Below are 115343 nucleotides of genomic sequence, written 5' to 3'. Positions count from 1 at the left end.
AGATAAGAGTGTAAAGAGCGTTATACCAAAACGAAAAGCAAAAGGTTGCGTACCATACATATAACGTATCATCATCCACATCAGCCATAAAATAGCAATACCGAAACCATTTAACAGCCCTTTCGCTTGTGAATTGATTACTTTCGGTTTTAAATTATATGGCATCGCTAAGCTGAGCACTCCACCTAATGTATAAGCAAATAATCGGGCTAAGGTATTAAAAAATATACTGGAATGTTCATGACCCGTAGTTTGTAAATACCACATTAACACCATTGAAATTAAACTGACGATTGAAAGCATATTGATCGCAGTTGAGGTGCTTTTATGCCATTTATAGCAAGATTCAATTAAGAGCGGTGTTAATAATATGAGTTGTGCGTACATCGAGCTATACCATAAATGAGCAAAAACACTTTGGTTAGCTGCTTGAGCAAAAAATGAGTTCCCTGTTAAGATTTGATAAAAATTATTAACAAATAAAAGACTGCTCAATCCCATATTTCGTAAGTTCATATAGTTTTGGGGTGATATGAACATAATGAAAACGGTCATAAAAATCATCATAAATAACATAGGGAAGAACAATTTATCAAACCGTCGTCTTAAAAAGTTGCGATATTCCATGGGTTGTTCTAAAATGATTCGCTTCTTAAAAATACGAAAATTTAAGAAACCACCTATTAGGAAAAATAAATTAACGGCAACAAAGCCACCGGGAACCAAATGCTGCAGATAGTAATAGGCAATGATAATAACTAAAGAGAGACCTTTAAGTCCATCTAACACTTCTATTCGATTTTGATTCGACTTACCTATTTGCATATTGCTCACCATTAATCCATAAACTCGAATTGATAACCAGCTAAATCGACAATATCACCATTTTGGGCACCGTGTTGGCGTAAAGCTTCGTCTACTCCCATGGTACGTAGTTGGCGAGCGAAGCGCGCAATACTTTCATCATGAGCCATATTGGTCATCGCATACAGTTTTTCTATTTTTTCCCCGTATAAGCGCCAATATCCCTCACCAAGTTGTTCAATCATGAATGGTACATCTTCTTCTAATTGATAATGAACCGCTTCGATCACTTCTTCATCGAGTGGTATGAAGGTCGTTGTTTGAATTAATTCATATACTTTATTTAATAAAGGTTTAATGCCAGTTGTTTGCCAAGTACTAACTTCAAAGATAGTTGGTAAATCTTGTTGTTGTTCTTGATAATAGCTAGCAATTTTTTCTTTAAAGAGTTTAATGTTTTCTTGAGCCACTACTTCATCCATTTTATTAGCTACAATCACCATTGGTCGTTCTAATAACTTAGCATTATATGCTTTTAATTCGTGCATAATGTCTAAGAAATCTTGATAAGGGTCACGACCATGTACGCCAGCCATATCAATCACATGAATTAATACTTTGGTCCGTTCAATATGACGTAAAAAATTTATTCCTAAGCCGACACCTGCTGAAGCTCCTTCAATTAAACCAGGCATATCCGCTAAGACAAATTCTTTACCAATGCCTAAATTAACGACGCCTAAATTCGGTGTTAAAGTCGTAAATTGATAGTCTGCAATCTTCGGTTTGGCATTACTTACAACGGATAATAAAGTCGATTTACCAACACTTGGATAGCCTACTAATCCCGCATCCGCAATCACCTTTAATTCCAAAGATAATGCCCGTTCTTCACCCGGTTCACCATTTTCGGCAATTGAAGGGGCCGGATTTTTATGAGTGGCAAAGCGAATATTTCCGCGTCCCCCTCGTCCGCCTTTGGCGACAATAACTTCTTGTCCATGGTCAACTAGATCAGCAATTAATTGCTCTGTTTCCACATCGCGTACAATCGTTCCGGGTGGTACTTTGACAATCAAATCTTCTGCACCCGCTCCATATTTACTTTTACTCATGCCATTTTCACCATTGGCTGCTTTAAAATGACGATTATAACGGAAATCCATTAAAGTATGGAGTCCTTCATCTACTCGAAAAACAACGTCACCACCACGACCACCGTCACCGCCAGCCGGTCCTCCATCTGGTACATACTTTTCCCTTCTAAAAGCAACCATGCCATCGCCACCTTTACCAGCTTTGACATTCACAACTGCTCTATCTAAAAACGTAGACATATTATCACTCCCTTTCTTTTAACAAGTTCTATTTTTAAAATTTACTAATTAATAAACGTGGATCTAAATAATCTAAAACATATTGAGTTAAAGTTGTCATTGTCGCATAACGATTGGCTTTGATTTTTTCATCTTGATCATTGACCATGTTCTCTTCAAAATAATGGTCAATCGGTGCGACTAAGTGTTGTAAAGTATCTAATACATTCCCTAGTCCTAGTGATTGGGCTAAGCCAATCAAAGTTTTTTCTGATTCTGTTTGAGCTAAAGCTAAATCAAGATGAGTATTTTCTGTTTTGCTACCTAAATTAACCACTCGGCTGATGGCTTCAACAATAGCGCGATAGTTCTCTGGCTCATTGTCTTTTTTAGCTTGCAATGCTTTAGCCGTTTCAACCATTAATTTAAAATTTAAGCCTTTAGAAGCTACCACAGCTTGAATAATATCAAAGTCTATTTGTTCTCGTTCTAAAGCAACTGACATTCTAGCATTAAAGAAATCAATCAGATGTTTTAGTAATTCATTATTACCTTTAACAACTGAATGATTTTCTAATATCGCTAATAAATCGATTTGCCAGTCGGTTGATAATAATATTTCTACTACTCCCATCGCTTGACGTCTTAATGCATAAGGGTCGTTTGAACCGGTTGGAATTAAATCGACACTAAAGTAATGAATTAAAGTATCTAATTTATCAGCTAATGTTAATAATTTGCTGGCGGTTGTCGTTGGTAATTGACCTCCACTTGATTTTGGTAAATATTGTTCACGAATCGCGATGGCAACTTGTTCATCGATACCATAATGCGGTGCATACACATAACCAATTTCTCCTTGGAGCTCATCAAACTCGCCAACGGTTTGGGTCATCAAGTCATACTTATAAATTTTGGCTGCTTCAATAGCCGTATTTGTTGTTGCTTTGTCGACTTGTACTGACTTAGCAATTAAAGGAATAAAAGCCGCTACTCGTTGTTGTTTATCCGCAAGACTACCTAATTTAAAATGTTCATTAACAGACGTTAACTTATTTAAATAAAATGCTAAATCTTGTTTTAAATCTTCTTCATAGAAGAATAAGGCATCCTCTAAACGAGCACGTAAGACTTTTTTATTACCTTTAATCACATTTTCTAGATGGTCGCTATTACCATTACGTACAGAAATAAATATCGGTAAAAGTTGATTCGCTTGGTTTAAAGCATAAAAATAACGTTGGTGATCCTTCATCGCAGTTATTAATACTTGTTCAGGTACTTTTAAATACTCTTCTTCAAACTCACCATAAAAAACAGTTGGCCATTCCACTATGGAAGTCACTTCCTCTAGTAAATCTTCATCAATTGGCACAATCCAATTCTTTTCATTAGCCAATGATTCAATTTGGCTTTTAATGATGGCCTGGCGTTCTGCAAAATCGGCTAATACAAATTCTGCTTTTAATTGTTCAACATAAGTGGCTGGACTCTTAATTGACACTTCATGACCTAAGAAGCGGTGACCACGTGTCAAACGATCAGCTTGTACTCCAACAAATTCAAATGGTACCACTGTTTCATTTAATAAAGAAACAAACCAATGAATGGGACGAATAAAAGGTGTTTCAATTGCATTCCAATGCATCGTCACTGGAAAGGTCATTGCTTTAATGACTTGGGGCATATTTTTTAAGATATCAATGGTCTTGTGGCCTTTGATAAATTTATTAACATGTAAGTATTCAACACCTTTAATCTCTTCAACAAAGCTATCTTCTGGTGAGGCTTGTTGTCCTCTTAAAAAACCTAAAGCCGCTTTGGTCCATTCACCATTTTCATCTTTAGCTATTTTCATCGCGGGTCCTTTAGCCACTTCGGTAATATCCGCTTGGGCATCTGCTAAGCCATCCACAGTAACAGCTAAACGTCTCGGTGTGGCATAAGTCTTAATCGTACTAAATTCAATACGTTGCTCAGTTAAATAATCGGCTACGCGTGTTTTTAATTGATCACTTAATGACAGTAAAAAACGTGCAGGCACTTCTTCTAAACCAATTTCTAATAAATATTGATTACTCATTATTTCATCTCCTTAGATACTTGTTTTAATAAAGGATAACCTAATTTTTCTCGTTCATTAACAAACGCTTGTGCCACAGAACGAGCCATTTTACGGATTCTGGCTAAATAACCCGCACGATCAGAAACGGAAATCATGCCACGTGCATCTAATAAGTTGAAACTATGGCTACATTTTAAAATATAATCATAGGCTGGATGAACTAATTCAGCTTCAATTAAGCGCGTTGCTTCTTTTTCGTAGGCATCAAATTGTTGGAATAACATTTCACTATCACTTAATTCAAAAGCATAAGTCGAATGCTCACGTTCAGGTTGCTTGAAAATTTCACCATATTTAACGCCAGCTACCCATTCTAAATCATAAACATTTTCGACATCTAAAATATACATGGCTAATCGTTCTAAACCGTAAGTTAACTCAGAAGTTACTGGATTACATTTTAACCCGCCTACTTGTTGGAAATAGGTAAATTGGGTAATTTCCATCCCATCAATCCAGACTTCCCAGCCTAATCCGGCGCAACCTAAAGAAGGATTTTCCCAGTTATCTTCAACAAAACGAATATCATGTTCTAATGGATCAATTCCAATCGCTTCTAAACTTTCTAAATAGAGTTCTTGAATATTTAAAGGAGAGGGTTTCATAATCACTTGAAATTGATGATGTTGAAATAGTCGGTTGGGGTTTTCACCATAACGGCCATCTGCTGGTCTTCTAGAAGGCTCTACATAAGCCGCATTCCAAGGTTCAGGCCCAATCGCTCTCAGAAAAGTATAAGGGCTCATCGTGCCGGCACCTTTTTCATTATCATAACTATTTAAAATCATACAGCCTTGTTTTGACCAAAATTGTTGTAAGGTCATAATAATCTCTTGCATGGTTGTTTTCTTTTCCATACTATCACTCCTCAATAATATTAAAAAATCCCTATGAATAGCCAAATAAGACTACTCATAGGGACGAAAGTATTTTCGCGGTTCCACCCTAATTCTAGTAAGGACTAGCACTTTTAATTTTATATAAAATAACCAAAAGCATGCCTTCGATTTGCCCTAGCTTTCACTATTCTAGAGTCGCTATACTATCTTCTTTTTTCTTGCTTTTAATAACTAGATTTTACCTATTATCCGAGCTATTGTCAACTTGCGATTGAAGGCTTGTCGTTCTTTTTGAGCCTCTTTTTGATAGAATACTTTGATATTTTTGGTCCAATTGGTCCATTTCGTCAATAAACTGTTTACTTTTAAGTCTAATTCCAACAAATTCTTGATAAAGTTCTTTTGTCAGTCTTTTTAATTCAGTAATTGTTTCAAAACTAACATTGATGGAATTAATTTTATTTAAGGGGGTATTGGCTAATAAAAAAGCGACATGCATCGCCTTAGGGCTAATATGCAAGCGATAAGGATCATCATTAAAATGTTGTCGACAAATCAAGCCACCTAAATTGATACTAAAATCAAAAGGTTCTTGCCGACTCCCACATACCTGACAATGATGCCAATTTAATTGAGTACCAAAATAAGGTAATAAATAAATCTCAAAATAAACCATTAAGATGTCATGATTAAAACCTTCATTTAACTTTAATAATGTTTCATTTAATAAATGATACAAATGAGGTTGTGGGTCAAAATCTTCAAAAACCGCATCGATTAATTGCACAAAATAACTTGCATAAGACTGCAAGGTTAAATCCTCTAATACTTTCCGAGGAAAGGCTAATGTTGAGGCTTCTTTGACAAATGAAAAACCTGACGGGTTAATAGTACCCACATATTGATTTTTAGAAAATGGAATCAACTGAGCCCGCATAGCATGATTGGATTGCTGTCCTCTACGAATAAAAAACATCCGCTTTCCAAATTCTTTGGTCAGTAATTTTACAATCGTGTCTTCTTCGCGATATTGCCTACGGAATAAAACAATGCCTTCGAATGTTTCTTGCATGCCGTCACTTCCATTTCATTTTTCAAACTATGATTAATAATCGGTTTTCTTGTAGCCCAATTCATTGATATAGGTCTGTTTATTACGCCAATCCTTTTGCACTTTGACCCATAAATCTAGATAAACTTTATCATCTAATAATCGTTCAATGTCACGCCGAGCCATTTGACCAATCTTTTTAATCATCGAGCCCTGAGCACCAATAATGATTCCCTTTTGACTCTTTCTTTCAACGATAATGGTCGCTTGTACTTCCACTTTATCATTTTCATTCCGTTGCATACTTTGAACTTGAACCGCCACTGAATGCGGAATTTCTTCTTTCGTTAAAAGTAAAATTTTCTCCCGAATGAATTCAGCTACCACAAAATATTCCGGATGATCCATAATTTGATCAGCAGGATAATACTGTGGACCAACTGGTAAGGTAGATTTCAAAGTATTCATCATTTCTGGAACATTGTTCCCTTCCAAGGCACTGATTGGAAAGACTTCACTAAATTCTAATTCACTTGTATAAGATTCAATCGTTTCAAATAAACTATCTGGATGGACAAGATCAATTTTATTAATTAAAAGATACACCGGTACTGAAAGATTTTTTAATTTCTCGATGATCAATCGATCACCTGGTCCAATACTTTGAATCGCACTGACGACAAATAGTACAGCGTCGACTCCTTTCAAAGCACTATAAGCGGTATTAACCATAAAATCTCCTAGTGCATGTTTAGGTTTATGAATCCCCGGTGTATCAATGAATACAATTTGTGCCTCTTCATCAGTGTACACACCTTGAATTCGATTACGGGTTGTTTGTGCTTTGTCTGACATTATCGCAATTTTTTGTCCGATGACCCTATTTAATAAGGTAGACTTGCCTACATTTGGTCGTCCGATAATCGCAACAAAGCCTGATTTAAATTCTTTATTTGTCATAATGACCTCTCTCTAAAATAATTTTACTAAGTATGGTACAAAAATAATGATTCCTACGACAACTGCAATCAACGCCATCATCATGACGGCAGCAGCCGCAATATCTTTACTTCTTTTGGCGTGTTGATCCCACTTGGTGCCAACAACTAAATCGACCACCGTCTCAATGGCTGAATTAATCATTTCCAACGCTATTACATGACCAATCAGTAAGATGATAATTAACCATTCGGTGGTCGTAATTTGAAAAATAAAACCAGCCACTACTACAGCCAATGTCATCAATAAATGAATTCTAAAGTTGAATTCTTCCTTCCATAAGGTAATGAGTCCAGCTTTAGCTGCTTGAAAAGCCGAAATTCGATTTTGATTCGCCCAGTATTTAGTAGGTTTATCTTGTAAGCCCATATTCTTCTAAAACCTCATTTTGAATGCCGAACATTGCTCGTTCTTCTTCTTCGGTTTGATGGTCATATCCATTTAAATGAAGAAAGCCATGTACCGTTAAAAAAGCTAATTCACGTTCAAAAGAATGACCATAATCAGCTGCTTGTTCAACGATTTTCTGATATGAGATAATAATATCACCTAGATGTTCTGGGATAGCAGCAAAATCGTCATCTGCTTCCATCGTAAAGTCAAAATCGTCATCGCCTTCTGTTAAAGCAAAGCTTAAAACATCTGTCGGGCGATCAATGCCACGGTATTGTTTGTTTAATTGGTGGATTGTTTCATTATTAACAATTGAAATGTCTACTTCACTTTGTTCTGAAAGCCCTAATTTTTTGGCTGTTAATTCGATGACATCTTCAATTATTTTTGTTTGTGACGCTTCTAAATACTGTTCATCATCGATTAAATCAATAATCATCTTGTCCGCTCCTTCTATTCTGGATATTCTACGCGCGTATGAAACATTCCCGCCACACCATTAATGAGCGACTGTTTAACAATTTTTAACTCTTGGACCGTTAATCCTGAATCTTCAAATTGATTCGCTTCAATCTTCCCATCGATGATTTTAGTAATTAAAGCGGTAATGGCTTCAACTGAATGTTCTTTTAAAGTTCGAGAAGCTGCTTCAACAGAGTCTGCAATCATAATCACTGCAATCTCTTTTGACTGTGGTTTTGGACCTGGATAGCTAAAATCTTCAATATTAATATCCGCTTTTTCTTGTTTAGCCTGATGGTAAAAATAGCCTGCTTGGGTGGTACCATGATGTTGTAAACAGACATCGACTATTCCTTTAGGCATATTATTATCTTCTAGTATTTTTGCTCCTTCGGTAACATGACTAATAATAATTTTAGCACTTTCTGCCGCTGTCATCATCTGATGTGGTGAGACCATCCCTTGTCTTAAATTCTCCACAAAAAACATTGGATATTTCACTTTCCCTACATCATGATAGTAACTTGCCACTCTCGTAAACAGTGAGTCGCCACCAATCGCATCCACAGCGTTAGCACTTAAATTAGCTACTAAAATACTATGGTGATAAGTACCTGGTGCTTCTTCAATTAAAAGTTTTAATAATGGATGATTAAGATTAGCTAATTCATTTAGTGTTAAGGCTGCTTGATCATCGAGTAATTGTTCCCAATAAGGTTTTATTAAAATATATATCGTATGCATGATAACTGCACTTGATACCATTGCAAAAGTGGTAGTTAACGTTTCATAATTGAAAATTTCATAATTCATTGCTAATAAAATCGGAATGGTAATGACCATATTCCATAAAATGGACGACTTTAAGGTCATTTGATGCATCGTGGGATCCTGCTCGATTCTTAACCAAATAACGAGCATCGTAAAGAAATAAAAGACTGCTGGAATTAAAACCCCAATTAAGTCAGTTTGACTATTTAAAACGAATAAACTAATTAAGTTAAAGAAAATAATAGCTAATGCAATCGTCCGACGATCGGTTTTAGGTAAAATTAATAATGGTAACAAACCAGCTGGAAACAACAACATTGCTTCAGACATCCCATTTTGTTGTAAGACTTGCAAAAATGTTAGAAAGATAAAAGCAAAGAGAAAAGCCAATGAATAAGCTGTTAAACGCATATTACCATCATTAACGGTTTTACTTTGTTTGTTATCCCATTTATTAAATACCATATAAAGAAAAATGGCGTGAATTAATAACACTGCAGCAAAAGCATAGATGCTATAAACCTTGGTTTGATTATTTAAAATTCCATAAATATTTAATAAACGAATCATTTCAGAGTCAACCACAAAACCTTCTTGAATGATAACTTGACCTTGTAATATATAGGTTGACTGTACTTGATTGACTGCATTTTCTCTGGCTAACTCCGTCGCCGGTTCGTCAAAAACCACTGTAGGTACCATTAACTGAACCACTAAAGATTTAAGGATTTCTCGATTCTTATTGCGATTTATATCCGCATTAATTTGACTAAAGATACTCTCGATAACGGTATTGACTTTCTCAGCCGAAATTTCTTTCATTAACGTTTCTGAAATAGTATTGGTAATATAAGTTTGAAGACCAATTATTTCTTCATCATTCATTTTAGCAATCGCTAATTGCATCTCATTATCAAGGTCCGCTACGAAATCTTTAATTGATTGGTCACCTTTTTGTAATTGATTCACTAAAACGATTGTTTTTTCTGCATCATTTAATTGTGCAAATGGTACTTCCTGAGTTTCGGTTCTTTGTTCCGTCCCAATCTCATTGGCCAATTCATTTAAATCATCTAATTCATTAAATAATTGCTTAATTTGTTGAGTCGAATAATTTTCTTTTCTTAATTGACGAATGGAACTAAAATATTGTTCAATTAATGTCAATTGATTTTCACGAATAGATGGACTATAGGTATAAACATCAGCCACCGCATCATAGGCACGTTGTTTATTCTCATTAGTTTTCTGTTCATCGATCGTAGTATACGGTGCGCGAATAGTTACATCGGCAACTTGATTAGGTTGAATATTATATTGTCTTGGTTTGACACTGGCAAAACCAAATAAAAAAAGTAATACAGTTAAAAGTGCAATTAAAATAGGTCGATACCATTTACCTAATCTTTGTTGTAATTGATATAATTTTTTATTCAAAATGTCACCCCAATTCAATCATTGTGTTGCAAATAGGATATAAAAGAAAGATAAAAACGGCTTATCAATTCTCCTAACTAATAAAACGCGTCTATCTTTCCTTTATCATTATTCTGGTTGATTTAAACGTTCCATTTCAGTTTTAAAAGTCTCTGTTTCAGTCTCCTGTGATACTGAGGTCGCATCATGCTCATTCGTCGTCGCTGGTGATGGTTTGGTTCCATAAGCACGGATAATATCAGCAACTACTGGATGACGAACTACATCAAAGGCATCAAATGTTACAAATGAAATACGTGGTATGCTATTTAGTTTTTCAATCGCATCCACTAAACCTGATTTAACACCGCGAGGTAAGTCTATTTGTGTCTTATCCCCATTAATAATCATTTTTGACCCGAATCCTAAACGTGTTAGGAACATTTTCATTTGAGCAATCGTCGTATTTTGAGCCTCATCTAATATGACAAAAGCATCGTCTAATGTACGACCTCTCATGTAAGCTAACGGCGCAATTTCAATAATGCCTCGCTCCATTAAACGTACCGTTTGTTCCGTTCCCATAATCGTGTATAAAGCATCATAAACAGGTCGTAAATAAGGATCCACCTTTTCTTTTAAATCTCCAGGTAAAAAACCTAAACTTTCGCCTGCTTCAACTGCTGGCCGTGTTAAAATAATTTTCTTTACTTTCCCCTCACGCAAAGCCTGAACAGCCAAAACAACGGCTAAAAATGTTTTACCGGTCCCCGCAGGCCCTACTCCAAAGGTAATATCATGTGAATTAATTTTTTTAACATATTGTAATTGTCCGAAGTTTTTCACGCGAATCGCTTTACCATCGGCAGCACGACCAATCACTTCCTCATAAAGATTAACGAAGAATTCTAATGTATTGTTTTTGGCCATTTTGATAGCCGTAACAACATCCATTGTACGTGGTGTAATATTACGCTCTAATAAATGAATCAACATAAAGAAAATGTCGCTAACTTCATTCACGTCGGCTTCATCTTCACCTTTAATGGTAATGACTTCTCCTCGAACAGCAATCGAAACGGGATAACTTTCTTCTAGTAATTGAATATTTTGATCTTGATTCCCAATTAGAGCAATCATCCAATCACCATTAGTGACAATTACTTGTTTAGAAAATGTACTTGGATTATTCAAATTTTCGCCTCTTTTTCTTATGATAATAATTCTTTTACGATACGATTAACAACTTGTCCATCTGCTTGCACTTTTAATTCAGCCATTGCTTTCCCCATTACTGCACCGAAAGCTGATTTATCTTTAGCTCCTACTGCTGCAATAATTTTGGTTATTGCTTCTTTGATTTCATTTTCTGATAATTGCGCAGGTAAGTATTGTTCAACGATTTTGATTTCGTCTAATAAAGGCGCCACTAAATCTTGACGACCTGCTTTTTCAAATTCAGCTAATGAATCTTTACGCTGTTTCATTTCTCTAGCAATAATTGTGATTTCTTGTTCTTCACTCAAAGGCTCTGTTTGTTCAATTTGTTCCTTTTGCAAAGCAGCCTTCAACATGCGAATAACTTTTAGTGTTTCTTTATCTTTCGCTTTCATTGCTACTTTTATATCTTCATTAATTCGTTGTGTTAATGACATCATTCATACACCTCTCATCAAATTTCTTATTATCTATTGTAACAAATTTTTGCTTAATATTACATTAAATGCGTAAATCTCTACTGTTTTTTTACAATTTATCGGTAATTAGTAAAAAAATTCCCTTCAATAAACGATTGAAAGGAATAATTATCAAAATATTGAATGATTATAAAGCTAAAATTTAAAAATTTAAGTTATGGTGTGCTTACTAGGCATCACTGAGCGGGAGTAGACCAGAAGTAGAAAAGCGAATGATTTTCGCTTCGTTGGACTACCCCCGCACAGTTGGGAATAGACCAGAAGTAGAAAATCAAATGATTTTCGCTTCGTCGGCTTACCCCCGCACAGTTGGGAGTGGATCAGAAGTAGAAAACCAAATGATTTTCGCTTCGTCGGCTTACCCCCGCACAGTTGAGAATAGACCAGAAGTAGAAAAGCGAATGATTTTCGCTTCGTCGGTCTACCCCCGCACAGTTGAGTAGGCCTCAAACAAGTCGAAAGACGGAGTTTGAGGCCACTCAACCACTGCGTTTTTAATTATCGAGCACTAATATGAGTGAATTGGTCAAGATTATTCTCAGCCTCGTTAAGACGCAGGTTGAGGTCACTCAACCACTGCGCTTTTAATGAATAAGCACTAATTTTGCTGGATTTTTCAAGCTTGTTCTCAGCCTCATTAAGACGCAGGTTGAGGTCACTCAACCACTGCGCTTTGAATTAAATAGATATGCCTGAACAGAATTAAAAAAGTTTTTGGCCAGCCTTATACAGTGACTCATACTGTTGATATACCTTATATAGCTAGTACAAAAATAAATTTTTAAAGTATTTGCCCAATCACTTATCCAAGCCACTCTTTCACTTGATATAATAACAGCATATTAATCTCATGTGATTGTACCCAAAAGGTAGTGACATCGGCCTTTCGTGATTCGAAAAGGGTTACCACTCGTTCGCTTTCAGAAATTGGCACAATAGGGTCTTGCTTACCCATCGAAATAAAAATCTTTTGGTGTGATAGAGAATGAGTTTCACTAATAGGAACTGGGTACATTGGCGCAATTAAAATAGCTTTGTTAAAGATTGATTGGTCTTTTAATAACAGCTCAATCGCAATATTGGCGCCATTGGAAAACCCTACAATAATAGCTTTACTCAAATCAAACGCATATTTTTCACTTACTTCAATAATAAAGTCTTTTAACACTAATGCTCTTTGCTGTAAATCTTGCACATCATACACACCTTCTGCTTTACGCTTAAAGAAACGTAAAGCTCCGTGCTCATTGACATTTCCTCGAATGCTTAGGACGCCATAATCAGGATTTAATAAATCTGCAATTGGTAATAAGGAATGCTCATCTCCACCTGTTCCATGTAATAAGATAAAAGTGGGGGCATCCATCCTTTTAGCTTTTCTAAATAGATGTTCCATCAATGGCCTCCTTTTTTGATAATGATTGCAGATTAGAAGATGAATACTTGTTTATTCTAGCCGTTATGGGTTCAATTTGAGCTAGTATGTTGTCTCTATCCATCTCAAAATGGGGTGGGATTTGTAATATTTGTCCTAATTTATCAAAGGACTCATCTACTTCTAAGCCTGGATCAACAGTAGCAAATTCAAAAATAACATTCCCTTTTTCTTGTAAATAAATCGATTTAAAATACTTACGATCTTTAACTTCGGTAATGGCAAATTGTTGATCAAAAAAATAGTCTTGCCATGCCAATAATTCTGTTTCAGAAGGTACACTCCAAGCTAAATGGTGGACCGTTCCGGTACCCCAACGTCCTTTACGTAAAGGAGATTCATTGACAATAATATGCTGTGCTAGTGGACTATCCGTTTTAAAATGATGTGGTCCAACCTTTAAAAGTCCTAAATCATTGCTTAATAAGGATTTAGTAGCTGTTGGGTTTTCAGATAAAATCGCCACACCGTGAAAATCATAAATAGCTCTCGTTTCATGCTCTACATCCGTTTCAACTATGGCTAAATCTAAAGAGTGAGGATCACTAAATTCTAAAGTGTCTTGGCCAAATAACTGTGATCGTGTTGTTTCTATGCCTTTAGCAAATAAATAATGCTCCCATTCCTTTAAATAACCTTTAGGCACTCTAAATGCAATCCTGCCTATTTGTCCGCCACCTTTTCGACCATGGGTCGCATGTTGCCAAGGGAAAAAGGTTAATAAAAAGCCTGGATTCACTTGTTCATTTGAAAAGTAAAGATGATATACTGCCGAATCATCAAAATTAAGGGTTTGTTTTACTAATCTTAATCCTAAAATATCTTGGTAAAATTTAATATTTTCATTAATATCACCAACAATCGCACTTATATGATGAATGCCCTTAACTTTATTCACGTTTAATCCTGCTCCTTTACCCCACGCCAAACTGTATCAAACGGTCTAACTTGTGCCTCAATTTCTGCTCTCTTAGGCTCTAAAAACGGAGGTAAAGATAATTTTTCTCCTAAGGTTTCATATGGTTCGTCTTGCATAAAACCAGGTCCATCAGTCGATAATTCGATTAAAATATGACCTACACGCGTATAAAGCGCCTCAAAGTAAAAACGATCGACAAATCCAGAACTTCTAATCCCTAACTCATTATAACGATCTAACCAAGCCATCAATGACTCATGATCTTTCACTCGGAAAGACACATGATGGACTTGTCCATAGCCTGGCTGACTTTGTCCGGATTCGCTATCATTAATTAAGATAACACGACCACCATTACCACCTTCCCCCACTTCCAATAAAGCACGCTCTTCGGTTAATTCGATTGTTTTCATACCATAAACTGTTTCTAAAAAAATGCGAAAGTCTTCAAAATAACTGATCGTAATTTCAATAGGTCCTAAACCAGTAATGGCAAATTCTGCTGGAACCGGAACTTTCTTCCAAGGAGTTCCGGCAGGAATCCCTTGGTTATGTTCATCTGAAAATAATTGATACTTTTGACCATCCTCTTCTTCAAAAGGTAATACCTTAACACCATATATTTCAGTAATCGGATCATGTTTTATTCCCATTTTTTCAAAGCGCTTTTGATAGTAGTTTAAAGCATGGTCATTCGGTACTCTCAAACCAATTCTTGAAATTACATTAGTTCCCGGTAATCCTTTTTGATTATTGGGAAAATCAAAGAAAGTCATATCGGTTCCGGGAGCCGCGACATCATCGGCATAAAAGGTGTGATAAGTATGGATATCATCTTGATTAACTGTTTTTTTACCAATCTCATCCCTAAAATTTCTGTAAAAAATTGATAATTATGTTCAGCAGAATTGGTCATTGCGGTCACATGATGGATTCCTAATAATTCGTGTTGCATAATAGTCCCCTCTTTCAATAGTTGATTGAAATTTAATTCGAATTCAAATCAATTTGATTGTGAGTTTAATATTATCACATATATTTGAATGAGTCAAAAAATTTAATCCTAATTAGTAATTTAAATAAAAATACTTATACTACATAAAATTGCCAAATTATTATATTCTTGGATAGTAAAATTAAGCTAGAAAAATAAATAGGCCATTTGTATGGTATCCTAAACATAAAATCACATGCTAAGGAAGGAGTACACACAAATGGCTTATACACATCTTACCATGAAAGAATTGATTTGGATAGAAAATTATTACGATAGTGGTAAAAAAGTAACGGATATCGCTAAAAAATTGAATCGGGCTATCCAAACCATTTATAACGTCGTTAATTTTCTTAAAAATAGTGGTAATATTCAGGAATACTACGATCAATATAAAGAGAATAAATCACGCTGTGGTGCCAAAAAGAAGGTCTTTAACACTAAACAAATCACATATATTAAGAAAAAAGTGGACCAGGGGTGGTCTCCTGACGTCATCATAGGTCGGAATGAAATACCATTAGGATGTGCAGCTCGAACACTCTATCGTCGTTTTAAAGACTCGGAACTCTTTGATCCCTCAACTTTACCGATGAAAGGTAAGAGAAAACCTAATGGGCATCAGGAAAAAAGAGGTAAACAACACTTTAGACGCACCATCGAAGATCGTCAAAAAGAAAATCCACAATATGAGAAAGAATTTGGACATCTAGAAGGTGACACTATTGTCGGAAAAGACCATAAGAGTGCAGTCCTAACACTGGTCGAAAGAATCAGTAAACTCATCATCCCGATAAAAATTAGCAGTCGGAAAGCAAGTGATGTGCGAATCGCTTGTGATAACTGGTTTGCTTATTTACCGAGAAATATATTTAAATCCATTACGTTTGATTGTGGAAAAGAATTTTCTGATTGGCAAGCCATTTCAAATGTCAATGACATCAATATTTACTTTGCTGATCCCGGTTGTCCGTCACAGCGAGGTTTAAATGAACACTCTAATGGACTTCTTCGAAGAGATGGGTTATCTAAGGGGATGGATTTTACTGATATATCGCAGAAAACACTCAGCCAAACAGCTCATTTCCGCAATGAAATTCCACGAAAATCATTAGGTTATCGAACGCCAATTGAAGTTTTTATCGATTGTTGTAAGGAACTTGGATGGATAGATGCTTTCTAATGCACACAATGTGTTTGTTAAGACAGTGAATCCATTACGTAAGGCACCTGATTGTTAGAGCTTGACTTGGTGCCTAGCCCGGCATGATGATTTGGGGATGCTTTTTGGGTCTCCTACCCAAACCCTTTCCCCAACTCGCTATTCGCGAGTATCATACCGGAGCATCCAAGTAAAGCTCTAACGATTTAATGCATCAATCTGACTCACTACACTTGCCACAAATCTGACGGTGTGGAAACCTTAAAGTCAGTGGCTAATTTATACTTGAACTTTCGAACAACCATTTTAATTATCAATTAGAAAAAAAGCAAACATATTATGTGTTAGGTAAAAATTCTAGCTTAATTTGACAATCAAAAATTCTATAAATTTAGTTAACGATTAAGACTTTCCAACATCAAAAAAAATCATTTTTCACGTGTAAAATTATAAGCAAAAATAGAAGCTCCACTAAATGTTGTAGAGCTCTCTTACTTAATCCATCAATTGCCAGATGGAATGACAATTTATTCTTTTTCCTTTTTACGATTTTCAAAATAAAGAGACGTGTAGGCTAGGTAAAAACTTTAAAAAATCTGTTTGGTCTAATCTATTTAGTTTATCGTGCAGTGGTTGAGGGACCTCAAACTGCGTCATAATGAGGTTAGGCATCAAATTGATAAATTCAATAAAGTTATTGCTCGGTAATTAATAGCGCAGTGGTTGAGTGGGCAAGAAGTAGAAAATTATTTAATTTTCTACTTCTTGCCCACTCCCGCAAAATATATGATGTTAAATAAAAATATCTAAACTACTAATCTCTTTAAAATCAGTCATTATGATTAAATAGAAAAAGCTTGAGCATGAGAAGCGAGTGCTAATTTTCCATTATGAACCGATACTTTATTTCCAGTTACTAAATCACTATACTCGCCATCAGCCATTGGTACATTAACAAAACCTTCTTTTCCTTTGAAAGAACAAACCGCCACAAAATGTTGTGCTTTATCTTGATGTTCTATTACCACTGCATCTAACTCATCATAAGGCGTTAATTCATAACGAGTGGTTAAAGTGGTTGGAATATATTGCTTTTTAATATCATTTAAATGACGGATTTCTGCTGAAATATCTCGTCCAGCCTGCCAATTAACTGGATCGATATCAAATAATGTTTGTTCGGTAGTTTCTTGAACTTCTTGTCCATTATATAATAAGACAAATCCTTTCTCGAAATATTGGAAAGCTGTCCATTGTAAAAGGTCTTGTTCATTGCCAATTAAATATTTTGCACGTGGGTTATCATGGTTTTCTAAATTACGTGCCTTAATATAATCAACGGGATAAATCACTTCTTGTAAATTCAAGCGATTAATATAGTCACTTAATTTATTTGTGCCTCTTAAGTAACCATGGAATAAATAATGTACATCATAATCATATAATAAATCAAAGGCTTGATACATCTCAGCATCCGCATGAGCGACTGTACCCGCTTGACGTAAAGTTTTAATAAATCCAAATTCAACACTTTCAGAAAGCCAGATGAAATCTGATTTTACTTCGGCTACTGCTGCCCGAGCTTCAATCCAAAAATCAATCGGTACTAATGGTGCCACGTCACAGCGGTAACCATCAACATATTGTGCCCAATAACAAAGCGATTCAATTTGATAATCTCTTAATTCACGATGTTGATAATCTAAATCGACAATATCAGTCCAATCACCAACACGGTTACCTCTTTTACCCTCTTCATTATAATAAAACCATTCGGGATGTTCTTGAACTAATACTGAATCTGGTGAAGTGTGATTATATACGACATCAATCATGACTTTCATACCATTTTCATGTATAGCATCACACAATGCTTCAAAATCTGCTAATGTTCCATATTCTGGATTAATAGTACGAAAATCGTAATTTGCATAAGGAGAACCATCTTTTCCTTTACGATTGACTTCACCGATTGGATGAATTGGCATTAACCAAATAATATCGACTCCTAGCTGTTTAATTCTTAGTAGTTCAGGAATGATTGCTTGAAATGTCCCTTCTTTTGAAAAATTACGTACAAAAATACTATAAATTACTTGATTCGGTTGAATACTCATAAATATTTACCTCCTTGGTTTTGATACTTTCACTTTATCGAATTATATTATCATACGCAAACATAAAAATATAGGTTAACGGTAACAAAATATAAGCACTTACATCAAGAGGCAAATCAAGTAAGATGACAAAAAAGAGAAGTAATACAAGAGATCACTTTTAAGGCTCCTTGTAAAATGGTGCGAGGCTGGGCAAAAATTTTAAAATTCTGTTCAAGCATATCTATTTAATTCAAAGCGCAGTGGTTGAGTGGTCTCAAATGGCGTCTTAACGACTTGTTTGAGACCTACTCAACTGTGCGGGGGTGGGCAGACGAAGCGAAAATTATTTAATTTTCAACTTCTTGCCCACTCCCACACCAAAAAGTATAGAGCTAGAAAAAGAATCAAAGACAAAGAAAACCGCTTAATTAGAAAAAACGGCCGTTCAACACAATTGTGTTGAACGACCAAAAATTCCGTGACCCACACCATTTGACAAAGAGCCTTTTTATAGATATTGATCCGTGTATGACTTCTCTAAATGAATTGTTATTGTTTGATTTGTTGTTGATATTGTAACGAAGCTTGTGAAAGTTGTTCTACAATTTCATTCAATTCTTCTTCACTATAGGCATTCGCTCCACTCGCCATCGGATGACCGCCTCCGGCATGTAAGGCAGCTATTTCATTAATGACGGGACCTTTTGAGCGCAGACGACAACGATAGAAAAAGTCCTCCCCTTCTTGTTGTACAAAGGTCACCCAACAGTACACGCCTTGAATTCTCGAAGCCAAATTAACGAGTCCATTAGTTTGTTCTTCTGTAACGCCAAAACGCTCTAAATCTTCTCGGTTAATTCTTAAAAAAGCAACGCCCGCATCATTAACGTGTAGATTTTCATATCCAAATCCTTGTAATTTGACTTCTGCTGGACTCATCACTTGAAATTGGTCATTAATCGCAAAGGCATCGATACCTTGTTCTAATAATAAGGCTGTATAATTAAAAGTGGCTGCTGTCGTTGAATTGTATAAAAATCGCCCTGTATCACCCACAATACCGGCATATAATAATTGGGCTGCTTCTGGCGTAAGTGGTAATCGTTGACCTAGGAAATCACTCATTGCTACAATAATCTCACTACAAGAACTGGCTGCTGTTGTTACAATTTGTAAGCTACCATATTCCTCTACAATCGGATGATGGTCTATTTTAATTAAATCTTTGCCTTTCAGATAATGGTCACCATCAATTCTTTCGGTATTAGCGGTATCGGTAATGATAACCAATGCCTCTTGATAGTCTTCTACAGATACTTTATCCATTTGACCTAACCAACTTAAACCTTTAGAATTGCTACCAGCTGCCAAAACAGTTTTATTAGGAAACGCATTTTTAATTAAATGTTTTAACCCTAGCTGTGAACCTAATGCATCTGGATCAGGTCTTTGATGGCGATGAATAATAATCTTATCATTCGCCTTTACTTTTTGGAAAAATGCTTCTACTTCTGATTCTATTAGGTAGCTCAAACTCACTAACCCCTTTCAATAATTTGACTCGTAATAATCGCCCGCGCGGCTAACGTATTTTCGTGAAAGACATCCACTTGAACTAAAGCGCTACGTCTATTTTGGTGAAACACCTCTACTTTAAAATGGATTTCATTACCAATTTGAATTAAATTAAAATAATGTACTTCTATTTTTTCAATAATATTATTGAGATTTGTTTTCTCTACCACTTTCTTTTGTGCCGTTTGGGTAATTAATTCGCATAATACGCCATACGAAATAGTACCTAAATTATTAATCATTTGCGGTTGCACAATTGCTTGAAAATCATAATCACCAAATTTATTGGTATGATTGATTGCATCTAAGTGAACGGCTAAATCATCTTCAAATGTATGAACGATTTGTGGTTGTTGTTGAATCGTATGAATAGCTTTCATCACATCTTGACGTGAAACCACCCCTAATAACTGTAAATTATCAGCCACAACCGGAATCATTTCTATATCTTCCCAAATCATTTTATGAGACACACTCGCAATACTCATATGTAATTTGACGGTTACTGTCTCCTTCGTCATTACCCTTTCAATCAATACTGTCTCATCGCGGCCAATTAAATCTTTAGCCGTCACGACACCAATTAAACGATTATTATAGACTACAGGAAATCTGGATAATCCTGTTTTATCAGACATTTTATGAAAAGTTCGAACGTTATCTTGTGCTGTTAAAGCAACTGTTTTTTCAATCGGAGTATAAATGTCTTCAATCGTTAAAATTTCTTTTTTAATTAATTGATCAGAAATTGATCGATTGATCATAGTCGCCACTGTAAAGGTATCATAGGAAGTGGAGATTAATGGTAAGTTACGTTCATTGGCTAATTGGATAACACTTGGGTTCGCTTTAAAACCTCCTGTTATCAAAACGGCTACATCATGTTCTAACGCAAGTAATTGAGCTTCCGTACGATTCCCCACAATTAATAAAGACTGCTCACTAAAATAGCGGACCATTGCATCTTCTTTCATCGCACCAATAATAAATTTATTTAAATGACGCGATAATCCATCTGATCCACCTAATATATCCCCATCGATAATATTGACCACTTCTTTAAAGGTTAGCATATCCGTTAAATATTTTACTTTCTGTTCTATTCGAATCGTTCCTACGCGCTCAATAGTTGAGACTAACCCTCTTGTTTCAGCTTCTTTAATCGCACGATAGGCGGTTCCTTCACTCATATTTAATTTCTTGGCTATCCCACGGACCGAAATTTTATTGCCAACTGGTAGAGATTTAATATATTGCAAAATCTGTTCGTGTTTCGTCGCCATACAAAATTTCCCCTTCTATTCTATAAAAAATGTTAATAGTAATCTGATGTCATTATAACAGTTTTATAATACAGTTGCTAGTACAAACCGATAACTTATTAATACTTTTTTACTAATAATTTTGATTAATAATTCCTTTACATCATGATAATAATTAGTTTCTTGTTTGGCTTCAAAAATGGTCATAATACTCAAATTTAAAAATTCCTATAAAAAAACCATGTTTGTGTATTTTTAGTAATACAACAAAGAGTTTGTACTACTGCCCACAAACATGGACGCTCATCATGATTAACCTAGACTAACGTCTAAAATCATCATAATAACAAATCCACCTAAAAACATAAAGTTGATAAATCTGTATATTTTGAAGATTGAGATTCTGGGATTAACTCTTCCACTACTACGAAAATCATCGCCCCAGCTGCAAAGGCTAAACCATAAGGTAAAATAGTCGTAACTAATAATACTGCGGCGGCACCAAATAACGCACCGAATGGTTCAACTAAAGCAGACAATTGCCCCATATTGAAAGCACGCCATTTGGATTTTCCCTCAGCTCTTAAAGGTAATGATAAGGCTGATCCTTCTGGAATGTTTTGAATACCTATCCCTATCGTTAATGCCAAAGCAGCCGCTATCGTGGCACCATTGACATTCATACTCGCAGCAGCATAAGCGACCCCTAGGGCCATGCCTTCTGGTATATTATGAATCGTGACGGCTAACACTAACATGGCAGTACGAGAAATATTAACACTTTTAATATCCGTGTCCCCGTGGTCGCCACTGATATGTAGGTGGGGAACAAGTTTATCTAATAATCGCAAAAAGATTCCTCCGGCTAAAAAACCGATAGTTACCGGTACCCAGGTAGGTAACGCACTATTCTCAGCATATTCAAGTGCCGGTGCTAGTAACGACCAAAAAGAAACGGCAGTCATAATACCGGCAGCAAACCCTTGCATTACTGCTAAAAATTTATCATTTACATCTTTAACAAAAAAGACCACAGCTGAGCCAAATAATGTACATAGCCATGTAAAAATACCAGCTAGAAACGCTTGTAAAACTGGATTTAATTCGATGAACCAAGCCATTCATCAACACTCCCTTCGTGAATTGTTAATTGGATTACGGATGTTTCCGGATTTAATAAATTTGAAACAGACACGCCCAGTAAACGCACTTCTTGATCTAAATTCCCATGTTTTAGCCATAATTCTTTCACAATGGAAATAGCCTCTTCATAAGAATCAAAATAATCCTCTGCTTGCATTTGTCTCGTTATCGTTTCAAAGTTTCCATATCTTATTTTAATTGTTACAGAGTTTGTAAGCAAGCCTAAACCTCTAACTTTTTTCATCACACTATGGGTAAGTTTTTCAAATTGAACAATAATTTTTTCTTCATCATTCAAAAATTGAGTAAAGGTTCTTTCTCTACCAATTGATTTGCGATCTCGCTGTTGATTGACTGCAGTATTATGAATTCCACGAACTTTAAAATATAAGGAATAGCCCATCTTACCAAAATGTTTAATTAAAGTATCTAAATCTTGTTGATACAAATCTTTTCCATTAAATATTCCTAATTCATGAAAATGCGGAATGGATTTCACACCGACTCCATAAAACTTATCAATCGGGAGTGCTTGTAAAAACTTAGTGGCTTCTTGAGGTGTCACAATAGTGATACCGTGGGGTTTATGATAATCAGAGGCAATTTTTGCGATGAATTTATTATAAGAAACACCGATAGAACAAGTTAACGAAAGGGTTTCGTATATCTCTTTTTGAATTAAATGTGCAATTTTCAACGCACTCGCTTCATTAATTTTATTGACGGTCACATCCAAATACGCCTCATCTAATGATAAAGGTTCAATAACATCGGTATATTTTAAAAATATTGCGCGGATTTGTTGAGAAACCTCACGATAATAATCCATATTCCCTTGAATAAAAATAGCTTTCGGACATAGTTTGTAAGCTTCTACAGCAGACATTGCTGAATGAATACCATATTGACGAGCAATATAATTACAAGTAGCAACGATCCCTCTACCACCGGTTAAATTAGGATGCTTGGCGATGACCACAGGTCGATTTTTCAAACTAGGATTATCTCGCACTTCAATACTCGCATAAAAAGCATCCATATCGACATGCAAAATTTTTCGCGTTGTATCGGGCTTCGGTTCTTCAAAAGTTAATAAACCATATTTCATTGTTGATCATCACCTCACTTCTTTTTATTTCAGTTATTAGTATATCAAACTTACTCTTTTAATGAAAAAATACTATCTACTTCTATTGCCCTTAGCTTATCCAGCGTAAATTGGTTTGAATTTTCTATTTAGCCATCATTTTATTAAAAATCATGTTTATCGATAGTAACAATTCTAATGAATAATGGATTGAAGAACTGGTCACCACCTATTCTTTCACAATATTAATTTCCATTCAAAATGAACGAGGTCTAGCGAAGACATCTTTATCGCCAAACCTCGTTATTTATTTTTGTTTATTTAAGTTATTCAATCTGGTCATATTACCCTATCCATACCTATTCAGCTGGTGGCTGGGTTACGACAGGATTTGTCACTTCAGGTTCACTCTGCACAGGTGGTTGCGTAACCGGTGGTGCTGTGTCGACGGGTGGTTCCGTCACCGGTTCTGTATAGGCCGGCGGCTCAGTGACACTAGGTTGTTCGGTTTGTGGAGGATAATACGGCGCTTCAGTATAACTAGGTTGATAAGAAGGTGCTTCATATCCTTGGGTTGGTTGTTGGTAAATATCGCCTTCATAATATGAAGTCTCTAAATCACGTACTCTTTCTAAATCGGCCTGTTGTTGATTGATAGCGTCAATTTGCTCTTGTGTTAGTCCACTTGGATATTGATTCATCACAATCAATTCACTCTTAATGAACTCATTTTCATTATCAGCCATCGGGTCAGCCAATGAACTTGCTAGTATCGCTTCAAGTTGAGTATGAGCTCGTAATTCATTTGAAACTTTCAAACGTGCAGAGACTGGAATATTAAAGTAAAAAATATCATCTAAATATAATGGTTGCATTTCATCAAATTCAATAGCTGAAATATTGTTGAGAGCTGACACATACTTAGGATATACCGATAAAATGGTTGTTAAATCAAAATTTGTTTTAACATTTTTGGCAACCACTTGTAAAATTTGTGGGTAATAAGTAACAGCATTCAAACTGAGTAATTTATCCATTATCGCTTTAATAACCATTTTTTGGCGATTTTGTCGTCCAACTTCGCCTTCAGGGTCATCATAACGCATCCGGGCAAAATTCATCGCTTTGACTCCATTTACTTCCCTTGTTTCACCCTTTTTAAATTGGGTGCCTCGATAAGTAAAAGTTAAAGGACTAGTGACTTCAATGCCACCAATCGCATCTATCAATTCTTCTAATCCTGACATATCCAATACAGCATAATAGTCAATTGGTAAATTTAAAAAGGCTTGAATTGTATCAATAGCGGTCTCAATGCCACCATAGGCATACGCATGGTTAATCTTCTCAGGTTCATTATAGCCTTCAATAAAGGATAAAGTATCTCGTGGAATACTTAACATTTTAGTTGTTTGTGTCTGAGGATTTAAACTGACAATCATAATAGTATCAGATCGACTCACAAAGCCTTGATCTTCGGTTCGTTCTAGATTATTCGCATCAGTTCCCAAAAGTAAAATATTCAACGGTTCCCCTTCATCTACTTCGGCTTCTTTGTCACGTAATTTATTAACTGAAATATCTTCAACCACCACTGATTTTTTTAATTCATTAATGTCTGAATTCACTTTAATGAAAAGCCCTAAACCAACGGCGAGTAAAATCACAAAGATTGCACTTAGGATTTTCAGCCAATTTCTCTTTTTCTTTTTATTTTTATTTGTTTCATGATTCATTTAATTAACTTCCTTAATAATACGACTAATTGATTATTTCTTTGACTTTTGTTCTTAGCTCCTCCAAATTATCTTTATCCACTTCAAGGATGGTTAAATTCTTTATAGCTTTTTGGTAACTGCCAAAATTTAATCGTAAGTAATCTTGCCAAGATAACGAACTATATACTGTTTGACTGGCTTCATCGAAATAAATCTTCCAATGCGGTAAATGGTTCAAACCGTATACTTCATTCCAAATACCTAATAAGACCTCATTCACTCGTTGATTTCGCTCTGAAACAGTCTCTTCACCTTGATTAAGCATATATTGTAAAGCTAATCGTCCGGAAAGTAAAGTGTTTTGATTTTTTTGTAGGTGCAAATCATTATAGGTATAGTCTGCTTGAGGTGTAATCGTAATATTAGGAAACAAGTCAATAAGACTCTTTGTTTCTGACAAATAAATAACCGTTAAATGATCAATATTTTGGTCCAATATTATTTCTAATTTATTTAATAATAAATCCGTTTGATGACGTGGGTTCCATTGATATAAAGGCTTATTATCAACTTCTAACTGAGCATCTACCTGGCTTAATAACCCTTGTCCTGTCTTAGGATTTAAAGTAATGAGATTCCAACTCGTTGCTTGTTGAGATTCAATTCTACCACCATCTGGAAAAGACAGACCTACGACTAAAAAAGTCGTAGGCTGATTTTTGGACAAACGATCCGCTTTTTCAATCCAATTTATCTCTTCAATCGAATGATAGTAGCTTTTTTCAATCCCCATATAATAATGGTAACCAAAGAAAAATAAAGTGACAAATAGCGCCATACTGATAAATAACGTAATCATGCCATTAGAACGTTTATTTTTGGTATTTGGCTCAAATTTAGGACTAATATGTTGAGGTGTTTGTCTACGTTTATTTTTCATTTGCGAACACTACTTCTCGTCATATCCTTGAGGATTATTTGATTGCCAATTCCAAGAATCACGGCACATATCCTCTAAAGTCTTTTCAGTCTTCCAATTCAACTCATTATTGGCTGCCGTAACGTCTGCATAACAAGTTGCGACATCGCCTGGACGACGTTCACTGATTACGTATTTAATCTCAATATTATTAGTGTTTTGGAAGGCATTGACTAAGTCAAGTACTGAATAGCCAACTCCTGTACCAAGATTATAAACTTTTACACCTTTTTGTTCTTTGTTCTTTTCTAAGGCTTTAATATGACCTTTTGCTAAATCAACTACGTGGATATAATCACGCACACCAGTACCGTCTGGAGTGTCATAGTCATTACCAAAAATGGTTAATTGATCCCGTTTACCAATTGCAACTTGTGTAATATATGGCATCAAATTATTAGGAATTCCCTGAGGGTCTTCACCAATACGTCCTGATTCATGAGCACCAATAGGATTAAAATAACGTAATAAGGTGACCGACCATTCTGGGTCAGCAATGGTTAAATCAGTTAGTAAATGTTCATTAACAACTTTAGTATAACCATAAGGATTACTTGCCGTATTAGCTGGCATACTTTCAACTAATGGAGAAGGATTTTCCGAACCATAGACAGTTGCTGAAGATGAGAATACGATATCTTTTACATTTGCTGCACGCATCACTTCTAATAAGCCAACCGTTCCCTCAATATTATTATGATAATATTCTAAAGGTTTCGAAACAGATTCACCCACCGCTTTATAACCGGCAAAATGAATCACGGATTCAATATCATTTTCAGCAAAAATTTTAGTCATTGTTTCTTTGTCTAAAATATCAGCTTCATAAAACTTAAAGTCTTTGCCAGTAATTTCTTTAATGCGCTCTAATACTTCTGGCTTACTATTATAAAAATTATCAACGATAATCACGTCGGTTCCTAAATTTAATAACTCTACCACTGTATGGCTACCAATATAACCCGCTCCACCAGTAACTAAAACTGACATCATACCACTCCTATACTTATTTACTCTTAGTGTTCATTATAACACAAGATAAGAAGTTAATGATAGCGAATTTATTGGGTTATCAAAAATTATTCATAGTGGTTTCACCTTTAAAATTCAAATCTATATTTAATTTATATATATATTGAAGGGAATCTTTGTTATAATAGAAACGAAAACCTTAAAAAAGGTGCAATGTAAGGAGGTATTAGTTTGGCTGAAGCCCTAATTGTATTTGCCAGTTTAACCGGTAATACCGAAGAAATGGCTGATATCGTTGCTGAAAGACTTGAAGAACATGATATTAATGTTGAAATAGTTGATTGTATGCAAGCCGATGCACACGATTTTTTAGATTATGATATTTGTATCATAGGTAGCTATACCTATGGTGTTGATGGTGTTTTACCTGATGAAATGATTGATTTCCATGAAGAATTAGGTGAACTTGATTTAACCGGTAAAGTTTTTGGTGTCTTTGGTTCTGGCGATGATTTTTATGATTATTTCTGTGCTGCTGTTGATTTCTTTGAAAATCAATTTGTTGCAACGGGTGCAACTAAAGGTGGCGAAAGTGTAAAAGTCAATTTAAACGCTGAAGATGAAGATATTGAAAACTTGAATGCCCTAGCAGACGCCATTGCTAGTCATTTTGAATCATAGAAAGTAGGTATAAAATGGTATTAGAAAATTTTGATGTTTTATTAGATAAATATGCAAATTTATTAATGACAAAAGGGTTAAATGTTTCGATCGATGATTATGTTTTAATCAATGCCGAAATAGAACAAGCGCCATTGGTAAGATTAATGACACAACATGCTTATCAATTAGGTGCAAAACACGTTAAAGTTAATTGGACGGATACTGCCATTAGTATTTTAGGTTATCAACATCAATCAGTTGAAACATTAACAGATATTCCTGAATATCGTGTGGCTGAATCTAAGTACGATATTGAAACACGTGCCAAAAGAATTGCCCTACGTTCGGCAAATCCAAATGCATTAAAAGATATTGCCCCAGAAAAATTAGCAGCAGCAAGTAAAGCCGCTTCATTAGCATTTTCTGAACAACGTATTGCCTCACAAGCTAATGTAATGAGTTGGCTCGTATGTGCCGCAGCTGGTCAAGAGTGGGCAGCATTAGTCTTCCCCGAATTAGAAAGCTCAGAGGCGCAAGTTGATGCTTTATGGGATCAAATTTTTAAAACGACACGTGTTTATGAGCAAGATCCAGTTGCAGCTTGGGAAAAACATGAAGCAACTTTAAATGAAAAAGCTGATTTCTTAAATGAAAAACAATTTGACAGCTTACATTATACCGCTCCTGGTGTTGACTTTACGGTTGGTTTACCATTGAATCATGTTTGGGAAAGTGCTGGCAGTACGAATCAACAAGGTGAAATCTTTATTGCGAATATGCCAACAGAAGAAGTTTTCACTGCACCAGATTTTCGTCGTGCAGATGGTATTATTAAAAGTTCGAAACCTTTAAGTTACAATGGAGTCGTCATTCGTGACATGACTTTCAAATTTAAAGATGGCGAAATCATTGAAGTAAGTGCTGCTGAAGGGGAAGCGACTCTAAAAACATTAATTGAAAATAATGAAGGAGCTCGTAGTTTAGGTGAAGTGGCATTAGTACCACATAGCTCACCAATTTCTCAATCAAATATTACATTTTTCAATACCTTATTTGATGAAAATGCCTCAAACCATTTAGCGATTGGACAAGCTTATGCCACTTCCGTTCAAAATGGTACCAAAATGTCACAAGAAGAATTAAAAGCAAGTGGTGTAAACCGTTCAACTGTCCATGTTGACTTTATGGTTGGTAACGCTGAAATGAATATTGATGGAATTACAAAAGATGGTGAAACTTTTGCTATTTTCCGTAATGGAGAATGGGCATTTTAATTCACCAATCATAATTGGGGGTAAGAATGATGCAAGACAATAAAAATACTAATGCTAAATTAGATCAAGCATTTAGTAAGCAAATTGACGAATTCGACAAGCGATTAGACCGTGGTGGTATGATTTCATTGATGATTATCGTCATTGGTTTTCTAATTATTGGCTATTGGATGATTGAAATTTTAAGTTTAAATGATGAACAAACAACTTTCAATGATGATGCAACAATGGAATTAGTCGAACGTGTGGAGATGTTAGAATCACGAGTGGCTGAATTGGAAGCAGCTGAATAGAAATGAAAGTTTTACATATTAATTCTTATTTTTCGACCTCAGGTCTTTTTAAACATTTATATGACCGTCAATTAAATGCGGGTTTAGAAATTGATGTCTACGTTCCTATCTCCCATCAATTTCCTGAAGAACGCATTGCGGCAAGTGGAGACTATACAACAATTCACCGAAACCATCATCAATTTGAACGCTATCTTTTTCATTTAAAACATTATAATATTTTAAAAGATTTGAAAAATACTTATCAAGCTGAACAATATGATTTAATTCATGCTCATTCATTATTTTCAAATGGATGGTTAGCCTACCAATTATGGAAAGAAACTAAGACCCCTTACGTCGTGGCAGTAAGAAGTGCTGATATTCGGACATTTTTTGACAAAATGCCATGGTTAAAGCCAATGGGATTAAAAATATTAGAAAATGCCAGTCAGGTCTTCTTCATTTCACGTAATAATTATAATGAAGTATTTGCCAATCATATTCCTTCAAGAATGAAAGAAACTTTGCGTGCAAAAACACAAGTCATTAGCAATGGGATTGACCCTTATTGGTTAGAAAATCGCTTTACCGAAAAGCAACCGGCGATTCATTCCCCTCTTCAAATTGTTTCTGTTGGTAAAACAATTCATGAAAAACGTTTTGTTCAATTAGCCAAAATGGTCCAGTCTTACTCCGAGAATATAGCACAAGCACATTTAAACATTGTCGGACCTACTTGGAACCCTAAAATAGTTGAACAGTTAAAAGCGTTTGATTGTGTCACCTATCACGGTCCTATGAATAAAGAGCAACTAAAAGACTTTTATCGAACAATGGATGTCTTTGCCCTACTCTCTTCTCCAGAAACATTTGGATTAGTTTATCCAGAAGCAATGAGTCAAGGATTGCCTGTTATCTATACTCAAAATGAAGGATTTGATTCTTTCTTTGACAATCACTATATTGGAGTCAGCGTTTCAAAAACTGATGAATTAGGCTTTACTAAAGCAATTGATTTTATTAAGCAAAACTATGCAACACTATCCAAGAATGCACTTAATAATGCTAACAAATTTAATTGGGATGAAGTCAATCAGAAATATCTGAACATTTATCAAAATATAACCCAAAATAAAGGATGATTAGATACATATGAAAAAAGTAAGAAAAGCTGTTATCCCTGCTGCTGGACTTGGAACTCGTTTCTTGCCTGCTACCAAAGCCATGGCCAAAGAAATGTTGCCGATTGTGGATAAACCAACTATTCAATTTATTGTTGAAGAAGCGATTGCCTCAGGTATCGAAGATATACTAATTATTACTGGTAAAAGTAAACGTTCCATCGAAGATCATTTTGATTCTAATATTGAATTAGAGGAACACTTATTAAAACAAGGTAAGATGGAACTTCTAGAAAAAGTTAAACAAGCCACTGGTATTAATCTGTTCTTTGTACGTCAACCTTACCCTAAAGGTTTAGGCGATGCGGTGTTACAAGCCAAAGCCTTTGTTGGCAATGAACCATTCATTGTCATGTTAGGTGATGACATTATGCAAAGTGAAGTACCATTAACTAAACAATTAATCGATGTATACGATGAAACCTATGCCTCAAATATTGCGGTAATGGAAGTTGATCCAGAAGAAACTTCTAAATATGGTATTATCGCACCATCTAGAAAATTCGATGACAGTACTTATTATGTCGATGCTTTTGTTGAAAAGCCAAAACCTGAAGATGCTCCAAGTAATTTAGCAATCATTGGCCGCTACCTTCTAACACCTGAAATTTTTTCTATTTTAGAAAATCAAACCCCAGGGGCTGGTGGCGAAATTCAGCTAACCGATGCCATCGATACCTTAAATAAAACTCAACGTGTTTTCGCCAAACGTTTTGATGGTCATCGTTACGATGTGGGTAGTAAGTTAGGCTTTTTACAAATGAGTGTTGAATATGGATTAAAACATCCTGAAATCGCCTCTGAGTTAAAAGAGTATATTGAAAACTTAGTTGAACAATTAGAACAATAATCATATAAACAAAGAATAAGCTCTGAAGTCATATAGTGATGATTTCAGAGCTTTTAGCTTGGCTATTTTTCTATATCGCCTTGATGAGATTGCGCAACAAAATTCAAAGCTTTATCATTTTTATCGCATGGTGTGATATTTGTAAGCGTCCTATATCAGAGTATCTTGATACATAAAAAATCCACTTCCAAATTTTTTAATCAAAAATGGAAGTGGATTTACTTTTTTATTGGACACTTAACTGGCAATGACGTTGGACTAATTCACTCCATGGTAAATAAGCCTCTAAGACCTCATTTTTTTCAAAAATCGGTTCATTCGGTAAGTGGGTCAGTAAATAATTGATATATTTTTCTGAATCAAGCCCATGTCGTTTCGCTGTTTCAATTATTGTTAGAATGACAGCGTTCGTTTGAGCCCCTTCAAAACTCTTGGAGAACAACCAGTTCTTTCGACCAATCACCAAGTTCTTTATCGCTCGCTCCGCTAAGTTATTCGATAAGACTAAATGACCATCTTCCAATACGGTTTTAAAAGTATTTTCATAATTTAATGCATATTGGATGGCTTTACCGAGCTTGAACCCTGGTAATACTTCTTGGGTGCGACACCAATCGAAGAAAGCTTCCATAACAGGGCGTAACTCTGACTGTCGTTTGACAAGTCGTTCTTCTGGTGTGAGTTCTGCCCATGCTTCTTCTAAGCGGAATAGCTGATTACAATAGTCTAAACCAACTGCTCCCAAACTCTCTTTCGACTGCTTGGGTGTCGCTTCGTAGAATTTTCGTCGCACATGGGCCCAACAGCCGACTAATTTCGCATTCTCGAGTTGACGATAAGCCGCATGCATATCACAATGAACATACCCCGAGTAGTCACCTAAGAGTTCTTTTATCACCTGTCCACTCCGCTTAGCATCATGATGGTAGAGTGTGATGCCTCTTTTTGCGTCTTTACCAGAAGCAACGACCCAATAATACGTTTGATTCGTTTTACTCTCTAAGACTCGATACGGTGTTTCATCCGCATGTAGATGCGTTTGCGATAACAGCTCTTGTGTCAACCGTCGATAAAGGGGTAGAAAATATTGTTCACTCACTTTCATCTGCCAGTGAGTCAATTCTTTTCGGGTGATGGGAAGGGATAACTTCATCCAATCTGTTTCTTGTCGATAATTAGGGACTTTTAAATTGTATTTTAGATGAATGGAATGCGCAATAATCGAAGCGGAGCCTAAACTATGGTGCAAAGGAGCCTTCGGTACCGTGGATTTAATAATGACATCTTGATCCTTCAATTGACTACAATGCTCGCATTTATAAGCATGTTGAATATGATCCACCCGTTTTATTTGTGCAGGGATAAAGACTAATTCCTGACGGTAACAGTGCGAACCGATTTCTTTTAAATGATGTTGACAATCTGGGCAGTGGCAAGCTTCCCCTTCAAGAGCATAGTGTTTTTCTTCAGCAGGAAATTGATCGAGTGTGAGTTGGCGTTTTCCAGACGATTTCTTTCGTGTATACTGTATCGTTTCAATCTCGCCTGGAGAGTCCGGCATTTGTTTTGCCGGTTCATTTTCATCTTCGAAGAGAGAAAGTTGACCCTCAGGAACGATGATCTTCTCAGATTTTTTCCCATAGAGCAGTTTTAATAAATAAGCATTTTGTTCACGAAGTAAAGCAATTTCATTATTTTGTGTTTCAATTAATTTTAATAGTGATTCAGAATTTTTTTCTAAATTGTTCATATGCCTTCCCCCGTTCATCAGTATAGGTATAGTATAAAACAGGAGAAGGATACTATCAATAGAAAGTTCGCTGATTGGCCACTTTAATTTTGGGTTCGATAGAGAACCCTTGAAGTAACCAATTAACTTGAGTTTCATTTAATTCTATTATGTCATCATTATGAGAAGGCCAAGTTAAACGGCCGTTTTCGAAACGCTTATAGAATAGCCAAAACCCTTGACCATCCCAATAGAGAATCTTAAAGCGATCTTTTTTTGTCCCACAGAATAAAAAAAGTTTTTGTGAAAGAGGATCCAGTTGATACTTTTCTCTCACGAGTGCTGCAAGGGAATCAATTCCTTGGCGCATATCGGTTTTTCCTGAGATTAGATAAACTTGACCTAATTGATTGATATTCATTTTCAAGATAACACACCCCTAAAATAGTTTGATTATCACTATTTTAGGGGGATTTTCCGATTATTGATAGATACTCTGTTATGGGACGCTTACTGATATTTGATATCATAATTCAAAGCTTTATCATGTATTAGTCAGTTTATTTTTACATTAATGAGATTAACCAACTTCCTATAAAATTCAGTCAAGTCCATAATATTGTGTAAAAATAACTAGCACATTTTTTTATTCCATTTTTTGCCTTAACGATCAACTAATTGCTGGCAGGGTTCTGTCAAGGGGGAAAGCAAGGCGACCCTTGACAGGTTCTTAGAAGCAATTAAAATGTTGAAGGGCAAAAAATGAATTACATTTGAATATATATTCTATCTGCTGTTAGCCACTCTTCGTCTTGATCGATTAACATTGCTCCGATTAAGCGATAAGCAGATTCAACATTAGGGAAAATCCGAATGACTCTTTCCCGTCTTCTAATCTCTTCATTTAACCGTTCCAGACAATTGGTACTTTTAAGTCTAGGATGAACAACCGATTCGCTAAGATAAGTAAAGGCGTCTTCAAATCCCTCATCAAGAATCGCTAAGCTGGCTTGATATTTCTTTTCTCCTTCATATTTTTTAAAAAGTTTGTTTTTAACGATGCGGGCAATCTTAATATCCTGAATACGAAACAGTGCCTTGATGTCTTCTTTAAATTCTCTGGTCTCTTTTTTCGGTATTTTAGCTAAGATATTTCTTAAGAAGTGAACCTGACATCTTTGCCAAGAAACATTCAGGAAGTTTTCCTTAATTGCTTTTACTAGACCCGTGTGTGCATCAGATATAACCATTTTAAGGCCATTTAGGCCTCTTTCTTTTAAGTTAGTTAAAGAAGCGAGACCAAGAGTAATCACTTTCGCCATCACTGATGTCAAAACCGAGGAGTCTTCGTTTTCCTTCTTCACTAATTCCGATTGCGATATGACAAGCTTTGGATACAACCTTATGATTTTCTCTTACTTTTATATAAATAACATCCACCACTAGGTAAGCGTATTGGACAGAACTTAAATCGTGATGACGCCATTGTCGAACCTCTTCATCCAGTTGTTTCGTAAGGGAAGAGACAAATGATTTAGAATAGGTTTTCCCACATAAATTTTCAATGACTTTCGAAACTTTTCTTGTAGAGACACCTTGGATATACATTTCAAGCATGGTTAACAGAAGTGCCTTTTCATTTCTTTGGTAGCGTTCAAAGATTTCTGTTGAAAACTTGCCATCTCTTGTTCTTGGCACTCTGAGGTTTAACGTTCCGAGTTTTGTTGTGTAGTCACGATTGTAATAGCCATTACGATAAGTCATTCTATTGGGATCGCGTTGATAGGCTTCGTTATCTAAGTATTCATCCCGTTCTTTCTCCATCAGTTGATTAAAAACCTTGGTTAGAATACTCTTAGCTATGTTGTCTTTGACTTCTACGTCAATTAAGTTTTGAATTTCTTCTAAATTCAGTGTAAAATGTACTTGGGTCATTTTAATTCCTCCTGGTTTGTTTATTTTTCCTAAAAACATTGTACCAGTTATGGAGGGATAAGTGACCCTTTCTTTTTACACAATTATATGGACTCTATCTAAAATTCGTTCCAAGTTACCTATCACTTCAATTTTAAATTATCTATTAAGAATCAAAAATGCGAGTAGAAATGAAAGTTAACTCCTTCCTTTCTACCCACATTCACCAATTAAAGTTCTTTAAATAAGAAACGTGCATTCCAAAAATAATCTACGCCAGAATAAACGGTGAAAAACAAACAAATATAAAAGAAGATGGAAGCAATATCGAGTGTTAATCCAAAATTATTAAAAAGGAAAAACACGATAGCGAACATTTGGGTAAAAGTTTTTATTTTCCCTGGTAATGCGGCAGACATAACCTTACCATCATGTGTTGCTAATAAAACACGTAATCCTGTAACCATCAACTCTCTGGCAATAATAATAAATACGGCCCAACTTGGAACTACACCTTTATCAATTAATAAAATAAAAGCAGCAATCACCAGCAATTTATCAGCCATTGGGTCAAAAAAAGCTCCAAAAGATGTCACCAAATTTAATTTACGAGCAAGATATCCATCTAAATAATCCGTAACACTCGCGACAATAAAGACAATTCCCGCTAGAAATTGTGATACTGGAATAATTTGCTGATTAAACGAAAGACTGCCAAATTCAAATATCATCAACAAAATAAAGATTGGAATCATCACCACTCGTGAAAGTGTTAATTTATTCGCAATATTCATTAGTTATTATTCCCTTCGTCTTGTCCTTGTAATACAGCTGGTCCTTGGTAACCTGTTTCGCTCATTGGTTCTTCGGCCACTGACTCTTCAACAACTTCCTCTATTGCAGTCGTTTCTTCTACTTCTTGTGAAGCGGCATCATCAGCTAATTGGAAAACAACTGTACTTCCAAAGTACGGATTATTCAATTCTAATTCTTGACCATTAACTGTGAATGTACCACCTTCTTGATATCCTAAACGAATTCTAAATGAAGTAACACCTTCATTAACAGTATATTCAAAGTCTTCTCCTTCGGAGATTGAAGTATCTACCACAATGTTTTCGTCTTCGTACATCCCAATCCATACATAACTTTTTCCTTTAACACCAAAGGTATAATCGTTGAAGTCACCTTGAATTTCATATACAGATTCTTCACCCTCATTTGAAATTAACGTTAATACCTTATCACCAATTTTAATTTGATTTTCAGCTAAATCTTGGGTTGCTTGTGTTGTTTCTTCATTAGTGGTACTTGTCGTCGTAACTAGACTTTCTGGTTCAACGGTGGAGACAATAGATGAAGTATTTGCATTATCATTTTTATTTGATTTACTATCATCATTCATACGCGAAATTGCCATCGATAGTGAAAAAATAATCATTAATATCAAACCAATTAGAAAGGCTAAAGGTAAATAGGTTAATAAAATCTCAAGATTACTTTTTTCTTGATTTTCTTGACGCGATTTAACACGACTACCTATTTCTTCTGTTTCGATATTTTCTATCTCGACCATTTCGTCTTCGTCTGGATAGACCTCAATCTCATCTTTATATTCTTTTAATAATTCATTACCGTTTAATCCAACGACATCCGCATATTGTTTAACAAATGCTCGTATATAAAAATTACCCGGTAATTCAGAAAATTGACCTTCTTCAATCGCAACTAAATATTTTTTTTGAATTTTGGTCATTTGTTGTAATGTATTTAATGTATACCCTTTTTCAATACGGGCATCTCGAAGTTTACTTCCAAGTGTACTCATAGTAGTCCCCTCTTTATCGTCATTATCTCATTCATTATAACATAAAGTATTCAATGGTGTAGCTTAATTATACTTTTTTCACAAAAAAATAACAATTTAGTTTCGCTTAAATAAATTGATATTGAGTGTGGTATTTTAATTCAAGTGCCTTTTACATTAAATCTATGAAACTAGACTGAAAACCAATTCGGTTCAAATAAATAATGAATCTTTTAATAAGACTGGGCATAAGCTTGATAAATTTAGTCAAATTATTGTGCGTTAATTAAAAGCGCAGGGGTTGAGTGGCCTCAAACTACGTCTTAACGTAGCTGAGAACAATCTTGAAAAATCCAGCCAAATTAGTGCTTATTCATTAAAAGCGCAGGGGTTGAGTGGCCCCAAACTGCGTCTTTCAACTTGTTTGAGGCCTACTCAACTGTGCGGGGGTAGGCCGACGAAGCGAAAATCATTTGGTTTTCTACTTCTGGTCTACTCCCAACTGTGCGGGGGTAGACCAACGAAGCGAAAATCATTCAATTTTCTACTTCTGGTCTACTCCCAACTGTGCGAGGTTGAACAGACGAAGCGAAAAACATTCTATTTTCTACTTCTGGTCTACTCCCTATTTTATTAAACGCTTTGCCATTTCACGATAAATCGTTTGTTTTTTTTCAAAATCAGCAATATAAGTGATGAGCATAATTTCATCAGTATGAAACTCTTCTGCAAATTGTTTGATTTTATCCGCCACCTCTTGATACGTCCCAATAATCGCATTATTTCTTCCAGTAGTATATTGTCTAATTTTCTCAACGTACTCTTCACCATCAGCCATAATTTCTTCCGGACTTCTAAAGACGACACTAAAGCCATTTTCTAAACGATAGCGAAATTCTTGCATCGTTAAAGCCAAGTGATCCGCTTCTTCTTTAGTCTCAGCTGCCACAATAGACAACGCTGATAGTGTAATAGGTGTTAACTTGCTATCTGTAGGGAAAAATTGACGATAATGATCCATCACATCTTCATCTTGATGACCAGTAAAGAATTGAGCATAAGCGTAATTCATTTCTTTTTCTCCTGCCCAAGCTGCGCTTTGACCACTAGATCCTAATAGCCAGGCTTCAGGTAATATTTCTGGTTGTGGAGTCACTTTGAAACGTCGATAAGGATGTGTTTCTTCGAAATCGCCTCGAATGAAGTGTAAGGTTTCTTCAATAATTTGATTAATTTGAACAGGTGATAGTAAATGCGTTTGATTAAGTGCACGTGCTGCTGCCAAATCAGTTCCCGGTGCTCGACCTAATCCCATATCAACACGATCAGGATATAGTGTCGCTAATAAATTAAAGCGTTCAGCAATTTGTAAGGATCCATAGTGCATTGCCATGACACCACCAGTACCTACCCTGATTTTCTCGGTGTTCGCTAATAGATGCCCCGCCAAAATATCCGGTGCACTACTCAAAAATGCTGGCGTGTTATGATGCTCTGCTAACCAAAATCGTTTGTATCCAAGTTGATCAGCTAATTGCGCCAGAGTAGTTAACTCTTTTAAAGTCCCTTCAGCTGTTTTACCTTTATACAATGGAACTTGTTCTAATATATTTAGTTTCATCGATAATCCTCCTTTATATTTAAGAAGATAGAGTAATCCTCTTGCTCTTAAAATAGTATAGCATGGAACCCTATTCTGGGACATTGAATTGACTTATTACTGATTTTAAAGCAACTGCTAACTGATTTCATAGCGATTTTCATCAATTTTATGTAGGTGATCTAGAAGTAGCTAACCGAATGATATTGCTTCGTCAGCCACACTCATACGGTACCCCTTCTTCATCCTACATCAATAAAAATGAGGTTAGAAAGATATTTTCCTTTCAAAACCCCATTTGTATTGTTTATAAATATAGTAGTTGTAGTGATAAATAGTCAAAACGACTTCATCCCTATTTCTACTTCTTGGCAATTTATTTAACTATGCAATTATTAATAATTATTCAGCTGAATATTCTTCAGCAGATTCGATTTCACCTGCAGTTAATTTGATCATTGTTACAGGTTTAACCGGATTATGTTGGTCATCAATAGAAAATGTTCCTGTAACACCATCAAAATCTTTAGTTTCTGCAATCGCTTTGGTTACAGCCGCACGATCTGCTGAACCTGCACGTTCAATGGCATCAATCAATAAGTTAGACGCATCAAATGATAAAGCAGCAAATGAGTCCGCTTCTTGACCGAATTTTTCTTTGTATGCTTTTAAGAAGTTTTGCACATCTTCTTCTTCAGAATTAGGAGAGAAATGCGCGGTGTAATAAACATCATTAACATTTGCTTGTCCTGCTAATTCAACTAAAGTATCACTTGCTAAACCATCGCCACCAACGATTGGTTGTGTTAAGCCAAATTCACGTGCTTGTTTAATGATTAGACCAACTTCAGTATAATAACCTGGAATATATAAAGCGTCAAAATCTTGAGTTAATAAAGTAGTTAAAGTAGCTGAAAAATCTGAGTCACCTGATTGGTATGACTCATTGGCTACTATTTCACCACCTAATTCTTCAAATTGTTCTTTAAAGGCTTTAGCTAAACCTTGAGAATAGTCAGTAGCTTGATCTGATAAAATAGCTACTTTTTTAGCACCTAATTCGTTAAATGCGTAAGATGCACCCGCTGTTCCTTGATAAGCATCAGCAAAACAAACACGGAATAAATACTCTAACACACTGCCATCATTAGCTAAAGTAATACCATCTCCGGTCGCCGCTGGTAAAATAGCTGGAACACCTGCTTCAGTAATCACCGGAATTTCGGCTTGCGAAGCACCTGTCGTTGCTGCCCCGATGATTCCAACTAATTTATCATCTGAAGTCAAACGGGTAGCAACAGAGCTAGACTCAGTTAAATCAGATTTATTATCTAGAATCGTCGTTGCTAATTGATAGCCATCCAAAACATCGCCTTCGGCATTACGTAATTCTACCGCTAATTCTAATGCTTTGGCCATCACCGAACCATAAGCAGCCGCCCCACCACTCATTTCAAAGTTTCCACCGATAACAATCTGTTCTTGGGCGGAGACCGACGTGGCTAATGCACTAGATAGAGCCAAAGTCGCTAAAAATAAAGAAGTTGCTTTTTTAAATTTCATAGTAGAAGTCCCCCTAGAGAAAGTTAATAATAATTTATTAAGACTAGTCTACATAAAATCTAATTGTTTGTCAATCATTTTCTCATTTTGTTTTAATTTCCATGAAAAATGTTTAATGTTTTGAAAATTATTCACTACGTTCAGCAATTACTTCAATTTCAATTTGTCCACCTAAAGGCAAAGCAGCAACTTGGAAAGCACTTCTAGCTGGATAAGGTTCATTAAAATATTCTCCATAAATAGTATTGACAGCAGCAAAATCGTTAATATCAGCTAATAAAACCAAGACTTTCACCACATTATTTAAAGTTAATCCTTCTGATTCTAATACCGCTTGAATATTTTTGAAAACTTGATGCGTCTGCTTCTCAATACCTCCTTCAACCATTTTCCCGGTTTCAGGATTTAAGCCTAATTGCCCAGATAAGAAGAATAAATTGCCTGTTTGAATGCCTTGTGAGTAAGGTCCTACTGCTGCAGGAGCTTTTTGAGTTGATAATTTTTTCATAATTTCCTCCTAAAAATGATTAAAAATAAAATTTTACAACTTAAGTTGCATGCATTTTTTGAAATTTTATTTTAAAATAATAGTATCATATAATGGGAGGGTTTTAAATGATTATTACAACTACACCTACAATTGAAGGACAACCTGTACAAGAATATATTGGCGTGGTTTTTAGTGAAGTTGTTGTAGGGATTAATTTTATGAAAGATTTCGGAGCTGGCTTACGAAATATTTTTGGTGGACGTTCAGCAGGCTATGAAGAAGAACTTCGAGAAGCTCAACGAGAAGCAATGGATGAATTAGAACGTCGAGCTAAGAATTTAGGCGCAAATGCTATTGTAGGTATGAAATTAGACTATGAAGTTTTAGGGGCAGATAATGGTATGATGATGGTCATTGGTAGCGGAACAGCTGTAAAAGTTTAATCATCTAATAAAATCATTCAAAAGCCAAAAGACGAATTTTTTTCATCTTTTGACTTTTTATTATGCCATTATTTGTTCAAAATGATTTCTAGAAAAAATTTTATTAAACATCTATTTAGTTTCCTTTTATCGTTATGAAGCTCAACCATTGTTGTAAATTTATGATTCTTGATGACTACGCGTATCTCTTCAATCCAATTAACAATGTTCCGTACCCTTAATTTAACTACTTTCGTTACCAAAACACGCGGATTTATTAGATTTCGATTATGTCAATATTAGTGTTAAAACTCTGACTAATCTGCTATATTATTAATATAATTTTTATGGAAGTGGGTGTTCAGATGTATAAAAATAAAGTTGTTGTTGTTACAGGCGATGGACATGGTATCGGTTTAGCCACACGGAAGGCCTTTGAAGCAGCTGGTGCACGTGTCTATGGCATTGATCTTAATCCTGGTTCTTTTTATCAAGGAGATATCGGTCAACCGGCTGTTCTTCAAAAATTTGTTGAATCTATCTTAAAGAATGAATCGAAAATTGATGTATTGGTCAATAATGCATTGCCTTTATCGGTAGGAATTCACAATGGTTCTTTATCCGAATTCAATGACGCTTTGCAAGTGGGAGTCGTAGCACCTTTTTACTTAACGCAGTTACTCTTAAATCATTTCACTCCAGGTAGCTCCATTATAAATCTGTCATCCACAAGGGCTTTTCAAAGCCAAGCAGAGACTGAAAGTTATGCTGCTGCTAAAGGCGCTATTACAGCCCTTACTCATAATTTAGCTATTAGTTTAAGTAAAGAACAAATTAGAGTCAATGCTATTGCTCCCGGATGGATTGATACCTACCAACATTCATTTAGTGGTTCAGATGTCAGTCAACATCCAAGTAAAAAAGTCTGCGTTCCAGAGGATATTGCCGAACTGATTTTATTCCTTGCTAGTAAAAAAGCCAGTTTTATTAATGGGCAAACAATTACCGTTGATGGGGGAATGAGTAAACTGATGATTTATCATAATGATCAAGGATGGAGTTATCATTCTGAGAATTAATTAAATAAGATAAGTAGAAACCTGATTGATTCAGTCAATCTACTGTGCATTAATTTTAAGTGAATGGTTGAGTGACATCATAGTGCGTCACGAAGACTAGTTTGATACCGAAGCAACTGAGGTGGATTAAACAGAAAAAATATCTAATTTTCTTGTACTAGTGTACTTTCACTTTTGCATTAGAGATTATTTTTAAACAATGTCCAAAATTATCTTTGCCAACTTTTCAGCTTCAAAACAATTGTCATTAGAAGATGACTAATTCTTGAATAGCAATCGTCCTCTTGGCAAACTTAAGAGGGACTTGTCGCTAATATAAATTATGTGTTGGATTAACAACTATAAAAGCTGACTATTAGATTTTCAATTTTCCTATAATGCCAACCAAATCAAAAAACAGTTAACTAGTCTTAACACTAAGTATTAACTCAATCTTTACGGATTAATGTTTTACTTATTGTAATCTAGCTAACTGTTTTTTTAATACTGTCTAAAACGCTGATATTTCTTTTCTAGACGGGTCTCAGGGTTCATTGATAACAATGCATTTATTTTCGCTTTAATTTCGTTGATTAAGTGATTGGTAAAGTGGTTTTGATCAATAGGCTGACCCAATTCGTCTACTTCTTCAATAATTTTATCGATTACGTTTAACTCGAATAAATCATCAGCCGTCAATTTCATATAATCTGCTGCTTTAGAGGCCAATTTGGAATTTTTCCATAATATCGAAGCGAAACCTTCTGGGGAAAGAATCGAATAGACACTGTTTTCTAACATCCAAACTTCATCAGCAAGCGCCAAGGCAATGGCCCCTCCACTACCACCTTCACCTAAAATAATCGCTAGGCTGGGAACCGTTAATTGACTCATGGTCAATAAGGTGCTCGCGATCGCTTCACCAATGCCATTTTCTTCCGATTCCGGTGCACAATGTGCGCCAGCGGTATTAATTAAAGTTAGAACGGGTCGACCAAATTTTTCTGCTTGACGCATCATACGCTGGGCTTTACGATAACCAGCCGGACCCACCGAACCAAAATTACGCATAATATTCGTTTTCATATTATGTCCTTTTTGAATACCGATAATCGTAATCGGTTGTTCATCCATTAAACCAACTCCGGTAACGATTGCTCGATCATCGTGCATTAAGCGATCACCATGAAACTCCATAAATTCGCTACACAATTTATCAATAATCTCTAAACTAGAAATTCTGGATAGTTCGCGAGCGGCTTGAACTTTTTGATATGCTTTCATAATGACATCACCCTTTGATTGGTTTTCAATAAAAATTTGATCCTATTTTTCTGTTCAGTTCGTTTCACAATATTATCAATAAAACCATTTTCTAAAACAGTCTCTGCTGTTTGAAACTCTTTGGGTAATTTTGCTTTTATGGTCTGTTCGATGACGCGTTTTCCAGCAAAGCCAATTGTAGCCTTTTCTTCAGCTAAAATAATATCTGCTTGCATTGCAAAACTCGCCGTTACCCCACCCGTTGTAGGATGCGTTAAAATAGCAAGATAAAATAAACCAGCTTGATGATGACGATTTACTGCTTGACTAATTTTAGCCATTTGCATCAATGACATAATACCTTCTTGCATACGGGCACCACCAGAAGCAATGAATAAGATGACTGGCAGTTGATTTTGGGTCGCTATTTCAAAAAGTTGAGTAATCCGCTCCCCTACCACCGTGCCCATACTCGCCATCATAAAGCGATTATCCATTACACCGAGTGCTACTTTCATACCATCCATTAACCCAGTACCTACTACAACTGCTTCTTTTAAGTTTGTTATTTGTTGATAGTTGGCTAGCTTTTGCTCATAATCTGGAAAACCAATGGGGTTTTGATTACTAATGTCACTCGCTACTTCTTCAAAACTATCTTCATCGAGTAACCAATTAATTCTGGCATTAGCAGGAAACTGTAAATTCCCCTGACATCTTTCGCAAGTATAATCCACCGTTACTTGTGACGGTAATAAATTACGCTTACAATGTGGACAAGTTGTTAAAAAATTATCTGGAATCTTTGATTTTTTTTCATGATACGTAGGAGGTTGTGCATTTAAACGAATTATTTTTTTATTTTTAAATAGTTCCATTTAACCCCTCCTCACGTTTTAACCACTGAGGAAGAAAACTTTCTTCTAACCATTTTGTATGGAAATTTAGGGTTTGAACTTCATCATTCATGATCAATGCTTGTAATAAATCAATATTAGTGGTAATCCCTTCTACTACCACTTCACTTAAAGCCCGTTCCATAATTAACATGGCATCATTTAGAGCGTGGCCATAACTAATTATTTTCGCTACCATTGAATCATAAAAAGGCGGTAAAAAATAATCGGAGTAAATTCCAGACTCGATTCGTACATGAGGTCCTGCTGGTAAAATGAGCCGGTCAATATGGCCACTCGAAGCTCGAAAGTCATAGTTTGAATCCTCTGCATTTAAGCGACACTCGATGGCCACCCCAGTAAAATGAATATCCTGTTGATTGAGTGCTAAAGGTTGCCCCATCGCAATTTTTATTTGTTCTTTGACAATATCAATACCGGTTATTAATTCCGTTATCGGATGTTCTACTTGTAAACGTGTATTCATTTCCATAAAATAAAAATTATGGTCATCATCTACTAAAAATTCAATTGTTCCCGCATTTTGGTATTCAATTGCTTGAGCTGCCTTGACAGCCGTTTGCCATAAAGCTTCTTTCGTTGCTTCAGGTAAAGTTACGGCTGGTGCAATTTCAATCACTTTTTGATTACGCCTTTGTAGTGAACAATCGCGTTCTCCTAAATGTAATACTTTACCATAGTGATCGGCTATCAATTGGATTTCGATATGTCTTGCAGGATAAATGATCTTTTCAATATATAAATCTTGATTACCGTATACATTTTGTGTTTCAATCTGTGCTTGTTCAAACAGTTTTTTAAAGTCATCTGCGTTTTCAACACGACGCATGCCTTTGCCACCGCCACCATCAGCCGCTTTGATCATTAATGGAAAACCTATTTGATCAGCAATCATTGTAGCTTCTTGCCAAGTATGAACTAAACCTTCACTACCTGGCGTAACGGGTATTCCTGATGCTAACATCGTTTGACGAGCATTTTGTTTATTTCCCATTAATTCAATGGTTTGACTTTTAGGGCCAATAAATTGGATACCTAGTTCTTCACACATGGCAACAAAATCACTTCGCTCTGATAAAAATCCATACCCTGGATGAATAGCATCACACCCTGTCGCCGTCGCAGCAGATAATATCGCTACCGGATTTTGATAACTATCTAAACTTTTAGCTGGTCCGATACAAATAGCTTCATCCGCTAATTGGGTATGCATGGCCTCCTTATCAGCTGTACTATATACGGCAACGGAGATAATATTCATCTCTCTTAACGCTCGAATAATTCGTACCGCGATTTCACCACGATTGGCTACCAATACTTTTCTAAACAATCCTATTCACCTACTTTTTAGACTTTTCTTACGAACATTATTTAACGCCAATAATAAAAGTCATTTCTGCTTCCGCTACTTTTTTATCCCCAACAAATGCTTGGCCCATACCAATTCCAGCATTACGTTTTAATTTTACGATATCAACCTGTAATCTTAACACATCACCAGGAACTACTTTTTGACGAAACTTTACTTTATTTAAACCACCAAGATAGGCTGTTTTCCCTTCAAAATCTGGCATCTGCAATAATGGGATTGATCCTGCTTGAGCCAATGCTTCACAAATTAATACTCCTGGCATTACCGGTTCACCTGGAAAATGTCCTTGGAAAAATTGTTCGTTAATGGTGACATTTTTACGACAAACAATCTTTTCTCCAGGCACTAATTCATCGACCGCATCAATAAAACAAATCGGATAACGATTTGGTATAATATCCATTACTTGTTGGGCAGTTAAAATTGTCATAATTTACTCTCCTTATTTACGTTCAATCTTAAATAGTGGTTGTTCAAATTCCACTACGTTGTCATTTTCTACTAATACTTCACGAATGATGCCATCAAAAGGTGCAGCAATTTCATTCATTAATTTCATGGCTTCAATAATACATATTGTTTGGCCCTTCTTTACCTCATCACCGACGGTCACATACGATGGTTCGCCTGGTTGTGGTTGTAAATAAACCACTCCAACAATTGGCGAATTAATGGCTTCATATTGTGAATTTTCAGATGATGATACTTCCTTCGTTTCTTTACTTGGTACTTCTGTAACCATCGATGGTGAAGGTTCTACTTGATCCTGTACCGTTTTAGTCGTGTGATCCGTGGTCTGTGATACGGATCCTTTATCAAATGGAACCTCTTTGGATAATACAACTTTATCAGAGCCTTGAGTGAATTCTAAATAAGCTACTTTTGATTGGTCTAGTTTATCAATTAAGGTTAATAACTCTTGATAGTTCATTCATTATCCTCCCATCGTTTAAAACATAAGACCGCATTATGTCCACCAAATCCTAATGAATTGGATAAAGCATAGTGAATCGCTTTTGAGCGTCCTTTATGCGGCACATAGTCCAAATCACACACATCTTCTGGATTTTGTAAGCCTAGGGTTGCTGGTATAAAGCCTTCAGCTAATGCTTTAACTGTTACAATCGCTTCAACTCCGCCAGCTGCTCCTAATAAATGCCCAAAAAATCCTTTAGAACTGGAGATAGGTACTTGGTAAGCATGTTCGCCTAATGCATATTTAATCGCTACCGTTTCTGCTGAATCATTAGTTGGTGTAGAGGTACCATGTGCGTTGATATAATCGATTTGAGTCGCTTGAATATTGGCTTGCTGGATTGCCATTTTCATCGCTTCCCCTGCTCCAGAGCCGTCTTCACTAGGTGCTGTCATATGATAAGCATCCGATGTGGAGCCATAACCGACTACTTCGCCTAAAATAGTGGCACCTCGTTTTTGAGCTGAACTTAATGATTCTAAAAATAAAATCCCTGCACCTTCCCCCATGACAAAACCATCACGGTCTTTATCAAATGGACGTGAAGCTAAATCAGGATTGGATTCCGTCGATAATGCTGTTAAGGCTGCAAAACCACCAATACCGATTTCATTAATGGTTCCTTCTGAACCACCTGCGATACACGCATCTAATAGTCCCATTTTAATCTTTAAAAAGGCTTCACCAATCGCGTTCGTTGCACTAGCACAAGCAGAGACAATATCCAAACTAATACCTTTAGCCCCTAATTTCATAGAGATATTACCAGCTACCATATTACCGATTGTTAAGGGAACAAATAGTGGTGGGATTCTTTTAGGTCCTTTTTCAATCATCTTACGAATGCCATTTTCAATTTCAACTAATCCACCGATTCCTGAACTTACTAATGTTCCAACACGCATCGGATTCGCTGCAATATCATAGCCACTCATTTCAACAGCTTCCATAGCAGCTACTAATCCATACTGTGAAAAATAATCCATTCTGCGGACTTCTTTGTTGCCTAATAGTTCTTTTCCATTAAAATTTTTAACTTCAGCTGCTACTGATATCCCCGTTGCTGAAGCATCAAATTTAGTAATCGGCGCAATACCATGCTGATCGTTTTTAATATTCTCCCAAAATTCAACCGTATTATTCCCAATAGGAGAAACTGTACCGATTCCTGTAATCACAACTCTTTCCATTATCGTTTTCCTTTCTTATTACATATTCATGCCGCCATTAATTTCTAAGACTTGCCCGGTCATGTATCGATTATGGATTAAAAATTGAACACAATCAGCAATCTCTTCCACTTGACCAAATCTTTTTAATGGGATCTGACTCAACATTGTATTTTTTACTTTTTCAGATAAATCATGCGTCATTTTGGTTTCGATAAATCCAGGTGCAATCGCATTAACGGTAATGTTTCGACTTGCAACTTCTCTAGCTAAAGACTTAGTTAAACCAATGACTCCCGCCTTACTCGCTGCATAATTTACTTGACCGGCATTACCTATAATGCCAACAATACTTGAAAGATTAATAATCGTCCCACTCCGCTTTTTAAGCATCAAAGGAATCACATGTCGACACATATTAAAGGTCCCCTTTAAATTAGTATCTAAGACTAAATCATAGTCTTCTTCCTTCATTCTTATAAATAAACCATCTTTGGTGACCCCTGCATTATTGATTAAGACATCAATTTGGTCATATTTTTCTTTAATTTCATTTACCATACGTTGGCTATCTTCAAAATTACCAATATCGCCAATGACCGTATCAACAGGATGGCTTACATCCTCAAACTCTGCCAAAATAGCTTCATCAATTGGTCTACGACTGTTTAAAATCACTTGATAATCTAATTTAGCTAAATGTTTGGCAATAGCTAAACCAATGCCTCTAGAACTTCCCGTTATTAAACAAACTAAACTCATTTTCCACCTCTAATTCTCATGATTTCAAAAATGCTGAAATGTTTTCAATATCTTCTACTTTATTCACTACTAAATGATTGATTGTACGATACTGTTGATCTAATAATTTAGCTAATGTATTCCCAGGTCCGATTTGAATAATATGAGTAATCCCTTGTTGATGCCATTGATCAATTGTTTGCAACCATTTAACTGGCTTAACCAAATGATCGACTAATAAGGGTTTAATCGTCGTCGCTTGGTGTGGCTCTGCCGTTACATTACTCCATACCGGGATTTTCCCTTTAGTTTCTAATTCAGCAATCGTTGATAAAGCTTCCTTAAAAGGTTCTTGTACCTCTTTCATTAATGGTGTATGAAAAGGTCCTTCTACTTTTAATGGTAAAATCTTTTTATAACCTTTTGCTTTCGCTAATTGTTTAAACTCCTTGATAGCGAGTTGAGTCCCACCTAAAACGATTTGAGTAGGCGCATTATAATTAGCAATATAAATTTTAGTATCATTTTGCATTTCATTTATAATGGCCTTAATCTCGTCTAATGGTACTTGAATAACAGCCACCATTTGGGAATGAGTTAAAGTCTGTGCCTGTGCACTCATTAATTCCCCACGTTTTTTCAGTAAAGGCCAGCCATCGTCTTCGTTTAATATTTGACTGGCTATTAAAGCACTGTATTCACCCAAACTTAATCCACCCATTGCCTCAATATCAGGTAAATGTTTTTTTATTGAATTAAAGATGGCCAGACTAGTAGTACTAATCGCTAATTGTGCATTTTTGGTAAAATTAAGTGCACTGATATCTTCTGTGATCCATTTCGTAATCGGGAGTTGCGTCAATTGCTCTGCTCGCTGATAGACCGCTCTAGCTTCTTCAAAATGAGTCACAAAATCTTGCCCCATCTGTTCAAAATGAGCGCCTTGTCCATTAAACATAACTGCTAATTTCAACTATTTCACCTCAATTAAAGTAACTTTGTTTTGTTTGAAAAACAGCTTTCGCTTCATTGACATACTCTTCAATAATTTCTTGACAGGATTGCTCCTTTTTGATGAGACCAGCAATCTGTCCCGCCATCATGGATCCAGTATTAACATCGCCTTCTACTACGGCACGTCTTAGGGCACCTCTACCTAAATCCTCTAAAACAGATAAATCCGGCTGTTCTTGACTGGTGATTGATTTTTCTAAAGCTAAATATTCTTTAGTCAAACGATTGCGGAGAACTCGTACAGGATGACCCGTTATGGTCCCAGTCACAACGGTATCAATATCAGTCGCCTTTAAAATTGCGGCTTTAAAGTTTGGATGTGCATTTGATTCATTAGCCACCACAAATCTTGTACCAACCTGAATCGCTTCTACACCTAACATCAAAGCAGCTGCTAATGAACGACCATCACCGAAACCACCTGCGGCAATGACTGGAATATCCACTGCATCTACAATTTGAGGTACTAAAGCCAATGTTGTTTGTTTACCAATATGTCCACCAGCTTCCATACCTTCTACGACCACAGCGTCGGCACCAATTCGTTCCATTCTTTTGGCCAATGCAACTGATGCCACTACTGGAATCACGACAATTCCCGCTTCTTTAAAACGTTCCATGTATTTCCCCGGATTACCAGCACCAGTCGTAATAATTTTTACCCCTGAATTCACTAAATAATCCACTACCTCTTCTACATGAGGATTTAATAACATGACATTGACCGCAAACGGTTGATTGGTTTTATTTTTCATCGTTTCAACTTTTTCGCGGACAACCTCAACCGGATCATGTCCCGTTCCAATAATTCCCAAGCCACCTGCATTGGATACTGCACTAGCTAAATCAGCATCAGCTACCCAAGCCATTGCGCCTTGGATAATAGGATATTTGATATTTAATAATTTTGTTATAGCTGTTTGCATATTTTTTTCTTCCTTTATATCAGGTTAAATAATAATGACCATATAGTGCACTAATAAAATCTCTAAACAAATATGAGTCTTTATATAGTTTTATACGGTCATCCTATATTATTAAATTTACGTCATAATCTACTACTGACGCTTTTACAAAGCTTCAATATAGTTAACTAAATCGCCAACTGTTTTTAAATTTTGATCAGTATCAATCGTAATATCTAATTCATCTTCAATTTCGCTAATGATTTGAAAAACATCTAAACTGTCTGCTTGTAAATCTTCTAAAAAGTTCGTTTCTAAAGTCACATCTTTTTCTTCAATATCTAATTGCTCTACAATAATTGCTTTAATTTTTTCAAATACCATGTTAAATTCCTCCAAATAATGTTTTAAATTTTTAATGTAATATTTCCCCACGATAGTCCCGCACCAAACCCACATAGGACAATTGTTTGCGTACCATCGAGTTTAAGTTGTTTATTTTTTACTAACTGATGACATAAAACTGGAATACTTGCGGCTGATAAATTAGCGACTTCCTTGATATTGGACGGTAATTTTAATTCGTCCATGCTCATTTTTTTGGCTATTAAATCAAGAAAACGTTGATTCGCTTGATGACAAATTAAATAGTCCATTTCAATTGCATTTTCATGTATAAAATCAATTAAACTTGGAATCACTTTTCGTGAAACAAAATTAAATACTTCCCGTCCTTTCATTTGCATTAAAAAGTTGGTGGCTTGACTCACTTCGATTGATAAAGATAAATCGCCCTCACTATGCATCGCACTCTGATACTCTAATAGTCCTGTGCCATCATGCTCGATAAGAAAGGCACCTGCGCCATCACCAAACAAAATATTGGTTGAACGATCGTTCGCATCTAATATCTGACTCATCTTCTCAGCACCGATTACTAAAGTATAACCTGTTGCTTGATTGCTACTTAAATGCTCTGCTAACTCTAAAGCACTCACAAAACCTGAACAAGCAGTGTTAATATCTAAACAAAAAGCATCTTCACAATTTAAAGCCAAACTCACTTGATTTGCAACGCTTGGAGTCGGTTGTTTTGAGGACATTGAAGCCACGATAATCGTTTTAATTTCACTTGCAATGGAATGATCCATTTGATCCACTAAATCTTTAGCCGCTTTAATCGCCAAATCACTTACTTCTTCATCATGGTCTGCAAAGTAGCGCTGATCTATCCCGGTCCGCTGTTGTATCCATTCATCACTTGAATCAATTTGAAACTTTTCAATTAACTCAAGATTTGATAACTTATTTTGAGGCAAATAACTCCCCATCTTAATTATTCTACTCATCAATTCTTATCCTTTAATTTAGTTTACCCTTAATCTCATCTAAGAATTGGTTAAGGTTACGCAGCCCTTTTATCAGAGTTTGTGCTTCATCAATTTCAAGATCTGTTAAGGTTTTCTCGACCATATCTGTATGAAATTTATGATGCAAACGATATAATAATTTACCCTTCTTAGTTAGTTTTAAGCGAACAATTCGACGATCTTCTGCCGATTGAACACGTTCAACATAATCCTTCTTGACTAAATTTTGAATCGAGACGGACAATGTCCCTACCGTAATTCCTAACTTATTGGCTACTTGACTAGAAGTTGGATTATCTACCAATCCAATGGCTTCTATCGTATGCATTTCTTTAATTGTAATATCTTTGAACTCACTTGATTTTAGTGATTCTTCTTCTATTTGCATTATTTCATTAAAAATACGGACTAAATAAGAATTAACCTCATCAATGATCTCAAAATCCATTCGTAAAATTCACCTCTTTCATTTAGTTTGATAATCAAACTATTTGATAGTCAAAGTTTATACTAGTTTAAATCTTTTGTCAACTATTGACTCAAAAATATTTATTGAATGAAAATAAATACCCTTATAATGTTGATTTAATAGGACTTAAAAAAAATCCTCAAAGATTGTCTTGAATGAGCTGCCCCCAAAAGCTAGACCAAAAATCTAACTTTTTGGGGGTTAATTTATGAGCAAATATAATTTAGAGATTAAGCTTCAAGTTGTTGCAGAATATGAAGCAGGAGCTAGAAGCTACAAACAACTTGCAAAGAAATATCAAATAGGCAAATCTGATATTAAACGATGGATCCAGAACTACCAGGATTTTGGCATAGATGGACTTCACGTAAAAACGACTAAGCGTCATTATACTGTCGAAATGAAGTTAAATGCGATAGAATTATACTTGAATACAACGTTAAGCTATCGCGAAGTCGGGAAACAATTTGGTATAAATAATCCAAGTTTGATTGCCAATTGGTTACGGACATTCAAGAGAGAGGGTATCGATGGCTTATCTAAATCACTAGGGAGGCCACCAACCATGTCAAAACAAAAGAAATATCAACCTAAACAAAATTCAGTATCTCTGGAGAACGAAAACGACGCGTTAAAGAAAATCATTGAAGAACAAGAGGCACGCATTACACAGCTAGATATTGAGAACAAATTTTTAAAAGAATTGAGGAGATTGCGGGAAGCAGACAAGCGGCAACCAGACAACAAACAGTGATTGTCATCCGTAATCTCCATGAACAAACAACGTATACATTGGCTATTATTTTAAAGGTGCTTGATTTTCCTAAGGCCACTTATCATTATCATCTCAACCGAATGAATCAGCCGAACAAAGATAAAGATTTAAAAAATGAAATACTTGATATTCGCAAGATACATAAAGACTATGGTTATCGTCGTGTTTGTGCTGAATTACGGCGACGTGGTCATCAAATCGGCAAAAATAAAGGACAGCGACTGATGAAGAGCTTGAAGTTACAAGTAACATCCTTTACTCGTAAATCACGCAAATACAACTCTTATAAAGGAGATATTGGAAAAACCGCACCTAATCGCTTAAAACGCAGATTTACCAGCACAATTCCTCATCAGAAAATTGTCACCGATACGAGTGAATTTAGATATTATGAAGCGGATGATTCAGGACAATTTCAACTGAGAAAGTTATATTTGGATCCATTTATTGATTTATTCAATATGGAAGTTGTGAGCTATAAAATTTCAGCTCAACCAAACAAAACATCTATGATGGCAGCATTTAAAGAAGCAGTCGAGGTAACAAGTAACTGTGAATATCGACGTACTTTTCACTCAGATCAAGGTTGGGCCTATCAAATGAATGAATATCAGGAATTATTGAAAGATAATAAAATCTTTCAGAGTATGTCACGCAAGGGGAACTGCCTAGATAATGCACCGGCAGAAAACTTCTTTGGCATCATGAAGCAAGAAATGTATTACGGGAATGTGTATCATAGTTATGAAGCGTTAGAACAAGCAATCCACAACTATATAAGATACTACAATGAAGATCGAATTAAGGAAAAGCTTGGGTACCTGAGTCCTGTGGAATATAAGAAGCATTATGCTTCCTTAAGCGCCTAAGTGTCTCACAGCCATCGAAGCGAATCAAGAGCCGCTTCGCTCATCCTCTTGACACGCTTCAATGTCTGATGAGGATGGTGGCTTAAGGTCGGAAGCAACAAATTAAGCACAATGAAAAAGAGCTACCCAACAAGAGTAACTCTTCATAAAATTTAGTCTAACTTTTTGGGGTCACTATAGAACAACCCTTTAGGATTTTAGAATTTTTAAAATAACATGCTGATATTCACGATAATTAATATCAATAAATAAATACTAGCAAATAAAATAAAACTTTTTATCGCTTCACCAAAAGCTGGTTTCTCCATATAATTTTGGCGATAAGTTATCACACTTCGATAATGAGGTACTACCCCAATAAAAGCAATCGCACACCACCAAGGTAAATTACCTAATAATAAAAACAATAAGAAAAATAGCCAAGGTAAAGCACTTAACACTTGATATAAGATGATTGCAAAAGGACGCCCGACATAATAGACTAGTGTAAAACGTTCATTTTCGATGTCAGTATCTAAATCACGAATATTATTCGCTAACATAATATTGGCAATTAAGGACACTAAAGGCAACGACATCATAAATATTTCAATTGTATGTAACCAATGCCAATTTAAAGTCATCATTGGAACATTCCACTGAGTTGAAATTAAAAGTGTAGGGTCTTGAATGAAAACAGCCAGAAAAAAGATACCAAATCCCATCGTAAAGCCGGAGAAAAATTCACCATAAGGCGTTCTTGAAATAGGCGTCGGACCATAAGTATACATAATCCCTATAAAGAAACAAATCGCACCTAAAATCAATAATATAGGATCTGTCTTAAAGACTAATATAATTGAAAAAATGATCGCAATCGCCAATAAGACGAATAGAATGATGACCATATTTCTTGGCGATAGATTATAGATACCAATGACATTTTCTTCTTTGATATAACGCTCAGACTTTGCTTTATAATAGTCCATTGTATTATTAATGGCCGTAGTACACATGTCAAAAAACAATACCGCTATTATAAATAACAACGTATTGAAGCCATTAAAAGCTTGATAACGATAAAGTGCCCACATTATTCCAATCAACATGGGAAATACACTGGCAATCTTCGTTTGAATCTCAACGAATTTTAAAAATATTTTGATATTTTCTTTACTCAACAACTTTATACTCCTCATTCGTTAACTTGAATTCATCTTTTAGACCCGATGTTAAATACACATGATGATCCTTATCGATAAATGCTGCTTCTACTCCTTCTAAGCTCTCAACAAACTCAATTCCTTCTTCGATACCAAATAAGAATAATGAAGTTGAAAGGCCATCTCCATCGACCGATTCGGGAGCAAAAACAGTCACCCCTGAAATTTCATTATCCAATGGATAACCTGTTTGTGGATCTAAAATATGATGATAACGTACACCATCCAATTCTAAATAGCGTTCATAAACGCCTGAAGTGATTACTGCGTAATCTTTCGTTCTTACTGTACCAACTACCGCACCACGAACTTCATCCGGATCTTGCACCCCAACATTCCATCCTTCTTCATTTGATGGAGATGTCCCCATCACAATAACATTTCCACCAAGGTTGACAATAGCGGTATTAACACCTGCTGCTTTTAAATATTTAACGATACCACTTCCGATGTACCCTTTGGAAATACCACCTAATTCAATTACCATTCCTTCTTCAGCTAATTTAACTGTTTGATTATTTTCATCTAAAATCACTTTATGGTAATCAATTTTTTTAAGACCCGCATCAATTTCACTTTGTTCAGGCTTACGCGCCGCTTCATCGCCTATGCGCCACAAATTAGTCACCGCTCCAATTGTAATATCAAATTTACCTTTACTTAATTCGGATGCTTCTAGCGCTTTTTGAATTAATTCAAATGTTTCTGGAGCTACTTTAACAGCCTCTTTTCCTGCTGCTTGATTAATACGATAAACATCAGATCCTTCTAGATTAGTTGAAAATAATTTTTCCATACGTTCAATATAATCAAAAGCCAAGTCCATTACCTCTTCTTGATTTTCATGATAGATTTGGATTTGAACAGCGGTATGTAATAATGATTCTGTGCGCGACAAAGGTGTTTTAACGACCTTAAGTGGTAATTGATCATTTTTGATAGAAGCACCAGTGACGACTTCTGCTTCTGATGATTCTTCTGCTTGAATTGCAAACGTTGGAACAAACAGAAAAGTACTTACTAACAATAAGCAAAGCTTTTTAACTTTCTCTTTTTTTAACATTCTTTTACATTCCACCTTTATAAAAACATTAACATCTTCATTTTACTAAAGTTTCACTATACTGTCACTTAAAAGTTAAATATTTGAATCTTTAGATAAGTAATCTTCTATGCATACAAAAAAGCCTCAAACACGATTATCAGTTTGAGACTTCTTATATTATTTTAAAGTTTTGGCTTTAAAAGATTATTCAGCTGCTACTTCAACTTCAATTGTTTCAGTATCACCTTTAGCTGCTGCTTCTAATAATAAATTAGCATATTCAACGAAAGCATCATAAGTGCTAGTTGCACCTGAAACTACTTCTAAATCTGTTGATTGTTTTTCTACTAAACCAGCATTTAAAGCTTCAACTGCTTCAGCAAATGAAGCACCTGCTTTTTCTTTCATTGCAGTGTTATATTCTTCGTTTTCAGATTTTAAATTACCATCTTTATCGACCATGTCGTAATTAGATTCTGCAACTTTTCCATCTTTAACAACTAAAGTGAAAGTATGAGCCCATCCACGTTCATCTTCATTAGATTTAAGAGTATACTCACCATCAACTAAAGCAACCTCATCAATATTTGTTTCTTCAGTATCACCTTTAGCTGCTTTTTCTAATAAAGCTGTTGCTGATTTTACAAAGTTTTCTGCAGTATGTGTTGCACCTGAAACCACTTCTACTTCAGCTTCTTGACCTTCCACTAAAGCTGCATTTAATTGTTCAATAGCTTCTTTAGAAGATACGCCTGATTTTTCTTTCATATTTTTATTATATTCTTCATCTTCAGTTTTTCTGTCGCCTGCTTCATTGTAGTAGTCGAAATCTGAAGTTGTCACTTTACCATCTTTTACTTCGATAGTATGTTTTACTGCCCATCCACGTTCGTCTGGATTACCAACCACAGTATAAGTACCATCTTGTAAACCATCAGCAGCTACTTCTGATTCTTCATCAGTTGTTTCTTCTTCTGATTCAGCTTCTGTTGTCTCTTCATCAGTCATTTCTTCTTCTGATTCAGCTTCTGTTGTTTCTTCATCAGTCATTTCTTCTTCTGAGTCAGCTTCTGTTGTTTCTTCATCAGTCATTTCTTCTTCTGATTCAGCATCTGTTGTTTCTTCATCGGTCATTTCTTCTTCTGATTCAGCTTCTGTTGTTTCTTCATCAGTCATTTCTTCTTCTGATTCAGCTTCTGTTGTTTCTTCTACTGCTTCAGTAGTTTCAGCAACAGTTGTTTCTTCTACAGCTGCAGTTGTTTCAGCAACAGTTGTTTCTTCTGTAGTTTCATTTGAACCACATGCTGTTAATAAGAAAACAGAACCTAATAATAAAGAGCTCTTAAGTAATAACTTTTTCATTTCCATATAATCAATTCCCTCTTTCTTTTTTTTGCGTTCTTTTTGAAACCGCATCATTATTATACAATAAAGCAGAATTTATGTCTAATATTACACCATTTTTCCTAGATAACTAACACTTTACCTTTTTAGAAAATTTTACAAAAATAAAAACTATCTGAGACTCACAGTTCACTAGTAAAGTGGCCAAAAAGTATATAACGATACTAATGCTTTAAATTTATTATCAGATTATGATAAGACTTATATCGTAAAAACTAAAACGAGACTAAACAGAACCTGAGGATGAGCAAGATATAAAAAATTAACTACTTTTCACTTGGTATGCCCACTCCCTTACCCACTTGAGTAACTAACAAACTAGCTTTTAAGAAACCATTTTACTTCTATGAAGCATTACACTTATAGGTAATGAATAACAACTTGACTCATCTTATCAAGTTAACACACACTCCTATTATCTAGTAATCTAATTTTCGTAATAATTCTTTAATCTTAGTTGGATTGATATTGACTAACTCAAAATAATGCCAACTCTTATTTAAATAACTTGTGATAACTGCCTCAACCGAATCAAATATTTGATACTCTTTCATTAATCGGGGTAATTCTTCATATTCCAAGTCACTAATATTATCTACTTGCTCTTTTAACATTAGATATGGCGCCGTATAAATTCCATTTTGTACATCTTGTAATCTAGGCTTACCACTGATTGTTGAATCTTGATGGTAATCTATTAAATCGTCATTTAATTGAAAGGCCATCCCAATCATTTGACCGGCATAATAAAGGCGTTTCAGATCACGTCTTGGTAACTCTGCTTTAATCCCAGCTATCATCACCGCTAAGCCAAATAAAGTGGCGGTCTTGCCTTTAATCTGTCTTAAATAATCATGAATCGTCATGTCATCTCGATTTTGATTCATTAACTGACGTAACTCCCCAATTAAAATATGCTCAATCACTTTATTATCGATCATATTGCGATTAATCTTTAAATTGGATTCAACAAGCAATCGACTAGAAATAGATAATAAATAATCTCCTGCATAAATAGCAATTTTGTTTGAAAAATCCTTGTGGATAACGGTTACACCACGACGAGTATCCGCATTATCAATCACATCGTCATGTATTAAGGTTGATAAATGCATTAATTCAAGTCCCGCCGCAGCTGAAATAACGTCGTGATCGATTGGTAAACCTAAATTATCGGCAACCATAATCGTTAACCCTGATCTTAAATATTTTCCAGGGGCGTCTATATACTCCAAAATTTTATTATTAACTTCAACCATTGGCACTTTTATTGAATTCTTCATCAATTTTTTCACATCATAAAGTGCTGTTTCAATCGTTGGATATGATTCCCATATTTTATGAACCACACTGTTTACTCCATTTCTAAAAAAAGTTGAAAAGCGAGATTACTCTCTACTTCTCAACTTTAACATAATTATTTAAATTTATCATTATAAATATGATTTGGTTTACCATAGAGCCATTTATCAAAGAGTTTACCTAACCTTGGCATTACCCAGTAATCTAAACCAAATGCATGTCCTGAACCATTCATTAAAGCAATGGCAACCGGAACGAACCACATGTTAACCCAGTAGAACATACCTGATAAACAGAACATTGCCACTAAAACAACCGTTCCTGCACTTACTAACCAAGTGAATAATCCAGCGATTAATGCTAAACCAATTAATAACTCCACTACTGACATAAATTTTTGCATAAATAAAGCAACTTCTAGATTTGGCATCATAAATTTCATGATAGAAGCAAACCAATCAGGCATTTTATCAAATACTAACATTGGTTCTTCACCATACGCATAGTTTAAGCTAAATACTGCTTGAGAAGCATCAGCTGCTGTTGCCGCCACATCAGACGCTGCAGAAGTTGCGTCGACCGCTTCAGATGCACCAGATGCTACATCAGCAACTTGTAACCATTCAAACGGGAATACTGTTGTATCTCCAAACCAACTATTTGCACCGAACAATCCAAATACTTTCTTCAAGCCTTCAATTAACCACATTGAACCATAGAAAATTCGTAATGGAATCATCCATAAGTTATTACCTTTTGAAGACAAGAATCCGCCGAAGATATTACGACGATCCTTAATATCAAAGAACTCATGTTGAGTATAAGTTACCATATTATATAAACTTCTAATATCGAAGAAGTATTTAATATTGATGATATGTTTTAATAACATAGCGAAGAATCCGCTCATGTGGTACTTATCATACAAGTAAGCCACACCATATTTAGAACCGATTGATACCATGAATCCATCATATTTTCCTTTGTACTCATGTTTTTCGCCACCATTAATAGCAGCTATCACGTTTAAGGCAGCAGTATGTCCAGTTTGTTCAGCTGCTTGGACAATTTGTGGTACTGGTTGGTTGCCTTTATCTGCTTCTTCGTAATAAACTAAGTCACCTACAACATACACGTTTTCATGGTCTTTAGCTTCCATATATTGGTTTGCTACTAAACGACCTGCACGTGCTTGTTCAATACCAAATTCAGCTGTTTCAGTATTTGCTTGGACACCAGCAGCCCAAATAGTTGTATAAGTTGGAATCGTTTTACCACTTGTCAATGCTACATGATCATTAGCTACTTTAACGACTCCATCGCCTAAGGTTATCTTTACTCCAACTTTTTGTAAATATTTCATGGCTTTGTCTTGTTCAACTTTTGTTACCATATTTAAAATATTTGGAGTCACGTCTAATAAGTGAATTGAGAATTCGTCTTCGTTTAACTTATAGTCATGAGCTAAACGTGGCACCCAGTCCACTAATTCTCCAACCATTTCAACACCGGTAAAGCCGGCACCACAAACTAAGAATGATAATAAGGCACGACGTTTTACTTCATCATGTTCTCTCGCTGCACGATAACAAGCATTTAAAATATGCGCGCGAATTCGCTCTGCCGCTTCAATTGACCATAAAGTGAAACCGTGTTCTTCAACACCTTCAATACCATAAGTGTTAGCTTCCCCACCCATAGCAAGGATTAAATAATCATATTTGTAAGTGTGTTGTTCACCTAATACTTCTTTCGTATCATAATTCACAGATTTAATGGTATCTGTTACTAAATCAACTTTTTTATACTTTTTGAATAAACGACGTAAGTCATACTTAATTGCATCTGGTTCTACTCTTCCACCTGCAACCTCGTGTAATTCAGTCATATAAGTTAAGAAAGAATGCTTATCAATTAAGGTAATGTTAATCGACTCATCTTTTTTAAAAGTTTTGCCTAATTGTTGAGCGGCAGCTACCCCAGCATATCCAGCACCAACAATGACGATCTCTTTAGCCATTATTTTACTTCCTCCTAAAATTAATACACAAAATAATTCCTTGATAATTATAGCACAAACAAAATAGCGATTCAATCTGTTTTGATGTTTTTTTCACATACTTATTCAAATACTTGATATTTAAATATGTTTTTGAATAAAAAAAAGTAATGATATCTCAGGCTTGATATCATCACTTTATTCATTTATCGTCAACCAATTAATTTGTGATTTAGATTGCATTAAATCATCATGATAAACACGTAAGACTGAGATTTTGTGCAAAAGTAAATTACCGGCAAAACCAACCGCAAAACCAGCTAGAATACCGCTAATAGATAAAATCGGAAGATAATTTAAAACTGCCCAAGATTGTGCAAGAATTGCTGCCATGCCTAATTGCCCGACATTATGAGCAATCCCTCCCATGACCGATATTCCAACAATACTCACTCTTTTAGGCCCTAAATACTGAATTAAAATCATCACAAGGTAGCTCAACACGCCACCAGCCGCACTATACATGAAAGTAGATAACGTTCCGCCTAATAAAGTAGTTAATAAAATTCTAATAGCCACAACTTGAAAACTATATTTTTTAGGTAAGGTAAAAATAGCAATAATCGTAATCAAATTGGCTAATCCTAATTTTGCACCAGGAGCAAAAGCGAATGGTGATGGAATAAAGCGTTCAATTAGACCAATTACCACCCCTTGTGCTGCTAACATCGCAATATATACTAATAGATGATACTGACCTCTTTTCAAACTCGATTCCCCTTTTTGCTTACTTATCCAACAGAAATAATTGTCTCTAACTGAATTTGATACTTATTGGTTAGGCTTAATATAGATACCCTTGAGATTGTTCAAACTCTCTTTGACTGTTTCGGCTTTGACTTCAACCTCTAATTCCTTGACCGTTGGAGTCACTATCATGAAATCATCTTTTAAATTTCTCCCCATTTTTTTCTTTCCTTTCATCCTATTTTTATTCTAGCCCAAATAGGTTCGGAAAAAGCACTAAGACCCACTTTTCATAACATTTACAAAAGCATATCTGTCAATGTTTTAAAGCCCAACATTAAAAAATAATACATCGCCGGAGGGAATCGAACCCCCATCACAAGAACCGGAATCTTGTGTGATATCCATTACACTACGGCGACATTACAAAAAATCTTTAGTATTTACTTAATCAAATCGAACTATTGTGACACTGCATTAACAACTTCATATAATCGAAATGATGTTCAATCAACTTGAACTTAATCATTGTACCAAAATCATGATGAATTTTCAATTGATGTTATCAAACGTTTTTAAACACTCATGAAAAAATTTGATTACACTATTTAAAAAAGGGGAATAGTTTATTGAAACCATTAACCCCTTTTTATCTAATATCATAAAATATTATGGTGCATAGACATCGTTATAAACTTCATATAATGATGTTTCAGCTATGGAATTGCCTTGACTATCTACTCTTTCAATACAGATAATCCCATATTTTGGTGCTAAGTAATACCACGTGGCACTTCCATCAGCATAACCTGTTTCTTCAATTGCCACCACTTCCTGATAAATGACACCATTCTTCTCATAAGTTGGTAAAATTGTCTTAACAGTTCGAAGATATTCATTATGATAGCCGGAATAATATTGATAACCGACTGTCATATTACTCGATAAAATAAGTGATTCTTGACCACTATTCACAAGGTTAGAATAACGTAAATCTTGAACTTCCCCATAATTCTCAACATGACCCAGTTCATATAATCCATTACTGCGCTGTTGATAAACATAAGCCATTGCTTGATCATTCATTAAAATAGCCACTTGAAAGAGACCATTTTCATCTGGAGTATATTCTAAGATTGTATATTGACTCTCATAATTATTACCAAATCCTGAATATTGATAATTATTAAACTGAGAATAAGGTATATAATCAGAAAACGTGCCTGAAATAGCAGGTAGTGAAGTTTGATTTAATTGAGGGTCATGTCCATTTTCCTGGGCAGCAATCGGTCCAGTTAGTATAACAGAAAGCACTCCCCCTATTATGGAAGCAAAAAGCACACGCTTAAAAATATCTTTTATAAAAAAATGCATGCTCATTAGCCACCCCTCTTTTCTTTTTCTTCTATACACTCATTATAACATAATCAAATAAAAATGTGATTGAGTCTATCAAGAAAAAATCTTGAATAAAGTATGAAGATAGTGAATTAAGAAATTAAATTCTCAGAAAGTGTTAGCTTCACTAATAGTTCTTTTGATTTTTCAGGAATGGATATTTCATGTAAAAAATGATTGATTCGTTTCAATAATTCTCGTCGCGTAATAATCCCTTTGAAATTACCCTCATGATCAATCATACAGATAAAGTTTTGATCGACTAAACGGTGTAAGATCTTTTCAAAAGGTTCGCCCTCAACAATCGTTACAGGGTCTTTTTCCATGACATCTCGTATTAATATTTGATCCATTTTTTCAATTTCAATCGCCTCTACTGTCGTCACAGCATTAATCATCATCGGCATATTAATCAATCCCATTAATTTTGACTTAGTTGATAATACGGGAATCATGGAATATTTAACAGTCGAAAGAATTAACATCCCGTGACTTAAAGTATTGGTATCTAACACATGTGCTACATTATCAGCTGGTATTAATAACTTTTCAATAGGGTCCACAATTTGTTTTTCTAATAATGGATCAATCATTGACGCTCAAACACTTTCGTTAAATCGGTTAATAAATTCATAGAATCATCGTAGAACTCTACTTTATATTGCGTTGGCGTGATTTCCAAAATCGCATAGGTTTTATATGGAACTGGTCCACGAGAATGATTCAAACTGCCCGGATTAATCAATAACACTCCATCAACATATTCTGCATATAATTGGTGAGTATGTCCATGAAAAACAAATTTTGCATTGATATCTTTTGCTTCAGCTAATAATTCTTCATAACCACTATTCACACCATTTCGATGACCATGAACAACCAGTATATTTCCTGCTGAATTTTCAACTATCCGGCGATTAAAGTATTGTGGATCAAAGTCCATATTGCCTGATACAACCACATCAACCTTGTCCCAAATAGGATCGTCAGCTGGAAACTCAGAATCTCCACAGTGAAGAATTAGTTCCACTTCTGGACGATAATGTTCGATTAAATTATTTAATTTTGACCATCCACCATGATTGTCACTTATAATTAACCATTTCACTTACTATTCAACTCCTCTAACCATTCTGGCATTGCAGCCATCAATTTTTTAATCGCTTTACCACGATGACTAATCTCATTTTTTCTTTCAGCGGTCAGTTCAGCAAAAGTTTTCTGCTCACTTTCTACATAAAAAAGTGGATCATAGCCAAATCCTTCAGTTCCTTTTATTTCCTCTAAAATGATACCGTCAGCTTGACCTTCTACAACCAATGACGGCATCTTTGGATGAGCTAATACGAGACAACAAGTAAAATGTGCATCACGATGACTGTTGCCTTTCATATCGTTCAGTAACTTTTCATTATTCAAAGCATCATTACCGTGTTCGCCAGCATATCGAGCACTGAAAACACCCGGACGACCGTCTAATGTATCGACAGATAAGCCAGAGTCATCCGCCAAAACCATTGTATTTAACATATTGGCGATGGTTTCAGCTTTTAAACGTGCATTCTCTTCAAAAGTACTCCCTGTTTCTTCTACTTCTTCGATTTCTGGATAATCTAATAATGAGGTTACCTCTATCTTAAAATCATCAAATAATTTTGCAAACTCTGCTATTTTACCTTTATTATGACTCGCGATTAGTAGTTTCGACAACTTGATCACCTTCTATTTCACATTTTTTAATTGTTAGATTCGGCATATTTAACCAAGTTGTTGCCACCTCAGCAAATTTATCTTCTTCACCTGTAGTATAAACTTCGATCGTAGCCGGTCTATTTTTAGTGTCATGTGCTGAACGGCTAATATTGTAATAATCTAACATGGTACTGACTTCATTAATAGTTTCAACACCAGAATCAATTAAACGAACCTCTTCACCCATATATTCTCCAATAACTTTTTTCATAATCGGATAATGAGTACATCCTAAAACCAAAGTATCAACATCTTTTTCCTTAAAAATGTTCAAACGCTTTTCAACAATTATTTCAGTTTCGAGATCATTTATTTTATTTTCTTCAACAATCGCAACAAATTCTGGTACTGGCACACTCATCACTTTCAAGGAATCGGCTTTTTCTAAGATGACTTTCTCATATAAATTGGATTTAATAGTACCTTCAGTACCAATAATGCCAATTCGTTGATTTTGCGTTTCTTTTATAGCAGCCCGGCTACCAGCATGAATTACACCAATTACAGGGATAGATAATTGTTCTCTTAATTCACTCAATGCAGCGGCTGTTCCTGTATTACAGGCAATGACTAACATTTTAATTCCTTTATTTAATAAAAAACGGGTAAGTTGCCAAATAAATTTCTTAACTTCCTCTAAAGAACGTGGTCCATAAGGACATCTAGCACTATCCCCTAAGTATATAATGGATTCATTTGGTAATTGCTTGAGACTTTGTTTAACAACTGTTAAACCGCCAAATCCGGAATCAATAAATCCAATTGGTAATTCTTTCAATAATATACCTTCTTTCTTCGCATGTTGAATTAAATGCGCTCAAATTAAATTATATAACAAATCACTAGTTTTTCATAGTCAAGAAGATGCTACTAAAGACGGATTTTGTGACTCAGTATTGTTACGTTTTTAGAGATATCCAATATAATAAGTATAAATTTTATTATTGTAGTAAATTTTTTTAAACTCAAAACTATGTTCAAATCCATCTTTTGTTTCATGACGAAATAAAGTATAAAAATTGTCATCTGTTAAATTAATAATTCTCACAACCAAGGCACACATATTATCCCAATTAATATAAAAGTCTACCGGTTTGGCAAAACGGAGATAATCGTGTACAAATTTCTCTTGATTGATCATTTTTTCCTCAAAATATAAATCATACATACTATCACCTTACCCTTGTTAGTTACAAAACTAACACAAAATAACTTATTTGTCTAGAGTAAAATAACTTTAAATCAAGCGAGTATTTTAATTTTCTTATTAAGGGCTCTTTGTCAAATTCCGTGACCCACACCATTTGACAAAGAACTAGAAAAATACATCCAATTTTAGCCATAACGTATTCAAAACGTATTCAAATAAAAAAGAACCACATAGAAACATTGATATTTCAACATTTCTATGTGGTAAATTAAGATTAATATTAACCTAATTTGTTTGTAATGATAAATAACACTAATTAACATTGGTACAAAATAGCGTATATATAAAGGAAGAAAACTTTTTTACATAGCGTAAAATATCTTGTGTAACCTCGGAGTCTCCCTGGAAAAAGAGACCTCTTTTTTGTAAGATTGTAATAACAACAAAACAATCACAAACAGGAGGTCCCTCATGAAAGATTTTAACACAAAATTAATCACAGCACTAGCACAAGGTGAATCGGTTCATGAAATATTTCGTCAAGCTTTAGAAGAAGCTATTAACCTACTCCTCGAAAGCGAAAGAACGGTTTTTCTTAATTATGAGAAATGGGAAGTGAAAGGCTACAATACCGGCAATTCAAGAAATGGTTATTATTCCAGAACATTAACGACAGAATACGGTAAGCTACAGCTCAAAATACCAAGAGATCGATTAGGTCTGTTTGATATTAAAACGATTCAATGTCTTCAACAAGCCCCTAATCACTTAGAAGAGATGATCATTTTAATGTATCAAAAAGGTGTGACAACACGCGATATCTCAGACCTCATTGAAAAAATGTATGGTCACCACTATTCGCCAACGACTATCTCTCATCTTTCTAAAACATTTGAAGAAGAGTTAGCTGCTTACCGACAACGCCCTATTAAGCAAGACTATGTTTGTCTATATTGCGATGCCACCTTTATCCCTGTAAGACGTGGGAGTGTGTCTAAAGAAGCTGTCCATACCATTATTGGAATTGATGCTCAAGGCTATAAAGAAATACTCGATTTTCAAGTCTATCCGACAGAGTCCTCCTTGCACTATCGTGAAATGCTACAAGACCTAAAACAAAGAGGGCTCGAAAATGTGTTTCTCTTTGTGTCAGACGAATTAACAGGCTTAGCGGAAGCGTTAACCAATGAGTTTCCAATGGCCCTTCATCAAACCTGTTGGACTCATCTGCTGAGACATTTCGCCATGAAAGTACGGGTGAAAGATCGTCAAGAAGTATTAGAAGGGCTAAAAAAAGTCCCTAAAGCTGGTAGTATCGTAGAAGCCACGCGCTTACTTAATGAATTTATTCAGACTTGGAAAGGGACTTATCCAAAATTGGTAGAACAATTAAGACGAAAAAAGAACCTTTTCTCGTTCATGCATTTTCCCAAAGAGATATGGCCATCACTTTATACAAACAATCTATCCGAGGCCTTTAATAAGCAATTGAAGAAGCGAACGAAAATTAAAGAACAATTTCCACATGAGGCGTCCCTAGAAAAGACAGTCTATTGTTATGTCATAGAATATAATGCCAAGTTCGCAAATCGTATTCATAAAGGCTTTGGGAAGGTTGCATTTGAACTTCAACTGCTGATAGATCTCAAAAGGCCGGTTAATGAATTCAACTTAAGAAGAGAAACAGAAAAATCCTCAAGTATCATGTGAGGCTTAACTAGCGCCCTTCGGTTGCTGGCCTTGCCTTTTAGATGGATTATCTTGTTGAGAGGAAGTACAAGTTCACTGGTCGTTATGATAATTCATCTAAAAGGCAAGGTGAAATTCAATAAATAGTTATTAATTATATTACAATCTTAATATGCAGGTTACACAAAATATTTGACACTACCCTTTTTTAGTTAACACAAAATAACAACTGATAAGTAATTACTTTATCAATTACTTATCACTAATCCACGACCAAGTGAAATTATAAATAGTTGTATATTAACTTAAGCAACTAAATAAAAAGTTACATCAATACAACTACTGTTCATACAAATTAATGACGGCACGACTCAATTCTAAATACTGTCCATCTTATACTGTCACAAAACATAAACTTGAAAATCAGCGAAAAAGAAATTATTATTTTGGTTTAAATTTAATGGATTCGTAATATCACCTCGTTAGTCTATATGCTGACGTCCACCTGAACAATTGACAATAAATAAAATTAAAATTTTCTAGATAATAAACACAAAAAATAAACCTACCTCGTCATGAGATAGGATTTTGAATACTACATTTGTTTATCTTCAGTAAATGAATTAGTATTGATTGCTGGTAAAACTATAGCATTTTCATTATCTAAAGAACTGACTATAGACATAATCATTCTTAAATATGGGAAAAGTATTGCAGACCCATTTACTCTCAAATATTCAGAAGCATTTTCCTTATCGTAAACTGTAAAAAAGCCTAAAATTGATATTTGTAAGCTTCTATTATTTCTTTCATCAAAAATAATAGATTCCATTTTGAGAATAGCCTCATCTTTTTCTTCGAACAATCTTACTTCAAGAGAAATTTCTTTATCTCTCTCTCTTAAACTTTCAAATTGCTCTTCACTTTCATATGTTTTCAATTCAATGTTAGAAATTCTGTACCCATCGAAGTTGATTACTGGTTTTATCACTTTACAAACCACCTATCTCCAAATTAAGCAGCTAAGCCTAATTTTAGATTTAATATTTCTTCTTTTTCTTTATTAACTGAATCAAAAGTCATTGATAAATATTTAGTTTCTTTGTTTATTGCAACATCTAAAACTTCAACATCCACTAAAGAGTTATTAACTAATTTAAAGGTATCATAATCAATAATAGTTTGATAATGACTTTCTTCCATTAAATTTCTTTTAAATTCAATTTCTAATTGATCTAGAAAGCCATCTACATTGTTTAATATTTTATATTCTAAATCTTTAAGTTTTTCTAATACACTCATTTTAATTCACCTTTTCTATTGTGCTATAGTCAATAATCTGATTTCCACTTTCTTTTATACAATAGATTAATTTATTTTTATTTGTTAACCGTGATTTTTTCAATAATTTTGTCTGCGGAGTTTTTGGATAAAAGCCCATAACTTTTACGATATTTAAATCAAGCATTTCGGAAATTTTATCAATTTTATCCCCTATTGAGGCTTGGGATATTATTTCTCTTGTATTCATTCCTTCAATAATATTGTTGACAGTCTTTTCAATTTCTAAATCAGTAAGATCTAAAATTTCCGATTCATCGTATGATGCAATTAACTTAATAATTTTCTTATTATTCCCTTGATTTTTCCAATAAATTGCATTTCCTTTATTATCCCAAAAGTACATCCCTTTTCCACACCAATTTGCGTCGTCATAATGATTACTTATAATCAAATTACGTTTAGTTATAAATTCATTAATAATATCTGGGTGGTTTGCATGATAAAGTATTGTATTTAATTTCAAACAACCCCTCCTAATAGATACTATTAATTAATAATATACCAAAACTAGTACGCTTTGTATATATTTAACTATTAATAATTCAAAAAATTCATTATTTCACCTTTTTTTGGTATTATTGTATATCAATATATCAAAAACCACCATTAAATGCTAGGTGGTTTTCATAGCGTAAAATATCTTGTGTAACCTCGGAGTCTCCCTGGAAAAAGAGACCTCTTTTTTGTAAGATTGTAATAACAACAAAACAATCACAAACAGGAGGTCCCTCATGAAAGATTTTAACACAAAATTAATCACAGCACTAGCACAAGGTGAATCGGTTCATGAAATATTTCGTCAAGCTTTAGAAGAAGCTATTAACCTACTCCTTGAAAGCGAAAGAACGGTTTTTCTTAATTATGAGAAATGGGAAGTGAAAGGCTACAATACCGGCAATTCAAGAAATGGTTATTATTCCAGAACATTAACGACAGAATACGGTAAGCTACAGCTCAAAATACCAAGAGATCGATTAGGTCTGTTTGATATTAAAACGATTCAATGTCTTCAACAAGCCCCTAATCACTTAGAAGAGATGATCATTTTAATGTATCAAAAAGGTGTGACAACACGCGATATCTCAGACCTCATTGAAAAAATGTATGGTCACCACTATTCGCCAACGACTATCTCTCATCTTTCTAAAACATTTGAAGAAGAGTTAGCTGCTTACCGACAACGCCCTATTAAGCAAGACTATGTTTGTCTATATTGCGATGCCACCTTTATCCCTGTAAGACGTGGGAGTGTGTCTAAAGAAGCTGTCCATACCATTATTGGAATTGATGCTCAAGGCTATAAAGAAATACTCGATTTTCAAGTCTATCCGACAGAGTCCTCCTTGCACTATCGTGAAATGCTACAAGACCTAAAACAAAGAGGGCTCGAAAATGTGTTTCTCTTTGTGTCAGACGAATTAACAGGCTTAGCGGAAGCGTTAACCAATGAGTTTCCAATGGCCCTTCATCAAACCTGTTGGACTCATCTGCTGAGACATTTCGCCATGAAAGTACGGGTGAAAGATCGTCAAGAAGTATTAGAAGGGCTAAAAAAAGTCCCTAAAGCTGGTAGTATCGTAGAAGCCACGCGCTTACTTAATGAATTTATTCAGACTTGGAAAGGGACTTATCCAAAATTGGTAGAACAATTAAGACGAAAAAAGAACCTTTTCTCGTTCATGCATTTTCCCAAAGAGATATGGCCATCACTTTATACAAACAATCTATCCGAGGCCTTTAATAAGCAATTGAAGAAGCGAACGAAAATTAAAGAACAATTTCCACATGAGGCGTCCCTAGAAAAGACAGTCTATTGTTATGTCATAGAATATAATGCCAAGTTCGCAAATCGTATTCATAAAGGCTTTGGGAAGGTTGCATTTGAACTTCAACTGCTGATAGATCTCAAAAGGCCGGTTAATGAATTCAACTTAAGAAGAGAAACAGAAAAATCCTCAAGTATCATGTGAGGCTTAACTAGCGCCCTTCGGTTGCTGGCCTTGCCTTTTAGATGGATTATCTTGTTGAGAGGAAGTACAAGTTCACTGGTCGTTATGATAATTCATCTAAAAGGCAAGGTGAAATTCAATAAATAGTTATTAATTATATTACAATCTTAATATGCAGGTTACACAAAATATTTGACACTACCGTGGTTTTCAATATAATTCTTTAATTTCAATTTTGAGGATCATTTCATAGACTTACACCCATCTACATTTTTCTACCGCTCTTAAAAGTGACATTTAAACTTTACCTTTGATGATAAACGTGCCACCACCTCTAATCTGAACTCCTTCTGTTAAAACTGTTGGTATGATATTCTTGCTACTCCGATTTTTTTTGCTTTTGTATGTTTCAGCACGTTTTGAAGCAATCAATTCGGCTTTGGTTTTCTCATCACTTGAATTCCATTCTCTTAAAAGGTAACGAATCTTTTTTCGTAAATATTCACGTTTCATATTATCATTACGTTGTCTATACGTCATTTTTTCACCTCTTTCACCTTATTTTTTATGGGGATGGGGGCGATGAGGTATAGGGCATTCACTCCTAAATGTATACTTGTGTCTACATTTAACTCTTTCGCCACTTTCATATATCGGTTAGCGTATGCTCTTGTAATACCAATGGATTCTACCCACTCAACAAACTCACCGTGAGTTTAAGTCTATTCTCCATATTATCAAGTTAAAACAACAATACCCCACCAATATATGATGGGATATACGTTAGTTTCATGATAGATTGTCCGTCTATCGTTCTGAAATGGCCTTAGAACGTGGATTTAAGCATGCACTTATGCTAATGAAGCCATTTATTTGTTGTTTGTATTGTGGTTGTCAATTCAGTTTTCAATAACTATTTTATTTTAAGAATTAAGTTCGTTAACTAATATTTCAATCGTATTATTAATAATAACGGTGATTTTTATTTCTATTCCTAGTTAATTAGAGTATATATTGATTTTAGGATACAGTTGATTTGCATAGAGCGTTTCTCTACTGCGTGAGCCACTGTACTAATCAATTGGTACACGTTTACTGTCAGTGTTACCGTAAAAATGTTATCTATGCTAAATCGCTTTTTTTGCTTGATGATACCATTCTACAAATAGATTACTTTACAAGTAATGCTTTTCTCTTTACCATTCTACTTCTTTATCTGATTCAAGGATTTCTTCGATTAAGATTGCTGCTATTTAAAAAGTTCGTTCAATATCTTATTTTATTCTTCTTTTGTCATTGCCATTATTACTTACTGCGTTTCATATAAAAGTTATTTAATCCACTTGACCTGATGAGTAAATATACGCATGTAGTTATTGTTTCATCATGATATACTTTACTATGGAAGGAGGTGAAACAATATGGATTTTTCAAATATAAAACACGTGATAGAAATAACATCTGAAGGAAATACATCTTTAATCGACAGTTATTTATCTGAAGGTTGGCAGCTACTACACGTTGGAACTGCAGTAGCAGATATTCATAACAATCAGTTGTATTACTCAGTTGTCTATGTGTTAGGTACAGACGATGAAGATTTGTTTAATAAAAATTTAAAAGAATTAAATGATTTGATTTAGTGTTTATTTCGATAGTTCTTCATCTGCTAAATGGAGAACTATATTTTTTCATAATAATTCAAGCCATTTAATAACTCCATACAATTCAGAAAGCCGATATTTATCCATAAATATTAAACTTCCTAATCAATAAAATACTGATTTCTATTTTCAATAGATTACAATTAATATGACGAACCATATCATAATTTTTAAGAAATTCATTGTAAATGTATTCTTACCTCTCATAATAGCCCCTAATCCCCTAGAGCCAAATCAGTAAAGGCTTTGAGGTTATTAATTGCATATGTAGTTTTTCCAGAACCTATTAATCCACATAAGAATACTACTGTTTTAACCATGATTATTCTCTCGCTTCTTCTTTCGCTGATAGTATTCTTGTTTTTGAGCTAAAATCTTTTCGCGTTTTTTCTCGTATCGCTCTTTATCTAGCTTTACCCTGCATTCCTTACACCTAGAATCAAATCCTGTTTTGCTTTTTTTCTTTACGTGAAAGTTAACTTCAGTTAACTCCTTGTCGATACCACATAATATGCACTTCAAAATTTTTCAACTCCTTAATTTGGTTTCTCTCTCACGCGAAAAAATGTACAGTGCGGCATGAAGGTCAGAGCGCCCGGGGGAGGGGGTGGTATGCCCCCTCTTGTCTACTAACCCCCTAGTGCGTTCCAATTGATTAAAACAATTGTTTTTAAAAAAATAATTAAATATTTAAATTATTGTACTTATCTATTAAATCAACAAACTCCATTAAGATTGTTAGCCTTAGTCGTACGTATCCATGGGAGTACCCCATTGCATGGGCAATCTGGGAGTTTGTTTTTCCTTTGATATACTTCAACTTTAAAATCATTTGATCTTTCTCATCAACTATATTTAGTATTTGTTGTGTCTTATTAATTGTTTCAATATTATATTTCAGTTCCTTTGATAGGCTTTCTATCCTGCCTCTTAGCTCCTCATCAGTTGGTATCGGGAGTAAGTCCCAAAACAATTCATTAATATCCTCACGGTTATCCCTACGGTCTAATTCTAGAATGTCTTTTGCAATCTTCCACTCTAGTAATCGGTTATCAAATTGCATTTGCTTATAACCTTTTAATAAATCAAATAAATTCATAGTTACTTACTTAAATTCATTCCTGATAGCATATTTCTTAATGCATTATCAATCGTATTTTCCTCTTCTGATTTTACGTTATGCTTTTTGTTAATCGTATCTTTCAGTTCCTTTTCTTTTTTAGCTAATTCTTCTTGATATTCTTGTTCAGCTTTAAGTCGGTTATCTTCTTTGACTTTGTCCGAAAGTTGTTTCATGAAAGCTGCATCTTCAGATTGTTTCTTTTCTTCTCGTTGCTGTTGAAGCTTTCTCATTTTGTGATTATAGTCTTGTCTAGCTTGTTCCCACCGTTCAGCGCCAATACGGATTGCTTCGGTATCAATGCCATGAATACTGCTCTTTTGTAGGTTAAACTGTCTTTGTTCTAGTTCATTCATTTTGCTATATGCTTCAAATTCTTCTAATGCCTTTTTGCGTTCAATATCTGTTTCGTAAATTTCTTTCATGTTAATTTGCTCCTTTTTGTATATTTTATAACTATTAATTTACTTCTCGTTTTTTCCAATAAACTACTGAATATTCAATATTCAATTCACAAATAGTGTTAATATAATGATTTATCCTATATGAAACATCATTATATTTTTTTCTATACGTATCCAATACCGTGGTAGTGTCAAATATTTTGTGTAACCTGCATATTAAGATTGTAATATAATTAATAACTATTTATTGAATTTCACCTTGCCTTTTAGATGAATTATCATAACGACCAGTGAACTTGTACTTCCTCTCAACAAGATAATCCATCTAAAAGGCAAGGCCAGCAACCGAAGGGCGCTAGTTAAGCCTCACATGATACTTGAGGATTTTTCTGTTTCTCTTCTTAAGTTGAATTCATTAACCGGCCTTTTGAGATCTATCAGCAGTTGAAGTTCAAATGCAACCTTCCCAAAGCCTTTATGAATACGATTTGCGAACTTGGCATTATATTCTATGACATAACAATAGACTGTCTTTTCTAGGGACGCCTCATGTGGAAATTGTTCTTTAATTTTCGTTCGCTTCTTCAATTGCTTATTAAAGGCCTCGGATAGATTGTTTGTATAAAGTGATGGCCATATCTCTTTGGGAAAATGCATGAACGAGAAAAGGTTCTTTTTTCGTCTTAATTGTTCTACCAATTTTGGATAAGTCCCTTTCCAAGTCTGAATAAATTCATTAAGTAAGCGCGTGGCTTCTACGATACTACCAGCTTTAGGGACTTTTTTTAGCCCTTCTAATACTTCTTGACGATCTTTCACCCGTACTTTCATGGCGAAATGTCTCAGCAGATGAGTCCAACAGGTTTGATGAAGGGCCATTGGAAACTCATTGGTTAACGCTTCCGCTAAGCCTGTTAATTCGTCTGACACAAAGAGAAACACATTTTCGAGCCCTCTTTGTTTTAGGTCTTGTAGCATTTCACGATAGTGCAAGGAGGACTCTGTCGGATAGACTTGAAAATCGAGTATTTCTTTATAGCCTTGAGCATCAATTCCAATAATGGTATGGACAGCTTCTTTAGACACACTCCCACGTCTTACAGGGATAAAGGTGGCATCGCAATATAGACAAACATAGTCTTGCTTAATAGGGCGTTGTCGGTAAGCAGCTAACTCTTCTTCAAATGTTTTAGAAAGATGAGAGATAGTCGTTGGCGAATAGTGGTGACCATACATTTTTTCAATGAGGTCTGAGATATCGCGTGTTGTCACACCTTTTTGATACATTAAAATGATCATCTCTTCTAAGTGATTAGGGGCTTGTTGAAGACATTGAATCGTTTTAATATCAAACAGACCTAATCGATCTCTTGGTATTTTGAGCTGTAGCTTACCGTATTCTGTCGTTAATGTTCTGGAATAATAACCATTTCTTGAATTGCCGGTATTGTAGCCTTTCACTTCCCATTTCTCATAATTAAGAAAAACCGTTCTTTCGCTTTCAAGGAGTAGGTTAATAGCTTCTTCTAAAGCTTGACGAAATATTTCATGAACCGATTCACCTTGTGCTAGTGCTGTGATTAATTTTGTGTTAAAATCTTTCATGAGGGACCTCCTGTTTGTGATTGTTTTGTTGTTATTACAATCTTACAAAAAAGAGGTCTCTTTTTCCAGGGAGACTCCGAGGTTACACAAGATATTTTACGCTATGAATACCGTTTCAATTTCATCTAAAAAGGTTATTTTGTTAATTACCTTTTTTTCTTTTACTAAATCATGCTCATTCTTCAATTCTTCTAGCATGTAATCAGCCAACAGGTGACGTGCTTTTTTATCTAATTTTGAAACTTCTTTAACAGTTAATTGCATTTCTTCAGCAACCAGTGTGTTCGGTGCTGGTTTGCCACTATATCGTTTAGTTACCGAATAATAAAACTTAATCTCTCTACTTCTATATGGCTTAAATTTAGCTAATTTAACGTACTTTAACATCACCATTTTTCCAACTTCATTTGGTAGTTTCTTGATACACTTAGCTATTAGGTTGAACTCTTTCAAATCTTCTTCCGTTAACTCGTTTTTATGTTTAATAAAGTTACCAAAATTTCTAAAAGTTAAAGGTCCTACCCATACTTCTAAATTCCTGTCTTTTGAATGAACATTTTGCATGACTACACTCCAAACATTTCAAATAATTCTTCTTCCTGCTGATCTAATTTTTTTAATAACTCCTCAGAAGGTATAAATATATCTTCATTGGCTCCTTCTGCATTCGAGTTGAAATAATATTCAAGTTCAATCATCCAGTCACATGCTTTTTTTAGAAGGTCTAAATCGGCAAATAAATCAAGTCTAAGCTTATGTTGTTCATCAATGGTTAATTCTTCAGTTAGTGCCTTTAACCTACGTTTTAGCTTATTTATTTGAATCATTAAAGACTTTTCTTCACCAATGATTTCCATTACATGCCACATGACGGAAAAATTTAACTGATATGCTTCAGAATCAAGCAACCTACATGAGCATCCAACAAGTGAATGAGTTGCATAATAATTTGAGCTTACTACTTGAACCTTACGTTCCATTAATTCGATTGTTTTAGGCAAGGATAAGTACCATTTTAATTGATCTAATTGCCATTCTTCCAATTACTCACCCCTTTAGGACAACAGAAAATAGTTAGTATACTAATTTTTGCTATATTTTAAAGAATCTAATAAATACCGAAACATTATCATCATATTCCTTCATACTGATACTTGGGAGTTTAAAATTCCCTGAACCAATATAATATTCAAGCAATGGATCATGTTCCATATCCTCACACAACTCAGCCAAAATATCACTTACACTAAGTCCAATATCAAAATTTGTTGATAGAATTGATTTTGTGCTACTTTCATTATTAATTCTATATTTTGTGAATTCAATTTCTTCATTACCATTAGTTCTAGTTTTAACTTCATATGTCTTTCTCATATTGTATCCTCCTAATTATCAATCTAACTTATATTTTAAGTACCATCTTTATGTGGCTGGCTATCCCATCAACCACCCTTATAGCGTTGGCGAAAAGATGGAGTTTTACTAATCTTGATATAAATCTTCGTACATTAACATTATTGAAAAAACTACTGAATTATAATTTGAACAAGTATCAAATTTAAGGTCGATTACTTTAATAGCATTGTCGTTGATAAAATTATTCACTTCATTTTCAACAGTTTCCTTACCTACACTTTTGAATATTCTAATTTGCATAAAGCTCACCTTCTTTTAATTTTATTTTTTTGAAATATAACGTTACGCAATAACCATTTCTCTCAATGTACGTTGGTTGATACCCCTTCAAAAACTGAAAGTTCAACTCATGTAAAACTAAGGATGTAAGTGATTTTGAATCTTCTGAAATAATCTGTTTTTTCATTTTAACTCCAGCTGTGTTGCTTTTATTTTATTTGTTTCGTTACATATTAAGGCCATTTTGACCAATTGCAATATATTTGAGTGTTACACTTGTTTGTTACGGTTATTTTGAAATATTGTGTCACTATAAATCCAGTAGTATCAACCTTTTTGAGGTCTGTTACACTTGTTACGGTTATTTACCAAAACTTTTATTTTGATATATACTTGTATGTATATATATTATTATTTATTTAAAACTATAAAAAAGGTGTAACAAGTGTAACATTGTTCGGAAACGTTATATTGACAAGGTTTAACGTGTTTCGGTTCAGGTGTAACAATACGTAACACAACCGTAACTTATTCGCTTTTCACTAGTGAACGTATTGAACCTACATTTACTAATTCTTTCATTTCATACGGTAAGGTGCTTATGTAATCTTCATTAAATCTAGTGACTTTTTCTTCAAACGTGCCTTCGCTTAACTCGTTTAAATTTTTTAGCATCTCATTAACAAAACCGTAAGGAATGGTTGAATGGCGATTGTTATTTTCTTTAAGGTATTCAATAAAATCAGCTTTAATAAATTTAATCGGTACTCGTTCATAATAGGTGTAATTCTCTGCTAAATAACGTTCGATAACATAACTTCTGATAATATCATTTTTAACCTTGTAATTACTTATAGCCTCTTTAACTGCTTCTGGTTCAATAAACTTTTCAAATTCCATGTTGATTGCTTTATGCAGCACATACTCCAATACTTCCGTATCTTTTATATACTCGTCTTTTATTTTGGTGTTTTCTTTTTTGCCATTAAAATTAGCATTAAATGGAATGATAAGTAATCTTCTATACCAACCATTTGATTTATTACCCTTAACATTCGGCATCTCGTTGCCACTAAACAAACAGAACATTTTCAACTGGGCACTGTATATCGCACCATTTTTAATCTCAATAGAAATCGGATCACCAGTGGCTATGGACATTAAATCAGATACTGAATCAATTGGTATGCGACTTATGTCATCTCCGATATTACACGTTTTCCCGAGTAACATTGATTTTTTAAATTTGTTAGAATCTCCACCAAACTCTTCCATTTTTAATGTCGCAATATTGCTAAAACCTAATAGATTAATAATCAATTGTTGAAAGCTACCTTTACCTGAATTGCCTTCCCCTACTAGAAAACCAATCTTTTTTCTTGTATAATTAGGATTAATCGCTTCGTTTAATACCTGATAAAGTAATGTCACCATTTCCTCGTCACCTAGTACAAGTGATTTAAGCCAATCTTCAACGTTCCATCCGTCTATATCTTTTAGTTTGGCATCTGGATTATAATTTGTTTCAATTTTACTGGTAAAAATATATTTAGGATTAAACTCTAATAATTTTTTACTCTTAGTATTAAATATCCCATTACCTACTGGTATCAAATGCCTATGTTCATTTGGTTTTTCTAAAGGTACTTTTATACGGATAATTTCAATGACGTTTTTCCAATCGCTGGGGAGTGATTGAAACTCAATGCTATTAGTCAACTGGTTGATTAAATTAACGCTAGAATCGTAAATACCGGTATCTGGATTGAAAACATAAAGCATACTATAATCCCTTGAAGTACCAATCAATTTGAAATACCATTCCCTTTGTAAAGTATCAGCGATTAAACTTGGTGGGAATTTCTCATATCTATCTTTATCTCGCATAGTATAAGATAAGGCTGCTAATTTACGTTTTAACTCTTCAACTGATTTAGGTTTTTGTGCTTTTATATTTATTGGCTCAACTTTATTTACTTTAGCTACTAATTCCTTAAGTTCTTCTGGCATTTCCCGATTGCTTATTTGTTCCAATCCTATCCACCTCTTTTCAACTCCTTATTCAAAATACTTTTAAATATCGTGTTTAACTCTTCACTATCAAGGGCTGGCTTTACAAAATTTTCATTTATCAACCATAACCATTGATAAGCAATATTTGGATCCATTCCTAAATATAAAAACTTGCCAATCTGCTTAGTTAACCACACATTCCGATTACCTTCACTAACCCCTGCCATTATTTCTTCCAAAACAATGGCTGTATATTTTTTATTTCCATTATGAGTGAAGTCTACATTAATCTTCTTTTCCTCCATCTTAAACGCTGCAAGGCAATCATCAACACTTAACATGATGCCTTTATTTTTGATAATCATTGATTCGTTTGTATATGGTGTAATAACAGGTAGACCCATTAATTGAGAAAATTTTTCGCCTTGTTTATCGTATTCTAGGCCAATTAATTTCCCTACATTCCTAACAAGAAGTAGATTCTCTTCTTCGTTATACTCACGATCAAGACCTATCACTAGTCGATACCTGAATCGTTTGTCTCCCTTTTTATTAAAACAATGTATAGTAGGATAAAGTATATAAGTGATGCCTTCTAATTCTGACTGTATCTTTGAAATAAACTCTTCGTAAGATAAATCTAAATTTTCATAATCAAAAGTTAGAACTTCTTTATACAATAAATTACTATCATTTCTTTTATTGTTAAGTAACTCTCCCGTCAAAAAATACTGAGATTGATTCACTTTATATAAATCTCTATCATCATAATGACTAATATCAACATATTCTGGTTTATAATTAAATAAAAACTCCATTGGCTCTATGTCAATAGGTGTCATACTTGCCGTCCTTACACCTGAACAAGTGTAAATCATGCTATCACCTCATTCCATTGAAAATGTTCATCATAACTTCCTAAAGTCACTTATTCCCTTAACTCCATTAGTTCCAACTCATCACGCAAGAGAGAAAGAAACGTACTGATTTTATCTATTTCTCGATTAACTGTATATGCAAGTGCTATTAGATTTTCTGATTCAATGTCATCTGATGCACTTGAAAAAACTTTTTCATTTACATTCTGAATTTCAGTTACATAGTCCAATATAGCTTTCGTTAAATTTTTTGATCTAATTATGTTAAATTCAAGATTATCCGATACTGTTTCACCAAGAAAAATTTCGTCTATATTTAGTCCATAATAATCAGCCAAATATTGAAGGATGTCATTATCAATATCAGAAGAATCTTTCTCTAATTTAATTAATAAATCACTATAAATTCCTGTATTTTCTGAAACTTCTTCGATTGTAAGCCCGATGTTAGTTCTTGCTTTTTTTAATGTAATTTGCTTCATCTGTATTGCCTCATTTCATATTTTTGTGTTAAAATGAGAATAGTTATCCATTCAAAATAACTATTCCTAGCATTTGAGAGATGGCCGTCTTTCGAATGCTTTTTTATTTGTTCAACTTTTTTAGTTCTGTTCAATAAGACCTGCATGTTCAATCGAAACTTCAATAAGCGTGCTAATTTTTTCAATACTACGGCTAACTTCAAACATTAATAGATTCAGTTCATTTAGTCGTTTTTCAGCATTCCTCTGCTTTTCAACTGCTACCTTTTGCTTTTCAATATCAGAACAATAATCCCTTGCTGTCAGTAATAGTTGCTTTATTACATAAGCATCTAAATCTAAATCCTTCATATCCATTTCCTCTTTTCACTTCGTTTTAATTCACTTGGTCGTGGTTATTTTTAATACTTTAATGTTTCTAAAAATTCTTCTACATCACGCATATCAAACATAATTTCTCGCCCTTTGTTGAACGATTTAAGGCCATTCTTAACCCAATCATCAATTACCAGTGGACTACATTGGAAATACTTTGCCAATTGCTTTTTATTTAAATAACGGCGATTGACCGTTATATTCTTAGTAACATCATCAACTGCTTTACTCGCGATACTTAAATACACTTGATAAATCTGTTGTTCGATTTCCTTTGGTAAAATTACCTGTAATTGTGGCTGTTCTACTCCTTCCAACATTCAATATCACCTCTTTCTTCTTCGATTCGTCCATACATTAGCATGTAGCAGTAATTCGTACGATCAAATTGGTCTACGATAAGGCTATAAATTTTAAAAAAAGATATTAATACAATTACTATAAAAAATATGGCTTTAAAATTCTTCTTTTTCTTCATATTATTCTTCTCCTGCTAGCAACTCATCTACCATTACCCCTAAAGCACTAGCTATTTTATAAATAGTAAGAGCAGAAGGGTTTGTTCGCTCATAATATATTTGTGTTAATGTTGATTTTGCTAATCCAGTCATCTCACTTAATTCAGCAACCGTAAGTTTTCGCTTAGCTAAAATCACACGCAAATTATTTTTCATTTCATTCACCACCTTTGATATTGTTTGGTATTGCAATACCTTACGATAACTTTACTACAAAAAAATATCTTTGTCAACAATTAAATATTGTTTAGTATTGTAAAACATTATCGTTTCGCATATAATTTATATATGGAGGTGATATTTTGGCTGAATTAGATGAAAAACAAAAAAAAGAATTTGGAGAGCGTGTTCGTTCAATAAGGATTGAATTGGGAGTTAATCAAGAAAAATTTGGAGAATACTTTAAAAAAAACGATGATCCAAATGATAAAGAAGGAATAGCAAACAAGGCTGTTGTTTCTGCATGGGAAAGAGGAGTTTCGGTTCCCACGATTGATAGATTAAAAATAATAGCTGATTTAGGTAACATGACTGTAAACGAGTTATTATATGGTTATAAAGATGAAATAATGTCTTTCGATACTGCAGAAGAGTTTCATGAGTTTAGGAACCTTATTATTAAAACTATTAATGCAAGAGAAGTTTCTAATGATACAAAAAGTTTTATAAATAATAAAATTACTCTCATTGATTTATTAAAGAAAGATATTGAATCAATGGAATTAGAAATTGAAAAAAACAGCTATTCACTATCAAAAGGTGAACTTAGTCCTGAAGAAGCAGTTAGTATAAATGGGTCATTAGGTGCCGCTATTCATCATTTTGAAGAAAAAATTAAAGAATTAGAATCTAATCCTAAGTACGAATTTTATATTTATAAAAATGTCATTTATGTGTTAGTTAATAAAAAAGATTTAACTGTTTCTGATATAAATTTTGATGTATCTCAATATGATAATCTTATTATTGAGATTGATAATAAGGAAGTTGACAACTTGCATAATCTCACAAAAGAAAAACTAATTAATGTTATCCATCTTAATCACGATTGGAATACCAACATAAAATTGACTTATGACGCATGGTTTAAAGTTACCGACAATCCACAAAGTATATAATTAATATAATTTACCTTTCAAAACTTCACTTGGTCGTGGATACGAAAGGAAAAATTAAAATGATTAAAGAATATAAGAAGAAATCTGATAACAAAGCATATTACATGTATACATGTTATCTTGGTACTGATCCAATAACTGGAAAGCAAGTATTTGCTACAAAAAGAGGCTTTTGTTTATTCCGCGCTCTCAAGCCCACCTATACGCAGCATCAAGTCCGGCTGTAGCCAATTCAAGGCAATGAGTCCACGCTTCAAGGCAAGAGAGTAGCCATACTCATGGAGCATGGCTATGAATGAAGTTTTATTCTTGGTTGGCAAAATGTTCACGCATATTCAATTGTCCAGCATCTAACCACACCGAGTTATGAACAATTCGGTCCATAATCGCATCAGCATGAACCCCACCACCTAGTCGTTGATGCCAGTCGCTCTTCCTAAATTGAGTGCAGAAGATAGTTGAACCTGATTGATAACGTTTCTCAGTGATTTCAAAGATAAACTTTAAATCCTCGTCTGATAAGTCTTCTAACAACCATTCATCCAAGATAAGCAGGCCATAGTTCGAATATTTAGTAATCAGTTTTTTCATACCACTGGGTTTAAGCGTGGCTTCATCGCGTTCGACCAGAAGGTCAGGAAGTCGGATATAACGGGTTCGAACTTCTAACTTACAAGCCTCTTTACCTAGAGCGCAGGCTAAATATGTTTTCCCAGAGCCTGTGAATCCTTGAAAAACGACATTTCTATACCGATGAAGATAATTTCCTCTAGCCAGTTCTTGAATCACTTGTTGTTTAAGTTCTCGCTTCTCGTAGTAGATGGAGGTGACATCAGCTTCAGGCAAGCGGAAATTAGCCCGTTTGATCAATCCATGGACTTTCTTGTTATATTTCTCTTGATAGAGATAATCAATCGCTAATTGGAGTCGTTCATCAAAGGTCAGGGTGAGTGAATCATTCTCCAGTTCCTGCATTTCTAGCGCACTCACTAGCGGTTCTAAATCAAGCTGTCTCAACTTACGGATACTTTCACTGTTAATCATGATCTTCACCTCCGTAATAGGCTGCTCCTCTAACAAAGCCCATTGGCGGCTCGGGTTTGTGGTTCTCTTCGGATTGAGCTTGAACTGGATTGGTTAAGATGGCGTAGAGATGACGATATCTAGGGGAATGAATTCGCTCTAAGGCGATGTGACAAGCCGTTTCAAGGTCTTCATTCGAAAAAGATTGACTTAATTTGAGAATGGATTGACTGGGTTGGTAGCCTCGTTCTTTTAATGGTACTGTTTCAAAGACTCTTTGAATCACCTTGTGTGTGAAGGGTCCGATTGCTCTGGCTTGATTCAACAGCAAGGTATCATTCACTTGAGGACGATTGAATTGTTCGGGCAAATGCTCAGGGCTTGTCGAGAATTGATATTCTAAATAGCTTGGGAAGCGCTTATGAGTCGCGATACGTTCTTGATTGTAATAAACCTCAAGGAGACGATCTGTCACGCGTAAATCCACCTGTTTGCGAACATATTGGTAAGGGCAGGAATAGTTATTCTTTTGGAAAGTAATGTGACAGTCTAGTTTTACTTTGCGACCATAGACCCATTCTGCCACTTCATACGGTACCAACGGCAAGGGGCGCAAGGTTGGGTGTTCAACGGTTTCAAAAATTTGTTTGCGACTTCCTTCTCGTTTTTGGAACGGTGTTGCATTAAAGAGTGTGATACGTGTCATGATAGCGTCATTGAGTTCGTCAAGACGAGTAAAGATTTCATTTCTCAAAGGAGCAATAACTGCCATCGCAGTTTGATTGACGCCTCCTTCAACGGCAGCCTTTTGTTTAGGTTTCTTTACGCCCGTCGGCATAATCGCCATGACATAATGATCAGCTAAACCTTCATACTGGGCATTCAAAATAATATCGCCTTCTTTAGGATGTGAGATAACCCCCGTCTTTAGATTATCACTAATCAGGCGAATGGTTGTACCGCCCAGAAAATTAAAGAGGTTAACATGGCAACGAATCCAAGTATCACTGGTCATATCGAGGGTTCCTTCAACGTAAGTATATTGACTATAAGGTAGAACAGCCACAAAGAGATGCACTTCAATAAAGGCCCCGCTTTCAGGGTCTAAGAGTTGCATTGTCGCTCCAGCCCAATCCACTTGAGTAGAAACTCCAGGTTTATGTTTTAAGTGATTAGTGAGCTTATATTGGTCAATATGCTTATTGTAGTCTTCACAAAACTTACTGTATCCAACTGCAATGCTTTTCTGCTTCTTACATTCATCGACATACTCAGTCCACAACAACTTCAGTGTGACACCTACACGCTTAAGTTCCTCTTGCACATAATCGTAATCAGGCAAGGTATAGAGCGCCTCTGATTGGTGCTTGGAGGGAAAGAATTTTTGATAAACTTCTTGTTCAGATATGTTTTGGATATCTGCGTAAGTTAAATCTAACTCATCCGCACGTCGAAAGACTTCGCTGACAGAATCACGCCCGACTCTTTTTGGCTTAGCAATCATGTTTCTCGAGAGCCCTTGCTCTCTGAGTTCCATAATCAACTTGACCGGTATTTTTCTAGCCATTAAAAACAGCCTCCTTTTAGAATATTTTGAAGACGATGTCTTCAAAATAACTATACCTAAAAGAAAGGCCAAGGTGGACTCCAAACGTGGATTGATTGCCTTGATGTGCGGATTCGGGGTTAAAACAGGGGGTGCCTAGGGGATGCCTTGAATTGGCTACAGCCTGCCTTGAAAGCGTGGAATAATCAGCTTTAAAACACAACGTGAAGCAATAATGGCTCAACGCCTAGCCATTGCAAATTATCACCAGCATGGCAAAAATACCGATAGCAATCTAACTGTAATGGATGCCTATGAAGGCTGGTATGAACAATATCGACTTACAGTTAGGGAAAGTTCATTGAATGTTGTTACTTCAATCGTTAAAAAAGGAATATTAGAAAAATACGGTAAAATGAAGTTATCAAAATTCACGATTAGAACAGCGCAGAAGATAGTTAATGATTGGTATGATAAATATGCTACCTATCGCAAATACTATTGTTATATGACGCAAATTTTCGATTATGCGGTGGTTAGTGGTGCGATTAAAGATAATCCGTTCAAGCATGTAAAATTGCCTAAATCAAAACCAGATACTACCAATGAAGAAGATTTGTATTACACAAAAGAAGAATTAATTGAGTTCTTGAAGCTAGTTGAAGATGACATAATGTATTATGCTATTTTTAGAATTTTGGCCTTCACAGGCATCAGAAAAGGCGAATTAATGGCCTTACAATACAAGGATATTGATTTTAAAAACAAAACACTATCAGTAAATAAAACCGTTGCTTATGGTATGAAACAACGTGTGCTTATTCAAGAACCTAAAACTAAAAAAAGCCTACGAGTTATAAGCCTAGATGATAATACTATCAAGGCTATAAAACGCTGGCAACTAGAACAAAGAAAAGAATTATTTAGATTTGGCCACAATTCGAATAATGAAGATCAGTTTTTATTTACTAACCCAGTCAATAATGAGTTACTATCTAAAATGACAATCAATCACCGTTTGAAATCAATTTGTGAAGCTAATAAATTTAAATGTATTAAACTACATGGATTCCGTCATACAGCATGCTCTCTTATGTTTGAAGCTGGTTTTAATATGCAAGAAATCCAAAATAGACTTGGGCATAGTTCACTTGAAATCACAACAAAAGTGTATGCTCATTTCACTAAAAAACAAGAAGAAAATATGGCTCAAAAATTTGCTAATTACGTTAACTTTTAGCAATTGCTTTATCATTTCTTTATCAAAGGCATAAAAAAAGACCCTGAAAGCCTGATATAATAGACTTTCGGGGTATATAATATTAACCTAATTTGTTATAGTATTCAACAACGAATGATTCGTCGATTTCAGCCGATAACTCAGCACGTTGTGGTAAACGTGTTAAAGTACCTTCTAATTTGTCTGCATCAAATGAAACAAATTCTAAACGGCTAACAGTATTTTCTAAATTTTCTTTAACTAAAGCTAAATCTTGTGAAGATTCTTTTAATCCAATTACTTGACCTGGTGTTACTAAGTAAGATGGAATATCAACACGTTTGCCATCAACAGTCACGTGACCATGGTTTACTAATTGACGAGCTTGACGACGAGTGTTAGCAAAACCTAAACGGTAAACTAAGTTGTCTAAACGAGTTTCAAGTAATGACATGAAGTTTTCACCATGTTTACCTTCTTTAATTTTACCTGCTTTTTTGAATAAAGTGTAGAATTGACGTTCAGACATGCCGTACATATGACGTAATTTTTGTTTTTCTTGTAATTGTAAACCATATTCAGAAATTTTCTTTCTTTGGTTACCGTGTTGACCTGGTGCATAGTTACGTTTTGCGATTTCTTTACCAGTTTCAGTTAAAGAAATACCTAAACGACGAGATAATCTCCATGTTGGACCTGTATATCTTGACATTATAAATTCCTCCAATTTTGTTCTTTTGGAGTAAAATAATCCTTTTGAAAAATCGAATGCGTGCATTTCAACTTCAATTTTCGCCTTTGCAGCCGCGGTTACTCATTGACCTAATAAGGGTTGAACTGTTGACGCGCTTTCTTTTTTCACGCTGCATTATTTTACACAAGTGTTATTGTATCATAAATAGTAACTAGTTTGCAATGCTTGATCAGCAAAATATTTTAAATTTATCAAGTTTATGCCCAGCCTCACCGCACGTTTAATGAATCCGCACTAATTTTGATTAAATTTATTAAAATTTGCATTACTTTATTCAATATTAATGACTAAATTCATCACGATTTGGGCGGAAGCTTTACCTGCTACTACCACAAATTCATCAAATGAAATAGCCGCTTCATCGTCACCAGCATCACTGATTGCACGAATGATGACAAATGGCACTTTCATCACATGTGCGGTTTGGGCGATAGCAGTAGATTCCATTTCACAAGCTTTTGCTTTTGGAAAATCAGTGGCAATTTGCTCCACTTTTTCATGGCTATTAATAAATTGATCACCGGAAACAATTTGCCCGAAAACAGGTTCAATTTCTAATTGACGACAAACCTCTTTGGCTAACTGGCTATATTGTAAATCCGGATAATACAATGCTGGCATACCAGCCATTTGACCTTTTTCATATCCAAAACCGGTAACATCGACATCATGATAAGTTAAACTATCCGCTATCACAATATCCCCAACCTTCAAGCCTTTATGCACACCACCAGCCGTACCGGTATTAATAATTAAATCTACATTAAACTGTTGAACCAATAAGACCGTTGTAATAGTTGCGTTGACTTTTCCAATACCTGATTGAACTAAAATCACTTCTCGATTTTCTAAATAACCATGATAAAAAGTTACTTGATGATAGGTAATTTCTTTTAATTTTGACAAATTTGCTTTAATAAGGCGAATTTCTTCTTCCATCGCGCCAATAATTCCAATTCTCATCTGTTTACTCCCTCAAAAATAATTTAGCCTAAAAATGCAATTAATAATACAGCTAACAATAATACGCCAACAATAATGATACCATTGGTTAAAAATTGATCGATTTTCGCATGGTATTTGGCTCTCTTTCCCCTAATTTCTGAATTATCTTGTGCTAATTCATCAGAATAATGCGTGTTGTTTGATGAGGCAATCGGTTCATAACCTTCTTCTTGATAATACACTTGATACTGATCATCTTGCTCCATCGAAGGATTAGTATAAAGCTGGTCATTATCTTCGCCATAAGCTGGACCCATATAATGATTACCTATATATAAATCATCATTATTATCTGGATAATGATGATTCTGTCTTAAAGAGTCACCATCCAAAGTTTGATTGCTATTTTCCCAATCTTGTTGATGATAATTTTCAGAAAAATCCCAATCGTTCTCATCTGACACATTTTGATACAGTTGTTCAGAATATTCATTCGCTCGGGGTGAAGAATGTTCTTCGTTGTTACTATTTTGTTGTTGCTTGCGTTTAAAAAACATGTTGATCACTTCCATTTGTTATTGTGCTAACCAATATTGTAAAGCATAAAGTGTTTTAACATCGACTATTTTGCCTTGTGATATCATTTGACGAATTTCAGCTTTAGTAAACTCGTGTACTGTCACATTTTCATTTTCATCCTGTGGTTGTGGATTTTCAACTTTGGTTAAACCTGTTGCATGAAATAAAGTAATCTTTTCATCTAAATATCCTGGTGATACATAAAAAGAATTAACTTCTTGCCACTGCTCTGCTTGATAGCCAGTTTCTTCTTCTAATTCTCTTTTTGCTCCGTCAATTGCTTGTTCTAATGATTCCGATTGGAAATCTAATATTCCGGCTGGAATTTCATAGATGTCTGCTACAACCGCTGGTCTGAATTGTTTCACTAAGACCACTTTATCTTCATCGGTTGCCAAAATACACACAGCTGGCAAATGATGAATGATTTCGCGTTCAACAATAGCGCCATTTTCTAACTTTAATTGATTAACATAAAGTTGTAGTATGTGTCCATCAAAAATTTGTTCTGATGAAATTAATCGAGGATCATTTAAGCTATTTATTTTATTTTTATCAAATCGCATGAGACATTCTCCATTCATTATCATTAGTTTCACTTTAACTAATTTTTTCGTAGGTTGCAACTAAACTCAATAAATTACACAAAAAAGCTGATTATTATTCATAATTTCGTATAAAATGACCGCTACTTTCCTTATATGACTTATTTTTAAGTATCGATAATCTTAATTCTATCATATGGTTTTTATTTCTTGGATAGTAAAATTAAGCTAGAAAAATAAATAGGCCATTTGTATGGTATCCTAAACATAAAATCACATGCTAAGGAAGGAGTACACACAAATGGCTTATACACATCTTACCATGAAAGAATTGATTTGGATAGAAAATTATTACGATAGCGGTAAAAAAGTAACGGATATCGCTAAAAAATTAAATCGGGCCATCCAAACCATTTATAACGTCGTTAATTTTCTTAAAAATAGTGGTAATATTCAGGAATACTACGATCAATATAAAGAGAATAAATCACGCTGTGGTGCCAAAAAGAAGGTCTTTAACACTAAACAAATCACATATATTAAGAAAAAAGTGGACCAGGGGTGGTCTCCTGACGTCATCATTGGTCGGAATGAACTCCCATTAGGATGTACAGCTCGAACACTTTATCGTCGTTTTAAAGACTCGGAACTCTTTGATCCCTCAACTTTACCGATGAAAGGTAAGAGAAAACCTAATGGGTATCAGGAAAAAAGAGGTAAACAACACTTTAGACGCACCATCGAAGATCGTCAAAAAGAAAATCCACAATATGAGAAAGAATTTGGACATCTAGAAGGTGACACTATTGTCGGAAAAGACCATAAGAGTGCAGTCCTAACACTGGTCGAAAGAATCAGTAAACTCATCATCCCGATAAAAATTAACAGTCGCAAAGCAAGTGATGTGCGAATCGCTTGTGATAACTGGTTTGCTTATTTACCGAGAAATATATTTAAATCCATTACGTTTGATTGTGGAAAAGAATTTTCTGATTGGCAAGCCATTTCAAATGTCAATGACATCAATATTTACTTTGCTGATCCCGGTTGTCCGTCACAGCGAGGTTTAAATGAACACTCTAATGGACTTCTTCGAAGAGATGGGTTATCTAAGGGGATGGATTTTACTGATATATCGCAGAAAACACTCAGCCAAACAGCCCATTTCCGCAATGAAATTCCACGAAAATCATTAGGTTATCGAACGCCAATTGAAGTTTTTATCGATTGTTGTAAGGAACTTGGATGGCTAGATGCTTTCTAATGCACACAATGTGTTTGTTAAGGCAGTGAATCCATTACGTACGGCACCTGATTGTTAGAGCTTGACTTGGTGCCTAGCCCGGCATGATGATTTGGGGATGCTTTTTGGGTCTCCTACCCAAATCCTTTCCCCAACTCGCTATCCGCGAGTATCATACCGGAGCATCCAAGTAAAGCTCTAACGATTTAATGCATCAATCTGACTCACTACACCTGCCACAAATTTAACTATGTGAAAAACTTAAAGTCAGTAGCTAATTTATACTTGAACTTTCGAACAAACATTTAAATTATCAATTAGACCAAAAGCCAACGTATTATGTGTTAGGTAAAAATTCTAGCTTAATTTGACAATCAAAATTTCATCGATATTTGATAATAATGTGATACAAAATTTAAATTGATAAAAAATATTTATTCGTCACCGATTTATACGATTCAATCACAATACAACAAGATAAAAAATACAAAAGACCAGACAGAATTATTTTCTGTCCAGTCTTCAAACTCATTGATTCACTATTAATATGGATTTTCTGATGTTAACGTCACATCATACCATGGTGTATCTGCACCAATTTGAATATCATAGCCTTTAACACGATTATTAACCGCTACTACTGAATAACGATATAATGTTGGCATAAGTGGTAATTCCTCCATAAAGTATGCTTGCCAATCATTGAAAGCTTTTTTACGGAATTCTTCATCGAATGATTCATCAGAATTAATTGCTTCTAATAACTTATCATTTTCTTCTGTTGCCCAACGTGGGAAGTTAAATGAAGCATTACGTCCAAATAGTCCTGTTGGGTTTGGATCGCCACCTGTACCCCATGCCCCTTGGAAGATTTGGATTTTTGGATCATCTGCTTTAAGAGCATCGTAGAATGAATTAAATTCCATTAATTGGCCGTCAACTAATTGGACATTAATACCAATTTCAGCCCAAGCTTGCATGTAGTACTCAGCTAATGGTTGAGCTGTTTCGCCACCAGTCATGGAAGCAAATCCTAATGTAAATGGTTCACCATTTTTATCTTCGATAAAGCCATCACCGTCTGCATCTGTATAACCTGCATCCGCTAAGATTTGTTTAGCTTTTTCTGGGTCATAGTTGTATCCTTCAATTTCATCATTGAAGTAAGCTGTAAAGTTAGGTGTTACTGGTGAAGTTGCTCTCCAACGTAAACCATGGTAGAATCTTTCACCAATTGCATCGTTATCAATCGCATAAGCCATTGCTTGACGAATTGCTTTATCTGCTACTACGACAGAATCATCAGGGACTACTTCATCGTTTTCAAATGTTCCTAATTTAAAGCCAATATAAGTATAACTATTACCAATTGTTCCTAAAACTTGGAAGTTTTCAGCATCTTTATAAGTTTCATATTGGTCAGCAGGTAACTCAGCAATATCATAGTTACCTGCTTGCATTTCAGCGACTGAAGTTGATGAGTTAACCACTTCAACTTGAACTCCGTCTAATTTTGGACGGCCTTTCCAGTAATATTCATTCGCTTCTAAAGTAACAGCTTCACCTGGAATGATCGATGTAACTTTAAATGGACCATATCCTACTGGTTTTTGGCGTACTGGCTCTGAATCTAACATATCTTTCACTTCGATACCTTCGAAGACATGTTTTGGTTGAATGTAGCTTGAAATCCCACCACCTGCTTGAAGCATTGAATTAGGGAAGTTTTCATAAGTAACTTTTAAGGTGTGATCATCTACGCGTTCTAAACCACTGATTTCTTCTGACTTACCTTCATGGTAATCTTTCATACCTACGACATTTTCAAAATCTTCACCATAACGAATACCTTGATAGTCTGGGTGACCGACTACATAATAAGGGAAGATAACATCATCAATCGTTAAATCTTCACCATCATCCCATTTTTGTCCTTCAGGAATGGTAATCGTTACTTGTTTATTTTCAACATCAAAATCAATTTTAGCAAAACCAGAATCATCAATGGTAAAGTTTTCATCATAACCATATAATCCTTCATCGAAGAATCCGATAATAGACCCATCTGGTGCGCCATCATAAAACATTGAGTTTAATACACCGGCGAAAGGAGATTCAGAAACTAAAGCATAACGTAAAACGCCACCTTCAATTGACTCCTCATTATTTTCAAAAGTCGTATTCAATTGTACATTCGTTTGAGCAGAAACAAACGGTACCATTGAATTAGCTGCGATTGAACTAATTGCTAAAGCAGAAGCTCCTACAGCAAAAGTTTTTGTTAAAGATTTTTTCATACTATCCCTCCAAAATAAGTAAAATAATCTTACAATTTTAATGATAGCGTAACTTTATGATAAAATCAAGAAATTTAATTAGAGGTTTCCAACCATTTTAATAGTATTATTATTTTTAATAGGAGCCTTTTTCAAAAAATTGCTCAATACACTTAGAAAGTAAGAAAATAACTCATAAAAAAATAGAGGACTCTTACGAGTCCCCTGTTGGAGGCAACATTATGTTAATATGGTGCGTCTGCTGTAAGAGCTACGTCAACCCAAGTTAAATCTGATCCGACCTTGACATCGTAGTTTTTAACACGGTTGTTAACCCCTACCACACGATATCTGAATAATGTTGGGATCACTGGTAATTCTTCCATGAAGTAAGCTTGCCAATCATTGAAAGCTTGTTTACGGAATTCATCATCAAATGAATCATCAGAGTTGATAGCTGCTAATAACTTATCATTCTCTTCCGTAGCCCAACGAGTGTAGTTAAATGATGCAGTACGTCCGTATAATCCAGTTGGGTTTGGATCACCACCGGTTCCCCATGCGCCTTGGTAAACTTGAATTTTTGGATCATCTGCTTTAAGAGCATCATAGAATGAGTTAAATTCCATTAATTGCCCATCAACTAATTGAACATCGATACCCACTTCTGCCCAAGCTTGCATGTAGTATTCTGCTAATGGTTGTGCAGTTTCGCCACCAGACATTGAAGCAAATCCTAAAGTGAATGGTTCACCATTTTTATCTTCAATGAAGCCATCACCATCTGCATCAGTATAACCTGCATCAGCTAAGATTTGTTTTGCTTTTTCTGGGTCATAAGTATATCCAGGTAATTCAGCATTATAGTAATCTTTAAAGTTTGGTGTAATTGGCGCATTTGCTCTCCAACGTAACCCTTGGTAGAATCTTTCACCGATAGCATCATTATCAACTGCATAGGCCATTGCTTGACGAATTGCTTTATCTGCTACTACCAATGATTCATCAGGAACGTTTTCGCCATCTTCTAATTTTCCTAACTTAAATCCAATATAAGTATAAGCATTTTGCACGTCCCCTAAGACCGTAAAGTTTTCAGAATCTTTATATGAGTCATAAGAGTCGGCTGGTAAAGAAGCAATATCGTAATTACCTGCTTGCATTTCAGCAACAGCTGTTGCTTGGTTAACTACTTCTAATTGAACTCCGTCTAATTTTGGACGACCTCTCCAATAATATTCGTTCGCTTCATAGGTAACAGCTTCACCTGGTGTAATAGAAGTTACTCGGAAAGGACCGAAACCAACTGGTTTAGTACGTACTGGTTCTGAGTCTAGTAATTCACCAACCGGAATGTCTTTAAAGACATGTTCTGGTTCAATATAAGATGATACCCCACCACCGGCTTGTAGCATTGAGTTAGGAAATTGGTTATAAGTCACTTTTAATGTGTAATCATCCACGCGTTCTAAACCGCTAATTTCTTCAGCTGTACCTTCATGATACTCTTTCATTCCCACAACGTTTTCAAAATCTTCGCCATAACGAATACCTTGATAGTCTGGGTGACCTACTACATAATATGGCCAAATAACATCATCGATTGTTAAGTCTTCGCCATCGTCCCATTTTTGACCTTCTGGAATAGTGATGGTAACTTGTTTGTTCTCTACGTCAAAATCAACTTTAGCAAAACCAGAATCATCGATGGTAAAGTTTTCATCATAACCATACAATCCTTCGTTAAATAGGTCAATAATCGTTGCGTCTGGGTTACCTTCATATAGCATTTTATTTAACACACCTGAAAATGGATCCCCTACTAATGCATAACGTAAAGTACCACCTTCAATTTCTTCAGCATCATTTTTTATAGCTGTTTCTAATTCAACGTTCGATTGCGCAGAAACAAGGGTAAGTGAAGAATTAGCAACAACAGAGCCAAGTGTTAATGCCGATAATGTTAAACCGGCAAGTTTTCTTAAAGAATTTCTCATAATGTTCCCTCCAAAAATTAATAAATAAAACTTTATACTGTTATATTAACCGACGCAAACGATAAAAGCAAGCTTAAAGTTAAAAATAAATTAAAAAAATGTGAAAATACGTATTTTTCAACGTTTTTTTATTGATGAAAGCTTATTAATTCAATACTTTTCTAATTTTCTCATTATTTCATTTTATTAATGATACTTCTAATCTATTTCTCATTATACTTATCATAATTAATTTTTTAAAAAAAGCTGGATAAAATTTAAATGAACATCCTTGTTAAATAAACAAGAAGCATTCATTAAACTTTACCCAGTCTCAACTTGCCTTATACCATCGTTGATTGACCCAAAACAAGTATTTATTTAAAATGGCATGATTCCCACTAAAATCCAATGGATAATTGGATTTAAAGCGTAATTCTAAAATTTTTGCTGCTTTTGATTCGCTCCATCAATATTCCACTAGCTAAAACTAATATTGGGAGTGGAACAGAAGTAGAGTCTGTCCACCCACGCAAAATGGAGTTGGCCGTAAACAAGTCATTAAGACGAAATTTGATGCCACTTAAGCAATGTGTTATTAATTAACGAACCCTAACTTGACTGAATTTATCAAGTTGATGCCTAACCTCTTTTTAAAGAATCTTATTTTATTGAAATTTCATTGACTCTTAGTCAGGTTGTTGCGTTAACAATACGGGACCATCCGCTGTAATGACTAAAGAATGTTCATATTGCGCACAATAACCGCCATCGCGCGTACGGGCTGTCCATCCATTATTATCCATTTTCATTTTCCAAGTACCGGTCGTAATCATCGGTTCAATGGTAATGGTCATCCCTTCTTTTAGTCGAAGACCTTTTCCAGGTAAGCCATAGTGTGGAACTTGTGGATCTTCATGAATCGTTGGACCAATACCATGACCAATAAAATCACGCACGACCCCAAAGCCTTCCCCTTCCGCATACGATTGAATAGCATGCCCGATATCCCCAATGCGATTACCAACTTTAGCTTGGGCAATCCCACGATACATTGCTTCTTTCGTCACTTCCATTAAGCGTTGATGCTCGTCACTAATTTCTCCTACAGCATAACACCAACAACTATCTGAAATAGCACCATCCAAATCGACACAGAAGTCTACTTTAACAATGTCGCCTGATTTTAATTTATAATTTGAAGGGAAGCCATGACAAATTTCATCATTTACACTTGTACAAGTTGCGAATTCGTACCCTTCATAACCAATTTGAGCTGCTACTGCGCCGGCTCCTTCAATTTTTGCTTGAACAAACTTATCTATTTCAGCCGTCGTTACACCTGGTTTAATGAAATCTCTTAGTGCAACATGAATGGAAGCTAGTAACTCTCCAGATTTTTTCATTGCTTCGATTTCACGTTCTGATTTTAATGTAATCATTTATGTTTATTTCTCCTTCTTCCATGTCATTCTTATATGACACGCTTCTTTATCCAATGTTTTATTATATATGATTTGGTCCGTTTGTACAAATTCATTTGGTTTTGATTGGTAATTTAGCAATTTCGGCTCATGTCCCCATAAGACTTCATTGCCAAATTTAACTTCTACAATGGTTAATTCATGACCTGATGCTGATAAACGCTCTCTTATTGCATTATAAGCCCATCGCAAGTAGACTAAGTTACTAACATGTTGATTGCCATCAATATCACTTGGTAGAATTTCCAAGTCCTTTTCACTTACTTTTTGCGCATTTTCAGGTACTTTTAATCGGCTAAAATTCACTTTAACTTCGGCGTTTAAATCTAACAATTCAGGTAATGTTTCATAATTCAGTCTCACCATCTTACGTGAAGTAAAATCAATCGCTGCAAATTGAAAAAATAAAATCATTAATTCTATATCGTCAGCTTCCACCACAAATTGACGTGTGATGAAAAAACGATTGGCCTCTATCACATGGGTACTTATTTTAATTTCTTGATTAATCTCTGGCCATTGATGAATCACCATCCGATTTTGGGTAATAACCCATGTTTGCTGATCATTAATGATATACTCATCCGCATTTAGTGTCTGTTTGACTGCTTGATCATGAGCATCCGATGTCGTTAACACTAGCTTTAATACTTTGGTCAAATCCGCTTGTTTTGAGCCAGGATACAAGGCTGCTTGTTCTGATAGTAGATACGTGTTGCTATAGGGTTTGGTATATTGCTTAAGACTCATGTTTTTTCACCTCGATACAAGTATTATAACGCTCTTTCAATAATTTTGACAAATTTGTTTAAAATTATTTATTAAATGATACTGGCAATATAAAAAGCCGAGAAATAAATCTCGGCTTGCAATCTTCTTTAAATGATTAAATATGGATTGGGTGACCTAAAGCTAATTCAGCTGCATCCATAACAGTTTCTGCTAATGATGGATGTGAGTGAATGGTTAATGCTAAATCTTCGGCATTTAATCCACCTTCAACCGCAAGTGTTAATTCAGCGATTAAATCAGAAGCGTTAGCCCCTGCTACTTGTGCGCCAACTAAAACATTATCTTCTTTAGTTGTTACTAAACGAACAAATCCGCTAGTTGCGTTTAGTGATAACGCACGTCCATTACCTGCTAATGGGAATTTAGAAGCTTTCACGTCTAAACCAGCTTCTTTAGCTTGTTCCACTGTATAACCCACTGAAGCTAATTCTGGATCAGTGAAACATACTGCTGGCATAGCAACGTAATCAACGGCACTTGGTTGTCCACTGATAGCTTCCGCCGCTACTTTTGCTTCGTAAGAAGCTTTATGCGCTAAAGCAGCACCAGGAACAGCGTCTCCAATTGCAAAGATATTATCTTTATTGGTACGTCCTTGTTTATCAACGTTAATTAAACCACGTTCACCAATCACAACACCCGCAACTTCTAAACCACAGTTATCAGTATTTGGACGACGTCCTACAGTTACTAAACAGTAGTCAGCTTCCACTTTATGTTGTTTACCGCCTACTTCATAAGTAACCGTTACACGATCGCCATTAATTTCAGAGTTTAAAGCCATTGCGTTGGTAATAACGTCAACACCTTTTTTCTTGAACTCTGATTCAACTAATTGAACCATGTCTTTTTCAAATGTCGGAATAATTTGGTTTGATCCTTCTAAAATAGTAATTTTCGTACCAAAGTTTGCAAAGGCACCTGCTAATTCAGAACCGATGTATCCACCGCCGATAACCACCATTTCTTTAGGAATTTCAGTTAATGCTAACGCACCTGTTGAATCAATCACACGTTCACTGAATTTAAATCCTTTAATTTCGATTGGGCGGCTACCTGTTGCTACAATCGCATTTTTGAATGTATATGTTTGTGCGGAATCGCCATTGATAACACGTAAAGTATGATCATCAACAAAGAAAGCTTCTCCTTCAATGATTTCAACTTTATTTTTCTTAAGTAACATACGGATACCGCCAGTTAATTTACCAACAACTTCTTTATCTTTCCATTCTTGAGTACGTTTGAAATCAACGGTAATATCTTTCGCCATTACACCAAAGAAATCTCCGTGTAAAGCATTATGATAAGTATGTCCTGCACTGATTAATGCTTTTGAAGGAATACATCCTACGTTTAAACAAGTACCACCAATGTAATCTTTTTCAATGATGGCTACTTTTTGTCCTAATTGAGAAGCACGAATGGCAGCAACATATCCACCAGGGCCAGATCCAATTACGACTGTTTCTAATTCAATTTCGAAATCTCCAACTACCATAATTTACACCTTAACCTTCCATTAATAATAATTCTGGGTTAGCAATTAAGCGTTTGAACTCATTCATTGCTTTTTGAGCAGTTGCACCATCGATAATACGGTGGTCGTAGCTTAATGATAATTTTAACATACGGCCAACAGCTAATTCACCTTCAGCATTAACGATTGGTTCTTGAACGATACCACCAAATCCTAAAATAGCTACTTCAGGATAGTTGATAATTGGTGTAAACCACTTACCACCTGCTGAACCTAAGTTAGAAATAGTGATTGAGCCACCGTTCATTTCACCGGCAGTTAATTTACCTTCATGAGCTTTTCCAGCTAAATCAGTAATAGAATCCGCAATATCAAACATTGACTTAGTATTAGCGTCTTTAATAACTGGCACGTATAGACCACGATCTGTATCGGTTGCAATACCAATATTATAGTAGTTTTTGTATACAACTTCATTCGTTGCGTCATCAATCGAAGTATTTAAAGCTGGATATTTCTTAACAACAGCCACTAATGCTTTAACAGCATAAGGTAAGAATGTTAATTTAGTATCGCGTTCAGCTGCTACTGCTTTAAATTTCTTACGGTGATCCCATAATGCAGATACTTCCACTTCATCAAAGTGAGTAACATGTGGTGCAGTATGTTTAGACGTTACCATTGCTTTAGCAATTGCTTTACGCATTGGTGTCATTGGTTCACGAGTTTCTAAATCTGATAAATTAGATGTATAAGGTTTAGCTGGTGCTGCTTGTTGTGCAGGAGCAGCAGTACTTTGAGCTGGTGCTGATGGTGTAGAAGCAACTTGAGCTGTTGGTGTTGCCACTGCTGCTGAACTATCAAAGTTTTCAACGTCTGCTTTTGTTACACGACCATTGGCACCTGTACCTGGTACTAATGAGATGTCAATTCCTTTGTCACGTGCTAATTTACGAACAGAAGGCATTGCTAATACACGACGATTAGGATCTGCTGCTGCAACTGGAGCACTTGCAGTTGTTGAAGCTGGTGCTGATGCAGTCGCTTGAGTTGCTGCTGGTGTTGCTGTTGATGCTTCTGGGACATGTCCTTCAGCTGCGATTTCAACTAGTACATCACCTACTACTGCTACTGTTCCTTCAGGAACCACAATCTTAGTAATAGTACCAGATACTGGTGATGGAATTGATTCAACAGACTTATCGTTTTGGATTTCAACTAAAACATCGTCTTCATTGATATGGTCGCCTTCTTTTACTGGCCAAGATGCTACTTCACCTTCGACAATTCCTTCTCCTAATTCAGGTAATTTGAATTGGAAAGTGCCTGTTGCTGGTGCTTGTGAATCTGCAACTGTTGCTTCAGCCGCTGCTGGTGCTGCTGGCGAAGTTGCTGGTGCTTCATCTTCGTGACCTGGCGCATCGATTTCAACTAATACATCGCCTACAACTGCTACTGTTCCTTCAGGAACATGAATTTTTAAGATTTTTCCAGATACTGGTGAAGGAATAGATTCAACCGATTTGTCGTTTTGGATTTCAACTAAAACGTCATCTTCTTTAATCTCGTCGCCTTCTTTTACTGGCCAAGATGCTACTTCACCTTCGACAATACCTTCGCCAAGTTCAGGTAATTTGAATAAAAATGCCATGATTTTTGTCTCCTTTTATTTTTCATAATGAGATTGACCAAAGAGGTAAAACATGTTTACCTCTCGTCAATCGCTTCGTATAAAGTCTATTAGAATTCGTAAGTTTTACGTACTTGTTCTTCAATATCTGTTGCATTTGGTAACCAGTCTTTTTCAGCTTGACCAAATGGGAAGATAGTATCAGGAGCAGCAACAAATCCGATTGGTGCTTCTAAGTCTAAGATTGCACGTTCAGAAATTTCAGCAATAACACGTGCACCCACACCTGCTTGACGTTGTGCTTCTTGAACAACAACCACGCGATTAGTTTTTTGAACTGTTGCTAAAATAGCTTCTAAATCTAATGGTGAAACTGTACGTAAATCCATTACTTCAACTGAAATACCATCTTTTTCTAAGTTTTCAGCTGCTTTCAATGCCTCACGAACCATCGCTCCGTAAGTAATAACAGAAACATCTGTACCTTCCTTAACGATATTCGCTTTTCCTAAAGGAATTGTATATTCTTTTTCAGGCACTTCTTCACGGAATGAACGGTATAATTTCATATGTTCTAAGAAGAACACTGGGTCATTATCACGAATTGCAGAGATTAATAAACCTTTTGCATCATATGGATTTGAAGGGATTACTACTTTAATACCTGGTGATTGCGCTAATAAACCTTCTAAGTTATCCGCGTGCATTTCTGGAGTATGTACCCCACCACCAAATGGTGCACGGAAAGTAATAGGCATTTGACGTGAATTACCTAAACGGTAACGTGTACGAGCCGCTTGACCTACAACAGAATCCATTACTTCAAAAACGAATCCGAAGAATTGAATCTCTGGAATTGGACGGAAACCAGTTAAAGCTAACCCAACCGCTAAACCACCAATACCTGATTCTGCTAAAGGAGTATTAAATACGCGGTCCTCACCGAATTCGTCTTGTAAACCTTCAGTGGCACGGAAAACCCCACCGTTTTTACCAACGTCTTCACCGAAAATTAATGTACGGTCATCGTTACGCAATTCTGTCGCTAATGCTTGAGTAATTGCTTGGATCATTGTTAATTGAGCCATTATTTATTCTCCTTTGCTTCGAATTTTGCGATTTGTTCTTGTAAGAACACGTCTGGAGTTTCAAACATATTTTTTAAGAAATCTGAAACTTTTTGTTTTGGTTCTTGATCAGCTAATTTAACAGCTTCTTTAATTTCTTCTTGTGTACGTTCAATCACTTCGTCTTCTTTTTCTTTAGACCATAAACCTTTGTTTTCTAAGTATTTACGGAAACGAATTAATGGGTCTTTTGCTTGCCATTCGTCTTGAACACCTTCTGGTTGGTAACGAGTTGGATCGTCTCCAGACAATGTATGTGGTCCGAAACGATAACAAATTGTTTCAATTAAGACTGGTCCGTTACCTGCTAAAGCATATTCACGAGCTGCTTTCGTTACGGCGTAAACCGCTAAAATATCCATACCATCCACTACGATACCAGGAATACCTGCAGCAACTGCTTTTTGAGCTAATGTTGGCGCCGCTGTTTGTAATGAACGTGGTGTTGAAATAGCCCAACCATTATTTTGGATGAAGAAAATAGCAGGAACTTTATAAGAACCAGCGAAGTTAATTCCTTCATAGAAGTCACCTTGTGATGAACCACCGTCACCTGTCCAAGTTGCAACCACTGCATTTTTACCGTCACGTTTTAATCCAAATCCAACACCCATTGCTTGAATATATTGAGCTCCGATGATGATTTGTGGTGGATAAGCATTGAGATCTTTATCAAAAGTAGATCCTGCAACGTGTCCACGAGACCATAAAAATGCTTTATGTAATGGTAAACCATGTTTAATTAATTGAGGAACATCACGGTAACCTGGCATGATATAGTCTTCACGTTCTAACGCATTGATAGACCCTAATTGAGATGCTTCTTGTCCTGCTGTTGGTGCATAGAAACCTAAGCGACCTTGGCGGTTTAATGCTGTTGAACGTTCATGTAAAATACGTGACCAAACCATATCCTCCATCAACTTAACTAATTCATCATCAGATAATTCAGGTAATAAATGCTCGTTTACTACATTACCTTCTTCATCGATGATTTGTACAGTGCTAAAATCGAAGTTATTTGGATCTAATAACTTTTCGAATGAAACAGTAGTGTTCTTATTTGCCATACTTGTACACTTTCCTTCCTTTTTTTAATGCGAAATAAAACAGCCCGAATTTCTGTTATTATCTCTATTTCCATAATTTAATGTATCACTAACGCTTCGTAATTGCAAGTATAATATAGCTTACATCATTGTTATAATAGGCTTTGAATAGACTTTGTGATATGAACCACATAATAATTTTTTTAATTATATGTTAAATAAAAACTCTTACTTTTTCATAAATAAAGCATTGGCTTTTGTTTATTCTGTTATAAAACAACTTTTAAACTGTTATATTTTTCATAGATTTCATAAATTTTCAAAGAAGATTTTGTGAAACATAATTAAAATTCGATATAGTTTGTGAAGAAATGTTTTTACTATTGTAATTAACAAAAAAAGAAGTGAGCTAGAAGAAGGAAATCATATGATTTTCCCTTCGAGTGCCCACTTCCTACTAGTTGCGTTGCGATTAATAGGTAATTTTATGTTAATTCATTTATCCAGTGACTGTCAAGACAACATCCGCAATCCTATTTCTGCGCTTACAACTAGCTCATTTCGTTACCTACTCTTGCTCTTCTTCGGTTTTTTTGACAATTAAACCTAGTCCGACTAGTACCGATAAAGCAGCTGCAGTGAAAATGGATGTGTTTACTTTTTCACCTGTATTTGGTAAAACAGCTGCATATTCCACTTTTTCAATCGGTTTGGCTTTAGCATCCGTTTCTTTTTCTTTAGAAGGTGTTTCTTCTTCTTGACCAGGTACCTCTTCTTCTTGACCTGGTGCTTCTCCTTCTTGACCCGGTGCTTCTCCTTCTTGACCTGGTCCTTCTTCTTGACCTGGTCCTTCTTCTTGACCTGGTCCTTCTTCTTGACCTGGTCCTTCTTCTTGGCCTGGTCCTTCTTCAGGATCCTCAATTGGTGTTTCAGACGGAAAAACAAACATTGTAATAGACACAATCCGTGAGCTGCCATCTTTGAAGACAACTTTTACTTTGGCTAAATGCTTACCAATGTTCGATGTGTTGATTCCTTCGACGATTTCTGATACATAAGCATCTTCTGGTAAAGTTATTAATGCTGAGTAGTCATCTAATGTGACTTCATGACCTTGAACGACCTCTCCATCTTTGACTTCGCTTATCTCAGGAACTGGTGTAATTTCAGTCGCTGGTATCTCCTCGCCTTTCTTAATCAATAAGATAGCAGTTGTTAAACCATCTAAAGTGATAGAATTTTTATCTAATACGACCCCTTCTGGAGTTTCAATCACACTGGTTCCAGCTTGCTTAGCGTCAGCAATGACTTTCGCATCACCTAAATGTTTGAAAGCTTCGCCAAAATTAACGGTTCTTTCTTTTTCATCCGCATTAATGAAAACAGCATAAATATCTCCATTAGATGCTTTAGCTTGATAACCAATAATTAAATCATTGGCTTCCACTTTAGCCTTAGGATCTGTGTTCGGAACCGTAATTAACGATACATATTCATCAATTTCACTTGCTAGATCATGACTGAAAGCATCGGTAGAACGTCTAATTGCAATTAAACCTCTTGTATAGTTATGCGTTAACACATTTTCTGCATATTTTTCAGCATTGGTCGCTTTTTCCCAATCGAAACGGTTAATCGCATCACTTGAGTCATAAGAGTCATGAATAAAATATGGATACTCAAATGGGTTACCATCAGCATCAACCATGTAAGTTGCTTTATTCGGAATTGAATCATCACTTACGGTTGTACGATAATCCGGATGTGAGTATTGTTTTGTTCTTCCATATTCTTGTCCAGAATGGATAAATGGTGTTCCTTGTGACGTTAAAATAATACTATTTCCTAAGCGGACGCGTCTCAATATTTCGTCAGAATGATCTTTTGGATCTTTCTTAATCGACTGTGCGATGACATCAAACAAGGTTAAGTTATCATGGGCAGCGATATATTGAATTACATCACCTGGATCATCTGCTTTAAAGTTACTTGGACGTCCAATAATATTGTTAAAGATTAACTCTAAATTACGAGCACCGTTGGTTAAAAAGCGCGGTTGTCCTTCACTACCAAAACCAGATTTTAATTCATTACGAATTTCATCTGAGAATGAAGCAACACTATCAGTTAATTGCATCCATGTTTGGTCAGCAGGTTGTTCTGGTAAACCATCATCACCTTCATAGGTAACCCATCCTTCTCCCAACATTAAAATATTAGGATTTAACGCTTTAGCTGCATTATACGCTTCTTCGATAGAGGCCGCATCATGATCGCCCATCATATCAAAACGGAATCCATCCACTTTATATTCATCGACTAAATATTTAATAGAATCAACTAAGACTCTTCTAGCCATCTTATGCGTGGTTCCTAATCGTCCACCACCAAATGATTCTTTAGGGGTACCGTCAGCTTTCATAAAATGATAATAATTAGGTTCTAGATCTTCAAAGATATGGACTTGAACCGTATGATTATAAACAACGTCTAAAATCACACCCATCCCTCTTTTATGAATTTCATTCACTAAGTTCTTAAACTCTTCAATCCGTTTACTTGGGTTAGTTGGATCTTCAGAATACATCCCAGTTAATGCAAAATAGTTTTGTGGATCATAGCCCCAGTTATAATTAGAATTGCTTGACGCATACTCTAATAAACGTTCGTCATTGATTAACTCATTGACATTGTAATAATTCATCACCGGTAGTAATTGAATATGGGTAACGCCTAAATCTTGTAAATAATCTAAACGTTCCACAAAAGCAGCAAAGGTTCCAAATTGCGCCGTTAATTCATCTGCGATATTAGGATCAGAAGTAAAATCACGAACATGCGCTTCATAAATAATGGCATCTTCACGTTTTTTATAGCCTTCAATATTGGCAAAATCTAATTTTGGTCCTAATTGATCTGGCGCTACAAAAGCCGCTTTTCCAACTGGTTTACTCACTACATCTTCTGGTACTGGCATTGGATTAGTATTATCCCATGCTCCCATTGATTTTGCATATGGATCTAAAACTAAATATTTTTTTCCACCACGAATAATTTCATAATGATAGAGATAATTAGTCAAAGTCTCTAGCCCTAAATCTTTAGCAGCATCTAACTTAACATTCCAAACGCCTTTATCTGAAGCTGCCATCGCAACTCGTCCAACGACGGTATTATTATCGTCTTTATCATAAACAACCACATTCACCTCTTGGGCACTCGGTGACCAAAGATTCATTTCTGCGACAGTACCTGTTTCATTTAAAGTCATTCCTAAATCGCCGTCATAACCATACACTTCGTCAGTTAAACGCCATCCTGTACGTGTATTAACTGTCATCTCCTCAAAAGTAATGCCAAATGGAGCATTTTCAAGAGCGAAATCACCTGTTAATAAAACAGTAGTACCGCCCTCTTGGATAGAGACAGAGTCTAGGGTTACTGATTGTTGAGTTGAACTTGTAATGGTTAAGCCATTTAATAAATCTTCATTGGTTAAACCTTCAGTACTTGAGAATTGGAGTTCAATTGTATTTTCTGATAATTGTTCCGCACTATTCAATTGAATTTGGCTAACATAGTATGGATTGGTATAAATTTTTGCATCATTATCACGGATGAATAGTTGAGTGTGATTTTCTAAATCTTTAAAGATAAAATCTTGTTCTATGACTTTCTCTCCAGTTGATTCATCAACAATTAAAAATCCTAATTCAGCTAATTCACTTAATGTGACATCGGCATAATATCCATATTTACCTTCACGGTCAAGGTCAATGCCGTCTGGCCAGTTTTCTCCTGGTTTTTCAACAGATCCCCATGTCCAAAGACCTAAATTATCATAGTTACCATCAGTACGGTAGTAATTAATACGTACCGTATTCGGAGTTTCAATCGGTTTATAATAATTCACACCCCAATCAGCATCAATCCACACCTCATCCATCGCTGGTGAAATAATATCAATGCTTTGATCGCCGGTAATGTTATCGCCTTTATTGTTATTAATTAAATAATTAATTTTCTTCGCTTCTAAGCTTGATTTACGAACATCCAGATAGTACCCATAATCATCTTGTCCCGCTTCACCAAAGTTAGTTGCGCCAGTCGGCCATGATCCTAATTGGTCAGATGGCGTCGCAACATCACCCCAAGTCCATAAACCTAAAGTATTATGAGCTTGGTCTGGTAATTCTTTAAAGTGAATTCGAAGCATGCCTTCTTCAACTGGTGGCTCTTCTGCTGAGGTTAATTTGGCATTAATAATGTCACCATTCGTCACCGTTAAGAGTAAGGTTCCGCCATCGTTAATCGCTGGGGCTTCAATATTAACGACATACTGACCTGTTTCAGATAGTGTTGCATTATAAGAGTTGCCTGAATAGTGATCAAATAAGACAGCGTCTTCTCCTGACACTTCAATGGTTAAAGGTGTTGCTGTTTCGTTTAAGTTAGTTGCAATATAGGCACTTTGATCATTATAAGAGCGTTTAGCAATTAACCATTTTTCAGAATTATTACCGGCTAAAGTTGTACGATCTCCTCGCGCCATTAATTCAGAATGTTCATTTCTAAAGTCTAATAGTTTCGTATAATGCTCATGCATCGCATTGCCATCAACCTTATCCCAATCGAATTGATAACGATTGTCATAATAAGGCCAATTATTAGCACCACTTAAACCGAGTTCTTCCCCGTAATAAATTACAGGTAACCCTTTAGCGGTTAATTGAATAGTAGCAGCAATCTTTTGTTTATTTAAATCACCACCTAACGAATAGGTAAAACCATCTTCATCATGGCTACTTAAAAATTGTCCAAGAGACTCCGCGTTGGTAATAAACCCATTACGATTAATTAATTCTTGTTGAGCTCCGGTTAAATCGCCATTGACTAGTTGTTTAGCAATTTCTTTAAAGCCGAAGTCTAACAAACTATCCATTTTTCCTTCGCCTAAATCGTCATTATCATTGGTATAATTTGCTCCCCAAGATTCGCCCATTAAGTGGAAATCTGAATCTAATTCTGCTAATACATTCTTGAAGTGTTGCCAAGTTGTATTATCCACATTTTTAACAGTGTCAACTCGGAAACCATAAATACTATTACCTTTACTTGTAGTAGCTTTTTCTAACCATTGTGATTGCCAAGCTACCAATTGTTCTCTTACTTCATGTCGTTCCGTTTCAAAATCAGGAAGGCCACTTAAGCTACGTTGAGTATCTGGATCCATTCCCTCTTCTTGACGGATTAAACCATCAAAGCGTTCTTGATCTTCAGCTGTTGGGAATCCTTCTACTGGTAATGAATCTCCTTTATTTAATCCATATCCCGGATGGTTTAACACTACATCGACTAAGATGTTAATGCCTCTAGCAGCTGCTTCATCAATTAATTCATGAAAATCTGCTAAACTTCCTAAATGTGGGTTTAATTTTTCAAAATCACTTGCCCAATAACCATGATAAGCATAAAACTCATCAACATTATCAGTACCGCCTACATTATACTTAATGTTTTCAACAATTGGCGTTACCCAAATCGATGTCACTCCCAAGTCTTTCAAGTAATCTAATTTAGCTGTAACACCCTTAAAGTCACCACCTCGATAGACTCCGCCTTGGTTTTTTGCTGATTCATAAGGTAGATTATAGGGGTTATTATTAGTTGAATCACCATCAAAGAAACGGTCAGTCAACATAAAGTAGATGACTTGTTCATCCCAATCTAATTCACCTTCAGCTTTTACATGCTCTTTAACAACTACTGAGGCTGTTGTTTCATAGTAACCATTATCAGCATCATAGACACGAATCGGTATTTGATATTCACCTGGTTTGGTATCATGTGTTGCAGTAATCGTCACACGGTTTAATTCAGGAGAAATTTTAACTTCAGCACTCGTCCCCAAAGCAGAAGTATCCGCAATAATTTGCTTAATCTCAGCATTATCAGGATTGGTAATCGTCACATCTAATAATGCAAAATGATTGGATTCCACTTCCTTATTAACACTTGCTTCGACTGTAACATTATGGACTCCAGGCGTTGCTGTACTTGGGTCTACTTTATTTTCAGCAACAAAGTATGGATTGGTATAAACAGTTTGATCGTTATCACGCAAGAATATTTGACTATGCGTTTTACGATCAGAAAAAACTAAATCTGTTAAAGGTTTTGATTCATCCGCCGTATTTACGATTAAAAAGCCAATACTAGACTCAAGACCTTTGGATAATGGTAAATCAACGTAGCGACCATATTGACCTTCTTGTTCAAATTTTAAAGCGTCTGTTGGCCAATTTTGTGGTGAGTTTTCTACGTCAAACCAAGACCAAACACCTAAATTTTCATAATTATTATCTGAACGAAGATAATTAATTCTAAGAACATTTTCATCTTTAAGTGGTTGATAACTATTCGTTTGGAAGTTCGCATCAATCCACGCTTCATTCATTTCACCGCTTAATAATTTAACGGTTTGATCTGTTGGCGTAATTTTAATAGAGGCATCATCAGTACCAGCTGTATCTAATAATAAGAAACCTATATCAGCCGGATTAGTAGATTGAGCAATATCAATATAATAGCCGTATTCATCTTTTTTATTAGGATCAAAGAGCGTTGCACCCTTAGGCCAACCATCAGGATGATTGCTTGATTCGTTTTCTACGCCACCCCAATACCAAAGACCTAAAGTACCAATTTTATCTTCAGGTAAATTTTCAAAGTGTAGGCGTATCATGCCTTCTTCAATTGGTTCAACAGCCGTTGCCGTGTTGTTGGTTGCAGCTGCTACACTTACCGTTTCATTGCTAGCGAACGTATTGACTGCTTCATCTGTATTAGATGTTACTGGTGTCGAATCTTCCGTCACTTCTTCTGAAATGGATGTTTCATCTGATTCTGCTAATAAAGTAACAGGTTCATTGACTGTCGTAGCATCATTGATTGACTCATCCTCAACGGCAGTGTTTGTATCTACTAAAGTTGTTTCAGGTAATTGAGTAGACTCTTCGACACTTTCATCTATCTCTGCTTCTGTGGTCTCTACTAGTTCAGTTGGTGCTTCTTCTCCAACTGTCTCAGCATTCGATTCCGCTACTACTGTTGTCTCCTCAACTGTATCCGCATTAACTTCTGCTGATACAGGTATATCCACTAATGGTACTTCAGCTTCTGTTTCATTAGCATCGGCTACTAAGGCGCTATCAGCTGAATCACTCAATGTGCCATCTGTCACTGTCTGAGCAGAAACAAAATTCGCATTAAAAAATAAGCCTGCACCAATTAATACCGAAGCAGTCCCAACTTTAAAACGACGAATTCCAAATTTTTCGACTTTCTGCGATAACTTCGCCCGTCTTACCTCAAGGTTATTCTTACCGGTCATTTTTAATACCTCCATCAAGCTCAAATAAGCTGTAATCGTTTACTTAAATAATAGCAACTTAAAATTTTATTTACTAGTTAAAATCTCATAATGATATCGGTAACATTGAGAGAATATGATTTGTTAACGGTAACAAAATATACGTTAGAAAAATTTGGCAGATTATCAAACTGATTTTTTTCAAACTTTATTGCTAATCATGATACAAAAGAAATCATCATCGAAATTAGAGAGTGGGCAAGAAGTAGAAAATCAATAATTTTCGCTTCGTGGCCTCCCCCGCACAGTTGGGAGTAGACCAAAAGTAGAAAATCGAATGATTTTCGCTTCGTCGGCTATAAAATTACAATAAGATTACCCAATTTGTTGCACGTAACTTTCCCCAGTTACAAAAACTATTGAGGTAATCTTTTTTCAGTTTTGTGGAAGGATACAAGACTATTTTACTAAATAGAACAACACTCTTTGCTTCATTCATATTTTGTTGCATGTCGGTTCGTTGGCTTGTGAAATGAATTGAATATCATTCTTTCATTTCCTTATTTAATATGAAAGTTTATTATTCACAAGCCCGTGTCTTATTTTTTTGATTGTCAAATTAAGCTAGAATTTTTACCTAACACATAATACGTTTGCTTTTTTTCTAATTGATAATTAAAATGGTTGTTCGAAAGTTCAAGTATAAATTAGCCACTGACTTTAAGGTTTCCACAACGTCAGATTTGTGGCAAGTGTAGTGAGTCAGATTGATGCATTAAATCGTTAGAGCTTGACTTGGATGCTCCGGTATGATACTCGCGAATAGCGAGTTGGGGAAAGGGTTTGGGTAGAAGACCCAAAAAGCATCCCCAAATCATCATGCCGGGCTAGGCACCAAGTCAAGCTCTAACAATCAGGTGCCTTACGCAATGGATTCACTGTCTTAACAAACACATTGTGTGCATTAGAAAGCATCTATCCATCCAAGTTCCTTACAACAATCGATAAAAACTTCAATTGGCGTTCGATAACCTAATGATTTTCGTGGAATTTCATTGCGGAAATGAGCTGTTTGGCTGAGTATTTCCTGCGATATATCGGTAAAATCCATCCCCTTAGATAACCCATCTCTTCGAAGTAGTCCATTAGAGTGTTCATTTAAGCCGCGTTGTGACGGACAACCGGGATCAGCAAAGTAAATATTGATGTCATTGACATTTGAAATGGCTTGCCAATCAGAAAATTCTTTTCCACAATCAAACGTAATGGATTTAAATAAATTTCTCGGTAAATAAGCAAACCAGTTATCACAAGCGATTCGCACATCACTTGCTTTGCGACTGTTAATTTTTATCGGGATGATGAGTTTACTGATTCTTTCGACCAGTGTTAGGACTGCACTCTTATGGTCTTTTCCGACAATAGTGTCACCTTCTAGATGTCCAAATTCTTTCTCATATTGTGGATTTTCTTTTTGACGATCTTCGATGGTGCGTCTAAAGTGTTGTTTACCTCTTTTTTCCTGATACCCATTAGGTTTTCTCTTACCTTTCATCGGTAAAGTTGAGGGATCAAAGAGTTCCGAGTCTTTAAAACGACGATAAAGTGTTCGAGCTGTACATCCTAATGGGAGTTCATTCCGACCAATGATGACGTCAGGAGACCACCCCTGGTCCACTTTTTTCTTAATATATGTGATTTGTTTAGTGTTAAAGACCTTCTTTTTGGCACCACAGCGTGATTTATTCTCTTTATATTGATCGTAGTATTCCTGAATATTACCACTATTTTTAAGAAAATTAACGACGTTATAAATGGTTTGGATGGCCCGATTTAATTTTTTAGCGATATCCGTTACTTTTTTACCGCTATCGTAATAATTTTCTATCCAAATCAATTCTTTCATGGTAAGATGTGTATAAGCCATTTGTATGTACTCCTTCCTTAGCATGTGATTTTATGTTTAGGATACCATACAAATGGCCTATTTATTTTTCTAGCTTAATTTTACTATCCAAGTTTTGAGACATTTTTTGCTTAATTATTAAGAATTTATCAATTTTTGCGAATAATTTTTCGAAATTTTATGAAAATGAAAATTCTACGCAAAAAGAGCTGTTTTTGTGTCTCAAAATGAGACACGCTGAAAATTTATGAAAACAAAAATTGGGTATTTTTGGGATTTTTTACTGTTTTTGTCTATTTGGAAAGCTTACATTGTGAAATTAACTTTCCTATGAAAATATTTAATCGCTTTTAGAAAAATGAAAGTTTGTGAAAAATAATTTAGTGTCAAAAAATTGCGAAATGACCTACATAGAAATTCTTTTGACAAGTAAAAGACAGCATTTTTAAGTGATTCATCAGCAAATAACAAAAAGAAAAACACCACTCAATACTGAGTAGTGTTTAAATCTTCTTGATATATCAAATTGTCTATATCGCTCAAGACGTTTTCTAGAACTTACGTTTACGAGCTGCTTCTGATTTTTTCTTACGTCTTACTGATGGTTTTTCGTAAAACTCACGTTTACGAGCTTCTCTTAAAGTACCTGTTTTAGAAACGTTACGTTTGAAGCGACGAAGAGCGTCATCCAATGATTCGTTATCACGAACTACTGTTTTTGACATATGATTCCCCTCCCTCCAAGCATTGAGTAACCTTTCTTAGATTATTATTTATCTAATAAGTCCTTTTATAATTATATCAAATCTCATAAACTTTACAACTGTTTCCTGAAAAAATATCACAATTTCTCAAAAAAATGAAACCTTTGTGTAAAATTAAGTGAGAATAAGGTAGGACATAAACTTGGTAATATTAGTCAAGATTATTGTTCGTTAATGAGTAGCGCAATGGTTGAGTGGTCTCAATCTGCGTCTTAATGACTTGCTTGAGACCTACTCAACTGTGCGGGGGTAGGCCAACGAAGCGAAAATTATTCAATTTTCTACTTCTGGCCAACTCCCAACTGTACGCGGGTGGACAAAAAAGCGAAAATCAATTGATTTTCTACTTCTGTTCTACTCCCAAGTTTTTACATTTTTGGCATTTTCCAAAGATTTCGAATCGATGCCATTCAATTTCAACATCTGATAAATTGGTTGTTACTTGATCCATTGGACAGGCATCTAATGGTATCGCAACACCACAATTGGTACAGATAAAATGATGGTGATGATGATGATCCGCTCCACAACTGATACGGAACATTTGTTCTTGATTATATTCTGTTCCTTCTAATAAGCCTGTTTCAACGAAGTCATAAAGATTACGATAAGTCGTATTATAACTCATCGTAGGATATTTTTTGACCATATGTTGATGGACATCTTGTGCACTAATATAACGGTTTTCTTCTGCGAAAAAAGTTAAAATTTCTTCTCGTTTTTTGGTCTTTTTGTAACCGGCCTCTTTGAATTTTTTTAAGCCATCTGCTACGATTTCTTTAACTGATTGTTGTTCACGCGCATCATAATGCACATGATCACGACAATGATGATGATTTTTCATTTAAATCCCTCACATTTATGGTATAGTTAAAATAATAATCATTCAGGAGGTTCCTAATGGAAACACAAAACCCAAATAACAAAATAGATTTTTATATTATCTCCGATTCGATTGGTGAGACTGCTAGTAAATTAGCCAAAGCAGCCATTGCCCAATTTCCTACTGTTACTACAGTATTGCATAAATTTATGTTTATTTCAAACAAAGAATCTGCAGATGAAATATTAAAAGAAGCGACAAAGCGTAACGGTATTCTCTTATTGACCTTGGTTAATAACGAGTTAGCTGAATACATTGAGAATTATTGCGAACAACATCAATTAACATACTTCAATATAATGAAACCTGTTCTTAATGAGATTACTAAGCGGACATCCAAAGAACCCAGTAAAGTAGTCGGTGCCCAACACGATTTATCTGAAGAATATTTTGAACGTGTGAGCGCGATGGAGTTTTGTATGCGTTATGATGATGGAAAAGACCCTAATGGTTTAATTGAGGCCGACATTGTCTTACTGGGCATTTCAAGAACAAGTAAAACCCCTTTAAGTATGTATCTCGGCAACATGGGCTATAAAGTCGCCAATCTTCCGCTAATCCCTGAAAACACTATTCCTAAAGTTTTATTTGAAATTGATCCCAATAAAATAGTTGGATTAACAACTTCAAATACCGTCGTCAATTTACATCGTGAAAATCGTATGAAAGAATATGGTTTACCATCAGGTACTAAATATGCCTCAATGGAACGAGTCAATGAAGAATTAAAGTTTTCAAGCGAGCTCTATCAAAAATTAGGGTGTTTAGTCGTAAATACTGCGGAACGTAGTATCGAAGAATCGGCTTCTATTATTGTCCAATCACTAGGATTAACTAATAAAGTTTGGTAATCATTTATAAACACATAGATTTCTGTGCTATTCTATCAAATTCACTTGATTAATACTATAAGCACAGAAATCTTTTTTTCATATTATAACAATGATTGAATTAATTCCTCACGACTGGCAAACGATAATAACGCGATTGGAATGTCCAGAACGGTTTTAGCACCAAATTGCCCCTCATTAGCTAATCGATAAGCCGCTCTTGCATAAGCAGTTAAGACACTAGCTGTAAATTCAGGGTTAGAATCCAAATCTAATTTAAACTCCATCACTTGTTGATTATCGACACCTGTTTGACCACTGGCTACCACAAAACCACCATGAGGTAATCCAGAGTGTTTCTCATCTAATTCCCTTTGAGTTACAAAGTGAACGGTCGTCTCATAAGGTTCAAAATAATTTGGCATCGTGATGATGGCTTCTCTAACAAGATGCTCATCCGCCCCTTCTTTTAATACTACATAACACTCTCGACGATGTTTTTGACGTGCTGTAAGGGGCTGAGATTGACCAGAACGTACGTGTTCAATGGCACTTGTGACAGGTATCGTATATTGTTTGGCATCTTGAACACCTTCGATTCTACGAATCGCATCCGAATGACCTTGCGATACCCCCTTGCCCCAAAATGTATCAAAATGTGGATTGCTTAATATCGATGAAAAGAGTACCCGATTTAATGAAAATAAACCCGGATCCCAGCCCGTTGAAATAACACTTACTTTTTCAGCGTTTGTAGCCACTTGATTAACCTTTGCTAAATGTTGGGCAATTTCCGCATGATTATCAAAGCTATCGACGGTATTAAACCATTGAGTAAATTCCGGCGTTTGTTCAGGCAAATCCGTTGCAGACCCCCCACATAAAATCATGACATCAATCTTATCTTGAAAGTGTTGTGCCTCATTTATTTGATGAACTTTAACTACTGGATCTTGTGGCACAATTGTTTGGGGATCACGACGGGTAAAAATCGCTACTAATTCCATATCGGGTTGTTGTGCGATAGCCAATTCTACCCCACGTCCCAGATTGCCATATCCAATAATACCTATTTTAATTTTGTTCATCAAATCACCTCAATTAAATTTATAAATAAATTCTAATCTTTTTTTAATTTAAATGCAAGTTTTAATATGAAATTAACGGTTATTTTAATATATTTTTATTTCATTTGCATAAATTGAGTCATTAATAAATAAAAATACATCTCTTTATCACCAAT

Annotated in this window: 106 protein-coding genes, 1 tRNA gene and 4 pseudogenes (2 of these 111 cut by a window edge); 17 read left to right on the top strand and 94 right to left on the bottom strand. The window is 35.2% G+C overall.

Annotated elements, in window-relative coordinates; genetic code table 11:
• The 14 genes and pseudogenes from CYJ72_RS11470 to CYJ72_RS11405 all read right to left on the bottom strand — a co-directional run.
• Positions 1-825, bottom strand: partial view of an acyltransferase family protein gene (locus CYJ72_RS11470; RefSeq protein WP_284629928.1) — the 5' portion only. It extends 1020 nt beyond the left edge of the window; 825 of the gene's 1845 nt are visible here — the first part of the coding sequence; its start codon is at positions 823-825; the stop codon falls past the left edge of the window.
• 11 nt (positions 826-836) lie between these two features.
• Positions 837-2141, bottom strand: a complete 1305-nt coding sequence (gene obgE / locus CYJ72_RS11465; RefSeq protein ID WP_066124839.1) for a GTPase ObgE — start codon at positions 2139-2141, stop codon at positions 837-839.
• 34 nt (positions 2142-2175) lie between these two features.
• The gene (gene glyS, locus CYJ72_RS11460; RefSeq protein WP_284629926.1) at positions 2176-4203 is read right to left on the bottom strand and encodes a glycine--tRNA ligase subunit beta; all 2028 of its coding nucleotides are present in this window, start codon (positions 4201-4203) and stop codon (positions 2176-2178) included.
• Entirely contained in the window at positions 4203-5102 is a 900-nt protein-coding gene (gene glyQ / locus CYJ72_RS11455; RefSeq protein WP_071409149.1) for a glycine--tRNA ligase subunit alpha, read from the bottom strand. The genes glyS and glyQ overlap by 1 nt, the downstream gene beginning before the upstream one ends.
• 220 nt (positions 5103-5322) lie before the next feature.
• On the bottom strand, positions 5323-6156 hold the full coding sequence (gene recO / locus CYJ72_RS11450; RefSeq protein WP_284629923.1) for a DNA repair protein RecO: 834 nt from the start codon (positions 6154-6156) through the stop codon (positions 5323-5325).
• 33 nt (positions 6157-6189) lie between these two features.
• Positions 6190-7095, bottom strand: a complete 906-nt coding sequence (era, locus tag CYJ72_RS11445) for a GTPase Era (protein ID WP_066124830.1) — start codon at positions 7093-7095, stop codon at positions 6190-6192.
• Between the two features lie 12 nt (positions 7096-7107).
• Positions 7108-7503 carry a diacylglycerol kinase gene (locus tag CYJ72_RS11440; RefSeq protein ID WP_066124829.1) on the bottom strand — a complete coding sequence of 132 codons (396 nt, stop codon included), beginning with the start codon at positions 7501-7503 and terminating at the stop codon, positions 7108-7110.
• Complete coding sequence (gene ybeY / locus CYJ72_RS11435; protein WP_284629919.1) at positions 7487-7966, bottom strand: rRNA maturation RNase YbeY; 480 nt, start codon at positions 7964-7966, stop codon at positions 7487-7489. Before ybeY ends, CYJ72_RS11440 begins: the two co-directional genes overlap by 17 nt.
• Positions 7967-7980: 14 nt before the next feature.
• Positions 7981-10197, bottom strand: a complete 2217-nt coding sequence (locus tag CYJ72_RS11430) for an HD family phosphohydrolase (protein WP_284629917.1) — start codon at positions 10195-10197, stop codon at positions 7981-7983.
• Positions 10198-10305: 108 nt separating this feature from the next.
• Positions 10306-11316, bottom strand: coding sequence for a PhoH family protein (locus CYJ72_RS11425; protein WP_284630907.1), 1011 nt, complete (start codon positions 11314-11316; stop codon positions 10306-10308).
• Positions 11317-11387: 71 nt separating this feature from the next.
• On the bottom strand, positions 11388-11831 hold the full coding sequence (locus CYJ72_RS11420; protein WP_284630906.1) for a GatB/YqeY domain-containing protein: 444 nt from the start codon (positions 11829-11831) through the stop codon (positions 11388-11390).
• 844 nt (positions 11832-12675) lie between these two features.
• On the bottom strand, positions 12676-13269 hold the full coding sequence (locus tag CYJ72_RS11415) for an alpha/beta hydrolase (RefSeq protein WP_066126896.1): 594 nt from the start codon (positions 13267-13269) through the stop codon (positions 12676-12678).
• Complete coding sequence (locus tag CYJ72_RS11410; RefSeq protein WP_284629914.1) at positions 13253-14206, bottom strand: VOC family protein; 954 nt, start codon at positions 14204-14206, stop codon at positions 13253-13255. The genes CYJ72_RS11415 and CYJ72_RS11410 overlap by 17 nt, the downstream gene beginning before the upstream one ends.
• Positions 14207-14208: 2 nt before the next feature.
• Positions 14209-15182 (bottom strand): annotated as a pseudogene (locus CYJ72_RS11405) (ring-cleaving dioxygenase).
• A 259-nt stretch (positions 15183-15441) separates the two neighbouring features.
• Here CYJ72_RS11405 and CYJ72_RS11400 point away from each other — a divergent pair.
• Positions 15442-16404, top strand: a complete 963-nt coding sequence (locus CYJ72_RS11400; RefSeq protein ID WP_284629912.1) for an IS30 family transposase — start codon at positions 15442-15444, stop codon at positions 16402-16404.
• An 821-nt stretch (positions 16405-17225) separates the two neighbouring features.
• Here CYJ72_RS11400 and CYJ72_RS11395 read toward each other — a convergent pair.
• From CYJ72_RS11395 to galE, 9 genes and pseudogenes are all read right to left on the bottom strand, one after another.
• Entirely contained in the window at positions 17226-18500 is a 1275-nt protein-coding gene (locus CYJ72_RS11395) for an alpha-amylase family glycosyl hydrolase (RefSeq protein WP_101813438.1), read from the bottom strand.
• Between the two features lie 531 nt (positions 18501-19031).
• Positions 19032-20015 (bottom strand): DHH family phosphoesterase, encoded by a 984-nt coding sequence (locus CYJ72_RS11390; protein ID WP_245631280.1) that lies wholly within the window; start codon positions 20013-20015, stop codon positions 19032-19034.
• 5 nt (positions 20016-20020) lie between these two features.
• Positions 20021-21340 carry a DRTGG domain-containing protein gene (locus tag CYJ72_RS11385; RefSeq protein WP_066125824.1) on the bottom strand — a complete coding sequence of 440 codons (1320 nt, stop codon included), beginning with the start codon at positions 21338-21340 and terminating at the stop codon, positions 20021-20023.
• A 63-nt stretch (positions 21341-21403) separates the two neighbouring features.
• Entirely contained in the window at positions 21404-21535 is a 132-nt protein-coding gene (locus CYJ72_RS11380) for a hypothetical protein (protein WP_257876946.1), read from the bottom strand.
• Between the two features lie 96 nt (positions 21536-21631).
• A pseudogene (locus tag CYJ72_RS11375) lies at positions 21632-22440 on the bottom strand (ZIP family metal transporter).
• The gene (dinB, locus tag CYJ72_RS11370) at positions 22419-23570 is read right to left on the bottom strand and encodes a DNA polymerase IV (protein WP_101813437.1); all 1152 of its coding nucleotides are present in this window, start codon (positions 23568-23570) and stop codon (positions 22419-22421) included. Before dinB ends, CYJ72_RS11375 begins: the two are co-directional and overlap by 22 nt.
• 338 nt (positions 23571-23908) lie before the next feature.
• A complete protein-coding gene (locus CYJ72_RS11365; protein ID WP_101813436.1) occupies positions 23909-25285 on the bottom strand; it encodes an LCP family glycopolymer transferase in 1377 nt (458 codons plus the stop codon).
• A 25-nt stretch (positions 25286-25310) separates the two neighbouring features.
• Positions 25311-26207 carry an LCP family glycopolymer transferase gene (locus CYJ72_RS11360; RefSeq protein ID WP_066125820.1) on the bottom strand — a complete coding sequence of 299 codons (897 nt, stop codon included), beginning with the start codon at positions 26205-26207 and terminating at the stop codon, positions 25311-25313.
• 9 nt (positions 26208-26216) lie between these two features.
• A complete protein-coding gene (gene galE, locus CYJ72_RS11355) occupies positions 26217-27236 on the bottom strand; it encodes a UDP-glucose 4-epimerase GalE (protein WP_101813434.1) in 1020 nt (339 codons plus the stop codon).
• 213 nt (positions 27237-27449) lie between these two features.
• Between galE and CYJ72_RS11350 the strand changes: the two genes are divergently transcribed.
• From CYJ72_RS11350 to galU, 5 genes are read left to right on the top strand one after another with little or no spacing between them, the layout of a single operon-like run.
• Positions 27450-27899 (top strand): flavodoxin, encoded by a 450-nt coding sequence (locus tag CYJ72_RS11350; protein WP_066125817.1) that lies wholly within the window; start codon positions 27450-27452, stop codon positions 27897-27899.
• 14 nt (positions 27900-27913) lie between these two features.
• Complete coding sequence (locus tag CYJ72_RS11345) at positions 27914-29155, top strand: aminopeptidase (protein WP_284629904.1); 1242 nt, start codon at positions 27914-27916, stop codon at positions 29153-29155.
• A gap of 26 nt (positions 29156-29181) precedes the next feature.
• Positions 29182-29448, top strand: coding sequence for a hypothetical protein (locus CYJ72_RS11340; protein WP_141749269.1), 267 nt, complete (start codon positions 29182-29184; stop codon positions 29446-29448).
• A 2-nt stretch (positions 29449-29450) separates the two neighbouring features.
• Positions 29451-30572: a glycosyltransferase family 4 protein gene (locus CYJ72_RS11335; protein ID WP_284629901.1), complete on the top strand. Its 1122-nt coding sequence runs from the start codon at positions 29451-29453 to the stop codon at positions 30570-30572.
• Between the two features lie 10 nt (positions 30573-30582).
• Positions 30583-31461, top strand: a complete 879-nt coding sequence (gene galU, locus CYJ72_RS11330) for a UTP--glucose-1-phosphate uridylyltransferase GalU (protein ID WP_101814093.1) — start codon at positions 30583-30585, stop codon at positions 31459-31461.
• A gap of 226 nt (positions 31462-31687) precedes the next feature.
• Here the strand turns inward: galU and tnpC are convergent, their stop codons facing one another.
• The 8 genes and pseudogenes from tnpC to CYJ72_RS11290 form a co-directional block, all read right to left on the bottom strand.
• Complete coding sequence (gene tnpC / locus CYJ72_RS11325; protein WP_284629897.1) at positions 31688-33211, bottom strand: IS66 family transposase; 1524 nt, start codon at positions 33209-33211, stop codon at positions 31688-31690.
• A gap of 55 nt (positions 33212-33266) precedes the next feature.
• On the bottom strand, positions 33267-33611 hold the full coding sequence (tnpB, locus tag CYJ72_RS11320) for an IS66 family insertion sequence element accessory protein TnpB (RefSeq protein WP_284630905.1): 345 nt from the start codon (positions 33609-33611) through the stop codon (positions 33267-33269).
• A 346-nt stretch (positions 33612-33957) separates the two neighbouring features.
• Positions 33958-35125, bottom strand: a pseudogene (locus CYJ72_RS11315) (IS256 family transposase).
• 209 nt (positions 35126-35334) lie between these two features.
• On the bottom strand, positions 35335-35898 hold the full coding sequence (gene pgsA, locus CYJ72_RS11310; RefSeq protein ID WP_066125809.1) for a CDP-diacylglycerol--glycerol-3-phosphate 3-phosphatidyltransferase: 564 nt from the start codon (positions 35896-35898) through the stop codon (positions 35335-35337).
• A gap of 826 nt (positions 35899-36724) precedes the next feature.
• Positions 36725-36932, bottom strand: a pseudogene (locus CYJ72_RS11705) (helix-turn-helix domain-containing protein); the annotation flags it as partial.
• A 604-nt stretch (positions 36933-37536) separates the two neighbouring features.
• Positions 37537-38532: an LLM class flavin-dependent oxidoreductase gene (locus tag CYJ72_RS11300; protein WP_284629894.1), complete on the bottom strand. Its 996-nt coding sequence runs from the start codon at positions 38530-38532 to the stop codon at positions 37537-37539.
• A gap of 381 nt (positions 38533-38913) precedes the next feature.
• The gene (locus CYJ72_RS11295; RefSeq protein WP_101813855.1) at positions 38914-40074 is read right to left on the bottom strand and encodes an ABC transporter substrate-binding protein; all 1161 of its coding nucleotides are present in this window, start codon (positions 40072-40074) and stop codon (positions 38914-38916) included.
• Positions 40075-40201: 127 nt separating this feature from the next.
• Positions 40202-40582 (bottom strand): RidA family protein, encoded by a 381-nt coding sequence (locus CYJ72_RS11290; protein WP_066125730.1) that lies wholly within the window; start codon positions 40580-40582, stop codon positions 40202-40204.
• A gap of 107 nt (positions 40583-40689) precedes the next feature.
• Between CYJ72_RS11290 and CYJ72_RS11285 the strand changes: the two genes are divergently transcribed.
• On the top strand, positions 40690-41007 hold the full coding sequence (locus CYJ72_RS11285; RefSeq protein WP_066125728.1) for a heavy metal-binding domain-containing protein: 318 nt from the start codon (positions 40690-40692) through the stop codon (positions 41005-41007).
• 344 nt (positions 41008-41351) lie between these two features.
• Positions 41352-42065 carry an SDR family NAD(P)-dependent oxidoreductase gene (locus CYJ72_RS11280; protein WP_066125726.1) on the top strand — a complete coding sequence of 238 codons (714 nt, stop codon included), beginning with the start codon at positions 41352-41354 and terminating at the stop codon, positions 42063-42065.
• A gap of 480 nt (positions 42066-42545) precedes the next feature.
• Here the strand turns inward: CYJ72_RS11280 and accA are convergent, their stop codons facing one another.
• From accA to fabT, 12 genes are all read right to left on the bottom strand, one after another.
• On the bottom strand, positions 42546-43328 hold the full coding sequence (gene accA / locus CYJ72_RS11275; protein ID WP_066125724.1) for an acetyl-CoA carboxylase carboxyltransferase subunit alpha: 783 nt from the start codon (positions 43326-43328) through the stop codon (positions 42546-42548).
• Entirely contained in the window at positions 43325-44185 is an 861-nt protein-coding gene (locus CYJ72_RS11270) for an acetyl-CoA carboxylase carboxyltransferase subunit beta (protein ID WP_066125722.1), read from the bottom strand. The genes accA and CYJ72_RS11270 overlap by 4 nt, the downstream gene beginning before the upstream one ends.
• The gene (locus tag CYJ72_RS11265) at positions 44172-45554 is read right to left on the bottom strand and encodes an acetyl-CoA carboxylase biotin carboxylase subunit (RefSeq protein WP_284629888.1); all 1383 of its coding nucleotides are present in this window, start codon (positions 45552-45554) and stop codon (positions 44172-44174) included. Before CYJ72_RS11265 ends, CYJ72_RS11270 begins: the two co-directional genes overlap by 14 nt.
• 37 nt (positions 45555-45591) lie before the next feature.
• Positions 45592-46026, bottom strand: a complete 435-nt coding sequence (gene fabZ, locus CYJ72_RS11260; RefSeq protein WP_066125718.1) for a 3-hydroxyacyl-ACP dehydratase FabZ — start codon at positions 46024-46026, stop codon at positions 45592-45594.
• A 12-nt stretch (positions 46027-46038) separates the two neighbouring features.
• A complete protein-coding gene (accB, locus tag CYJ72_RS11255; RefSeq protein WP_066125716.1) occupies positions 46039-46527 on the bottom strand; it encodes an acetyl-CoA carboxylase biotin carboxyl carrier protein in 489 nt (162 codons plus the stop codon).
• The gene (fabF, locus tag CYJ72_RS11250; RefSeq protein WP_066125714.1) at positions 46524-47762 is read right to left on the bottom strand and encodes a beta-ketoacyl-ACP synthase II; all 1239 of its coding nucleotides are present in this window, start codon (positions 47760-47762) and stop codon (positions 46524-46526) included. Before fabF ends, accB begins: the two co-directional genes overlap by 4 nt.
• An 18-nt stretch (positions 47763-47780) precedes the next feature.
• Positions 47781-48503, bottom strand: a complete 723-nt coding sequence (gene fabG / locus CYJ72_RS11245) for a 3-oxoacyl-[acyl-carrier-protein] reductase (protein ID WP_066125711.1) — start codon at positions 48501-48503, stop codon at positions 47781-47783.
• A gap of 16 nt (positions 48504-48519) precedes the next feature.
• The gene (locus CYJ72_RS11240; RefSeq protein WP_284629883.1) at positions 48520-49455 is read right to left on the bottom strand and encodes an ACP S-malonyltransferase; all 936 of its coding nucleotides are present in this window, start codon (positions 49453-49455) and stop codon (positions 48520-48522) included.
• A 10-nt stretch (positions 49456-49465) separates the two neighbouring features.
• The gene (gene fabK / locus CYJ72_RS11235; protein ID WP_276932498.1) at positions 49466-50422 is read right to left on the bottom strand and encodes an enoyl-[acyl-carrier-protein] reductase FabK; all 957 of its coding nucleotides are present in this window, start codon (positions 50420-50422) and stop codon (positions 49466-49468) included.
• Positions 50423-50566: 144 nt separating this feature from the next.
• Positions 50567-50785, bottom strand: coding sequence for an acyl carrier protein (acpP, locus tag CYJ72_RS11230; protein ID WP_066125706.1), 219 nt, complete (start codon positions 50783-50785; stop codon positions 50567-50569).
• A 23-nt stretch (positions 50786-50808) separates the two neighbouring features.
• Positions 50809-51750, bottom strand: a complete 942-nt coding sequence (locus CYJ72_RS11225; RefSeq protein ID WP_284629878.1) for a beta-ketoacyl-ACP synthase 3 — start codon at positions 51748-51750, stop codon at positions 50809-50811.
• 13 nt (positions 51751-51763) lie between these two features.
• Entirely contained in the window at positions 51764-52219 is a 456-nt protein-coding gene (fabT, locus tag CYJ72_RS11220) for a fatty acid biosynthesis transcriptional regulator FabT (protein ID WP_066125702.1), read from the bottom strand.
• A 229-nt stretch (positions 52220-52448) separates the two neighbouring features.
• Between fabT and CYJ72_RS11215 the strand changes: the two genes are divergently transcribed.
• On the top strand, positions 52449-52994 hold the full coding sequence (locus tag CYJ72_RS11215) for a helix-turn-helix domain-containing protein (protein WP_284629876.1): 546 nt from the start codon (positions 52449-52451) through the stop codon (positions 52992-52994).
• Complete coding sequence (locus CYJ72_RS11210) at positions 52991-53884, top strand: IS3 family transposase (RefSeq protein WP_284629875.1); 894 nt, start codon at positions 52991-52993, stop codon at positions 53882-53884. Before CYJ72_RS11215 ends, CYJ72_RS11210 begins: the two co-directional genes overlap by 4 nt.
• 206 nt (positions 53885-54090) lie before the next feature.
• Here CYJ72_RS11210 and CYJ72_RS11205 read toward each other — a convergent pair whose 3' ends face one another.
• The 14 genes from CYJ72_RS11205 to CYJ72_RS11140 form a co-directional block, all read right to left on the bottom strand.
• Positions 54091-55062, bottom strand: coding sequence for a UbiA family prenyltransferase (locus CYJ72_RS11205; RefSeq protein ID WP_284629873.1), 972 nt, complete (start codon positions 55060-55062; stop codon positions 54091-54093).
• Positions 55037-56149, bottom strand: a complete 1113-nt coding sequence (locus tag CYJ72_RS11200; RefSeq protein ID WP_284629872.1) for an FAD:protein FMN transferase — start codon at positions 56147-56149, stop codon at positions 55037-55039. Before CYJ72_RS11200 ends, CYJ72_RS11205 begins: the two co-directional genes overlap by 26 nt.
• Before the next feature lie 186 nt (positions 56150-56335).
• A complete protein-coding gene (locus CYJ72_RS11195) occupies positions 56336-57499 on the bottom strand; it encodes an FMN-binding protein (RefSeq protein ID WP_284629871.1) in 1164 nt (387 codons plus the stop codon).
• Positions 57500-57954: 455 nt separating this feature from the next.
• Positions 57955-58884, bottom strand: a complete 930-nt coding sequence (locus tag CYJ72_RS11190; protein WP_284629869.1) for a polyprenyl synthetase family protein — start codon at positions 58882-58884, stop codon at positions 57955-57957.
• A gap of 68 nt (positions 58885-58952) precedes the next feature.
• Positions 58953-60857: an FAD-dependent oxidoreductase gene (locus tag CYJ72_RS11185; RefSeq protein WP_284629867.1), complete on the bottom strand. Its 1905-nt coding sequence runs from the start codon at positions 60855-60857 to the stop codon at positions 58953-58955.
• A gap of 177 nt (positions 60858-61034) precedes the next feature.
• A complete protein-coding gene (locus CYJ72_RS11180) occupies positions 61035-61565 on the bottom strand; it encodes a Gx transporter family protein (RefSeq protein ID WP_071408215.1) in 531 nt (176 codons plus the stop codon).
• Positions 61566-61667: 102 nt separating this feature from the next.
• Positions 61668-61802 (bottom strand): hypothetical protein, encoded by a 135-nt coding sequence (locus CYJ72_RS11175; RefSeq protein WP_284629865.1) that lies wholly within the window; start codon positions 61800-61802, stop codon positions 61668-61670.
• Positions 61803-61933: 131 nt separating this feature from the next.
• Positions 61934-62005, bottom strand: a tRNA-Arg gene (locus tag CYJ72_RS11170).
• Positions 62006-62252: 247 nt separating this feature from the next.
• On the bottom strand, positions 62253-62963 hold the full coding sequence (locus CYJ72_RS11165; RefSeq protein WP_071408206.1) for a hypothetical protein: 711 nt from the start codon (positions 62961-62963) through the stop codon (positions 62253-62255).
• A 110-nt stretch (positions 62964-63073) separates the two neighbouring features.
• A complete protein-coding gene (gene cbpB / locus CYJ72_RS11160) occupies positions 63074-63574 on the bottom strand; it encodes a cyclic-di-AMP-binding protein CbpB (RefSeq protein ID WP_071408207.1) in 501 nt (166 codons plus the stop codon).
• Positions 63571-64089, bottom strand: coding sequence for a YfcE family phosphodiesterase (locus CYJ72_RS11155; protein ID WP_071408208.1), 519 nt, complete (start codon positions 64087-64089; stop codon positions 63571-63573). The genes cbpB and CYJ72_RS11155 overlap by 4 nt, the downstream gene beginning before the upstream one ends.
• Entirely contained in the window at positions 64086-64700 is a 615-nt protein-coding gene (locus CYJ72_RS11150; protein ID WP_245631272.1) for an XTP/dITP diphosphatase, read from the bottom strand. The genes CYJ72_RS11155 and CYJ72_RS11150 overlap by 4 nt, the downstream gene beginning before the upstream one ends.
• Positions 64663-65511 (bottom strand): glutamate racemase, encoded by an 849-nt coding sequence (gene racE, locus CYJ72_RS11145; protein WP_101814033.1) that lies wholly within the window; start codon positions 65509-65511, stop codon positions 64663-64665. The genes CYJ72_RS11150 and racE overlap by 38 nt, the downstream gene beginning before the upstream one ends.
• Positions 65512-65640: 129 nt before the next feature.
• Positions 65641-65901: a hypothetical protein gene (locus CYJ72_RS11140; protein WP_066125220.1), complete on the bottom strand. Its 261-nt coding sequence runs from the start codon at positions 65899-65901 to the stop codon at positions 65641-65643.
• Positions 65902-66354: 453 nt separating this feature from the next.
• Between CYJ72_RS11140 and CYJ72_RS11135 the strand changes: the two genes are divergently transcribed.
• Positions 66355-67593 (top strand): IS256 family transposase, encoded by a 1239-nt coding sequence (locus CYJ72_RS11135; RefSeq protein WP_066127251.1) that lies wholly within the window; start codon positions 66355-66357, stop codon positions 67591-67593.
• Between the two features lie 574 nt (positions 67594-68167).
• Here the strand turns inward: CYJ72_RS11135 and CYJ72_RS11130 are convergent.
• The 3 genes from CYJ72_RS11130 to CYJ72_RS11120 are packed head-to-tail and all read right to left on the bottom strand — an operon-like array spanning position 68168 to position 69379.
• Positions 68168-68563, bottom strand: coding sequence for a hypothetical protein (locus tag CYJ72_RS11130; protein ID WP_284629863.1), 396 nt, complete (start codon positions 68561-68563; stop codon positions 68168-68170).
• 23 nt (positions 68564-68586) lie between these two features.
• A complete protein-coding gene (locus CYJ72_RS11125; protein ID WP_284629862.1) occupies positions 68587-68874 on the bottom strand; it encodes a hypothetical protein in 288 nt (95 codons plus the stop codon).
• 1 nt (position 68875) lies between these two features.
• Positions 68876-69379, bottom strand: a complete 504-nt coding sequence (locus tag CYJ72_RS11120; RefSeq protein WP_284629861.1) for a hypothetical protein — start codon at positions 69377-69379, stop codon at positions 68876-68878.
• 268 nt (positions 69380-69647) lie between these two features.
• Between CYJ72_RS11120 and CYJ72_RS11115 the strand changes: the two genes are divergently transcribed.
• Entirely contained in the window at positions 69648-70886 is a 1239-nt protein-coding gene (locus CYJ72_RS11115) for an IS256 family transposase (protein WP_066127251.1), read from the top strand.
• Positions 70887-71162: 276 nt separating this feature from the next.
• Here the strand turns inward: CYJ72_RS11115 and CYJ72_RS11110 are convergent, their stop codons facing one another.
• On the bottom strand, positions 71163-71405 hold the full coding sequence (locus tag CYJ72_RS11110; protein WP_284629860.1) for a hypothetical protein: 243 nt from the start codon (positions 71403-71405) through the stop codon (positions 71163-71165).
• Between the two features lie 881 nt (positions 71406-72286).
• Here CYJ72_RS11110 and CYJ72_RS11105 point away from each other — a divergent pair.
• The gene (locus tag CYJ72_RS11105; protein ID WP_284629859.1) at positions 72287-72508 is read left to right on the top strand and encodes a hypothetical protein; all 222 of its coding nucleotides are present in this window, start codon (positions 72287-72289) and stop codon (positions 72506-72508) included.
• Between the two features lie 703 nt (positions 72509-73211).
• Here the strand turns inward: CYJ72_RS11105 and CYJ72_RS11100 are convergent.
• The 13 genes from CYJ72_RS11100 to CYJ72_RS11040 form a co-directional block, all read right to left on the bottom strand.
• Positions 73212-73628 (bottom strand): RNA polymerase sigma factor sigma-70 region 4 domain-containing protein, encoded by a 417-nt coding sequence (locus CYJ72_RS11100; protein ID WP_284629858.1) that lies wholly within the window; start codon positions 73626-73628, stop codon positions 73212-73214.
• A gap of 2 nt (positions 73629-73630) precedes the next feature.
• Positions 73631-74074, bottom strand: coding sequence for a hypothetical protein (locus CYJ72_RS11095; protein WP_284629857.1), 444 nt, complete (start codon positions 74072-74074; stop codon positions 73631-73633).
• Positions 74075-74419: 345 nt separating this feature from the next.
• On the bottom strand, positions 74420-75658 hold the full coding sequence (locus CYJ72_RS11090) for an IS256 family transposase (RefSeq protein ID WP_066127251.1): 1239 nt from the start codon (positions 75656-75658) through the stop codon (positions 74420-74422).
• Between the two features lie 96 nt (positions 75659-75754).
• The gene (locus CYJ72_RS11085) at positions 75755-76222 is read right to left on the bottom strand and encodes a hypothetical protein (protein ID WP_284629856.1); all 468 of its coding nucleotides are present in this window, start codon (positions 76220-76222) and stop codon (positions 75755-75757) included.
• 2 nt (positions 76223-76224) lie between these two features.
• Positions 76225-76701 (bottom strand): hypothetical protein, encoded by a 477-nt coding sequence (locus CYJ72_RS11080; protein WP_284629855.1) that lies wholly within the window; start codon positions 76699-76701, stop codon positions 76225-76227.
• A gap of 49 nt (positions 76702-76750) precedes the next feature.
• The gene (locus CYJ72_RS11075) at positions 76751-77032 is read right to left on the bottom strand and encodes a hypothetical protein (RefSeq protein ID WP_284629854.1); all 282 of its coding nucleotides are present in this window, start codon (positions 77030-77032) and stop codon (positions 76751-76753) included.
• 271 nt (positions 77033-77303) lie between these two features.
• Positions 77304-77480, bottom strand: a complete 177-nt coding sequence (locus CYJ72_RS11070) for a hypothetical protein (protein WP_284629853.1) — start codon at positions 77478-77480, stop codon at positions 77304-77306.
• 341 nt (positions 77481-77821) lie between these two features.
• Positions 77822-79327, bottom strand: coding sequence for a DNA primase family protein (locus tag CYJ72_RS11065; RefSeq protein WP_284629852.1), 1506 nt, complete (start codon positions 79325-79327; stop codon positions 77822-77824).
• Between the two features lie 2 nt (positions 79328-79329).
• A complete protein-coding gene (locus CYJ72_RS11060) occupies positions 79330-80148 on the bottom strand; it encodes a primase alpha helix C-terminal domain-containing protein (RefSeq protein WP_284629851.1) in 819 nt (272 codons plus the stop codon).
• An 86-nt stretch (positions 80149-80234) separates the two neighbouring features.
• Positions 80235-80666: a helix-turn-helix domain-containing protein gene (locus CYJ72_RS11055; protein WP_284629850.1), complete on the bottom strand. Its 432-nt coding sequence runs from the start codon at positions 80664-80666 to the stop codon at positions 80235-80237.
• Between the two features lie 120 nt (positions 80667-80786).
• Positions 80787-81017, bottom strand: coding sequence for a hypothetical protein (locus CYJ72_RS11050; RefSeq protein WP_284629849.1), 231 nt, complete (start codon positions 81015-81017; stop codon positions 80787-80789).
• A gap of 50 nt (positions 81018-81067) precedes the next feature.
• Positions 81068-81361, bottom strand: a complete 294-nt coding sequence (locus CYJ72_RS11045; RefSeq protein WP_284629848.1) for a helix-turn-helix domain-containing protein — start codon at positions 81359-81361, stop codon at positions 81068-81070.
• A 159-nt stretch (positions 81362-81520) separates the two neighbouring features.
• The gene (locus CYJ72_RS11040; RefSeq protein WP_284629847.1) at positions 81521-81715 is read right to left on the bottom strand and encodes a helix-turn-helix transcriptional regulator; all 195 of its coding nucleotides are present in this window, start codon (positions 81713-81715) and stop codon (positions 81521-81523) included.
• 146 nt (positions 81716-81861) lie between these two features.
• Between CYJ72_RS11040 and CYJ72_RS11035 the strand changes: the two genes are divergently transcribed.
• The gene (locus tag CYJ72_RS11035) at positions 81862-82677 is read left to right on the top strand and encodes a helix-turn-helix domain-containing protein (RefSeq protein WP_284629846.1); all 816 of its coding nucleotides are present in this window, start codon (positions 81862-81864) and stop codon (positions 82675-82677) included.
• A 303-nt stretch (positions 82678-82980) separates the two neighbouring features.
• On the opposite strand, the gene CYJ72_RS11025 is transcribed toward CYJ72_RS11035, so the two are convergent.
• Both CYJ72_RS11025 and istA read right to left on the bottom strand, forming a co-directional pair.
• Positions 82981-83721: an ATP-binding protein gene (locus CYJ72_RS11025; RefSeq protein WP_284628647.1), complete on the bottom strand. Its 741-nt coding sequence runs from the start codon at positions 83719-83721 to the stop codon at positions 82981-82983.
• Positions 83714-85267: an IS21 family transposase gene (gene istA, locus CYJ72_RS11020; RefSeq protein ID WP_284628645.1), complete on the bottom strand. Its 1554-nt coding sequence runs from the start codon at positions 85265-85267 to the stop codon at positions 83714-83716. Before istA ends, CYJ72_RS11025 begins: the two co-directional genes overlap by 8 nt.
• Positions 85268-85481: 214 nt before the next feature.
• Here istA and CYJ72_RS11015 point away from each other — a divergent pair, with 214 nt between their 5' ends.
• Entirely contained in the window at positions 85482-86486 is a 1005-nt protein-coding gene (locus CYJ72_RS11015; RefSeq protein ID WP_284629845.1) for a tyrosine-type recombinase/integrase, read from the top strand.
• Positions 86487-86568: 82 nt separating this feature from the next.
• Here CYJ72_RS11015 and rpsD read toward each other — a convergent pair whose 3' ends face one another.
• The 4 genes from rpsD to CYJ72_RS10995 form a co-directional block, all read right to left on the bottom strand.
• Complete coding sequence (rpsD, locus tag CYJ72_RS11010; protein WP_066125221.1) at positions 86569-87177, bottom strand: 30S ribosomal protein S4; 609 nt, start codon at positions 87175-87177, stop codon at positions 86569-86571.
• Positions 87178-87489: 312 nt separating this feature from the next.
• Positions 87490-88182, bottom strand: a complete 693-nt coding sequence (locus tag CYJ72_RS11005; RefSeq protein WP_284629844.1) for a 5'-methylthioadenosine/adenosylhomocysteine nucleosidase — start codon at positions 88180-88182, stop codon at positions 87490-87492.
• A 23-nt stretch (positions 88183-88205) separates the two neighbouring features.
• On the bottom strand, positions 88206-88721 hold the full coding sequence (locus CYJ72_RS11000; RefSeq protein WP_284629843.1) for a hypothetical protein: 516 nt from the start codon (positions 88719-88721) through the stop codon (positions 88206-88208).
• A gap of 18 nt (positions 88722-88739) precedes the next feature.
• Positions 88740-89309, bottom strand: coding sequence for an NUDIX hydrolase (locus CYJ72_RS10995; RefSeq protein WP_284629842.1), 570 nt, complete (start codon positions 89307-89309; stop codon positions 88740-88742).
• 280 nt (positions 89310-89589) lie between these two features.
• Between CYJ72_RS10995 and CYJ72_RS10990 the strand changes: the two genes are divergently transcribed.
• Complete coding sequence (locus CYJ72_RS10990) at positions 89590-90552, top strand: IS30 family transposase (protein ID WP_284629705.1); 963 nt, start codon at positions 89590-89592, stop codon at positions 90550-90552.
• Between the two features lie 521 nt (positions 90553-91073).
• Here CYJ72_RS10990 and CYJ72_RS10985 read toward each other — a convergent pair.
• From CYJ72_RS10985 to CYJ72_RS10930, 12 genes are all read right to left on the bottom strand, one after another.
• Complete coding sequence (locus tag CYJ72_RS10985; RefSeq protein WP_284629841.1) at positions 91074-92828, bottom strand: oligopeptide ABC transporter substrate-binding protein; 1755 nt, start codon at positions 92826-92828, stop codon at positions 91074-91076.
• Positions 92829-93052: 224 nt separating this feature from the next.
• Complete coding sequence (locus CYJ72_RS10980) at positions 93053-94804, bottom strand: oligopeptide ABC transporter substrate-binding protein (protein WP_101813316.1); 1752 nt, start codon at positions 94802-94804, stop codon at positions 93053-93055.
• A gap of 668 nt (positions 94805-95472) precedes the next feature.
• Complete coding sequence (gene map / locus CYJ72_RS10975) at positions 95473-96225, bottom strand: type I methionyl aminopeptidase (protein WP_101813317.1); 753 nt, start codon at positions 96223-96225, stop codon at positions 95473-95475.
• A 6-nt stretch (positions 96226-96231) separates the two neighbouring features.
• The gene (locus tag CYJ72_RS10970) at positions 96232-97017 is read right to left on the bottom strand and encodes an acyl-ACP thioesterase domain-containing protein (protein ID WP_284629840.1); all 786 of its coding nucleotides are present in this window, start codon (positions 97015-97017) and stop codon (positions 96232-96234) included.
• Between the two features lie 136 nt (positions 97018-97153).
• Complete coding sequence (lpdA, locus tag CYJ72_RS10965) at positions 97154-98560, bottom strand: dihydrolipoyl dehydrogenase (protein ID WP_071409282.1); 1407 nt, start codon at positions 98558-98560, stop codon at positions 97154-97156.
• A 10-nt stretch (positions 98561-98570) separates the two neighbouring features.
• Positions 98571-100190 (bottom strand): 2-oxo acid dehydrogenase subunit E2, encoded by a 1620-nt coding sequence (locus CYJ72_RS10960; RefSeq protein WP_284629839.1) that lies wholly within the window; start codon positions 100188-100190, stop codon positions 98571-98573.
• A gap of 89 nt (positions 100191-100279) precedes the next feature.
• Positions 100280-101257 carry an alpha-ketoacid dehydrogenase subunit beta gene (locus tag CYJ72_RS10955; RefSeq protein WP_066125238.1) on the bottom strand — a complete coding sequence of 326 codons (978 nt, stop codon included), beginning with the start codon at positions 101255-101257 and terminating at the stop codon, positions 100280-100282.
• Entirely contained in the window at positions 101257-102366 is a 1110-nt protein-coding gene (gene pdhA, locus CYJ72_RS10950) for a pyruvate dehydrogenase (acetyl-transferring) E1 component subunit alpha (RefSeq protein ID WP_071409280.1), read from the bottom strand. The genes CYJ72_RS10955 and pdhA overlap by 1 nt, the downstream gene beginning before the upstream one ends.
• Positions 102367-102913: 547 nt before the next feature.
• Complete coding sequence (locus CYJ72_RS10945) at positions 102914-109738, bottom strand: pullulanase (RefSeq protein WP_284629838.1); 6825 nt, start codon at positions 109736-109738, stop codon at positions 102914-102916.
• Positions 109739-110681: 943 nt separating this feature from the next.
• Entirely contained in the window at positions 110682-111644 is a 963-nt protein-coding gene (locus CYJ72_RS10940; protein ID WP_101975427.1) for an IS30 family transposase, read from the bottom strand.
• A 530-nt stretch (positions 111645-112174) separates the two neighbouring features.
• Positions 112175-112348, bottom strand: a complete 174-nt coding sequence (gene rpsU, locus CYJ72_RS10935; protein ID WP_066126806.1) for a 30S ribosomal protein S21 — start codon at positions 112346-112348, stop codon at positions 112175-112177.
• Between the two features lie 382 nt (positions 112349-112730).
• Entirely contained in the window at positions 112731-113231 is a 501-nt protein-coding gene (locus CYJ72_RS10930) for a Fur family transcriptional regulator (RefSeq protein ID WP_101813322.1), read from the bottom strand.
• Between the two features lie 56 nt (positions 113232-113287).
• On the opposite strand from CYJ72_RS10930, the gene CYJ72_RS10925 reads away from it, so the two are divergent.
• The gene (locus tag CYJ72_RS10925) at positions 113288-114121 is read left to right on the top strand and encodes a pyruvate, water dikinase regulatory protein (RefSeq protein WP_066126846.1); all 834 of its coding nucleotides are present in this window, start codon (positions 113288-113290) and stop codon (positions 114119-114121) included.
• 83 nt (positions 114122-114204) lie between these two features.
• On the opposite strand, the gene CYJ72_RS10920 is transcribed toward CYJ72_RS10925, so the two are convergent.
• Complete coding sequence (locus CYJ72_RS10920) at positions 114205-115188, bottom strand: diaminopimelate dehydrogenase (RefSeq protein WP_284629837.1); 984 nt, start codon at positions 115186-115188, stop codon at positions 114205-114207.
• Positions 115189-115283: 95 nt separating this feature from the next.
• On the bottom strand, positions 115284-115343 hold the end of the coding sequence (holA, locus tag CYJ72_RS10915) for a DNA polymerase III subunit delta (RefSeq protein ID WP_066126849.1). The gene runs 960 nt beyond the window's last position; 60 of the gene's 1020 nt are visible here — the last part of the coding sequence; its start codon lies beyond the right edge, outside the window; the stop codon is at positions 115284-115286.

Origin of the sequence: Globicatella sanguinis (assembly GCF_002847845.2) — a bacterium.
Lineage (GTDB): Bacteria > Bacillota > Bacilli > Lactobacillales > Aerococcaceae > Globicatella > Globicatella sanguinis.
Note: the sequence above shows the minus strand (reverse complement) of the source record. Positions and strands in the feature narration are given on the sequence as shown.

Coding starts and splice junctions, on each gene's coding strand:
- obgE (WP_066124839.1), bottom strand. CDS start 2,141: ATGTCTACGTTTTTAGATAGAGCAGTTGTGAATGTCAAAGCTGGTAAA.
- glyS (WP_284629926.1), bottom strand. CDS start 4,203: ATGAGTAATCAATATTTATTAGAAATTGGTTTAGAAGAAGTGCCTGCA.
- glyQ (WP_071409149.1), bottom strand. CDS start 5,102: ATGGAAAAGAAAACAACCATGCAAGAGATTATTATGACCTTACAACAA.
- recO (WP_284629923.1), bottom strand. CDS start 6,156: ATGCAAGAAACATTCGAAGGCATTGTTTTATTCCGTAGGCAATATCGC.
- era (WP_066124830.1), bottom strand. CDS start 7,095: ATGACAAATAAAGAATTTAAATCAGGCTTTGTTGCGATTATCGGACGA.
- CYJ72_RS11440 (WP_066124829.1), bottom strand. CDS start 7,503: ATGGGCTTACAAGATAAACCTACTAAATACTGGGCGAATCAAAATCGA.
- ybeY (WP_284629919.1), bottom strand. CDS start 7,966: ATGATTATTGATTTAATCGATGATGAACAGTATTTAGAAGCGTCACAA.
- CYJ72_RS11425 (WP_284630907.1), bottom strand. CDS start 11,316: ATGATTGCTCTAATTGGGAATCAAGATCAAAATATTCAATTACTAGAA.
- CYJ72_RS11420 (WP_284630906.1), bottom strand. CDS start 11,831: ATGTCATTAACACAACGAATTAATGAAGATATAAAAGTAGCAATGAAA.
- CYJ72_RS11415 (WP_066126896.1), bottom strand. CDS start 13,269: ATGGAACATCTATTTAGAAAAGCTAAAAGGATGGATGCCCCCACTTTT.
- CYJ72_RS11400 (WP_284629912.1), top strand. CDS start 15,442: ATGGCTTATACACATCTTACCATGAAAGAATTGATTTGGATAGAAAAT.
- CYJ72_RS11395 (WP_101813438.1), bottom strand. CDS start 18,500: ATGAGTATTCAACCGAATCAAGTAATTTATAGTATTTTTGTACGTAAT.
- CYJ72_RS11385 (WP_066125824.1), bottom strand. CDS start 21,340: ATGGCGACGAAACACGAACAGATTTTGCAATATATTAAATCTCTACCA.
- dinB (WP_101813437.1), bottom strand. CDS start 23,570: ATGAAATATGGTTTATTAACTTTTGAAGAACCGAAGCCCGATACAACG.
- CYJ72_RS11365 (WP_101813436.1), bottom strand. CDS start 25,285: ATGAATCATGAAACAAATAAAAATAAAAAGAAAAAGAGAAATTGGCTG.
- CYJ72_RS11360 (WP_066125820.1), bottom strand. CDS start 26,207: ATGAAAAATAAACGTAGACAAACACCTCAACATATTAGTCCTAAATTT.
- galE (WP_101813434.1), bottom strand. CDS start 27,236: ATGTCAGTTTTAGTTACTGGTGGAGCGGGTTATATTGGTAGCCATACA.
- CYJ72_RS11345 (WP_284629904.1), top strand. CDS start 27,914: ATGGTATTAGAAAATTTTGATGTTTTATTAGATAAATATGCAAATTTA.
- CYJ72_RS11340 (WP_141749269.1), top strand. CDS start 29,182: ATGATGCAAGACAATAAAAATACTAATGCTAAATTAGATCAAGCATTT.
- CYJ72_RS11335 (WP_284629901.1), top strand. CDS start 29,451: ATGAAAGTTTTACATATTAATTCTTATTTTTCGACCTCAGGTCTTTTT.
- galU (WP_101814093.1), top strand. CDS start 30,583: ATGAAAAAAGTAAGAAAAGCTGTTATCCCTGCTGCTGGACTTGGAACT.
- tnpC (WP_284629897.1), bottom strand. CDS start 33,211: ATGAACAATTTAGAAAAAAATTCTGAATCACTATTAAAATTAATTGAA.
- tnpB (WP_284630905.1), bottom strand. CDS start 33,611: ATGAATATCAATCAATTAGGTCAAGTTTATCTAATCTCAGGAAAAACC.
- pgsA (WP_066125809.1), bottom strand. CDS start 35,898: ATGAATATTGCGAATAAATTAACACTTTCACGAGTGGTGATGATTCCA.
- CYJ72_RS11300 (WP_284629894.1), bottom strand. CDS start 38,532: ATGAAACTAAATATATTAGAACAAGTTCCATTGTATAAAGGTAAAACA.
- CYJ72_RS11295 (WP_101813855.1), bottom strand. CDS start 40,074: ATGAAATTTAAAAAAGCAACTTCTTTATTTTTAGCGACTTTGGCTCTA.
- CYJ72_RS11290 (WP_066125730.1), bottom strand. CDS start 40,582: ATGAAAAAATTATCAACTCAAAAAGCTCCTGCAGCAGTAGGACCTTAC.
- CYJ72_RS11285 (WP_066125728.1), top strand. CDS start 40,690: ATGATTATTACAACTACACCTACAATTGAAGGACAACCTGTACAAGAA.
- CYJ72_RS11280 (WP_066125726.1), top strand. CDS start 41,352: ATGTATAAAAATAAAGTTGTTGTTGTTACAGGCGATGGACATGGTATC.
- accA (WP_066125724.1), bottom strand. CDS start 43,328: ATGAAAGCATATCAAAAAGTTCAAGCCGCTCGCGAACTATCCAGAATT.
- CYJ72_RS11270 (WP_066125722.1), bottom strand. CDS start 44,185: ATGGAACTATTTAAAAATAAAAAAATAATTCGTTTAAATGCACAACCT.
- fabZ (WP_066125718.1), bottom strand. CDS start 46,026: ATGACAATTTTAACTGCCCAACAAGTAATGGATATTATACCAAATCGT.
- accB (WP_066125716.1), bottom strand. CDS start 46,527: ATGAACTATCAAGAGTTATTAACCTTAATTGATAAACTAGACCAATCA.
- fabF (WP_066125714.1), bottom strand. CDS start 47,762: ATGGAAAGAGTTGTGATTACAGGAATCGGTACAGTTTCTCCTATTGGG.
- fabG (WP_066125711.1), bottom strand. CDS start 48,503: ATGAGTTTAGTTTGTTTAATAACGGGAAGTTCTAGAGGCATTGGTTTA.
- fabK (WP_276932498.1), bottom strand. CDS start 50,422: ATGCAAACAGCTATAACAAAATTATTAAATATCAAATATCCTATTATC.
- acpP (WP_066125706.1), bottom strand. CDS start 50,785: ATGGTATTTGAAAAAATTAAAGCAATTATTGTAGAGCAATTAGATATT.
- CYJ72_RS11225 (WP_284629878.1), bottom strand. CDS start 51,750: ATGAGTAGAATAATTAAGATGGGGAGTTATTTGCCTCAAAATAAGTTA.
- fabT (WP_066125702.1), bottom strand. CDS start 52,219: ATGGATTTTGAGATCATTGATGAGGTTAATTCTTATTTAGTCCGTATT.
- CYJ72_RS11215 (WP_284629876.1), top strand. CDS start 52,449: ATGAGCAAATATAATTTAGAGATTAAGCTTCAAGTTGTTGCAGAATAT.
- CYJ72_RS11205 (WP_284629873.1), bottom strand. CDS start 55,062: ATGAGGAGTATAAAGTTGTTGAGTAAAGAAAATATCAAAATATTTTTA.
- CYJ72_RS11200 (WP_284629872.1), bottom strand. CDS start 56,149: ATGTTAAAAAAAGAGAAAGTTAAAAAGCTTTGCTTATTGTTAGTAAGT.
- CYJ72_RS11195 (WP_284629871.1), bottom strand. CDS start 57,499: ATGGAAATGAAAAAGTTATTACTTAAGAGCTCTTTATTATTAGGTTCT.
- CYJ72_RS11185 (WP_284629867.1), bottom strand. CDS start 60,857: ATGGCTAAAGAGATCGTCATTGTTGGTGCTGGATATGCTGGGGTAGCT.
- CYJ72_RS11180 (WP_071408215.1), bottom strand. CDS start 61,565: ATGTTAGCAGCACAAGGGGTGGTAATTGGTCTAATTGAACGCTTTATT.
- CYJ72_RS11175 (WP_284629865.1), bottom strand. CDS start 61,802: ATGGGGAGAAATTTAAAAGATGATTTCATGATAGTGACTCCAACGGTC.
- CYJ72_RS11165 (WP_071408206.1), bottom strand. CDS start 62,963: ATGAGCATGCATTTTTTTATAAAAGATATTTTTAAGCGTGTGCTTTTT.
- cbpB (WP_071408207.1), bottom strand. CDS start 63,574: ATGATTGATCCATTATTAGAAAAACAAATTGTGGACCCTATTGAAAAG.
- CYJ72_RS11140 (WP_066125220.1), bottom strand. CDS start 65,901: ATGTATGATTTATATTTTGAGGAAAAAATGATCAATCAAGAGAAATTT.
- CYJ72_RS11135 (WP_066127251.1), top strand. CDS start 66,355: ATGAAAGATTTTAACACAAAATTAATCACAGCACTAGCACAAGGTGAA.
- CYJ72_RS11125 (WP_284629862.1), bottom strand. CDS start 68,874: ATGAGTGTATTAGAAAAACTTAAAGATTTAGAATATAAAATATTAAAC.
- CYJ72_RS11115 (WP_066127251.1), top strand. CDS start 69,648: ATGAAAGATTTTAACACAAAATTAATCACAGCACTAGCACAAGGTGAA.
- CYJ72_RS11110 (WP_284629860.1), bottom strand. CDS start 71,405: ATGACGTATAGACAACGTAATGATAATATGAAACGTGAATATTTACGA.
- CYJ72_RS11105 (WP_284629859.1), top strand. CDS start 72,287: ATGGATTTTTCAAATATAAAACACGTGATAGAAATAACATCTGAAGGA.
- CYJ72_RS11100 (WP_284629858.1), bottom strand. CDS start 73,628: ATGAATTTATTTGATTTATTAAAAGGTTATAAGCAAATGCAATTTGAT.
- CYJ72_RS11095 (WP_284629857.1), bottom strand. CDS start 74,074: ATGAAAGAAATTTACGAAACAGATATTGAACGCAAAAAGGCATTAGAA.
- CYJ72_RS11090 (WP_066127251.1), bottom strand. CDS start 75,658: ATGAAAGATTTTAACACAAAATTAATCACAGCACTAGCACAAGGTGAA.
- CYJ72_RS11085 (WP_284629856.1), bottom strand. CDS start 76,222: ATGCAAAATGTTCATTCAAAAGACAGGAATTTAGAAGTATGGGTAGGA.
- CYJ72_RS11075 (WP_284629854.1), bottom strand. CDS start 77,032: ATGAGAAAGACATATGAAGTTAAAACTAGAACTAATGGTAATGAAGAA.
- CYJ72_RS11070 (WP_284629853.1), bottom strand. CDS start 77,480: ATGAAAAAACAGATTATTTCAGAAGATTCAAAATCACTTACATCCTTA.
- CYJ72_RS11060 (WP_284629851.1), bottom strand. CDS start 80,148: ATGACACCTATTGACATAGAGCCAATGGAGTTTTTATTTAATTATAAA.
- CYJ72_RS11055 (WP_284629850.1), bottom strand. CDS start 80,666: ATGAAGCAAATTACATTAAAAAAAGCAAGAACTAACATCGGGCTTACA.
- CYJ72_RS11050 (WP_284629849.1), bottom strand. CDS start 81,017: ATGAAGGATTTAGATTTAGATGCTTATGTAATAAAGCAACTATTACTG.
- CYJ72_RS11045 (WP_284629848.1), bottom strand. CDS start 81,361: ATGTTGGAAGGAGTAGAACAGCCACAATTACAGGTAATTTTACCAAAG.
- CYJ72_RS11040 (WP_284629847.1), bottom strand. CDS start 81,715: ATGAAAAATAATTTGCGTGTGATTTTAGCTAAGCGAAAACTTACGGTT.
- CYJ72_RS11025 (WP_284628647.1), bottom strand. CDS start 83,721: ATGATTAACAGTGAAAGTATCCGTAAGTTGAGACAGCTTGATTTAGAA.
- istA (WP_284628645.1), bottom strand. CDS start 85,267: ATGGCTAGAAAAATACCGGTCAAGTTGATTATGGAACTCAGAGAGCAA.
- CYJ72_RS11015 (WP_284629845.1), top strand. CDS start 85,482: ATGGCTCAACGCCTAGCCATTGCAAATTATCACCAGCATGGCAAAAAT.
- rpsD (WP_066125221.1), bottom strand. CDS start 87,177: ATGTCAAGATATACAGGTCCAACATGGAGATTATCTCGTCGTTTAGGT.
- CYJ72_RS11005 (WP_284629844.1), bottom strand. CDS start 88,182: ATGAGAATTGGAATTATTGGCGCGATGGAAGAAGAAATTCGCCTTATT.
- CYJ72_RS11000 (WP_284629843.1), bottom strand. CDS start 88,721: ATGTTTTTTAAACGCAAGCAACAACAAAATAGTAACAACGAAGAACAT.
- CYJ72_RS10995 (WP_284629842.1), bottom strand. CDS start 89,309: ATGCGATTTGATAAAAATAAAATAAATAGCTTAAATGATCCTCGATTA.
- CYJ72_RS10990 (WP_284629705.1), top strand. CDS start 89,590: ATGGCTTATACACATCTTACCATGAAAGAATTGATTTGGATAGAAAAT.
- CYJ72_RS10985 (WP_284629841.1), bottom strand. CDS start 92,828: ATGAAAAAATCTTTAACAAAAACTTTTGCTGTAGGAGCTTCTGCTTTA.
- CYJ72_RS10980 (WP_101813316.1), bottom strand. CDS start 94,804: ATGAGAAATTCTTTAAGAAAACTTGCCGGTTTAACATTATCGGCATTA.
- map (WP_101813317.1), bottom strand. CDS start 96,225: ATGATTACATTAAAATCAGAACGTGAAATCGAAGCAATGAAAAAATCT.
- CYJ72_RS10970 (WP_284629840.1), bottom strand. CDS start 97,017: ATGAGTCTTAAGCAATATACCAAACCCTATAGCAACACGTATCTACTA.
- lpdA (WP_071409282.1), bottom strand. CDS start 98,560: ATGGTAGTTGGAGATTTCGAAATTGAATTAGAAACAGTCGTAATTGGA.
- CYJ72_RS10960 (WP_284629839.1), bottom strand. CDS start 100,190: ATGGCATTTTTATTCAAATTACCTGAACTTGGCGAAGGTATTGTCGAA.
- CYJ72_RS10955 (WP_066125238.1), bottom strand. CDS start 101,257: ATGGCTCAATTAACAATGATCCAAGCAATTACTCAAGCATTAGCGACA.
- pdhA (WP_071409280.1), bottom strand. CDS start 102,366: ATGGCAAATAAGAACACTACTGTTTCATTCGAAAAGTTATTAGATCCA.
- CYJ72_RS10945 (WP_284629838.1), bottom strand. CDS start 109,738: ATGACCGGTAAGAATAACCTTGAGGTAAGACGGGCGAAGTTATCGCAG.
- CYJ72_RS10940 (WP_101975427.1), bottom strand. CDS start 111,644: ATGGCTTATACACATCTTACCATGAAAGAATTGATTTGGATAGAAAAT.
- rpsU (WP_066126806.1), bottom strand. CDS start 112,348: ATGTCAAAAACAGTAGTTCGTGATAACGAATCATTGGATGACGCTCTT.
- CYJ72_RS10930 (WP_101813322.1), bottom strand. CDS start 113,231: ATGAAAAATCATCATCATTGTCGTGATCATGTGCATTATGATGCGCGT.
- CYJ72_RS10925 (WP_066126846.1), top strand. CDS start 113,288: ATGGAAACACAAAACCCAAATAACAAAATAGATTTTTATATTATCTCC.
- CYJ72_RS10920 (WP_284629837.1), bottom strand. CDS start 115,188: ATGAACAAAATTAAAATAGGTATTATTGGATATGGCAATCTGGGACGT.